The 100,708-nt window shown below is 69.6% G+C and carries 94 protein-coding genes, 8 pseudogenes and 2 CRISPR repeat arrays; of the genes and pseudogenes, 55 read left to right on the top strand and 47 right to left on the bottom strand.

What is annotated here, in order from left to right; genetic code table 11:
* Positions 1–419: 419 nt before the first annotated feature.
* From ACFWW8_RS26000 to ACFWW8_RS25965, 8 genes and pseudogenes are all read right to left on the bottom strand, one after another.
* Positions 420–1,034, bottom strand: a complete 615-nt coding sequence (locus ACFWW8_RS26000) for a hypothetical protein (protein ID WP_386531770.1) — start codon at positions 1,032–1,034, stop codon at positions 420–422.
* Between the two features lie 79 nt (positions 1,035–1,113).
* The gene (locus tag ACFWW8_RS25995) at positions 1,114–1,533 is read right to left on the bottom strand and encodes a hypothetical protein (RefSeq protein WP_386531768.1); all 420 of its coding nucleotides are present in this window, start codon (positions 1,531–1,533) and stop codon (positions 1,114–1,116) included.
* An 87-nt stretch (positions 1,534–1,620) separates the two neighbouring features.
* Positions 1,621–1,776: a hypothetical protein gene (locus ACFWW8_RS25990; protein WP_386531766.1), complete on the bottom strand. Its 156-nt coding sequence runs from the start codon at positions 1,774–1,776 to the stop codon at positions 1,621–1,623.
* A gap of 68 nt (positions 1,777–1,844) precedes the next feature.
* The gene (locus ACFWW8_RS25985; RefSeq protein ID WP_386531764.1) at positions 1,845–2,849 is read right to left on the bottom strand and encodes a DUF932 domain-containing protein; all 1,005 of its coding nucleotides are present in this window, start codon (positions 2,847–2,849) and stop codon (positions 1,845–1,847) included.
* Between the two features lie 115 nt (positions 2,850–2,964).
* Positions 2,965–3,399 (bottom strand): hypothetical protein, encoded by a 435-nt coding sequence (locus tag ACFWW8_RS25980; protein ID WP_386531762.1) that lies wholly within the window; start codon positions 3,397–3,399, stop codon positions 2,965–2,967.
* A gap of 105 nt (positions 3,400–3,504) precedes the next feature.
* On the bottom strand, positions 3,505–3,909 hold the full coding sequence (locus ACFWW8_RS25975) for a DUF3846 domain-containing protein (protein ID WP_386531761.1): 405 nt from the start codon (positions 3,907–3,909) through the stop codon (positions 3,505–3,507).
* 627 nt (positions 3,910–4,536) lie between these two features.
* Positions 4,537–5,241 carry a hypothetical protein gene (locus ACFWW8_RS25970; RefSeq protein ID WP_386531759.1) on the bottom strand — a complete coding sequence of 235 codons (705 nt, stop codon included), beginning with the start codon at positions 5,239–5,241 and terminating at the stop codon, positions 4,537–4,539.
* Between the two features lie 707 nt (positions 5,242–5,948).
* Positions 5,949–6,740: pseudogene (locus tag ACFWW8_RS25965) on the bottom strand (IS256 family transposase); the annotation flags it as partial.
* A 353-nt stretch (positions 6,741–7,093) separates the two neighbouring features.
* On the opposite strand from ACFWW8_RS25965, the gene ACFWW8_RS25960 reads away from it, so the two are divergent.
* The 5 genes and pseudogenes from ACFWW8_RS25960 to ACFWW8_RS25940 all read left to right on the top strand — a co-directional run bounded on the left by ACFWW8_RS25960 (position 7,094) and on the right by ACFWW8_RS25940 (position 16,745).
* The gene (locus ACFWW8_RS25960; RefSeq protein WP_386531757.1) at positions 7,094–7,342 is read left to right on the top strand and encodes a DUF5988 family protein; all 249 of its coding nucleotides are present in this window, start codon (positions 7,094–7,096) and stop codon (positions 7,340–7,342) included.
* 393 nt (positions 7,343–7,735) lie between these two features.
* The gene (locus ACFWW8_RS25955) at positions 7,736–14,182 is read left to right on the top strand and encodes an acyltransferase domain-containing protein (protein WP_386531755.1); all 6,447 of its coding nucleotides are present in this window, start codon (positions 7,736–7,738) and stop codon (positions 14,180–14,182) included.
* Between the two features lie 378 nt (positions 14,183–14,560).
* A pseudogene (locus ACFWW8_RS25950) lies at positions 14,561–14,692 on the top strand (IS6 family transposase); the annotation flags it as partial.
* A gap of 947 nt (positions 14,693–15,639) precedes the next feature.
* Entirely contained in the window at positions 15,640–16,278 is a 639-nt protein-coding gene (locus ACFWW8_RS25945) for a replication/maintenance protein RepL (protein WP_386531754.1), read from the top strand.
* The gene (locus ACFWW8_RS25940) at positions 16,275–16,745 is read left to right on the top strand and encodes a hypothetical protein (protein ID WP_386531752.1); all 471 of its coding nucleotides are present in this window, start codon (positions 16,275–16,277) and stop codon (positions 16,743–16,745) included. Before ACFWW8_RS25945 ends, ACFWW8_RS25940 begins: the two co-directional genes overlap by 4 nt.
* A 137-nt stretch (positions 16,746–16,882) precedes the next feature.
* Here ACFWW8_RS25940 and ACFWW8_RS25935 read toward each other — a convergent pair whose 3' ends face one another.
* A complete protein-coding gene (locus ACFWW8_RS25935; RefSeq protein ID WP_383918645.1) occupies positions 16,883–17,305 on the bottom strand; it encodes a hypothetical protein in 423 nt (140 codons plus the stop codon).
* Between the two features lie 798 nt (positions 17,306–18,103).
* Between ACFWW8_RS25935 and ACFWW8_RS25930 the strand changes: the two genes are divergently transcribed.
* The 22 genes from ACFWW8_RS25930 to ACFWW8_RS25825 all read left to right on the top strand — a co-directional run bounded on the left by ACFWW8_RS25930 (position 18,104) and on the right by ACFWW8_RS25825 (position 42,679).
* Positions 18,104–18,703 (top strand): hypothetical protein, encoded by a 600-nt coding sequence (locus ACFWW8_RS25930; RefSeq protein ID WP_386531750.1) that lies wholly within the window; start codon positions 18,104–18,106, stop codon positions 18,701–18,703.
* Complete coding sequence (locus tag ACFWW8_RS25925) at positions 18,700–19,011, top strand: hypothetical protein (protein WP_386531748.1); 312 nt, start codon at positions 18,700–18,702, stop codon at positions 19,009–19,011. Before ACFWW8_RS25930 ends, ACFWW8_RS25925 begins: the two co-directional genes overlap by 4 nt.
* Entirely contained in the window at positions 19,008–19,532 is a 525-nt protein-coding gene (locus ACFWW8_RS25920; RefSeq protein ID WP_386531746.1) for a hypothetical protein, read from the top strand. The genes ACFWW8_RS25925 and ACFWW8_RS25920 overlap by 4 nt, the downstream gene beginning before the upstream one ends.
* Positions 19,529–22,090 carry an ATP-binding protein gene (locus tag ACFWW8_RS25915; RefSeq protein WP_386531744.1) on the top strand — a complete coding sequence of 854 codons (2,562 nt, stop codon included), beginning with the start codon at positions 19,529–19,531 and terminating at the stop codon, positions 22,088–22,090. Before ACFWW8_RS25920 ends, ACFWW8_RS25915 begins: the two co-directional genes overlap by 4 nt.
* Positions 22,087–22,455, top strand: a complete 369-nt coding sequence (locus ACFWW8_RS25910; protein WP_386531743.1) for a hypothetical protein — start codon at positions 22,087–22,089, stop codon at positions 22,453–22,455. Before ACFWW8_RS25915 ends, ACFWW8_RS25910 begins: the two co-directional genes overlap by 4 nt.
* A complete protein-coding gene (locus ACFWW8_RS25905; protein WP_386531741.1) occupies positions 22,452–25,184 on the top strand; it encodes a hypothetical protein in 2,733 nt (910 codons plus the stop codon). Before ACFWW8_RS25910 ends, ACFWW8_RS25905 begins: the two co-directional genes overlap by 4 nt.
* Complete coding sequence (locus ACFWW8_RS25900; RefSeq protein WP_386531739.1) at positions 25,181–26,305, top strand: NlpC/P60 family protein; 1,125 nt, start codon at positions 25,181–25,183, stop codon at positions 26,303–26,305. Before ACFWW8_RS25905 ends, ACFWW8_RS25900 begins: the two co-directional genes overlap by 4 nt.
* A gap of 287 nt (positions 26,306–26,592) precedes the next feature.
* Complete coding sequence (locus ACFWW8_RS25895; protein WP_386531738.1) at positions 26,593–27,000, top strand: hypothetical protein; 408 nt, start codon at positions 26,593–26,595, stop codon at positions 26,998–27,000.
* Positions 26,982–29,576 carry an ATP/GTP-binding protein gene (locus ACFWW8_RS25890; RefSeq protein ID WP_386531737.1) on the top strand — a complete coding sequence of 865 codons (2,595 nt, stop codon included), beginning with the start codon at positions 26,982–26,984 and terminating at the stop codon, positions 29,574–29,576. The genes ACFWW8_RS25895 and ACFWW8_RS25890 overlap by 19 nt, the downstream gene beginning before the upstream one ends.
* On the top strand, positions 29,573–30,478 hold the full coding sequence (locus ACFWW8_RS25885) for a replication-relaxation family protein (RefSeq protein ID WP_386531735.1): 906 nt from the start codon (positions 29,573–29,575) through the stop codon (positions 30,476–30,478). The genes ACFWW8_RS25890 and ACFWW8_RS25885 overlap by 4 nt, the downstream gene beginning before the upstream one ends.
* A 627-nt stretch (positions 30,479–31,105) precedes the next feature.
* Entirely contained in the window at positions 31,106–31,693 is a 588-nt protein-coding gene (locus ACFWW8_RS25880) for a hypothetical protein (protein WP_386531733.1), read from the top strand.
* 224 nt (positions 31,694–31,917) lie between these two features.
* Positions 31,918–32,634, top strand: coding sequence for an ATP/GTP-binding protein (locus ACFWW8_RS25875; protein ID WP_386531731.1), 717 nt, complete (start codon positions 31,918–31,920; stop codon positions 32,632–32,634).
* 63 nt (positions 32,635–32,697) lie between these two features.
* Complete coding sequence (locus ACFWW8_RS25870; RefSeq protein ID WP_386531730.1) at positions 32,698–33,420, top strand: SAF domain-containing protein; 723 nt, start codon at positions 32,698–32,700, stop codon at positions 33,418–33,420.
* The gene (locus ACFWW8_RS25865; RefSeq protein WP_386531729.1) at positions 33,420–34,241 is read left to right on the top strand and encodes a hypothetical protein; all 822 of its coding nucleotides are present in this window, start codon (positions 33,420–33,422) and stop codon (positions 34,239–34,241) included. Before ACFWW8_RS25870 ends, ACFWW8_RS25865 begins: the two co-directional genes overlap by 1 nt.
* Positions 34,231–35,790 (top strand): CpaF family protein, encoded by a 1,560-nt coding sequence (locus tag ACFWW8_RS25860; protein WP_386531727.1) that lies wholly within the window; start codon positions 34,231–34,233, stop codon positions 35,788–35,790. Before ACFWW8_RS25865 ends, ACFWW8_RS25860 begins: the two co-directional genes overlap by 11 nt.
* Positions 35,791–35,801: 11 nt before the next feature.
* A complete protein-coding gene (locus ACFWW8_RS25855; RefSeq protein ID WP_386531782.1) occupies positions 35,802–36,722 on the top strand; it encodes a type II secretion system F family protein in 921 nt (306 codons plus the stop codon).
* Positions 36,719–37,600 carry a type II secretion system F family protein gene (locus ACFWW8_RS25850; RefSeq protein WP_386531726.1) on the top strand — a complete coding sequence of 294 codons (882 nt, stop codon included), beginning with the start codon at positions 36,719–36,721 and terminating at the stop codon, positions 37,598–37,600. Before ACFWW8_RS25855 ends, ACFWW8_RS25850 begins: the two co-directional genes overlap by 4 nt.
* A 17-nt stretch (positions 37,601–37,617) precedes the next feature.
* Positions 37,618–37,833, top strand: coding sequence for a hypothetical protein (locus ACFWW8_RS25845; protein WP_386531724.1), 216 nt, complete (start codon positions 37,618–37,620; stop codon positions 37,831–37,833).
* 128 nt (positions 37,834–37,961) lie between these two features.
* On the top strand, positions 37,962–38,312 hold the full coding sequence (locus ACFWW8_RS25840) for a TadE family protein (RefSeq protein WP_386531781.1): 351 nt from the start codon (positions 37,962–37,964) through the stop codon (positions 38,310–38,312).
* Entirely contained in the window at positions 38,309–38,797 is a 489-nt protein-coding gene (locus tag ACFWW8_RS25835; RefSeq protein WP_386531722.1) for a TadE/TadG family type IV pilus assembly protein, read from the top strand. The genes ACFWW8_RS25840 and ACFWW8_RS25835 overlap by 4 nt, the downstream gene beginning before the upstream one ends.
* A complete protein-coding gene (locus ACFWW8_RS25830; protein ID WP_386531779.1) occupies positions 38,794–39,249 on the top strand; it encodes a pilus assembly protein TadG-related protein in 456 nt (151 codons plus the stop codon). The genes ACFWW8_RS25835 and ACFWW8_RS25830 overlap by 4 nt, the downstream gene beginning before the upstream one ends.
* Positions 39,250–39,277: 28 nt before the next feature.
* Positions 39,278–42,679, top strand: a complete 3,402-nt coding sequence (locus ACFWW8_RS25825) for a LysM peptidoglycan-binding domain-containing protein (protein WP_386531720.1) — start codon at positions 39,278–39,280, stop codon at positions 42,677–42,679.
* 693 nt (positions 42,680–43,372) lie between these two features.
* On the opposite strand, the gene ACFWW8_RS25820 is transcribed toward ACFWW8_RS25825, so the two are convergent.
* The 5 genes and pseudogenes from ACFWW8_RS25820 to ACFWW8_RS25800 form a co-directional block, all read right to left on the bottom strand.
* Positions 43,373–43,795 (bottom strand): transposase, encoded by a 423-nt coding sequence (locus ACFWW8_RS25820; RefSeq protein WP_386531777.1) that lies wholly within the window; start codon positions 43,793–43,795, stop codon positions 43,373–43,375.
* Positions 43,796–43,987: 192 nt separating this feature from the next.
* Positions 43,988–44,083 (bottom strand): annotated as a pseudogene (locus ACFWW8_RS25815) (winged helix-turn-helix domain-containing protein); the annotation flags it as partial.
* Between the two features lie 21 nt (positions 44,084–44,104).
* Positions 44,105–44,434 (bottom strand): helix-turn-helix domain-containing protein, encoded by a 330-nt coding sequence (locus tag ACFWW8_RS25810; RefSeq protein ID WP_386531775.1) that lies wholly within the window; start codon positions 44,432–44,434, stop codon positions 44,105–44,107.
* Between the two features lie 121 nt (positions 44,435–44,555).
* Complete coding sequence (locus tag ACFWW8_RS25805; RefSeq protein ID WP_386531718.1) at positions 44,556–45,407, bottom strand: hypothetical protein; 852 nt, start codon at positions 45,405–45,407, stop codon at positions 44,556–44,558.
* Positions 45,404–46,033, bottom strand: a complete 630-nt coding sequence (locus ACFWW8_RS25800; RefSeq protein WP_386531716.1) for an HAD family hydrolase — start codon at positions 46,031–46,033, stop codon at positions 45,404–45,406. Before ACFWW8_RS25800 ends, ACFWW8_RS25805 begins: the two co-directional genes overlap by 4 nt.
* A gap of 140 nt (positions 46,034–46,173) precedes the next feature.
* On the opposite strand from ACFWW8_RS25800, the gene ACFWW8_RS25795 reads away from it, so the two are divergent.
* A complete protein-coding gene (locus ACFWW8_RS25795; RefSeq protein ID WP_386531714.1) occupies positions 46,174–46,665 on the top strand; it encodes an NUDIX domain-containing protein in 492 nt (163 codons plus the stop codon).
* 3 nt (positions 46,666–46,668) lie between these two features.
* Here ACFWW8_RS25795 and ACFWW8_RS25790 read toward each other — a convergent pair whose 3' ends face one another.
* The 14 genes from ACFWW8_RS25790 to ACFWW8_RS25725 form a co-directional block, all read right to left on the bottom strand.
* Complete coding sequence (locus ACFWW8_RS25790; protein WP_386531713.1) at positions 46,669–47,448, bottom strand: thymidylate kinase; 780 nt, start codon at positions 47,446–47,448, stop codon at positions 46,669–46,671.
* 33 nt (positions 47,449–47,481) lie between these two features.
* Positions 47,482–48,129, bottom strand: coding sequence for a PolC-type DNA polymerase III (locus tag ACFWW8_RS25785; protein ID WP_386531711.1), 648 nt, complete (start codon positions 48,127–48,129; stop codon positions 47,482–47,484).
* Positions 48,117–49,229, bottom strand: a complete 1,113-nt coding sequence (locus ACFWW8_RS25780; protein WP_386531709.1) for a DegT/DnrJ/EryC1/StrS family aminotransferase — start codon at positions 49,227–49,229, stop codon at positions 48,117–48,119. The genes ACFWW8_RS25785 and ACFWW8_RS25780 overlap by 13 nt, the downstream gene beginning before the upstream one ends.
* Positions 49,229–50,263 (bottom strand): radical SAM protein, encoded by a 1,035-nt coding sequence (locus ACFWW8_RS25775; RefSeq protein ID WP_386531707.1) that lies wholly within the window; start codon positions 50,261–50,263, stop codon positions 49,229–49,231. The genes ACFWW8_RS25780 and ACFWW8_RS25775 overlap by 1 nt, the downstream gene beginning before the upstream one ends.
* The gene (locus tag ACFWW8_RS25770) at positions 50,253–50,975 is read right to left on the bottom strand and encodes a thymidylate kinase (protein ID WP_386531705.1); all 723 of its coding nucleotides are present in this window, start codon (positions 50,973–50,975) and stop codon (positions 50,253–50,255) included. The genes ACFWW8_RS25775 and ACFWW8_RS25770 overlap by 11 nt, the downstream gene beginning before the upstream one ends.
* A complete protein-coding gene (locus ACFWW8_RS25765; RefSeq protein WP_386531703.1) occupies positions 50,972–51,790 on the bottom strand; it encodes a class I SAM-dependent methyltransferase in 819 nt (272 codons plus the stop codon). The genes ACFWW8_RS25770 and ACFWW8_RS25765 overlap by 4 nt, the downstream gene beginning before the upstream one ends.
* Complete coding sequence (locus ACFWW8_RS25760; RefSeq protein WP_386531702.1) at positions 51,780–52,280, bottom strand: phosphoribosyltransferase; 501 nt, start codon at positions 52,278–52,280, stop codon at positions 51,780–51,782. Before ACFWW8_RS25760 ends, ACFWW8_RS25765 begins: the two co-directional genes overlap by 11 nt.
* Entirely contained in the window at positions 52,270–52,995 is a 726-nt protein-coding gene (locus ACFWW8_RS25755) for a 7-carboxy-7-deazaguanine synthase QueE (RefSeq protein WP_386531701.1), read from the bottom strand. Before ACFWW8_RS25755 ends, ACFWW8_RS25760 begins: the two co-directional genes overlap by 11 nt.
* A complete protein-coding gene (locus tag ACFWW8_RS25750) occupies positions 52,992–53,381 on the bottom strand; it encodes a 6-pyruvoyl tetrahydropterin synthase family protein (protein WP_386531699.1) in 390 nt (129 codons plus the stop codon). The genes ACFWW8_RS25755 and ACFWW8_RS25750 overlap by 4 nt, the downstream gene beginning before the upstream one ends.
* 179 nt (positions 53,382–53,560) lie before the next feature.
* Positions 53,561–54,022: a LuxR C-terminal-related transcriptional regulator gene (locus ACFWW8_RS25745; protein WP_386531697.1), complete on the bottom strand. Its 462-nt coding sequence runs from the start codon at positions 54,020–54,022 to the stop codon at positions 53,561–53,563.
* On the bottom strand, positions 54,019–54,420 hold the full coding sequence (locus ACFWW8_RS25740) for a DUF6302 family protein (protein WP_386531696.1): 402 nt from the start codon (positions 54,418–54,420) through the stop codon (positions 54,019–54,021). The genes ACFWW8_RS25745 and ACFWW8_RS25740 overlap by 4 nt, the downstream gene beginning before the upstream one ends.
* 20 nt (positions 54,421–54,440) lie before the next feature.
* Entirely contained in the window at positions 54,441–54,635 is a 195-nt protein-coding gene (locus ACFWW8_RS25735) for a DUF5999 family protein (RefSeq protein WP_386531694.1), read from the bottom strand.
* 121 nt (positions 54,636–54,756) lie between these two features.
* Entirely contained in the window at positions 54,757–55,071 is a 315-nt protein-coding gene (locus ACFWW8_RS25730) for a DUF6415 family natural product biosynthesis protein (RefSeq protein ID WP_386531693.1), read from the bottom strand.
* 155 nt (positions 55,072–55,226) lie between these two features.
* Positions 55,227–55,694, bottom strand: coding sequence for an ATP-binding protein (locus ACFWW8_RS25725; RefSeq protein ID WP_386531692.1), 468 nt, complete (start codon positions 55,692–55,694; stop codon positions 55,227–55,229).
* Between the two features lie 299 nt (positions 55,695–55,993).
* Between ACFWW8_RS25725 and ACFWW8_RS25720 the strand changes: the two genes are divergently transcribed.
* On the top strand, positions 55,994–56,866 hold the full coding sequence (locus tag ACFWW8_RS25720) for a helix-turn-helix domain-containing protein (protein ID WP_386531690.1): 873 nt from the start codon (positions 55,994–55,996) through the stop codon (positions 56,864–56,866).
* Positions 56,863–57,108, top strand: a complete 246-nt coding sequence (locus ACFWW8_RS25715; RefSeq protein WP_386531689.1) for a DUF397 domain-containing protein — start codon at positions 56,863–56,865, stop codon at positions 57,106–57,108. Before ACFWW8_RS25720 ends, ACFWW8_RS25715 begins: the two co-directional genes overlap by 4 nt.
* A 313-nt stretch (positions 57,109–57,421) precedes the next feature.
* Here the strand turns inward: ACFWW8_RS25715 and ACFWW8_RS25710 are convergent, their stop codons facing one another.
* From ACFWW8_RS25710 to ACFWW8_RS25685, 6 genes are all read right to left on the bottom strand, one after another.
* Positions 57,422–58,678 carry a hypothetical protein gene (locus ACFWW8_RS25710; RefSeq protein WP_386531687.1) on the bottom strand — a complete coding sequence of 419 codons (1,257 nt, stop codon included), beginning with the start codon at positions 58,676–58,678 and terminating at the stop codon, positions 57,422–57,424.
* On the bottom strand, positions 58,675–59,058 hold the full coding sequence (locus ACFWW8_RS25705) for a DUF6221 family protein (RefSeq protein WP_386531686.1): 384 nt from the start codon (positions 59,056–59,058) through the stop codon (positions 58,675–58,677). The genes ACFWW8_RS25710 and ACFWW8_RS25705 overlap by 4 nt, the downstream gene beginning before the upstream one ends.
* Positions 59,059–59,092: 34 nt before the next feature.
* Positions 59,093–59,374: a hypothetical protein gene (locus ACFWW8_RS25700; protein ID WP_386531685.1), complete on the bottom strand. Its 282-nt coding sequence runs from the start codon at positions 59,372–59,374 to the stop codon at positions 59,093–59,095.
* A gap of 147 nt (positions 59,375–59,521) precedes the next feature.
* Positions 59,522–59,710 carry a hypothetical protein gene (locus tag ACFWW8_RS25695; RefSeq protein ID WP_386531683.1) on the bottom strand — a complete coding sequence of 63 codons (189 nt, stop codon included), beginning with the start codon at positions 59,708–59,710 and terminating at the stop codon, positions 59,522–59,524.
* The gene (locus tag ACFWW8_RS25690; protein WP_386531681.1) at positions 59,707–59,859 is read right to left on the bottom strand and encodes a hypothetical protein; all 153 of its coding nucleotides are present in this window, start codon (positions 59,857–59,859) and stop codon (positions 59,707–59,709) included. Before ACFWW8_RS25690 ends, ACFWW8_RS25695 begins: the two co-directional genes overlap by 4 nt.
* Positions 59,860–60,103: 244 nt before the next feature.
* Positions 60,104–61,276: a hypothetical protein gene (locus ACFWW8_RS25685; RefSeq protein ID WP_386531679.1), complete on the bottom strand. Its 1,173-nt coding sequence runs from the start codon at positions 61,274–61,276 to the stop codon at positions 60,104–60,106.
* A 193-nt stretch (positions 61,277–61,469) separates the two neighbouring features.
* On the opposite strand from ACFWW8_RS25685, the gene ACFWW8_RS25680 reads away from it, so the two are divergent.
* The 3 genes from ACFWW8_RS25680 to ACFWW8_RS25670 all read left to right on the top strand — a co-directional run bounded on the left by ACFWW8_RS25680 (position 61,470) and on the right by ACFWW8_RS25670 (position 62,695).
* Positions 61,470–61,919, top strand: coding sequence for a hypothetical protein (locus tag ACFWW8_RS25680; protein ID WP_386531677.1), 450 nt, complete (start codon positions 61,470–61,472; stop codon positions 61,917–61,919).
* A complete protein-coding gene (locus ACFWW8_RS25675) occupies positions 61,916–62,257 on the top strand; it encodes a hypothetical protein (protein ID WP_386531676.1) in 342 nt (113 codons plus the stop codon). The genes ACFWW8_RS25680 and ACFWW8_RS25675 overlap by 4 nt, the downstream gene beginning before the upstream one ends.
* A 198-nt stretch (positions 62,258–62,455) precedes the next feature.
* Positions 62,456–62,695, top strand: coding sequence for a hypothetical protein (locus tag ACFWW8_RS25670; protein ID WP_386531674.1), 240 nt, complete (start codon positions 62,456–62,458; stop codon positions 62,693–62,695).
* A gap of 1,326 nt (positions 62,696–64,021) precedes the next feature.
* On the opposite strand, the pseudogene ACFWW8_RS25665 reads toward ACFWW8_RS25670, so the two are convergent.
* Positions 64,022–65,235, bottom strand: a pseudogene (locus ACFWW8_RS25665) (IS110 family transposase).
* Between the two features lie 438 nt (positions 65,236–65,673).
* Positions 65,674–67,159: direct repeats of the CRISPR family, unit length 29 nt; unit sequence GGGGCCATCCCCGCTGGCGCGGGGGGCAG.
* 442 nt (positions 67,160–67,601) lie between these two features.
* Between ACFWW8_RS25665 and casA the strand changes: the two are divergent.
* The 7 genes from casA to cas2e are packed head-to-tail and all read left to right on the top strand — an operon-like array spanning position 67,602 to position 76,776.
* A complete protein-coding gene (casA, locus tag ACFWW8_RS25660) occupies positions 67,602–72,104 on the top strand; it encodes a type I-E CRISPR-associated protein Cse1/CasA (protein WP_386531773.1) in 4,503 nt (1,500 codons plus the stop codon).
* Positions 72,101–72,832 carry a type I-E CRISPR-associated protein Cse2/CasB gene (gene casB / locus ACFWW8_RS25655; protein WP_386531673.1) on the top strand — a complete coding sequence of 244 codons (732 nt, stop codon included), beginning with the start codon at positions 72,101–72,103 and terminating at the stop codon, positions 72,830–72,832. The genes casA and casB overlap by 4 nt, the downstream gene beginning before the upstream one ends.
* The gene (gene cas7e, locus ACFWW8_RS25650; RefSeq protein WP_386531671.1) at positions 72,829–74,034 is read left to right on the top strand and encodes a type I-E CRISPR-associated protein Cas7/Cse4/CasC; all 1,206 of its coding nucleotides are present in this window, start codon (positions 72,829–72,831) and stop codon (positions 74,032–74,034) included. The genes casB and cas7e overlap by 4 nt, the downstream gene beginning before the upstream one ends.
* Complete coding sequence (gene cas5e, locus ACFWW8_RS25645) at positions 74,031–74,777, top strand: type I-E CRISPR-associated protein Cas5/CasD (protein WP_386531669.1); 747 nt, start codon at positions 74,031–74,033, stop codon at positions 74,775–74,777. Before cas7e ends, cas5e begins: the two co-directional genes overlap by 4 nt.
* Positions 74,777–75,481: a type I-E CRISPR-associated protein Cas6/Cse3/CasE gene (gene cas6e / locus ACFWW8_RS25640; protein ID WP_386531667.1), complete on the top strand. Its 705-nt coding sequence runs from the start codon at positions 74,777–74,779 to the stop codon at positions 75,479–75,481. Before cas5e ends, cas6e begins: the two co-directional genes overlap by 1 nt.
* 3 nt (positions 75,482–75,484) lie before the next feature.
* Complete coding sequence (gene cas1e / locus ACFWW8_RS25635) at positions 75,485–76,438, top strand: type I-E CRISPR-associated endonuclease Cas1e (RefSeq protein ID WP_386531666.1); 954 nt, start codon at positions 75,485–75,487, stop codon at positions 76,436–76,438.
* Entirely contained in the window at positions 76,435–76,776 is a 342-nt protein-coding gene (gene cas2e, locus ACFWW8_RS25630; protein ID WP_386531664.1) for a type I-E CRISPR-associated endoribonuclease Cas2e, read from the top strand. Before cas1e ends, cas2e begins: the two co-directional genes overlap by 4 nt.
* A gap of 82 nt (positions 76,777–76,858) precedes the next feature.
* Positions 76,859–79,388: direct repeats of the CRISPR family, unit length 28 nt; unit sequence CTGCTCCCCGCGCACGCGGGGATGGTCC.
* A gap of 202 nt (positions 79,389–79,590) precedes the next feature.
* Here cas2e and ACFWW8_RS25625 read toward each other — a convergent pair.
* Positions 79,591–79,827 (bottom strand): annotated as a pseudogene (locus ACFWW8_RS25625) (glycosyltransferase family 2 protein); the annotation flags it as partial.
* 139 nt (positions 79,828–79,966) lie between these two features.
* On the opposite strand from ACFWW8_RS25625, the gene ACFWW8_RS25620 reads away from it, so the two are divergent.
* Entirely contained in the window at positions 79,967–80,887 is a 921-nt protein-coding gene (locus ACFWW8_RS25620; RefSeq protein WP_386531662.1) for a methyltransferase domain-containing protein, read from the top strand.
* Positions 80,808–81,053, top strand: a complete 246-nt coding sequence (locus ACFWW8_RS25615; RefSeq protein WP_386531661.1) for a hypothetical protein — start codon at positions 80,808–80,810, stop codon at positions 81,051–81,053. The genes ACFWW8_RS25620 and ACFWW8_RS25615 overlap by 80 nt, the downstream gene beginning before the upstream one ends.
* A gap of 80 nt (positions 81,054–81,133) precedes the next feature.
* Here the strand turns inward: ACFWW8_RS25615 and ACFWW8_RS25610 are convergent, their stop codons facing one another.
* On the bottom strand, positions 81,134–81,694 hold the full coding sequence (locus ACFWW8_RS25610; RefSeq protein ID WP_386531659.1) for an NUDIX hydrolase: 561 nt from the start codon (positions 81,692–81,694) through the stop codon (positions 81,134–81,136).
* A gap of 90 nt (positions 81,695–81,784) precedes the next feature.
* Here ACFWW8_RS25610 and ACFWW8_RS25605 point away from each other — a divergent pair, with 90 nt between their 5' ends.
* From ACFWW8_RS25605 to ACFWW8_RS25590, 4 genes are all read left to right on the top strand, one after another.
* Positions 81,785–82,096 (top strand): CPCC family cysteine-rich protein, encoded by a 312-nt coding sequence (locus tag ACFWW8_RS25605; protein ID WP_384523174.1) that lies wholly within the window; start codon positions 81,785–81,787, stop codon positions 82,094–82,096.
* A 140-nt stretch (positions 82,097–82,236) separates the two neighbouring features.
* Positions 82,237–83,046 carry an IS5 family transposase gene (locus ACFWW8_RS25600; RefSeq protein ID WP_386531658.1) on the top strand — a complete coding sequence of 270 codons (810 nt, stop codon included), beginning with the start codon at positions 82,237–82,239 and terminating at the stop codon, positions 83,044–83,046.
* Positions 83,047–83,401: 355 nt separating this feature from the next.
* Positions 83,402–85,291, top strand: a complete 1,890-nt coding sequence (locus ACFWW8_RS25595) for an ATP-binding cassette domain-containing protein (protein ID WP_386531656.1) — start codon at positions 83,402–83,404, stop codon at positions 85,289–85,291.
* Positions 85,292–85,429: 138 nt separating this feature from the next.
* Positions 85,430–85,825, top strand: a complete 396-nt coding sequence (locus ACFWW8_RS25590; protein WP_386531784.1) for a hypothetical protein — start codon at positions 85,430–85,432, stop codon at positions 85,823–85,825.
* Here the strand turns inward: ACFWW8_RS25590 and ACFWW8_RS25585 are convergent.
* Together ACFWW8_RS25585 and ACFWW8_RS25580 are read right to left on the bottom strand one after the other, a co-directional pair.
* Complete coding sequence (locus ACFWW8_RS25585; RefSeq protein ID WP_386531654.1) at positions 85,756–86,277, bottom strand: NUDIX domain-containing protein; 522 nt, start codon at positions 86,275–86,277, stop codon at positions 85,756–85,758. The two genes, ACFWW8_RS25590 and ACFWW8_RS25585, sit on opposite strands and share 70 nt — an antisense overlap.
* A 274-nt stretch (positions 86,278–86,551) precedes the next feature.
* On the bottom strand, positions 86,552–88,063 hold the full coding sequence (locus tag ACFWW8_RS25580) for a SulP family inorganic anion transporter (RefSeq protein ID WP_386531771.1): 1,512 nt from the start codon (positions 88,061–88,063) through the stop codon (positions 86,552–86,554).
* Positions 88,064–88,464: 401 nt separating this feature from the next.
* Here ACFWW8_RS25580 and ACFWW8_RS25575 point away from each other — a divergent pair, with 401 nt between their 5' ends.
* The 4 genes from ACFWW8_RS25575 to ACFWW8_RS25560 all read left to right on the top strand — a co-directional run bounded on the left by ACFWW8_RS25575 (position 88,465) and on the right by ACFWW8_RS25560 (position 91,352).
* Positions 88,465–88,875 carry a MerR family transcriptional regulator gene (locus ACFWW8_RS25575; RefSeq protein ID WP_386531652.1) on the top strand — a complete coding sequence of 137 codons (411 nt, stop codon included), beginning with the start codon at positions 88,465–88,467 and terminating at the stop codon, positions 88,873–88,875.
* Positions 88,876–88,881: 6 nt separating this feature from the next.
* Positions 88,882–89,058, top strand: a complete 177-nt coding sequence (locus ACFWW8_RS25570; RefSeq protein ID WP_386531650.1) for a hypothetical protein — start codon at positions 88,882–88,884, stop codon at positions 89,056–89,058.
* A 175-nt stretch (positions 89,059–89,233) separates the two neighbouring features.
* Positions 89,234–90,547 carry a Na+/H+ antiporter NhaA gene (gene nhaA, locus ACFWW8_RS25565; protein WP_386531648.1) on the top strand — a complete coding sequence of 438 codons (1,314 nt, stop codon included), beginning with the start codon at positions 89,234–89,236 and terminating at the stop codon, positions 90,545–90,547.
* Between the two features lie 505 nt (positions 90,548–91,052).
* Positions 91,053–91,352 (top strand): hypothetical protein, encoded by a 300-nt coding sequence (locus tag ACFWW8_RS25560; RefSeq protein WP_386531647.1) that lies wholly within the window; start codon positions 91,053–91,055, stop codon positions 91,350–91,352.
* Between the two features lie 213 nt (positions 91,353–91,565).
* On the opposite strand, the gene ACFWW8_RS25555 is transcribed toward ACFWW8_RS25560, so the two are convergent.
* Both ACFWW8_RS25555 and ACFWW8_RS25550 read right to left on the bottom strand, forming a co-directional pair.
* Entirely contained in the window at positions 91,566–91,730 is a 165-nt protein-coding gene (locus tag ACFWW8_RS25555; RefSeq protein WP_386531645.1) for a hypothetical protein, read from the bottom strand.
* A 21-nt stretch (positions 91,731–91,751) separates the two neighbouring features.
* A complete protein-coding gene (locus ACFWW8_RS25550) occupies positions 91,752–92,381 on the bottom strand; it encodes a sulfite exporter TauE/SafE family protein (protein WP_386531644.1) in 630 nt (209 codons plus the stop codon).
* Between the two features lie 355 nt (positions 92,382–92,736).
* Here ACFWW8_RS25550 and tpg point away from each other — a divergent pair, with 355 nt between their 5' ends.
* The gene (tpg, locus tag ACFWW8_RS25545; RefSeq protein ID WP_386531642.1) at positions 92,737–93,327 is read left to right on the top strand and encodes a telomere-protecting terminal protein Tpg; all 591 of its coding nucleotides are present in this window, start codon (positions 92,737–92,739) and stop codon (positions 93,325–93,327) included.
* Positions 93,328–93,658: 331 nt separating this feature from the next.
* Here the strand turns inward: tpg and ACFWW8_RS25540 are convergent, their stop codons facing one another.
* Both ACFWW8_RS25540 and ACFWW8_RS25535 read right to left on the bottom strand, forming a co-directional pair.
* Positions 93,659–93,916 carry an RNA recognition motif domain-containing protein gene (locus ACFWW8_RS25540; protein WP_386531640.1) on the bottom strand — a complete coding sequence of 86 codons (258 nt, stop codon included), beginning with the start codon at positions 93,914–93,916 and terminating at the stop codon, positions 93,659–93,661.
* Positions 93,917–94,357: 441 nt separating this feature from the next.
* A pseudogene (locus ACFWW8_RS25535) lies at positions 94,358–94,507 on the bottom strand (ATP-binding protein); the annotation flags it as partial.
* Between the two features lie 217 nt (positions 94,508–94,724).
* On the opposite strand from ACFWW8_RS25535, the gene ACFWW8_RS25530 reads away from it, so the two are divergent.
* The gene (locus ACFWW8_RS25530) at positions 94,725–96,701 is read left to right on the top strand and encodes a hypothetical protein (protein WP_386531639.1); all 1,977 of its coding nucleotides are present in this window, start codon (positions 94,725–94,727) and stop codon (positions 96,699–96,701) included.
* Between the two features lie 5 nt (positions 96,702–96,706).
* Positions 96,707–96,787 (top strand): annotated as a pseudogene (locus ACFWW8_RS25525) (cold-shock protein); the annotation flags it as partial.
* Between the two features lie 19 nt (positions 96,788–96,806).
* On the opposite strand, the pseudogene ACFWW8_RS25520 reads toward ACFWW8_RS25525, so the two are convergent.
* The 4 genes and pseudogenes from ACFWW8_RS25520 to ACFWW8_RS25505 all read right to left on the bottom strand — a co-directional run.
* Positions 96,807–97,127, bottom strand: a pseudogene (locus ACFWW8_RS25520) (transposase); the annotation flags it as partial.
* Between the two features lie 503 nt (positions 97,128–97,630).
* Complete coding sequence (locus ACFWW8_RS25515) at positions 97,631–97,828, bottom strand: hypothetical protein (RefSeq protein WP_383931697.1); 198 nt, start codon at positions 97,826–97,828, stop codon at positions 97,631–97,633.
* Between the two features lie 622 nt (positions 97,829–98,450).
* Positions 98,451–98,681: a DUF6480 family protein gene (locus ACFWW8_RS25510; RefSeq protein WP_386531637.1), complete on the bottom strand. Its 231-nt coding sequence runs from the start codon at positions 98,679–98,681 to the stop codon at positions 98,451–98,453.
* 333 nt (positions 98,682–99,014) lie between these two features.
* On the bottom strand, positions 99,015–99,407 hold the full coding sequence (locus tag ACFWW8_RS25505) for a hypothetical protein (protein ID WP_386531635.1): 393 nt from the start codon (positions 99,405–99,407) through the stop codon (positions 99,015–99,017).
* Positions 99,408–99,659: 252 nt separating this feature from the next.
* Between ACFWW8_RS25505 and ACFWW8_RS25500 the strand changes: the two genes are divergently transcribed.
* Both ACFWW8_RS25500 and ACFWW8_RS25495 read left to right on the top strand, forming a co-directional pair.
* Positions 99,660–100,064 carry a hypothetical protein gene (locus ACFWW8_RS25500; protein WP_386531633.1) on the top strand — a complete coding sequence of 135 codons (405 nt, stop codon included), beginning with the start codon at positions 99,660–99,662 and terminating at the stop codon, positions 100,062–100,064.
* 304 nt (positions 100,065–100,368) lie between these two features.
* Positions 100,369–100,665, top strand: a complete 297-nt coding sequence (locus ACFWW8_RS25495; protein WP_386531631.1) for a hypothetical protein — start codon at positions 100,369–100,371, stop codon at positions 100,663–100,665.
* The last annotated feature ends 43 nt before the right edge of the window (positions 100,666–100,708 follow it).

The following is a 100,708-nucleotide window of genomic DNA, read 5'->3' as shown; positions in this document are numbered from 1 at the left end:
GAGCGGGTACCACAGCGCTGCGCGCTGTGCAAGGGAAGCCCTGCGCTGCGCTCCGGGCGCCCCACCCTTCGGGTGGGGCCGGCCTGCGCTGCGCTTCGGCCTGGGTGTGGGTTCGCTGCGCTCTCCCACACCCCACGGTCATCCCCTGCGCTGCGCTTCGGGGTTGACCGTGGGTCACCGGCCGCGCTGCGCGCGGTCGGTGAGGCCTTCCGCTGCGCTCCAGGCGGGGCCCGGTCCGCTGCGCTCCCCGGCCCTGAGCCCGCTTCGCGGGCGGCTGGCTAGGTGAGCTGGTGGCGGGGGGTTGTTCTTCGACTGCGGCAACGGAATGGGCTGGCGTCCTCAATCCGTTCGAGGCGTCCCCCGCGCACCACTGCGGGGCCTCAGGCTGATGCAGCATGTAGCCTTGGCGAAACGAAGCCCTATCCGGTGGCGATCAGCAACGCTTCAAATTCTTGGGTGACGTGCTCGAGTTCATCGGCCTCCCGCTCGTAGGCGGGTTCGTTTGGATGGTTTCGGAGGTCCCAGAGATAGGTGATGTTGTCTTCCTGGCTGATACGCAGGAGTCTGAATTTTCGGTCTCGGGGTGAGGTGTAGCGTGCCCGAAGAATGTGCGCGCCATCCAGGAGGCACAAGGCCGTGACAATGTACCAGCGTCCCGCAGAGCGGGTGTAGTAGTCGACTTCGTCGTGGCGGTCGGTCTTGTATCGGCGGGCCCGTTGTTGCTGTCCGGCAAAGATGAAAAGTGAGCCGCTGTCGTCAAGCTGCACGAGGTCGCCGTCCCGCGCCGGGCTATTCAGCGGCTTTCCGTCCTGCGCGATTTCCGTGACCGAAGTGGTGCGGACGCAGTAAAGGGAATCCACGCCAGTTTCAGGGTTGCTCAGGATGAGCCGCGTGTCCGGATATCCTGGGTACCCTTCGTGATCGTGTCCGTGGGGGCATTCTGCCTCCATGCGGGCGTGATAGCGTCCGTGAGCATCGATCAGGCTTCCGTGGTAATCAACGGTAATGCTGCGCACGCTTGCAACTTGCTGCATTACGGCTCCTTCGTACGGGGTGACGCCGAGGGCGCGGGTACTGACGCGCCCTCGGCGTGGCCATGTCGGACGGCTCGCGCTAGTGCAGGTTCAGGCAGGGCGCCAGCTCGAAGCGCTGTCCCGGGATGGGCGGGAGGCGCTCGCCCGTCAGCGCGTTGGTCGAGTACGCGATGCGCAGTTCCTCGGCCGTGAGTGGGGTTGTTGTGTCGGCGGTGAGCCTCCATCCCCACACCCGGCTGCTTCCGTCCTCCTCGCTGGTGCGTAGTACGACTCCGGTCACGTCGCCGTCCAGGGCGTACGAGGTCGTGATGACGGTGTCGTCCATGTCATCGCCCCCGCCAAGGTAGGTTTTGTTCCCCGCGTTGTGAAAGGGCACTACGGCTGCGGTGGCGGCCCCGGCGGCTACGGTCACGTAGTGGCAGCCGTCTCCGGCCGCTTCGAACAGAGTGAAGAGCAGGGTTTCAGCGCGCTGAATGGACGTGATCTGATGGGTTCCCATGTGGTGCCCTTCCTGGGTGGTCTCGGGTGCGGCGGGGTGCCGCTCCCCCGCTCGTCGGGTGCAGTCGGGTGACTGTTTCCCGGGTGGTCAGTCAGATAGGTCGACGGTCACGTTTCCGGGGCTGACAATGAAGTGCGTTGCCCGACTGTGGGGGTCGCGTTGAATTTCGAGGGCGGTTCGTGCTGCTTCTTCGGGGGTTTCCGCTTCGAGGTCGATAAACCAGAGCACGGAGAATTCAGGCACGCGTGTGTTCCTATCCGGGGGGGCGGGAGGGTTTTCCTCCCACCCCGGTGTGCTGCCCGGCGTTGGGGTCAGACGGTCATCAGGCGGAAGGCGTGTTCCATGACGCCGTCGGCCGTTCCGCTGATCACCCGCTCGGCGCGGGCGGCGCTCTTGAGCTCCGGGGTTTTCCCACGGGCCGGGGCGGTGTGGTTGGCGTACTCGGTGATCGCGTTGTATCCCGCCCACGCCGTACCCCGAATACCGGACTGGGTCTCGGCCTCCTCGAAGAGATGGCGGATGCTGGACCACCGGGTTTCACGGTTTGTCTTCTTGCGGTCACTGTCGGGGCCGGTCATCGGCCAAAGCTCATCCACGACCGTGCGGAGCCTGGGGGTGGTCATCTCGGCGTCGAGCATGCGGTGAGCCGCCCTCTCGAACTCCTCGGCGTACTTGAAGGTGAGCCCCAGGGCCTGGCGGGCCTCGGCGATCCGGCCCCGGGCGCCGGAGGTGTGGCGGACGGTGTAGCTACTCCTGGCCTGCCTGAATCCGGCGCGCAGGGTGTTGGCGCACACGGTGCGGATGGGGGTCGTGCAGACGCGGAACGCGCCGCTCCCGTCGTGGCTGTTGGACGCAACGATGTACAGGTCCACGGTGTCGGTTCCGCCGATGGTCATGGTCTGCGGCAGCTTCATGGTCAGGAACACCTGTCGGCCGCCTCGCAGGGATCCGGCGGTCTCCAAGTGCGCTCCGGATTCGTCCACGAGCTGGTTGAGGAACTCGGCGTGCTCCTCGTTCTGTACCGGGGTGTAATCGGTGCCGACCACGCCCAGGGTCTGGGGGCAGCCGGTCTTGGGGTGCGTGCGGACACTCGCCCGGTGGTTCGGTACGTCCAGCATGGTGGCGCCGTCCTCGGTGATTTCCGTCGCAGTCAGGCTGACGAGCCGCACGTTCCACTCGCTGAGGGCCGCGAGGCGCATTGCGTCCTCGGCGGTCATGGCGCCAGTCGTGACGGTGCCGAGTCGGTGCCAGGCGCTCGTGTTGGCGCTGACGAATGCGGCCGTACCGTCGCTGAACTGCTCGATTTCGTGTGCCATGAGAGTTTTCCTCTTCTTGATGATCTTGGGTGGGGCGGGGGTGCCACTCCCCCGCCCGGGTGCTGCGGCGTCCGTGCGGCTGGCCGCTGGTGCGGGTCAGCTGCACGGGGGCGGGTCAGGTGAGCGCGGGCGCATCCACAAACGTGAGGTTGGGGTCCCAGTCGGTGATGTCGCGCTCTTCGTCGGCGTGGTACGCCTGGATGCTCTGGGTGGCGCTGGCCGGAAGCGCGGTCAGTTCGGCGACCGCCCAGGACATGACGGACACCGTGTCGTCGTCGGGGTTCGTCTTGTAAAGGATCACCATGGCCAGGGCGTCGTCCGGCATCAGCCCGGTGCGGGCAAGCAGCATCGCGACGGAAGGCAGGGCGCTGGCCTCGTCTTCCTCGTCCAGTACGGGACCGGTGATGAGGCACTGATCCCTGTGTACCTCTCTCGACGCGGTGAGCAGGGTGATCGACAGGCGGTGAGAACCTTCACCGGCGGCTCGGGCAACGGCGCGCAGCAGGTTCATCGTGCGGCGGGCAAGGGACGCGGCTTCGGTGTTGTGCATGGGTGTGCCCTTCTCGGTGCTGGTCGGTCGACCGGTGGGGTCGGGTGCCACTCCCAGCCCCACCGGAAGCGGGCCGGGGAATCCCGGCCGGCCGTTTTTTGGAGTTCAGCGGGTGCGCTGCTCCGGGATCGCGATCCCCCGGGTGAGGTAGCGGTCCAGGAGCCTGAGCGCCTGGTCTTCCGTCAGGCCCTGGGCGCCGCGCTGCGGGGCGTTGTCGTCGCAGCGGCCGGTGAGCAGGACCGGGCCGAAGTAGGAGGAGTCCGGGGTGCGGCGGCGCATCCGCAGCAGCCACCCGGCGTAGTAGTTGACCGGCAGGCCGCGCCTCCGAGCGTCGGAGTCGACCCACATGGTCGTGGTCGGGTCCACCGCGATGGGCCGCAGTACCGCTACAGGGGCGGCCAGTTCACGGGTCAGGGTGTCGGCTGCCGTGTCGTCGGGGGACCAGTCGGTGAGCACGAAGCCGCCGTTGGGCTGCATGATCAGTGCGAAGGGCTCGACCGTGGTGGGCATGGTTCTCCCTTGGGTTGGGGTGGGGTTCTTCGGATCGGAGGGTGATTGCCGTTCCCCTACCGACAATAAAATTCTAACGCATTCGAAGCTCATTCGGGGGTGGAACCGACCTCTCCGGCCGCCTCGAAAGAGTGATGTTTTAGCAGGTCAGAGCGGGTTAGGGCCCGGTGGGGGGCGGGCATTGCCGGGTCGGTGCCGCCAGCCCCGGAGCGCGCAGCGCGGAGGGCAAGGGGTGGGGCGGGGCAGGCGGTCAAGGGTGGCCGCAGGCCATCGCGCAGCGACGCGACGAAGGAGCGCCCTTGAGGGCCTGGTCCGGCTCGGAGAAGCGGAGCCGGCCGTGCACTCACACACCACGCGGCCCCGTGGGGGTGGTGGGGGCGGCCCCGCGGGTGGCGTGAGAGCGCGCAGCGCTCGGTGCGGGCTGTGCGGAGCGGAGTCCGGCCGGTCGGAGCGCAGCGCAGACCGGACGGCGCAGCGCAGCGCAGGTCGCACACGCCGCCCGTGGGGCCGTTCCCACCACCCCCACGGGCGGGGTGGGCGGCGGAGCGCAGCGCAGTCGCCCACCCCGCCGGCACCGGACCGGCAAACGCCCGCCCCCCGCAGGAGCGACTGAGTGTCTGGCCGGCGTCAGTGGTTGTCGTAGAGCTCCTGAGCGGCTTTCAGGGCGATGCGGCGGACCGCTGGCGGATAGCCGAGGCGGTCCGCCGCCCGCTCCGCTTCCAGGCCCGGCTCGGAGCGCATCAGCGCAGCGATGCGCTCCGCACGCTCCTGCAGAAGGCGCTTGCGTGCGGTGGGTGCGGCGATGCCTAGCACGTCGACAACGTGGGCGGCCGTCACTGCGGGGTCGGCATCAAGGAGTTCGGCGATCCGGCCGGGAAGCAGATCTCGCGGAACCATGTCGCCAGAACCGGTCGGCCGGCCGCTGGGGGCGCTCATGGTTCCGCGGGCCGCGCCATAGGCTCGTACCGCGGCGCGGGGCCAGTGATCGGCCCCGCAGACCACCACGAGGTGGTTGGCGAGGCCGGGATCGGACTTGTAGCCGTCGAAGCTGCGCGGCTTCACATCGAGCAGCGCCGCCGCTTCGCGGCGGTCGAGTAGGTCGGCGTCGCTGTCCGCTGCTGGCAGGGCCGGCTGCGGGCCGCCAGCGCGGTAGGCCGTGACCTGGTCGAGGTCCCAGAGCAGCACCAAGGAGCCCTCGGAGCTGATGGGCGCTGGGAAGTCGTCGACGTCGTAGGGTTTGAGGCGGCGGAAGGTGTCCCAGGTCATCTCCAGCTCGCCAGCAAGCTCCCGCCGGCCCAGGGCGGTTCGTCCAGCCCGGATCACGATGCTCAACCTTCCCGTAGGTGAGACGCGTGGCGCGCCCGTGGGTGCGGTTCTTTCTAAGCCGATCCGCAGCAGAAAATACTACCGCACCGAAGGTGCATCATGCCTGCCTGGGCGCTATCATCGACCTGATGACTCATGCGGGTTTTCTCGTGTGGTGTTCTTCGGTCGGCCGGCGCCCTTGCCACCCGCTCTCAGCGGAAGTGGGCGTCGGCCACATTCATTTCCTCCCACCCCCGCCATCCCTCTCTATCCGCTCCCCCGTCACCTCCTCCCCCTCCTTCTCCAGCCCTCCTTCTCCCTCCCTCCCCCCCTTCCTCCTTCCGCTCTCGCCTCCAGCCAACCGCCATCTCTCCATCCGGCTCCCCTCGATCCCCCTCCCTACCTTTAAGTAGGACCGGCGACCGGCTGTAACTCGGGGTCTGATCAGGCAAAATGCAAGCCTTTGGCGGCCTGCACCTCCCCCCCACCTGTAGCCGCACCTGTATCCCTACCTCTACCCGGGCCTGTACCCCCATCTGTACCCCGGTGATGTGTGCTGCCTCGGCTCCAGGAGGTGGCCCAGCCCGGGCGGGTGACGGCCCGGTCGGGTCCGGTGACGAGACGGGCCTCGGCGTTGGAAGCATCTTCGCGGCTACGTGGGCAAGGAGCCGACTGGGGCCGGTCACGTCCGGCGGAGTGGTGTAACGACGGCCACTGGGTGATCCGGGGTCATGCTATGCGGTCAGGGCTTGGGCGGGGTTGTTGGTGTCGGTGGGAGCGGTGGTGGTGTCCAGGGGGCGGAGGCGGCAGCGGGCGAGGATCTCGGGGCCCATGTAGCGGCGCTGTTCGGTCCATTCGTCGTTCTGTTCGGCCAGGACCGCGCCGATCAGGCGGATGACGGCGGTGCGGTCGGGGAAGATCCCGACGACGTCGGTGCGGCGGCGGATCTCCTTGTTCAGGCGTTCTTGCGGGTTGTTCGACCAGATTTGTTTCCAGACCTCGCGGGGGAAGGTGGTGAAGGCGAGCAGGTCCTCGCGGGCGGTGTCGAGGTGCTGGGCCGCGGCGGGGAACTTCTCGTCGAGTGCGGTGATGACCGAGGCCATCTGGGTGCGGACCGCGTCCGCGTCGGGCTGTTCGAAGACGGTCCGCAGCAAGGTGGCGACCCAGGGCTGGGCGGACTTCGGCGCCTGGTTGATCAAGTTGCGGGCGTAGTGGGTGCGGCAGCGCTGCCAGGCGGCGCCGGGCAGGGTGGCGCCGATGGCGGCGACCAGGCCGGCGTGGGCGTCGGAGACCACCAGCTGCACCCCGGACAGGCCGCGGGCGGTCAGCGAGCGCAGGAAGGCCAGCCAGCCGGCGCCGTCCTCGGCGGTGGCGATGTCGATGCCGAGGATCTCGCGGCGGCCCTCGGCGTTGACGCCGACCGCGATCAGGCAGTGCACGTTCACCACCCGCCCGCCCTCGCGGACCTTCTGGGTCAGCGCGTCGACCCACACGAAGGTGTACGGGCCGGTGTCCAGGGGCCGGTGAGTACCTATTACTCAAGGTGACACTCACCCAATGGAGGAGGGTGGGTGTAAGGAGTCCCACTGCTCCTAGGAGGATCAAGGCTCTGGCTGACGACATCATCGGATGCGAAGCATTGTGTGCGCCCCCTCTGCCATCGGCAGCCTTGGCCACATTAAGGCGTGGAGTATGGGGCTACTTCCGGTGTCGGGCGTGGTGGCAGTGGTCGGAGGCCGCCGTGGATCGTCCATCGTCATATCCCATTGCGAAGCGGCAGCCCAAACATACGCCTGGGACAACAAGTGGATGTCTTGTCCGAACCGTCATCACGACGCAACAGCGTCACAATTCCCTGACACACTAGCGAGGAATCGCCATGAAGGAGGCAAAGGTGGACCACGAAAGGACACTCCGGGAAGCCGATGAGGTTAAGCTTGCCGGTGGGCCGGAAACGCTTCCATCTGTTTTCCTTCTCAGTAATGCCAATCTCGTGGATGCTGAGCGGCTCATCGTGACGCACAATGGCCGCAATGAGCATTATGTGTTTACGGAGGATATCGATGCAGGGGGTGGTGCCGCTTTGCCCACCGCCCGGTGGACCTACAGTACCGCCGTGGCTGAATAGCCGCCCTACCCGCCGATCACTCAGTAGCGAGTCGGCTAAGTCGAGCCGTCTTCTTTCTGCGTCCACTGGTCAGGGCTCTCATAAAGCCGGTACGGTGCGAAGGCGCCGACCGTGACCGAATAAGTCGATATGTCCGTCTAGATCTCCGGGTAATCCTCGATGCGGAGTATTACCTGTGCGGCAACACCGCCTCGCCGAATGAAGGTCGGCCATGAGTTACTCATCCCGCCGAGCTGAACCGATGGCAGTGTATGTGGTCGACGCGCTGGGTGGCGGATCATGGAGCTGTAAACCCTTTCCAAGTACACGATCAGGCGCAGCGGTGCGGCCCGTCCAGAAGAGATTGCGATTGGTCTCTCTTCTTGTTTGGCCGGGACGGTCCGAGGGGTCTGAATGATTTTTAAGATTGCGGGAGAGAATGTGGCTGGTTCGGTGACAAGCATGGGGGCCGTCGCGATTGTCGGAATAGGCTGTCGATACCCTGGGGCGCATGGGGTGGAGCAGCTATGGCAGGTACTGAGGGACGGGATTAGCACGGTAGGCCTGGCACCCACAGACCGTCCGACCATCTCACATCTGCGGGAAATGTCCTCTCCCGGACGCTTCGGGGGTTACATCGAAGGCGTAGAAGACTTTGATCCGGCCTTTTTTGGGATCTCACCACGTGAGGCAGCCAAGCTCGATCCGCAGAAAAGAATCCTTCTCGAAACGGTGTGGGAGGCGTTTGAGGACGCTGGCATCCCGCCAAGCAGCCTCGCCGGCAGCGATACCGGCGTCATCGTAGGTGAGCAAGCCACAGACTTTTGGGACCTGGTGCGCAGTGAGGACTGCGATCTGCACACGTTCGTGGGAAGTCAGCAACGTGCTGCCATTCCTGGAAGGGTCTCCTATTTCTTCGACTTCCGCGGCCCGAGCGTCTCTGTCGAAGCGGCTTGCGCTGCGTCGCTTGTCGCCGTCTACCTGGCCGCCGAACACATCCGCACCGGAAAGAGCCAAGTGTGCGTCGCGGCTGGCAGCAACGTCATACTCGTACCCGACTCGGCCACCGCGTACGGGGGAGCGGGTGCTCTGTCTGATGACGGGCGTTGCAAGTTCGGCGACGCTAGCGCGGACGGCTTCACCCGCTCGGAAGGCGTTGCCTCACTCATCCTCAAAGACCTCGCCAGCGCACAGGCCGACGGAGACCGGATCTACGCCGTGATCCGTGGCGGGGCTACCGGCCACGACGGCAAGTCCAGCGGAAACCCCATGCGGCCTTCCGCTGAGGGGCAAGCCGCGGTGCTGCGCGCGGCTTACGAGGACGCTGGCATCGATCCCGCCGCAGTAGACTATGTCGAAGCGCACGGGACTGGCACACCTCTTGGAGATGCGGCCGAGCTCACTGCCCTAGGCGAGGTCATCGGTTGTGCACCGGGTCGGCACCGCCCTTTGCTGGTTGGTTCGCTCAAGACCAATGTGGGCCACTCCGAGGCAGCGGCCGGCATTGGCGGTGTCATCAAGGCCGCACTTTCCCTCCGTGAGCAGCGCGTTCCGGCCAGCCTGCATCTCAGAGAGCCGAACCCGCAGGTCGCCTGGGAGCAGTTGAGGCTACGCATCCCCACCGAACCCATGGATCTGTCCGCTGCGCCCGGCTTCCGCTACGCAGGCGTCAGCGCCTTCGGTATCTCCGGCACTAATGCCCACGTGGTGCTCGAGCGTTTCGACGGCGACACGGAAGAGGAAGTCGCCCCGGTGGGAGAGACGGCCAAGACACCGTTCTTGCTTCCGTTGTCGGCACACTCCCCCGAAGCCCTCCGCGCTCTCGCGGCCGATTACGCGGCCTTTTTGGGCCCGGACGGTGAAGGACGGGCAACGAGTCTTCAAGAGATCTGTTCCAACGCTGCCATCAGACGTGACCACCAGTTGCACCGTCTTGCTGTTGTTGGCGCAGATCACGACGAACTTGTGACTAAGCTCACAGACCTCGCGGTATCCGAGACCGCGTTCTCCAATCACGACAACCGGCTGACTTTTGTCTTTTCGGGACACGGTTCCCAGTGGGTCGGCATGGCACGCGAGCTACTCAAATCCAGTCCGGTATTCGCGGCGTCTCTGGCCGAGAGCGACCGGGCGATCGCCGACGAGTGCGGCTGGTCGGTACTGGAGCTTCTGCACAGCGATGATCCATCGTACTACCTCGATGTAGACCGTGCCCATCCGTCACTGTTCGCCGTCCAGACCGCGCTGCACGATCTCTTGGTGTCCTGGGGGCTGCTCCCCGATGCCGTGCTCGGACACAGTCTAGGAGAAGTGAGCGCGGCCCGCGCGGCAGGTGCGCTCTCCCTGGAGGGCGCCGCAAAGGTCATATGCCGCCGCTCGGAGCTGATGTCTCGTGTGGTAGGGCAAGGTGCCATGGCATGGGTCGGACTGCCTGCGGCGGAAGTTGAAGCGGAAATCGTGAACTACGGTGACAAGCTGGTCGTCGCTGTGATCAACGACCCTTCCTCCGTGGTGATCTCAGGTGACCCTCAAGCGGTGGCGGAAGCATGCGCGGTGTTTGAGAGGCGTGACGTCTTCTGTCGGCTGATAAAAATCGACGTGGCGGCGCATAGTCCCCAACTCGCCCCTTTTATCGGAGAGATAACAGAGGCCCTCGAAGACATTGAGATGAGCGTTGCGGGCATCCAGATGTATTCTTCTGTCTTCGGTTCGAAAGTTCCGGACGGGCGCCTGGGCACCGATTACTGGGGGCGCAACTTGAGGGAGACCGTTCGGTTCAGCGATGCGGTACGTGCACTCCTGGATGAGGGTCCCGCCACGCTCGTGGAGATCGCCCCACATCCGGTCGTGCTGCCTTCCTTGCAGAGCGCGTGTTCCGATGACGACATAGCCCTCGCGTGCCAACGAAGGGAAAAGCCCCAGTACGCCGCACTACTTGAAACCGTTGGACAGCTGTGGGCGAGGGGCCATGCCGTCGACTGGCCAGCCATCTTCGAAGGACGTCCCCGTCCTCTTCGCCTGCCTAGCTATCCGTGGCAGCGCGACAAGTTCCCCTTGCCCGAGACTGACCCGATCGCCCTGCGGAAAGAGGGAGACCTCTTCACATTCTTCGGTAACTTGGTGGAACGGGTGGAGGGGGACTCGCGACGCTGGGAAGGTGCCCTGGACGTCCGCACACATGGTTACCTTCTGCAGCACCGCGTCAACGGCAGGTCGGTGCTGGCCGGGGCGGTCTACGTTGAGTTGATCGCCCAGGCGGTTGCCCGCATGCACGGGAACCACCCCGTGACGCTCACCAACGTCGTCTTCGTCGAGCCCCTCGTCCTGGACCCGACGACACCTCCACACCTCCGGATCGTTCTGGAGCCCGAGGGGAGCCATGGCTCGTGGAACTTCACCGTGGCGGGCACGGACGAAAACGGCCGATGGAATGCCTACGCCACGGGGCGTGTACGACTCTCCGGCGATCTGCCCGATGATAGGCTGCCGGACATCACTGTCGGCTCAACTCGTACGGCCAAGGAGTTTTACGAGTATTGGGACCGTCGGGGCAACCAGTGGCAGGGCGCCTTCCGTGCCCTAAAAGAGATCCGAAGCGAGGCTGGCAAAGCCGTCGGCGCCGCCCGGCTCGGACAGCAGCTGCCCGGAGGGCGCTACCGGTACGCACCACCTCTGCTGGACGCCTGCCTGCAACTCGCCGTCGCTGCCATCACTCCGGCCCCAGGAGCGCCAGAGCCGGAGCGTCAGGGAGCCGTTGTGGCCGCCAGCATCGACCGGATCGACCTGCGCGGCGACCTGGGCACCGTGGCACGATGCCTGGCCCACACCGTCACCACGGGCAACGACACGGCGACCGCCGATCTCCGGATCACCGACGGGGAAGGCCGTGTCCACGTGGTCATCGAGGGGATGAACATGCGTGTCCTGTCACCGGGACGCCAAACCGAAGAAGCGGAGGCGGCCCCCGGACCTGTGCACGAGGTTGAAGCAGACGCGTTGGTCGACAGCCTGTATGAAGTCGCCTGGGAACCCGCGACCGCCCCCGTAAGCCGTCCCGACGGCCGCCTACTGGTCCTGGCGGACCAGGGAGGGCTGGGTGCCGGGCTGGCCGCACGGCACGCACACGTGCTCGTGACCCACGGCCCCGACTTCCGCAGACTCGCCGAGGACCAATGGCAGGTGTCCGACAACCCGGCGGACTTCACCAGGCTTATGGAGCAAGTAGGGCCTCTCACCGGTGTACTCCACCTGTGGGGTCTCGACGTCCACACCCTTGAGCAGGCGGAAGGGCCTTGTCTCACAGGAACTATTTCCCTGATCCGCGCCCTGGACGCGTACGAGGGGCCGAATCCCGTCCTCACTTTCGTCACACGGGGCGCGCAACCGGCCGGCGAGACCTGCACGCGCCCCGAGCAGGCCCTGGTGTGGGGGCTGGCCCGTACCCTCCGCAATGAGCACCCCCAGCTGCGGATCCTCACTGTCGATCTCGACCCCGCAGGACGCAATGCGGACAGCGACGCGACCGCACTTCTTGGTGTCCCCGGCACCGAGACCGAAGTCGCCTTCCGTGATGGCGTCCCGCTGGTGCCCCGGCTGCGCCGCCGTCGCTCAAAAGCCTCTCCGCGGGCGACAGCCGAAATGTCGCAACCGCCCGCCGCGATTCCGGCGACAACGCCTCCGCGACAGGGCCATGTCACCGTCCGTACCGCATACGTCGGTGTTAACTTCCACGACGTGCTGGCGTCGTACGCTGCCCTGGAGGACGACGGCCCCCAGGGTACCGTCCTCGGCTGGGAGTGCAGCGGCACTGTCACCGCGTTGGGCCCCGGAGTGTGCGACCTCCGGGTCGGCGACGAGGTGGTCGCCCTCGCCCAGAATGCCTTCGCTCCAGAGGTCACTGTCCAGGCTTCTCTGACCTGCCGGATCCCCGGCAGACTGAACATGGCCGAAGCCGCGACCTACCCCACCGCCTATGTGACCGCGTACCTGGCCCTCATGGACGCCGCCCGCCTCCAAGAAGGAGAGAGCGTACTGATCCACTCCGCGGCCGGCGGCGTCGGTCTGGCGGCCCTCCGCATCGCGGCGTGGCGCGGAGCGCGGGTGTACGCCACCGCTGGTACGCCGGAGAAGCGAGCACTGCTGCGCTACCTGGGCGCCGAGTACGTTGCGGACTCGCGGTCGGCCGAATTCGTGAAAGAGATCCGCTCCGTCACGGGAGGCGTCGATGTCATCCTCAACACGACCCTTTCCGGGGACGGCTGGGTAGCGAACGCCGAATTGCTCGCCCCTTACGGTCGGTTGGTCGACATCACTAAGCGCGATGCCCTGGCGGGTCATCACCTGCCGCTGAACCCTGGCACGCAGAACGTGTCCTACACGCTGCTGGACGTGGGACGGATGCAGGACGAGCAGCCGGAACGCCTTGGACGTGCGCTTGGCGAGGTGATGGACCTGTGCGCGAACGGCGTGCTGCCACCCCTGCCATACCGGACGTTCCCCCGCGGGCAAGAAAGCGAGGCGTTCGCGCTTATGGCTCGCAGCGGCCACATAGGCAAGCTGCTGATCGAGCAGAACAGGAGCTCCCTGGGCGCCGAGGACCCAGCAGGAGAAGACGCAGCCTCCGCGGCGCCATCTACGAAGAGGCGACCGCCACTGATTCGTCCGGACATGACGTACCTGATCACCGGCGGGCTCGGGGCCCTCGGCCTTGAAGTCGCCCGCTGGCTCGTTTCCTCGGGCGCCCGCCACATACTCCTAACCGGGCACTCCCCGCTACCGACACTCGACGATCACAGTGAGAGGAACCGAGCCCTGCACGCACTGCAGGACCGGGCGAACGTGCACTACGCACAAGCCGACGCCGCGGACCCGCAGGCCATGAGAGCGGCTCTGGACGCCTGGCAACGCGCTGGAGGGCCATCGGTTTGCGGCATCGTGCACACGGCCGGCGTGCTGCACGGGTGTGAAATCGCCGCGCTCACGCCGGAGACGTACACGTCCGTCCTTCGGCCCAAAGCCTATGGTGCTCGCGTCCTCACGGAAGTCCTTGACCTTTCCTGCATGGACTTCGTGTGGTTCTTCTCCGCAGGGTCGGCCATCCTCGGACTGCCGTTCATCGGGGCCTACGCGTCGGCAAACGCTTATCTTGACGCACTGGCACATCAGTTGAGGATGCGTGGCGTCCCGGCGTCCAGCATCAACTGGGGCTACTGGGCGAACGTCGGCATGGCCGCACGCAAAGAGCGTGAACTGGGCCGCAGTCTCGTACCGGAGGGAATGTGGTCCTTCACACCGCCCCAGGCACTTGGAGTGTTGGAAGACCTCCTGCGCAACCAGTCGCCACAGACCGCCGTTTTGCCCACGGACTGGGGACGCTGGCAGACGGGCGATCCTCACGCGGCCAACTCCTCACTCTTCTTTGGCCTGGTGCCCTGGCATGCTGCAAACGCATCCCGACCGCCCGATACCCCTTCTTTGGCTTTGCGTGCGAGTGAGCGGCGGTCTCCGGCCGGAGGTGGCTACGAGCGGCCGATGGCTCCGGCCCCGGCGGTGTCTCTCCCCACCCAGGCCGAAGGCGAGATGGTCACTACCGTGACCGGTGACACCGACGCATTCTTGCATTTCATACGCGAGCAAGTCGGCCAGATCCTAGGTGTGAGCGCGGACCGTGTGCAGGCCGCCCGGCCGCTCAACGCGCAGGGCCTTGACTCCCTCCTGACCATGGAGTTGCGCGTCAGGATCGAGAAGGCGCATGGAATCACCGTCCCGACGGCAGAGCTTTTCACGTTGACCCCAAAAAAGCTGGCATCACTGCTTGCCGACAATGCCGCTCCAGAAGCCACACTCGGGTCCCCGCTTTAGTACTAGATCTCATGTTCGTCCCGCGCGTAGAGGCGCCGTAGACCGAGGTCTCTCCGGCCTGCGGCCCAGGGCCCCGGCGCTTGCCCGGATTGTCCTGCCGTGGGCTGTTCGGTCGCGGTGGCTGGCCCGGGAAACGGGTGAACACGGCACCTGTGGATCATGGAGTTCTCTACGCTTCAAGATCCACGAAGGTGCCGTGTTCGTTCCTTCGTCATCCCCTGCCGCCTGTTCCGCGTCTCCCGCGCCCCGTCTGGAGGCTCTCGGCGAGGGCGCCGCACGCCATCAGCGGTTCGGCCGCCAGTATGCCGACGGGCGCTGTCACGTTACGGGTGAGCGTGGGATGATCTTCAGGTTGGTCGGGCTGGGGAGGGTTCGTTCGTGTCGGCTACACCACCGTCGTACAAGCGTCACCGCTACGCCGCGGAGATCATCGAGCACTGTGTGTGGCTGTACTTCCGTTTTCCCCTCTCCTTCCGTGAGGTCGAGGAGCTAATGCTTCAGCGCGGGGTCCCGGCCGTCGAGGGTGCTGAGTTCGAGCGTGGCACAGCGGTCGGCGAACGGGAGCCAGCCTGTGCGGGCAGACTTCGGCAACTACGGGTTTCCGCTGAACCTTTGAGTCTTCTGGCCTGGAACGGAAAGCAACCTGTGGCCCCGGATTTGCGCAGCTGCTGCTCTTGGACTGCCGTCCGCCCCATAGTGCTACCTGCCGAACAGCCAAGTGCCCAGTACACGCTGCGAGCCCGTATGCCTTCCCTGGTGGTTGCCCAGCCACCGAATGTGCACCCAGACGATGCCAGCGCGCGGTATCAGCGGGGCGGGGGCCACCCGCACCACAGACCAGATCAGCCACGCTACTGCTCGCGACCGGCAGCAACCCCCGATCAGCCGCAGCTTGCAGGACCGGCTGGCCCACGAGGCGAGTACCGGAGCGCAGCGCAGGGCGCAGCCGCCGAGCCCGGGGAGTCAGTAAGGCGCCATGAGGGCGGAGCCGATGGCTCTGGGCGGTTCTAAGAGGGGGGGTGCCAGGAACTTGCTGGTCAGCGCCGCGCAGCGCGTGTCAAGTGTCAGTGCAGGGCTGACATACCGTGCTTCGATGTGTCAGCAGGTACCGACATGAGTGGGTGCTTTGGTGGCAGTACTGACACCAAAGTCCAGCGTACCGCCTGGTTCTGATGTGCCGTTTGGTGGCACGACTGCTACCAAACGGCTGCGGCCGTGGTGCGCTGGTGAGTTGCGGCGCAATTCGAAGACGTGTCCGTTCCGTGATGCCGGAGTGATCACCGCGGTGAGGAAATCGGTGAGGTCCCGTCCGTTGAGTGGATACGAGGAGAGGCGTCAGCGCAGCGCTGACAAATCTCGAAGTTTCGTGGCAGTAGCAGCACGTTGTGCGTGGCAGTACTGCCACGGTGGACTAGCCTGCTCACTGCACGCCAGGACTACGAGGGGCCCACCGAACGATGAGCGCAGGCACTGACCCCGCAGTTCCGCTTCCTCCTCCCCGCAGGCGCCGTCGGCCACTGCCGACGCCCGCCAGCTCCTCCCGGCCGGCTCCGGGGCAGCAGCTGGACGTCCCGCCCGGACACGGTGCGCATATCTACCCCCTGGCGACCTCCAACGGCTTCATCGGCGGCTCGTACAGCATGGACTCCCAGCGGTTCATGCTCTGGGCATCCCAGCGCTATGCCGCCCCCGACGAGCGGTTCGTCGCGATCGTGCTCCTCGCGCTCATCGGTTCCCAGGAAGTCGGCGGGCACATCGCCAAGACCCAGGCGGAGATCGGCGAGCACGTCGGGTACAGCCGTGCGCACATCGCGTGGGCGCTCGCCCTGCTCACCGAGGACGGTGTGCTGCGCCGCGTGAAGAAGGGCGTCTACCAGCTGGTGCCCTCTGCTGCACTGCGCGGGGGCATGCGAGCCCAGGATGCGGAGAAGCGTAAAGTGCCGGCTACCAGGCCCGAGCGCGTGCACCAGCTCGACCTCCTCAAGGCGATCCTTGACGATCCGGACGCACCGGAGGCATTCAAGGCGATGGCACAGGTAGACGCCAAGCTGCCCGAAGGACCCCGGCAGACGAAGAAGGGAAAGGGGAAGGCATGAGTGCCATGGCACATCTGACCGCGACCCAGCCTGCTCATCCGGCTAACCCGTACGCCTACTTCGGCTACGTGCCCCGCCTGCCGCCGACCGCCTACGCGGTGCTCATCTACATGCTCAACCAGCAGCAGCAGGGCGGCCTCGTCCGCGCCACGCACGAAGAGCTCGCCACCGGCCTCGCGCTCGACCGCGGCGTTATCAGCCGGGCCATGCCCTACCTCGTCGCAGCCCGACTCGTCTATGTCGTCGGCCGTGGGAAGCTCCAGATTCACCCCATGCTCGCCTTCCACGCCACTCCTCAGGACCGACACGCGGCACTGACTGCGCTGGCCCCCGAGGACCGTCTCGACGTAGGCCACTTCGAAGACGAGTACGAAAAGCGCCTCGCCCGGCACCAGGCGGACAAAGCGCGCAAAGCGGAGCAGCGCAAGACCCCGCCGGCCCGAGGCCATCTGCACAGCGTCCGCTGAGCAACCCGCACTCTGGGCGGCTTCCCTTCACGGGAGCCGCCCAGCGGCATGTGCGTACAAGAAGGCACGTGCCCGCGCGTAGAACAGACCGTCCTGCAGCGGTGCCGAGCACGTGGCCCTACCGCGCGGCGCGGAGGTCAGTTGGCCCTGGTGCAGGTGAGCCACTTGCCCTTGGGCGCCGCCGTGCACGCCCGGATCTTCACCCCGGGGCCGTCGTACTCCCACTCCGCTCCGGTGGTCATCAGCGGGTCGCCGCTCGTGGGGTAGGTGGGAGCGGTCACCACCCGAGCCCGCTTCGGCGCACCGCCGTGCTTGCGGACCTCCAGCCAGAGCTGTCCGCCCTGGGGCACCCAGCCGATCGCCCGCGCGTGGTCGACCCCTCCGATCTTCTTGATCCGCAGTTCCACGATAGGACCGTTCCCTTCACCCGTGGCCCGGTAGCAGAGCCGAGCCCCGTCCCGCAGTTCGCACATCGAGTGCACGGTGGCCGCGCTCGCCGGAGAGCCGGCCACCATCACCATCGCGGCCGCCATCGCAGCCCCGGTCATCATCAGTCGCATGGCCGTACCAAGGGCCCCAGCTCTCATTGCGATACGGGCGGGCCCCCGCATTCCCTCGCACGGGCGACACCGGCCGCACCCGCAGCAGGCAGGCCCTTCCCCGCGACGTCATCCGGTCATCAAGCCTCTGACCTGCAGTGGGGAGGTTTTCGGGGAAGTTACCGGTGACGTCACCGGTAAGTCTTCCGGAAGTCACCGGTGACCTCACCAGCTGGACCGTTCTCCACCCGTGACTCGCCGGGGGTGGCCGTGGTGATCCAACCGGTGATGGGGCCGCCGTTCCTTGGGAGCAGAGCACAACTCCTCCCAGGAAGGCGTCACCATGACCCCCGTTCCTCCCCCGCCAGGCCGTCGCCGTACGGTCCGGCGCAGCTTCGCAAAGGCGGCTTCCCCGTCGCTCCGTACAGTCCGTCCGGACACGGTTCCGGTCCGGCAGTCGGTTTCCCGCGGGCCGCGGTTCGTCCGCGTCGGGATCTGGACCGCGCTGGCGGCCGGGCCGCTCGCCCTGGCCCTCGCGCTCACCGTTCCGCGGACCGTCACTGCGCAGGCTGCGCCCTCCCCGTACCCCGTCGAAGCGGTCCGGCCGCCGGCGGATCCGCGCGGTGCGGCAGAGCTGTTCGTGGACCTGTGGCTCCGGGCCGACGCCGCCGACCCGGACAGTTCCGTCGCTGCCGCGGTTCGCTCGCTGGCCTCGAAGGTGGAGCTCCCCAGGCGTTCGCGCACCGGCGGCGCACCGGCTCCCACGCGCGTCGTGGCGGTGCGGTGCGGTCAACGGCTACACCCGAGATGTGGACGGTGGTGGTCGCGGTACTTCACGACCAGGCCGTGCCCGCCCCGGACGGGGCCCCGAAGACCACGGTTCCGCCGGTGCGGTACTTCGCCGTGTCCGGCAGCGCGGCGAAGGACGGCGGACCCGTCACGATCGGCGGACCGCCGGCGGAGGTCGCCGCCCCCGGCGCAGCTGCGGAACCGGCCTCTCCCTTCACCCACCCGGTCCCCGGCGGTTCGGCGTTGGAGACGTCGCTGGGCGAGTTCCTCCGTACCTACCTCGGCGGCCAGGGCGCGGGGCTGGAGCGGTACCTGTCGCCGGGACTGCGGGTGTCGGCGCCGGCCGTGGCGCCGTACGTACGGGTCGACGTCGAGGACGTCGTCTCGGACGCTGCGGTGGCCACGGGCAAGGGCGTGGCCACGGACGGTGCGAAGGCACGGGTCGAGGTCCGTGTCACGGGCGAGGACAAGCTGGGGGTGAGGTGGCCTCTGATGTACCGGGCGGAGGTGAGCGCCCGGGCCGGGCGGTGGGAGGTCAGCGCGCTCGAGGCCGGCGTCACTGCCCCGGCCCCGAACAGCGCCGCCGCCGCCCCGTCTGCGCCGGCTCCGGTTTCGGGCGGTGCGCGATGAACACGGTGGACTCCATGATGCTGGCCGGTGGCCTCGACGTCCTCGGCGACTCCCTGCTCAACACCTTCGCCGACTGGGGCGACAAGGGCCTGAAGGTCGTCTTGACGCTGGTGGTCCTGGTGATCATCGCCCGGAGCCTGTCCCTGAAGGCGGCGATCGGTGCCGTGCTGGCGATGATCATCGCTCTGTCGCTCTACGCCTCCCGCGACTCGCTCTCGTCGCTCTTCTCCGACGAGATCAACAACCCGGCCAGCGGCGCCGGTCAGGTCACCATCGTGTCCACCCCGGCCCGGGGGCCGGTCCTGTGAGCGAGAAGGCGCGGCCGCGCATCGCGCGGGTCTACACGAAGGCGCGCCGGCACCCGTGGGTGCTCGGCAAGCTCGGCGACTGGACGGTCTGGTTCGGCCCCTACACCCCGGCGCAGCTCGTGGTACTCGGCGGCGGCGCGTTCACCCTCATCAAGACCTACGCCTGGTGGTCGTGGGCCGGCCCGGTTCCCGTCGCTCTGTGGCTCGCCTCGGTGTGGGCGGTGCGCGGTGCGCAGATCGCCGGGCAGAACCCGTTCACCGCGCTCGCCGGCATCCTCGTGCTGCTGGTCCGGCATCCGGCCGGGCAGGTCGGCGGCAGGGTCGCCAGGGACCGGCGTCCGTCGCACCTGCGGTGCCGGTTCGTCATCACCAGCCTGCCCGCCCCGCAGGCCGTCCTGGCGGCGGCCGGTGCACGCGCCGCGGCGCCTGCGGTGCGCGTCGCGGCCAATTCCGATGGCGCGGCGGCGGGTTCAGGTCTGTCGCGGCTGCTCGTCGGTGCCGGACAGGGGGGTGCGCAGTGAGGACTCCGTTCCGTCACATCAGTGGCCACCTGCTGTGGTCGACGTCGGCCCGCGTCTGGGCTGTGTGGAGGGTGGCTCCCCTGCCCGGCGGCTACCTGCCCGCCCGGGTCCACCAAGAGCTGCTGGGGCGGATTACCTCCCTGGTCCGGTCGATGCCCGGGATGGAGCCGCGGGTCCTTGTTCTCGCCTCGCGCACTGATCCGGGGGAGGTCGCGGAGCGGATGGTCGCGGACCTGGACTGGCGGCGCATGCCCGAGTGGGCGCAGACCTGCGAGGCAGCCGTCGATCTCCTGGCCGGCCAGGAGATGCACGAGCGGACTCTGTGGCTCGCCATCCCTCTCCCCGCCAAGGGGACGACGGCAGGGGCCACGGTCAGCGCCCTCTACTCCGAGCTGTCGGCCGCCCTGGACCTGCCGGCAGTACCGGTTGCGGACGCGGAGGTGTACGCCGCGGCGGCGGAGGCGGAGCGGATCCAGACGTCTCTCGGGGGCGGGCTCGGGCTGCGTCCGGCGTCTCCGGCGGAGATCGTGTGGCTGCTCCAGCACGCAGTCCACCGGGGCCTGCCCCACGAGCCGTTGCTGTGCGACGCCGAGCAGAGTCCGCTGTACGGCAGCCGCGTCCGGGACGGTGCACTGGCCTCCCCCTCCTACGCCGACCTCGGGCAGATCCGTCTGGCCGAGGGCGGGCAGCCCCGCGGCGGCGCTCCGAAAGGGAAGAAGACGCCGTGGTGGCACGGCGCTTCTTCGCCGGTCGGCCGCAAGTGGCTCCAGGTCGAGTCGGAGTCCGGGACCGGCTACCAGGCGCACCTGGTCCTCGCCGAGCTGCCCCGGGCAGTGTCGGTGGAGAGCGCGGACATCCTCGCCCAGCTGGAGGGGCTCCCCTTCCCCGTCGACGTCGTCGTGGACCTGCATGTGGTGCCGGCGAAGAAGGCCCGGGCGCAGGTGCAGCGCAAGAAGCGCGAGCTGATGGACCAGGCCGAGCAGTACGGTGCGCAGCCCACCGGCATGCCGCACTCACTCCCGGACGCGGCCGGAGACCTGGCCGAGCAGGACGCGCGGATGGCGCGGACGTCGGTCGAGGTCGAGGTGCAGTCCGTGACCGTCCTGACCGTGTGGGGGCCCGATCCCGTGACCTGCGATGCGCGGGCCAGGGAGCTGTCCTCGGCTCTGTCGGGCGGCGACTACCGGGCCGAGCGCCCGTACGGAATGCAGGAGGAGATGTTCGCTGTCGGACTGCCCGGTGCTCCGCGGGCGCAGAAGCTGGGGCAGTTCACCCAGCACCAGCTCTCCGAGGACTGGGCCGCCGCCGGCGCGCTCACCCTCTCCAGGGTTGGTGATCCGACCGGGATGATGATCGGTCACGACCTGGACAGCGGCACCATCCGCCCGGTATTGCTGAACCCGGCCGACGCTCCGCAGGTCAACGCGTCCGCGTCCAGCGCGGTAATCGGGGACCTGGGCGGCGGCAAGAGCGTGCTGGAGAAGCTGGTCACGGGCGCGGTCGTGGACCGGGGCGGCCGGGCAATCGTCATCGACCGGACCCCGGTCCGCGAGTGGGCCAGTTTCGCGCACGCCGCGATGGGTGACCGCTGCCAGATCATCGACGCCGCGCGCGCCGCGCTGTCCATCGACCCGCTCCGCGTGTTCGGCGGCCCGGTCGGCGCCCACTACGCCCTGTCCTACCTCACCCTCCAGCTGGGCGTCGGAGCGATGACCGCGGCCGGAGCCGTCCTCCACCACGCCGTCGAGGAAGTAGCCGGGAGCCCGGGGCCGTCCATGGGCAAGGTCCTGGACGTCCTCGCCGGGCTGGCCTCAGCCGGGAGCGGCAGCCGCGCGGACGCGGCCGCGAGCATGGGCGACCTGCTGCGGATCGTCCGCGGCAACCCCCTGGCGGCGATGGTGTTCGACGCGGACCTGCCGCCCGTCTCTCTGGACGGGGACCTGAGCGCCGACATGGTGGTGGTCACCACCGCTGGCCTGACCCTGCCGCCGAAGGAGGCGTTCGCCGATGTCGAGGTGCTGCGGCAGCAGCCGCTGGAGGCGCTGATCGGGCGCGCCGTCCTGTACCTGATCGCGGCGATCGCCCGGCAGGCCGCGTTCACCGAGCCGGAGCGGTTCTGCCTCGTGACCCTGGACGAGGTCTACTGGCTGACTTCCTCCGCCGAGGGCGCGGCTCTGGTCCACGAGATCCTTCACGACGGGCGCAAGCACGGCGCCGGCTGCTTCCTCGGCGCCCACGACGAGCAGGAACTCGGCAAGGACGCCGGGCTGATCGCCTACCGGTTCCTCGCACGCACCACTGACAGCGCCCGCGCTGCCCGCGGCCTGCGCTTCCTCGGCCTCGACCACGAGAACGAGGACCTCCTGCGCCTGGTGACCACCGGCCTCTCCCCGGTCGGCCAGAGCGGACGCGAAGGGGAGATGCTCCTGCGCGACCCCCGCATGCAGGTCGGCCGCATCAAGGTCGTCGTCCCGCCGGTACCCCGCATCAAAAAATCGATCTTCACGACACCCGGCCGCGCACACAACGCGTCGGCCCACGGGGGGACTCCGCGATGACCACCCACCTGCGTCTGCGCCTTGGCGGCGCCCTCGCCCTGCTGCTGCTCACCTGCACCACAGCCGTATGGGCCTCCCCGCAAGCCCCTGCACCCGCTCCGGCGGCCGGCCCTTGCACGCACCTCATCGGGCCATCCCCCCGGGACTACTGCGCCCGCCTGCCCGCCACCCCCGCGCCCGTTTCCCCGACTCCAGCGGCGGACGGCCATGTGAGGGCGGTGTTGGTCAGTCCTGGTGTGGTGACGCGGGCGGCGGAGCGGATCCGTGCCTCCGCGGGCTGGCGCAATGGGCTGCTGCTGTTCTCCACGGCTGCGATCGCCGGCGCCGTGGGGCTGGTCCTGAGCGCCGAGCGGCGGACGCGGTGAACCGGCTCTGGCTGCTGGGCCGGTACGACATAGACCGGGGCACGCTCCGCTCCACCGGCTTCGTCGCGCTGCTGACTGTCGTGTTCTTGGTTACGAACACCGCGGTCGCGGCGGCCGCCGACGGCACCGCGCAGGGCGGCGGCCTGCTCGGCCCGCTGGACATCCTCACCCGGGAAGGGGTGCCGCTCAGCGGCTACCAGCTGGAGAGCAGCATCGACTCCCCCACCGTTGGGGACCAGGTCGAGACCGCCGTCCTGCGCAATGGCCTCTCGTTCGACGCCATCGGGGAAACCCAGCGCCTCTGCCTCAGCGGCCTGTTCACCCTGGTGCGACTGCTGGTCGGCCTGTGCTGCTGGCTGCTCCGCTTCGTCTTCGACTTCCCCCTCCTGTCGCTCCTCACCGACCCCGCGCAGCGCATCGCCGACGCCTATGAGCGGCACGTCGTCGGCGCCCTCGGCCTCGCAGGCCTACTGCTGTCCTGGGCTTTCATCTTCGGGCTGATCCTTTTCGTCCGCGGCAGGGTCGGCAAGGGGCTGGGCGAAATCACCCTGACCCTCGTCATCTCCGCCTTGGCCGCCAGCGCGTTCGTGCGGCCGGACTACCTGCTCGGCGAGGACGGGCCGCTCCAGCAGACCCACCAGGCCGCGATCGAGGTTGCGTCCATCACCACCGCCTCCTACTTCGACACCCCCGGCCGCGGCGGCCGCCCCTGCGACAGCGCCGTCGGCCCCGCCCACGAGGCCTGCGTGAACGAGCAGGCCGAGGCCAAGACGGTCACCACCCCGATCCAGAACGCGCTCACCGACGCGCTGGTCGTCAAGCCCTACATGCTCCTTCAGTACGGGCGCGTCCTGGACCCCAAGAAGCCCGGAGAGGCAGCTGCTTACCAGGCCCACGTGAAATGGGTCAAGAGCAACGCGCCCGCGCCCGCGGCTGCGGTTCCCGGCGCGGACCAGGGCGAGGACCCCTGCAAGCTCTTGGATGGGCCCTCAAGGGAGACCTGCGACGCCCAGGCCAAGAAACGGGAAGCGGCCGAGAACTGCGAGCTGCTCGACGCCCACAGCAAGGAGCGCTGCCTGGACCAGCTCAAGGGCGGGGGCGCATTCCCGAAGCTGCTCAAGGACTTGCAGGGCGCGGGGCCCGTGGGCAAGTCGGCGGCCGCGTACGCGGAAAAACCGTCCTGGGACCGGGTCTGGTCGGTGCTGGCGCTGCTGGTCGCCGTCATCGTCGTGGCGCTCATGGTTGTGTCCATGGGGGTGGTGATGCTCGGCGCCCAGGGCGCAGATGTCGCCGCGGCGTCCGCCGGGCCGATCGCCTGGGTGTGGGCGATGCTGCCGGGCCCCTCCCGAATGCTGCTGTGGCGGTGGCTCGGCGTATTCGTCGTCTCCGCTCTGGTGGCGTTCATGGCCGCGATGGCGCTCCCGCTGTTCGGGATCGCCGTGGACGCGCTGCTCGCCGACGCCGGCCCCGACCACTTGGTGGAGCGCCTCCTTCTCGTGGACGCTCTCGCTCTGGCGTTCCTGGTCCTGCACCGGCGGATCCTGACCGCGACGGCCGGATTCGGGCAGCGCATGGCCATGCGCATGCAGTTCGCCAAGGTCGGCGGCAGCCACCTGCGCGGCGACAACTCCGAGTTCGGTGCCGCCCTGGCCCTGCACGGCCCAGCCGGACGAAGCAGCGGCCCCGGCGGCAGGCTGGGCGGCGGCCTCTCCTCGGCGCACGACGCACTCGGCGACCGGCTGCGCTCCCTGGGCAGCCTCGCCGCACTCACCGACGGCGCCGGGATGCCCATGTCCCCGGGTCGGCTGCTCGGTGACGCCGTAGCCGAGGGCCGCCGCGGCATCGTCCCGCTCGCCATCGCCCTGCGCGGCGCGCACACCGCGCTCATCGGGCCCAAACCCGGTCAGCACCCGGCGGCCGCTCGCTTCCCCGGCGCCGCCAACGGCCCTGTTCAGCAGAACGGCGCACCCGGAGGCGAGATGGTGGTGAACCAGTGGTCCGGCGAAGTCCTGCACGACCCGGCTACCGACCGGCCGCTCCTCGGTTCGCGAATCCACGCCCGCGTCTCCCGGCTGCGCGGATACCGGATCGCCTCCGGGACGGCCCGCCTCGCCTACGGCGCGACCCTGGGCCTGCCCCGCAATCTCAGCGCAGCTCGGGCCGCGGGCTCGGAGTTCACCGACGACGCCAGGACGCAGCTGAGGGTCGCGGGGCACCACCTGCGCGAGGACGCCGGCCGCTGGGCCGACGGGGGCCGCGCCGTGCGCGACCGCGTCGACCACACCGGCCAGGCCCTGGCGACCGCGTGGCAGGTCCACGACCCGGCCGGAATCGTCCGGGACGCCGCCATCGCGGGCGTCATCCGTACGGCTCCGCTGGACGTCACCCGCCCACCCGCCCCGAGGGCCACAGCGGCGATCAGCCGCCCCCATCTGGGGGCCTCCTCCATCTCCACTCCGCCTGCCACCCCCGACCCCGAAGCGCCGCGGCGCCGCGTCCGCTCCGCACCGGGCGGCAGCGGTGAGCCGCCAACTCGCCGAACCCATATCCGGCCCCCAACCCCAACCCCCACACCGGCACCGGCACCGGCACCGGCACCGGCACCGAGCCCGGCCGGGAGCGCGGCCCAGGAGGCCCGAGCCGCGGAGGTTGCGAACTCAGCGCGCCTGCGGCGGCTCTTCGAGGCCCGGGTTGCTGAGCGCCGACAGCGCGAGGAGGGTGACCAGTGAAGCGGTGGAAGAAGCTGGGATGCCTCGGCGTGCTGCTCGTCCTCGCAGCTGTGTCCTGCACCGGAACCGTCCTGCTGGCCGCGGCGACGACCCGCAGCCAGGCGGGCGCCGGCAGCGGCGGGACCGTTGACGCTGCGGCGACCGGGATCCAGGAGCGGATGCTGGCCGCCTACCTCACCGGCGCTTCCCAGATCAGCACGCACGTCCCCACGTGCCAGGGAATGCGCTGGCAGGTCCTCGCCGGAATCGCACGGGTGGAGTCCAACCACGCGTCGGGGCGCATCATCGGCGCGGGCGGCGACATCACCCCGATCATCACCGGCCCCCGCCTCGACGGCTCCGGCACCGGCGGCAACACCACCGCGATCCGCGACACCGACGGCGGCCGCTGGGACAACGACCCCGAGTACGAGCGGGCGGTCGGCCCCTTCCAGTTCCTGCCCGAGACGTTCCGCGCGTACGGGAAGGACGGCAACCACGACGGCACCATCAGCCCGCACAACGCCGACGACGCCGCCGCATCCGCCGCCGTGTATCTGTGCGGCAACGGCCGCAACCTGGGCGACCGCCAGCAGCTGCGCGCCGCGATCCACACCTACAACCGGTCCTGGGCGTACGTGGACGACGTGCTCTCCGGGATCGACCGTTACGACGCCCTCGGTCGGACCCCGCACATCCCCAGCGGGGATATAAGCGCCGTCCTCCAGAGCGCGCTCGCGCAGCAGGGCCTGCCCTACTCCTGGGGCGGTGGCAACGCCAAGGGCCCCTCTACTGGCATCTGCTGCTCACCGGGCGGTCAGGACGGGCGCGTCGTAACCGGCTTCGACTGCTCGGGGCTGACCCTCTACGCGTACGCGCAGGCCGGAATCACCCTGCCGCGGACCGCGGCCGCACAGGCCGGCGTAGGCCGGCGCATCCCTGCCTCCGCCGGGTTCGCCGCGCTCCAGCCCGGCGACCTCGTCTTCTACGGCTACAGCCCCACAGCCGACTCCACCATCCACCACGTCGGCCTCTACCTCGGAGACGGAAAGATGATCAACGCCCCCAGGCCCGGCAAACCCGTCCGGATCGACCCCGTCACCACCATGCCCGACTATGCGGGCGGGGCCCGAGTCCTGTGAACCACAACCCCCACACGCCGTGGTGGACCGGTGGACGCCTGGCCGCAGCGGCCGCCGCCCTCGCCTGTGCCGGAGCCTGGCTACTGTCCGCAGGGCTGACCGGCGGTCCGGCTCCGGCTCCGGCTCCGGCTCCGGCTCCGGCTCCGGCTCCGGCTCCGAAAACGCTCGCCTCACCGACCCCGGCGGCGCCCACGGTCCACCCTGCCTCCGTCGCCGCCGCGCCTCCCCCATCGCCGTTCAGTCCTGCCCCTCCCGCCTCTTCATCGGCATCCTCACCACCGGCTCCAGTGCCTCAGCCCGGGGCCGGGCGTGGTGCCGCTGCGGTTGGGCAGCTCGGCGCTTCCTCGGCCAGCGAGCTGCCGCCGCCCGGGTCCGGCCCGGCCGCGGACCCGATCATCCAGCAGTCCCTGGACGGGGCCAGCCCGCCGGACCTGCCGTCACCAGACGAGAAGCACCTGCTGGCCGCAGGCCGTACGGCGTGGTCGGCGGAGACGGCCGGGTACACGCAGGTCCGCATCCAGGCCACGACCGCCCGCCGCGAGAGCACCGCACCGGCAGCGCGCGGCGGCCGCGAGGCGGCGGTGGTGCGGTTGGTGTGGGCGGGCGCCGACCCGGCCGGAACTTTCCTCGACGGCCGCACCGCCACCGTCCGCTACACCCGGAATGGAGAAGGATCATGGGAACAAGCCCTGTGACACGCGCCGGCGAGACAGTCGGCACGATCGTCGGCGTGGCCGACGTTCTCGGAGGCCTCGCCCGCTGGGTGTTCGACCACGCCATCTGGCTGGCGCTGGCCGCCGGCGTACTGCTGGCAGGGTGGGAGGCGTTGCAGCGGCGCCTGGCTGAAAAAGCGCTGGCCGATCGGACGTACGTCGAGCTGGTGCCGAGCGCCGAGTTCGCGCCGAGTCCGGAGCAGATCTGGCGGCAGGGGATGCAGCTGATCCGCGCGGCCGGAGCCGGCCGCTGGTGGGTACCCGCGAGGGCCCGCACCGTGCGGCTGCGGCTGCGCGCCGACGGCAAGAAGTCGTTGAGCTACCGGATCGAGGCCCCTGTCGGCGCCCGGGCGCTGCTGGCGCAGACGCCGTACGGGGCGCGGGTACAGGTCATGGAGGCGGTCCCGGTCGCCGACAAGCGGCGTAAACATGTGGTGCGCGCGGTTCTGGCGCTGCGGGGTGAGGCTGGGTCCCGGCTGCGGGACGTACCCCTGGACCCCGACCCGCTCCAGCCCCTGATCGACGCCGTCGCCGACCTGAAGACCAGGTTCGGGGACCTGGCCGAGGTCTGCATTGACCTGTCCCCCGCCTCCCGATGGCATCTGGCAGTACACCGCGCGCAGATCATGCGCCAGGCCCGGGACAAGGGCCGGCGCGAGGCGCAGCGCGACGCGCGGTGGATCAGCCGGGAGGCCGACGACAGCTTCGGCCTGCGGCAGTTGCTGGATCCGGCCGAGTGGCAGCGCTCGGACCGCGGCCGGATGGTCATGTCCCCACAGCCCCGTCGGCTTGAGCGAGAGACCGTACTGGGGAAGCTGAGGCAGAACACGGGGCTGGTGCGGGTGCAGTTCCTGGTGCGGTGCGCCTCCAACAAGGAGGGCCGTGCCGAGCAGCGCCTGGCCCGGGTCAACGCGGCCCTGGACGTGTTCGCCGGCGCGACCAGCCTCGCCTCCCAGGGCTGGTCGCTGGGCCCGGTGCGGATCGGCCCGGACCGGTGGCCGTGGCGCAAGCGGTTCGATGAGCGCTGGGCGAGCGCGCTGATGCGGCCGGCCCGCAGCGGGTGGGCGCACCTGGAAGAACTGGCCGGGCTCCTCAAGCCGCCCACCGGCGCGGCGTGCGTGCCGCTGCTGGAGACGGACATGCCGACGTTCAAGAACGGAGCGGACCGGGTCCCGCAGGGCTGGCACCGGGGGCCGGACGGACGGGAGCGTCTGCTCGCCACGCACGAGGACGAGACCCTATTCGAGGTGCAGTCGGGCAAGAGCAGCTGGGGCAAGACGATGCGCGCCCAGGTCCAGGCCGTCGCCAGCGCCCACAACGGGCGCGGCCTGGCGTTCGTGGACCCGCACGGCGACTCCTTCAGCGACGTCGCCCGCTACCTCGCCCACGACAAGATCATAGAGCGGATCGCCCTCTTCGACCTCACGGTGCGGGGCGAGGACGACCTGTTGGGCTGCTGGAACCTGCTGGACATGTCCGGTGGCCAGCGACCCTATGAGGTAGTAGCTGCCGTGGTCGATGCGATGTCCACCGCTCTGGGGTGGGACGACGTGAGCGCCCCGCGAGCGCTCACCATCCTTACCAAGGCCGTCGAGGCGCTGGTCGCGGTCAACGCCCGCGCCGTCGCGGCCGGCATGCAGGAGCGGCAGGCCACGATCTTCCAGGTCCGCCCGCTCCTGACTGACGCGGTGTTCCGCGCTCTGGTCCTCGGCGCCCTCGATGGGGAGGCGGCCCGGTGGTGGACGAGCAGCTTCCGCGACCTGCCGCGGGAGGGGCTCCTCACCGTGCTGAACCCGCTGGAGCGGCTCGGTGCGAACCCCGTCATCCGGGCGTTCCTCGGTAGCCCGGTCAGCGGCTACGACATCCGTCGCGCCATGGACGAGGGCCATGTCGTGTGGATCTGCCCGCCCGGGACCGGGCCGACCGACCGGCTGCTGGTCTCCCTGATCGTGCGCGACTTCCTGCGTGCTGGCCTGTCCCGCCGCGACCTTCCCGAGACCAAGCGGCGCCCGTTCCGCTTCTACCTGGACGAGCTGATCTCCCTGGATGGCGAGGCCTCCACCGTCATCGCCCAGATCACCGAGGAGCTCCGCAAGTTCGGCTGCCGCCTGCACGGCATGACCCAGCTCCTGCAGCGCCTGACGCCCACTACCCGGGCCGCGCTCCTGCAGAACGCCTCCTGCCTGTCGACCACAGCCGGCTCGGTGGAGGCGATCGCGCAGATCACCAACCAGTGGCCCGGCTCCTCGGTCACCCCAGCGGATGCGGCCGGGCTCGAGCGGTGGTGGCACTACGCCTCCTTCACCGTCGCCGGCAAGCGCGTCGGACCGCTGCGGATCCGCGGCCCCGAGCTGAAAGAGGTTTTCGGCCGGCTCGCGAAGCCGGGCCGAGTCGCGGCCCTGCGCACGGCCGCGCACAAGAACACCGGGGCGCGCTCACTGTCCGACCTCGCCGCCGCAGCCCTCGCACAGGAGGAGCAGGTCCGGGCATACCTCACCGGCCTGAACCCGCCGGCACCCCCCGCATCCGATGACCAGTCCGAGGAGCAGTACGTATGACCACCGCTGTCGTCGCCCAGCCCGCCACGGCCGACACCCATGCTCACCGGGCGCTGGCCCTGATTGCCCAGCACCGCCTGCTCACCAGCCCACAACTTCACCAGCTGGTCATGCCGACCGCCCTGCCCAACAAGATCCACAAGGTCCTCCGGCCTCTGCGCGAGGACGGACTGATCGCCCACACCGCGCTGGGTGGCCGCGGCTACCACGCCCACTTCCTCACCGCCGCCGGCACGCAGGCCGTCGGGGACTGGCCCGAGCTCCGAGGCCGCCACGTCGCCGCGATTGCGAGCCCGGCCGCTGCTGCTCTCCGCGCCGCCCACACCCTCACCGGCGTCCGCGCCCACCTGGCCTTCCTGAAGGACGCGCGAGCCCGCGGGGACGAGTACCAGGCACTGGATTGGGTTCCCGAGGTCACCCACCGCCTGCCCGACACCGGGGGTGAGGACCGACTCGTCGCCGACGCTGTCTTCCACTACACCGCCGCCGGCGCCCGCCGGATGCACTACCGCGCGTTCGTGGAGATCGACCGCACCACGATGAGCAGCGAGCGCCTGGCCCGCAAGCTCATCACCTACGCCCGCTTCCACGGCTACACCCCCCAGGCTCCCGGTCGGCGCGGCACCGTCGCCGATCAGGACGCCCTGCTCGCCTGGCAGCGGTTCTACCCCCGCTTCCCCCGCATCCTGTTCGTCCTCACCGGCGCCTCCCGCACCACGCTCAGCAACCGCATCGCCGACCTGCGGCGCATGACTGCCGACCACGATCTCGTCGCCCACTTCGCCGCGCGCGTTCCTCTCGGCGCGGCCATCCTGGAAGACCTCGAAGCCCAGGGGCCGACCAGCCCTGTCTGGACGCCGCTGGCCGGCGCCACCGAACCCCGTGGTTGGACCCAGCTGTGAGCGGGACGAGCCGACCGCGGAACCGCGCTGTGCTCTGTCTGCCATGGGCCGCCGGGAGTGGAGGAGTGCCAGAACGACTACGCCGAGCTGATGCGACAGGTCGCCGACCGGAACTTCCAGCTCGCGCCCGGCCCCCTCGGCCCCTGTCGGACTACGCGTTCGCCCGGGGCCGCAGGGGCCGCGCCGAAGGCTCCACGGCAACGGAGGACGGAAGGCAGTCCAGCCGCCGCGGTCCGCCGCAAATGGGGCGGATGAGCCGCCGTCCCGAGAGAACCAGGTGACCGCGCCCACACGCGGAGGCCTTACCGAGCGCAAAAGGAACAGGTCGCATGGCTGACTTTCACCCATGCGGAGCGCCTCTCGCCGCACGCCCTCTCCATCCCCGCCTCGGGGACGCTGAGGCAACCCCTCACAACGGAACGGCATATGACCGACCGGCATTTATGGACAAACATTCGCAATAGATCATCTGTGCCCCAACAACCCCATGGGCCTACTGACGTTGACGTCGTAGGGTGCCGAGTACAACGCACCGCCACCACACGAACACGTTGCAGCAGCGACGGCGGGGCCAGGACGGACGACCCAGAACGTCCGCCTGGCGATGTGACACCGGGGGGACTCCACGTGACAACGGCACGCCAGCACCGCACCCGCACCACTCGACGCCAGCGACTCCTCGCGGCCGGCGCCGTAGTCACCATCGTTGCGGCTGTCACGGCCGGCTGCTCGGAGGGCAACAAGGCTGCGCCGCCGCCCCCCAGTCCGACCGCCACGCCCGGCCCCTCCGCCGACCCGCAGGCGGCCGAGAAGACCGCGCTGCTCGGCGTCTACCGGGCGTTCTGGGATGCCCAGCTGAAGGTGTACGCCAGCGGTTCCACCAAGGACACCGGCATCGAAAAGGTCGCCGGGGACATGGCCTACTCGAAGGTGCAGACCACCCGGGCGTACTACGTCGAGCGCGGATACGACATCAAGGGCGCCCCGATCCTGTCCCCCCAGGTCACTGCTATGAACCCCGCCGCGACTCCCCCGAGCGCCACCATCACCGACTGCGTGGACACCAGCGACTACTACAAGGTCGACAAGGCAACGGGAAAGAAGGTTGAGACGGCTGACAATAACCGCCGGCACGTCGCGAAGTACGAGGCTCTGCATATCGGCGGGGCCTGGCAGATCCGCGACTTCGACATCTCCCGGGACAACCTGTGCTGACCGCAGTCCGACGGGCGACCGGGACGGCGGCAGCGCTGCTTCTCACCCTGACGGCCGCTGTGTGTCCCGCTTGGGCTGACCCGGGCACCGGATGCCCCCCAGGAGAGACCGACTGCGAGGTCCACTCCGGCGGCACGAAGCCGCCGAGATCTGGGAACCCTGGTGGCGGTGGAACCGGAGGCGGCAACAGCGGGGGCGGTGGCGGGGGTGGTTCCGCGAAGTGCATGGCCCGGGACGGTTCCGGCGGGCAGTTCGAGGTTCCCTGCCACGACGAGGAATCGGGATGGTTCGACTCGGCTAGCTCCTGCTACTGGCGGCTGCTGGAACCGCAGCCTCCCGCAGATGACCCGGTCTGGGCGGGGCACACCCCGGGAGACGGCGCGGTCTACAACGGCCAGTGCCCGGGCCAGCCCCTGGCTGGCGGGTTCCGATGGCGGCAGAACCCGCCACCCGGCGCACAGGGCCCGGATCTCGAGGCTCTGGCCGAGGAGGCGGTCACGAAGATGCGGCTCCTCGGCGCCGACATCGGTATCGCTCCCAAGTCGGGCGGCCTCGGAACGGTCGGGGTTCCCGTGTGGGTGTGGAACGGTCCGAGTCCGCGGACGACGGGGCCGACGTCGGCGAGCGCGACCGCGCTCGGCGTGACGGTGACGGCCACGGCGACCGTGCGAAACGTCGTCTGGAACTTCGGCAACGGCACCACCGTGTCCTGCCCCCACCCCGGGACCCCCTACAGCCCCGCGTTCGGGCTGACCCCGCCGAGTACGGCGAACGGCCAGTGCGGCTTCGCCGGATACACCCGTGTCGGCGACTACACCGTGGCCGCGACGACAACCTGGGCCGTGCACTGGGTGGGCGGCGGCCAGCAGGGCGACCTCACCACGGTCCGCAACTCCCAGGTCCCGGTCCGCATCGGCGAACTGCAGGTCGTCGGCCAATAGGGCAAGGCCGTCCGGAGTCCTCTCCCTTCTCGTCCTATTTTCCTCTGCCAGGAGGCTCAGCACGTGAGTACCACCACCACGCCCGTGACGCCGGGTCGTGCAGCCGTCCCCGGGCCTGGCGGCCCGGACGGCAAGCCGGCGGCCGCGCCGCGCGTCGTACGCCAACGCCGCCGCAGGCCGGGGCTGATCGCCCTGTCCGTCGCTCTGATCGCCGCCGGAGGCCTCTCCGGCGCCCTGCTCTTCACCGCCTCCGGCCAGCGCACCGCCGTCCTGGTGGTGGCCCGCGACGTCCCGGTCGGCGCCGCGATCACCGACGCGGACCTCGCGCCCGCCTCGCTCGCCCTGGACCCGGTCGTCAAGGCCGTCCCCGTGACGAAGAAGGCGGGCATGGTCGGGCAGCGCGCCGCGGTCGCGCTGAGGGCCGGCTCGCTGCTCTCCCCCGGCCAGGTCACCTCCGTCTCCCTCATCAAGGCCGGTGAGCAGCTGGTGGGTGTCGCGCTGAAGCCGTCGCAGGTGCCCGCGAGCCGTCTCGCGCCCGGGCAGAAGGTGCTGATCGTCTCCACCCCCGATCCGGCGCAGGCTGCGGGGGCCGGTGGCAAGTCGGGCGAGCCCGCCGCGGCGCCGAAGACGCTGCCCGCGACCGTGGTTGCGGTCGGGGCGGCCGCCCCGGCGACGGGTGTGATCGTGGTGGACGTCGCGGTCCCGGCCGCGGACGGGCCGACGCTGGCGGCGCGGGTTGCCACCGGTGCGGTCGCGTTGATCCTCGCGCCGCAGGAGGGCAGCTGATGGCCGTCATCGCGCTCGCCGGGGGCCTTGGCGCGCCGGGGGTGACCACGGCCGCGATGGCGCTGCTGATGACGTGGCCGCTGCCGGAGGGGCACCGGGTGGTGCTGGTCGAGGCCGATCCGGACGGCGGGGCGATCCTGCCCGGCGCGCTCCAGGGCACGTTGGACAACTCGCACGGGCTGCGGAACCTCGCCATCGCGGCGCGGCAGGGTCAGCTGGGTGAGGCGTTCTGGCGGCAGCTGGTCGACGTCACCGACGCGGGAACCCGCGACCGCCTGGTCCTGCCCGGTCTCTACGATCCTGCGCACGTCTCCGCGATGGAACCCGTGTGGAAGCCGCTGGCCGGCCTGTTCGCCGGGATCGAGGACCACCGGCACGACGTCTTGGTCGACCTCGGGCGCCGCGGTGCGTTCGGGGCGTCCGCTGTTCTTGCGCAGCGCGCCGACGTGGTCCTGATGGTGGCTCGCACCACCCTGCGGAGCCTGCAGAGCGCCCAGGTCCGGCTGGAGGCGCTGCGCGAGCTTCTCGGCGGGAGCGCCGAGCTGGCCATGCTCCTCGTGGACGCAGGCCCCTTCTCCAAGGAGGAGGTGCGCAAGACGCTCGGGGTGCCGGTCGCCGCGGTGGTGCCGTGGCGGCCGAAGGAGGCCGCGGTCCTGTCGGACGGTGCGGAGCAGCCGCGCCGGTTCGAGTCGAGCGAGCTGATGCGCTCCGCGCGGTCGGCCGCGGTCCGGGTGCAGGAGCTGGTGGCGATCCGTCGCTCCCGCCTCGCCCCGCCGCCGCCTGGTCCCGCCCAGGGGCGGGTGGTCTCCCGTGCGCGCTAACCCGCTTCACAACAACCCGCAGGTGCCCGCCAGCTCGCTCCAGGCCCGCCTGGCCGGCCCCCGCCCGGGATCTGTGGCATCGCCGACGGCGCCGCACGGCGTCGGCGGCGGGCCGGTCGACCCGCGGGGCCAGCTTGCGGCCGCCCCCGGGCCGGCGCTGCCGTCCGTACCCGTCGTGGTGGACTACGCGGCGGTCCGGCTGATCAAGAAGGAGGTCGGGAACCGGCTCACCGAACTTCTCCGCACCCGGCCCGGACTGAGCCCGGCCGCCCAGGAGCAGCAGGGCCGCCACCTGATCAACGAGCAGGTCGCGGTCTGGTCGGACGCCGAGGCCGTCAAGCGGGGCGCGGCGACGGGCCCCGGCGAGGACACGGTGATCGCGCAGGCCGTGTTCGATCTTCAGTTCCGGGCCGGCCGGCTCCAGCAGCACCTGGACAACCCGCTGGTGGAGAACATCTTCATCAACGGGTACGCGCACACGTGGCTGGACTTCACCGATGGCCGCCGCGCCCGGGTGGCTCCGGTCGCCGACTCCGACGAGGAGCTCCGCGAGCTCCTGCGCGACCTCGCGCGGCGGACGACCGGTCAGGCCGAGCGGAGCCTGTCGACCGCCGACCCGTTCCTAGCGCTACGGCTGTCGGACGGGTCCCGCCTTCAGGCGATCATCGACGTCACCCCTGGCACCTATGTCACCATCCGCCGGCACAGCATGCGCCACGCGGACCTGCCGGAGCTGGTGAACCGGGGGATGCTCGACACCACCCTGGAGGCGTTCCTGCGGGCTTGCGTGCGCGCGGAGAAGAACGTGATGATCGTGGGCGGGCAGGCCGCTGGCAAGACCACCCTGCTGCGCGCGCTGCTCCGCGAGATCGACCCCGACGAGCGGTTCGCGACGCTGGAGACCGAGTACGAACTGTTCGCCCACGAGAACGGCCACCACCGCCAGGTCGTGCCCATGGAGGCGCGCGAGTCGAACGGTGAGTTCGTCGGCGGTCAGGCGGCCGGCGAGATCACGCTGATGGACCTGATGTACCGGGCCCTGCGCATGACGCTGACGCGGATCGTGGTCGGCGAGGTCCGCGGGCCGGAGATCGTGGCCATGCTCCAGGCGATGACGAACGGCGCGGGCGGCAACCTGTGCACCCTCCACGCCATCCACCCGTCGGTGGTGTTCGACCGGATCGCCGAGCTCTACCTTCTGGCGCAGACCAACATGTCGGAGGGCCTGGCGTACCGGCAGGCGGCGAACGGGCTGCACTTCATCGTGTTCGTGTCCTCGATCGATGAGACGAAGATCGGCGGGCACCGCCACCGGTTCGTCTCCCACGTCCTGGAGGTCACCGGCATCGGCGAAGGCGGCCGTCCGGAGACCAATGCCATCTTCGGCCCCCGGCCCGAGTGGGGCGAAAACCGTGCGGTCCCGCTCATGCACCCCCGCTGCATCGACCAACTGCGCCGCGCCGGATTCGACGCGGGCCTCCTGAACGTGCCGGGCGGAACGTGGAACACGGCCCTGCCCCTGCTGATCGACGAGGGGGCCGCGCTGTGACCATCCTGCTCATGTGGGTGCTTGCCGGTCTCGCCCTCACCGGCGGCCTGGTCGGGCTGGCCGCCGGGATCATCGGCACCACCGCTCCGGAAGGCCGGCCGGTCGCGGCCCGCCTCCGGGCGGGGCGGCGGCTGGCCGGGCGGGACGCGCGCATGGCGCGCCGCACCCGCCTGGTCGGCGGGGCGCTGGCCGGGTTGGTGCTGTGGCTGGTGACCGGGGTGTTCGTGGCCGGGGCGCTGGTGTTCCTGGCGGTGGCCGGCGTGCCGTGGCTGCTGGCCCCGACGAAGTCGGCGACGGCCCGGATCGGGAAGCTGGAGGCGCTCGGCGACTGGACCCAGCGCCTGGCCAACGTCCTGCGGCTCGGCCGCGGCCTGGACGAGGCCTTGCAGGTCTCCCGCAAAGGCTGCCCGGAGGACATCGCCGCCGAGGTCGGCGACCTGGTCGACCGGCTCCAGGTCGGCTGGCGGCCCGCGGACGCGCTCCGCGTGTTCGGTGACGCCCTGGACGACGTCACCGCGGACAAGGTCGTCGCCGCCCTGGTCCTGTCGGCCGCCGACCGCGGCCCGGGCCTGGCCCAGGCGCTCGACGACTTAGCCGAGTCGGTCCACGAGGAAGTGTCCCGCCGGCGGTCGATCGAGGCCGACCGGGAGAAGCCGCGTACGACGATGCGGTGGATGACCATCATCACCCTCGGTGTCGTCGGGCTCGGCTTCCTCATCCCCTCCTACACCGCCCCGTACGGCACGCTCCTCGGGCAGCTGGTCCTCGCCGTCCTCGCGGCCGGCTTCGTCGGAGTCCTCGCGATGATGCGGCAGATCGCCGACACCAAGCCGGTCCCCCGCTTCCTGGTCGCCGACCCCCGCAGCGCTGTCGCCCCGGCCCTGGCCGTCGAGGCCGAAGCGGAGCCCGAAAGCACGGAGGTGCCGGCATGATGCCCGTGGCCGCGATCCTGTCCGGCGCGACGATCGGCGCCGGAGCCGCCCTGCTCCTGCGCGAAGTCCTGCGCCCCGCGCCCGCACTCGCCCCGGCGCTGCGGCGCCTGAACCAGCCCGCGCCGCCCCCGGCGGAAGCCGCGCCCGGCGACCGGGACGAGCAGTGGGGGCGGTGGCTGGTCGAGCACCTGGCCGACTTGCCCGGCGTACGGATCCCCTACAAGGACCTCGCGCTGATCGGAACGACGCCGGGACGGTTCCTGCTCACCAAGGTCGCGCTGGCCGCCGGAGGCCTGCTCCTTCCGCCGCTGTCCACGATCCCGCTCCTGCTGCTGGGCCTGCCGCTGTACCTGCCCGCGGTCGTCGGCATCCTCGCGGCGGTCCTGCTGTGGTTCACCCCCGACCTCGCCCTGCGCGACAAGGCGAAGCGTGCCCGCGCCGAGTTCGCCCACGCCATGGCCGCCTACCTCGACCTCGTCGCCCTGCGCCGGGCGGGAAACGTGTCCGCGGAACAGGCCATGGAACAGGCCGCGCAGACCGGACAGGGCTGGGCGTTCCTGCGCATCCAGGGGGCGCTGGCCCGCTCGCACGTGGACAAGGTCCCGCACTGGGAGTCCCTGGCCCGTCTCACCGCCGAACTCGACCTGCCCGTCCTGGACGACCTCGCCGCGATCATGCGGCAGTCCGCTGACGACGGGGCGTCCGTGTACGCCACCCTGCGCTCGCGCGCGAAGAACCTGCGCACCGAGCTCCTCGCCGCGCAGGCCTCGGAGGCGAACGCCAACAGCGAAAAGATGACCGCCCCCGGCGCGCTCCTCGCGGTCCTGGTGATGCTCCTGATCGCCTTCCCCGCCCTCATCCGCATGCTCAACACCTGACGAAGGAGACCCACGTCATGATCACCAAGCTCGCCGCCAAGGCCACCGTCGCCGCCACCTCCACCGTGCAGTGGCTGAAGTCCCGCATCGAGCAGGGCGGAGCCGACGACCGCGGCGACATCTCGATCACCACCGTCATCATCTGGGTCGCCGCCGTCGGCGGAGCCATCACCATCGCCGGCTCCCTCGCCGTACTCATCACCAAGTACAACGGCAAGCTCGCCGGAATCTGAGAGGGGCGCAGCCGGGGAGGAAGGCGAACGTGCCGTACGAGAACAGGAACGAGGACGTGGCGGAGCGGGGGGAGAGCCCTGGTCCGCCCGGCCGGGGGCGGGGTCCGGGCGATTGGGGGGAGTCCTCGATCCAGATGGCGATCGTGTTCCCGTTCGTCATCCTGGTCACGGTCGCCGTGGTGCAGGCCGCGATGTGGATCCACGCCCGCAACATCGCGCTGACTGCGGCCCGCGAAGGCGTCGCCGCGGCCCGCACCTACCAGTCCCCCGACGGCGCGGGGGCCGCCCGGGCCCGCGAGACCCTCGGCCGGATCGCCGGCGACAGCCTGCGCGGAGCGGCCGTCAGCACGGGCGGCAGCACCGCGACCGACGTCACTGTGACCGTCACCGGCAGCGCCCCCTCCATGCTGCCCGGCCTGTCGGGGCTCTCGGTGTCCCAGTCCGCCTCCGCGCCCCGCGAACGGTGGACCCAGTCATGAGCCGCCCCACGGCCGGGCCGGGCCCCGAAACCGCTGCGGGCGGGGAGGGTTGGCGCGTACGGCTGCGCGAGGACCGGGGCAGCGAGGCGATCGCCACGGCGATCGTCACCCCGCTGCTGCTGATGCTGCTGTGCATGGCGATCGCCGGCGGGCGGATCGTCACCTCCGGCGCGAAGGTCGACACCGCCACCGAGGACGCCGCCCGCGCCGCGTCCATCTCCCGCACCCACTCCGGCGCCCAGGCCGAAGCATCCGCGGCCGCCGCCCGCTCCCTGAACGACCAGGGCATCCACTGCGCGTCGACCAGCACGAGCATCGACACCTCCGGGCTGGCCGTCCCGCTCGGCGAGGTCGGCACGGTGACCGTGACAATCTCCTGCACCGTCCCCCTGAGCGATCTTCTCCTGCCGGGCGTACCCGGCTCCAAGACCCTGACCAGCCGGTTCACCTCCGTCGTGGACGCCTACCGATCAAGGGAGGGATAGCCGTGCCCCAGCCGGGACCTGCCCGAAGCCGTCAGCGGCTGCGGGGCGACGAGGGCGGCATCGCCGTGTACACCGCGATCGTCACCGTGGCCCTCCTCGGCATCATCGGCCTGGCCATCGACGGCGGCGGCAAGCTCCGCGCCACCGAGCGCGCCGACGCCGTCGCGATGGAAGCCGCCCGCGCCGCCGGGCAGGCCATCGACCCCGCCTCCGCCGTCACCGGCGAGGGGATCCGCGTTGACCCCGGCGCCGCCCAGGCCGCCGCGTACGCCTACCTCGCCCGGGCCGGCACCCAGGGCAGCGTCGGTCTGTCCGCGGACGGCACCCGGCTGACTGTGACCGTCTCCGACGCGTACGACACCAAGTTCCTGTCCGTCGTCGGGATCGGCTCGATGAGCGTGACCGGCCACGGCAGCGCCCGGCTCCTGCACGGCGTGACCCAGCCCGAGTGACCGCCGGCTCCCCCGAGAAGGACCCCGAATGACGAAGCCCTCCCCCACCCACCCGTCGCTGCGTCCGGCACGCGGCGGCGTCCAGACGGCGGCCGCCGTGATCCGCGGCCTGCTCAGCCTCACCGTCCTGGCCGCGCTCCTCTTCGGGCTGCCGATCCTGCTGTGGTGGGCCACCTCGATCGTCGGCCCGCCGGGTCTTGCCGCCCTCGGCTCCCTGTTCTCCACCGACGACTCCGGCCAGGTGTTCCTCCTCGCCCTCGCCGCAGCTGGCTGGATCGGGTGGGCCGGCTTCGCGTTCGCGGTCCTGCTGGAGATCCCGGCCCAGCTCCGCGGCCGCAGCGCCCCCCAGATCCGCGGGCTCCTCGGACAGCGGGCCGCCGCCTCCCTCGTGGGAACGGTCCTGCTGGCCCTCCCGACGGGTACCGCCCTGGCCGCGCCTGCCTCCGCCGCCCCTTCGCTCGCGGTCCCGGCGGGCGTCAGCGCCGCTGCCGTCCCCGGGACCGCAGCCGCCGGTCATGCAACGACCGGCAGCTCGGCGGCCGCCGAGGGCGCCAGTGCGGCGCCGGCCTACACCGTGCGGGACGTGCGTCCCGCGGAGAGCCTGTGGTCGATCGCCGAGCAGAGCCTCGGCGACGGCCAGCGGTGGGAGGAGATCGCCACCCTCAACCAGGGCCGCACCATGGCCGACGGCACCATCTTCGACGCCGAGCAGCCCATCCAGCCCGGATGGATCCTCACCCTCCCCACCGACGCCGCGACCGCGGGCGCGCCGGGGCCGCAGGCACAGGGCGCCGTCTCCGGCCCGGTGGCGGGCCAGGGAGGCGAGTACAGCGTCCGGGAAGGTGACAACCTGTCCTCGATCGCGGCCGCCCAGCTGGGGCAGCCCGACCGGTACACGGACATCTTCGACCTGAACAGGGGTAAACCGGTTCCGGGTGGGGGGACCTTCACCGATCCGGATCTGATCTACCCTGGCCAGCAGCTCACCCTCCCCGCAGCCAGCGCCCCAGCGCAGGAGCCCGGCTCCGCGGCGCCCGGCACGACTCGTCCCACCCCTGCTCCGGAGAAGGCCGAGGGCGAGACGGTCGCCCCCGCACCGGTCGCTACCTCCCCCGTGCAGCCCCGTGAGCAGGCCTCCCCTTCCCCCGCCCCCGGTACCCCGACCTCGGCGCCCGCTCCGGCCGCGAGCTCCCCGGCGGCGCAGCAGCCGCGGCCGACCGCGTCAGCGGCGCCGACGCCTGCGACTACGGCCGCGCCGAGCACGGAGCAGTCCACAGCCCCGGCCGCGCCCACGCTCCAGAGCCGGAGCACGGGCATCAACTGGGGGCTGGTCGGCGGGATCGGCACCCTGCTGGCCGCCGCCCTCGCCGGCACTCTCGCCGTACGGCGCATCCTCCAGCAGCGCCAGCGCCGCGCCGGACAGACCATCGCCCAGGACGACACCCCCACCACCACCGAGCAGACCCTCGCCGCGACGTCGCAGCCCGCCGGCGTCGAGCTCCTCGACACCGTCCTGCGCACACTCGCCCACCAGGCCGCCGAGAACGGCGAGACGCTCCCAGCCCTGCGCGGAGCCCGCCTCACGGAACCCGACGACGTCACCCTCCTGCTGGACGAACCCGCCGAGCCGATCGCCCCGTTCACCACCGGACCGGACACCCGGACATGGGTCCTGGACCGCACGGCAACACCGACGGCAGCCGACGAAGCGGCCGACGTCCAGGCGCCGTACCCGGGTCTGGTCACGATCGGAGCCGACGAGCGCGGCCTGCTCCTCGCCGACCTCACCACCTGCCGTATGCTGCTGCTCGACGGCACCGACGAGGAGGTCCTCGAAGTCGCCCGCGCCCTCGCCCTGGAGCTGGGCACCTGCGGATGGACCGACTACAGCGAAATCCTCACCGAAGGCCTCGGCACCCGCCTGGCAGGGCTCCTGCCGCAGGGCCGGATCCGTACGATGCCCCACCTGCCCGCCGTCGCAGCCGACCTTGGCGAGCTCCTCCTCGAAGCCCACCAGACCGGCGAACAGGTCCTGCCCTGGCTGCTGATCGCCGCCGGAGACCACGCCGAGGGCGACGTCATCCAGCTCGCCGACGCCCTCTCCGCCGCCCGCGACCTCCAGACGGCCGTGGTCCTGCCCGCCACCGCGCACACGCGGCGCACCTTCCCCCACGCCGAGATCCTGGACACCACCCGGGACCAGCAGGCGCTCCTGGCGCCGCTGGAGACCCCGGTCACGCTGCAGCGCGTCTCCGACGCACAGTACCGGGACTACGTCCACGCCCTCCAGGTCTCCCTCCAGGAGCCGGAGCCCGCCACCGGCGCCTGGGGATTCGCCGAGGACCACGGCCAGGCGGCAGCCACCGGGAAGCCGCTGACCGTCCGGGTCACCAGCGCGGACGCCGACGCCGCCCAGGACCCCGGCAACCCCTTCCCTGCGCTCCTCGCAGGCATCACCCCCACGCAGGCCGCGCCCCCGGCCACTGTTCCCACCACGGCGGCGGCCCCCTCTGCCGACGCCCAGGCCGCAGACGGCGCGGGGCCGCTGGACACCGGCCAGAAGACGGCCAGCAGGCCTGCGGAGCCGGGCGCGCTCCCGCAGCAGACGGCCCACACCCCGGCGGAAACGGATTCCGCTCCGCAAGCCAAGCCGGCCTCGGACGGCGAACCGTTCCCAGGAGTTCGGATCGACATGCTCGGGCCGCTGCGCATCACCGGCAGTTCCGGATCCACCCACGCCCACACCCCCCGCACCACCGCCCTCGCAGCGCTCCTCCACCTCCGGCCCGGGCGCACCGGCGACTACCTGTGCCACGCCATGGACCCGGTGAAGCCGTGGTCCACCCGGACCCTGCACTCCCGGCTCTCGGAACTCCGCAACGAAATCGGGCACGCCGAGGACGGGAAACCGCTCCTGCCGCGACCGAAAGCGGATACGGGCAGCGGGTACGCCTTCCACCGGGCGGTCACCTCCGACTGGGACGCCTTCAAGCGCCTCGCGTCCCGCGGCCTGGCCGCCGGCCCGCAGGACGGGATCGCCGACCTGGAGAGCGCCATGGCGCTGGTCCGGGGCAAGCCGTTCGACGGGCGGATTCTGCCGTGGGCCGAACCGGTCATCCAGGAAATGCTGTCCCGGATCACGGATACCGCACACACCCTCGCCCGCTGGCACACCGACGGCGAGGCCCCCGATCTCGACGCAGCCCGCCGGGCCGTGCTGCACGCCCTGGAGGTCGAGGAGACCTCCGAGGTTCTATACCGGGACCTGCTGAACATCGAGTGGGCGGCCGACAATCTGGCCGCGATCCGCCGTACCGTCGCCCGGCTCCAGCAGATGGCCCGGACCTACGACATCACCCTCGACGGACTCACCGAGGACACCATCCAGCTGGTGCTGTCCGGCCGCCCAACCTCCACTAGAGCCCGGTGACCCCCGACATGGTTGTGGGGCCCGACGGTCAGCAGGCTCCACCATGCGTGGTGATAAGGGCTGTCCCACTACGGACCTGCTCCCCAGCGGCGCCCACCGCCCCTTCCGGGCAACGCCGCACCCTCGGACCCGGACATCTGCAGCCCTTCGCCTGCATCTCAGCACCGGATCCGGGAGCCGGAGACCGCGCGGAACTACCAGCCCGGTAAGAGGCTGCCGCGGTGCATCATTCGCCGGCGGAGCCGACTGGACGCCGTTCAGGACCGGCAAGAATGGTCGGGGCCACGGTGTCCTCGCAGGAGCAGCGCCGGGCGGGGCGCCGACGGTGATGGGGTCGGCGCCCGGCAGCAGCGGCAAGCTCATAGCCCCGGCGACGTCACCGTGGTTGGCGCCGACTCCTGGAACGTCGCGGTCTCGTACTTCGGCGCAGTCGCGAGAGCCACGTGTCCGCCCAGGTGCCGAGAGTTGCGGTGAGGCACGTCTGCACTGCCACGACGCATCCGTGCCGTTAATGCCGGAATGATCACTGTGGGTGAAGTACCGGGGAGCTCGCCGCCGTTGAAGCGACGCCAAGAGAAGCGTCAACACAGCGCTGACAAATCTCGAAGTTTCGTGGCACTGGCGCCACCATGTGCGTGGCAGTACCGCCACGGTGCACCCCTCCGCTCACTGCACGTTACTGACTTCGGCTTTTCAGGGTGAGGCTGGTGCGTCGAGGGTGAGGCCGGTGCCGGCTATGAAGCCGTCAAGGATGTGGGGCCGGTATTGAAGGCATTTGAGGCAGTTGCGGACGAGGGCTTCGAGACGGTCGAGGGCCATGACGGCGAGGCGGCGTTTGACGTGGGCCCATACCCACTCGACTGGGTTGAGTTCGGGTGAGTAGGCGGGCAACAGGAACACGGTCAGCCATTCACGCTCGGCGACGAAGTCGCGCATCCTGCGGGAAACGTGGGTATTCAACCGGTCCCAGACCAGCACGATCGGGGCCCTGACCAGCTGGTGGGCTCCGTCGACGAGCGTGATGAAGTCCCGCTCGCTCATGCTGCGGCGTGTCCCTTGCCCCCCGGGATGGGTCCGCAGGCGGTGGCACAGCCGGGTCCTCGAGCCTGGCGGCATCGCGATCAGCCCGGCCACCGACAGCCGTCCCGACCACCGGCCGCTGATGGTGACGACCGGAGTCACTCCCCGCCCGACCCCAGGTCCGCCCCCGAGGCGGCCTGCGGGTGAACCCGGCTTCGTCTTTGAAGCAGATGTAGCCCCCGCAGGCCGCCCTCGCCCTTTTACCTCCGTCCAGGTCGCCTCCCGCCACATGCTCACGGCCTGCTCATCGCGTTCGGCGAACCGTCGGGCGGGAATCTGCGGGCTGGAGCCGAGCCGGTGCATGGGCGCCCGAGAAACTGTAGGAGACGTGAAACTTCCTGCCGATCAGAGTGGCGCCCCTTGATGCGGTCCACACCTGGTCCTCCACCCAGCCATACGCCGCCGGGCCCTGCTCCAGGTACGCGGCAGCTTCTCCAGACACCGCGGGGACAGACGGCACCGCAACCCGCTCGGACCGCGGGAGGCCAGAGCCTGCACACCACCGTCCCGCCACAGCTGATGCCACCAATATGCCGACTTCACGCTCACCCGAAGCCGCCGTGCGACTTCCAACGGCTTGATCTGCTGCTCGAACAGCTCAGCCGCCTGCACCCGAACGGTCTCCCGGCGCCGACGTCCCGTTGGAGTCAGGCCGCCCCCATCCGCATATTTCACCACCACGGATACAACCACCCACCCACACTCATCAGCGACTTCGCAAAGATTCACCTCAAAGAGCTGAAGTCAGTACACCATCCATGCCAGCAGAGTCGTGTCCTTCCCACGGAGAGGACGCTCAAGTATCGAACGCTGTCCAGCGAGCCGAGCCGCTTTTCCACCATACGGATACGGCTGGGGAGGCGCTGGCCGGTGCTAGCCCGTAGCTGGCGAAGATTCGATTCACCTCGTCGGGGGTGCGGCGGATGTAGTAGCCGTGGGATCCGTGCGCTCGCGCAGGTTGTTGAGCTTCGGCGACGACGATGCGGGATGCAGCGAGTAGGGAGCCAAGCTGCTCTTCGGGGTTGGGGATGTGGTCGAGGGTGTCGATGATCCACAACGCTTCGGGGGCAGGACCGCCGAGAGGGGCGCCGGGTTGGTGGACGACGTCCGGGATTTCGGCGCGGCGCTGTCGCCAGCGGGCGAACTGGGTGGATGGACTGTCGTAGTCGATGGGGGTGACGGCGTGGCCGAGGGCGGTGAGGGCGAGGGTATCGCTGCCGATGCCGCTGCCGACCTCGGTGATGTTCTTAATCTTGTGCTGTGCGAGAAGGAGGGAGGCCTCGGCCACGTAGGGGGGTCGGTTTCCGCTGGCGTGCCAGACCACGAGGTTGTAGAGATAGGCCTCGCTCTTCCGGAAGAAGGCGGTTCGATCGTCGGTTGTCGGGCCGGTGGTGTTCCAGGTGGCGGCGAGTTCACGGCTGGAGTCGCGCGCGGGGGTGTACGGCTGGCCCGTCTCCTCCAAGTAGGTGCGTAGCTCGGCAAGGAGAACGGAGTCGGCGGCCCGATCCCAGCGGTAGGCGTTCCAGGCGCTCCAGCATTCGGTGCAGATGTCGAGGTGGTCGCGGACGGCGCGACGCTCCGCGGGCTCAAGCCGGCGTACGAGGTAGTCCTCGAAGCAGGTTCGTGTCGCGGTGCAGGCTCCCTTCACCGGGCCTCTCCCGCGTGTGCGGGGACGAGTTTGCCGCCGGTCAGGGTCAGGACGGTCATCCCGGCCCGGTGGCCGGCTGTGATTCCGTCGTCGGCGTCGTCTACCGCCAGGCACTGGACCGGTGGGATGCCGAGCCTGCGGGCCGCTTCAAGGTAGAGGTCGGGGGCGGGCTTTCCGCGGGGTGCGTCTTCGCGGACGACCACGGTGTCGAAGAAGCTCCGGAGGCGTAGGGCGTCGAGGGCGGGGTGGACGAGGGCGCTGCTGGCGCCGGAGGCGATGGCGCAGAGCAGCCCGGCGTTCCGGGCGGCGTGCAGGAGCGACAGGGTGGCCGGGATGGCGCGCAGGGTGTGGAGGGAGGCGAGGAGGCGGCGGCGCGAAGCGGCGATGATCTGGTGGTGGGGCAGGGCCCCGGCTCCGGGAAGCTGCGCCAGGAGGTCGTGAATGGACCGCCCTACGTGCTGCTGGTACCAGGCGGGATCGAGCGCGATGCCGTAGGGCGCGAGGGCTTCACGAAGGGCACGCTCGTTGTTTCCGGTCGTGTCCGCGAGGGTGCCGTCGTAGTCGAGGATGAGCGCTCTGGTGCCCGGCGGGATCAGCGGATGCGGGGGCGCGGGGGCTGGGTGCACGGTGGGATGGCCCTTTCTGGTCGGAGCGCGTGCGGCCGGTCTGAGACGGGTGAACGGGGGGCTCTGTGAGGCGAGTTCGGCGCGTGGGGTGGGATGGGTGTGGCAGGCTCGGGTCCGCGAACGACTTCGAGGGGTTTGAGATGATCAAGCACGGTACTGCGTCCACTTTCGTCTTCGCGGTGGTGGACGGGGGGTGGAAGCTCGGCCTGATCGAGCACCCGCGGCTGGGGATGGCGATGATCCCGGGTGGTCATGTCGAGGATGACGAGACCGCGGCGCATGCTGCGTGGCGTGAGGTCCGCGAGGAGGCCGGCCTTGTCGTACGGCCCGTTGCTCCGCCGGCCGCCCGGATGCCCCGCGGGTACCCGCATCCGGTGATGGACCAACCCTGGTGGATTTCCGAGCTGCGGGTCCCGCGGGACAACCACCTGGCCGAGGACCACGTCCACGTCGACCACGTGTTCGTGGCCGTGGCCGACAGCACCGAGCTGGTCGTCGCCCCAGAGCACCCGTTCACGTGGATGACCGAGGAGGAAGTCGTAGGGTGCGGCTCGGTCTTCGAGGACACGAAGATCCTCGCCAAGGAGCTGTTCGCCCAGATCGATGAGCTGGCCGGCCTGCCGGTCTCCTGACGGTCACGCCCCGGCCCGCGAGGCTGTGGTGCAGCTGGCGGCGCAGGCCTGCGGCGGGTCCTGCCAGGGCTCGGCCAGGCAGCTGAGGGGACGGTGGGCTTCACGGATCCAGGTGCCGATGAGACCGACGGCGTCCTCCTCGCCGACCTCGCGCCGGTCCATGACGCGGTAGCGGTCCGGGTCGGTGGCGGCCAGCCGCTCGTAGAGCAGGCAGGCCGAGTGCTGGAGTTGCAGTTGGTCGGAGGTGTAGGCCCGCTGGTCGCGTTTCTGGGCGCGGGCAATGGCTGCCGGGGCATCGTCGGTGACCAGGATGGTCAGGTCGGGCAGCGCGCGGAACGCGGCCGCCAGCCCGAGGAGCGCGACGGCTTCGTCCAGTGCCGCGTCGGGGTCGTCGGGATGCGTGAGCAGGGCCTGGTAGACGGCGGTGGTGTCCAGGCTGCGGCCTTCGACCACGGCTCGGCCCGAGGCGAGGTCGGGCCGGATGGTGTCCAGGTCGTGGCTCTTGATCGCGAACAGCAGCAGGGCCTCGGCCGCGGGCGTGCCGCTGCGCAGGAACGGGTCGCGGCCGCTGGCGTCCAGCAGGGCGGTCAGGAGCGCGCCGCCGAGGCCGGCGCGGCCGTGCGCGCGCTCGGAGAACTCGTCGAGGAGCAGCGGCCGCTGGTGGGCGGGCATGCTGTCCACGGCCCGGTTGGTGAGGTAGGTCTTGCCGACGCCGTTGATGCCCTCGCCGGAGATCAGCGGTCCGCGGGTGCAGGCGCCGGGGATGGTGTGGTCCGGTGACATGCGGTGGTCCCCTTCTCGTGCGGGTGAGCCGAGCTAGAACAGGGAGTTCTGGGTGGGCTCGTTGGCCTTCGCGCGGCGCCCGGCGGCGGCCTGGAGGCCTTGGAGGGTTGTGAGAGTTCCTGGGGCGTCGGTGAGCAGCCGGGTGAACAGGGAGGCGGTGACGCGGACGTCGGCCATCGCCCGGTGGCGGTCGGTGGGTCTGGCGATGGCGTAGTGGGCGAGGAGGGTGTCGAGCTGGTAGTTGGCCAGGCCGGGCAGGGTCCGTTTCGCCAGGGGGATGGTGTCGAGGAGGTCGGTCGCGGCGAGGGTCGGGCAGCTCTGGCGGGCGTGGTAGATCATGTTGCCCTCGGTGCTGGCGTGGTGGGCCACCAGCAGGTACGGGCCGTCGGTCAGGAGAGCGTCCAGGGCTGCGAGCGCCTCGGCGGCCGAGGGGGCGCCTTCGAGCATCGCGGGGGTGATGCCGGTCTGCTGGGTGTCGAAGGGCGTCAGCGGCGCGAAGTCCGGCGGCGCCATGAGCGACTCGAACTCTCCGACCCGCGTCCACTGCCCGGCGCGCCGGCGCAGCGCCAGGGCGGCGACCTCGATCGGCTGCGGCGGGTGGCCGGCGGGTGTGGTTCCTTCGAAGTCGATCACGACGAAGGTTGTGTCCCCCAGTGCGGGGTCCTCGGTCAGGGCTGCCATGTGGCCGACTCCTTGACGATGGTGGCGGCGTACCGGTCGATCACCGCTTCGTCGTCGCGTTCGGTAAGCACGACGGCGAGGGTGTGATCGAGGATGCGGGCGGCGCCGAGGCACAGCGGCCGCTGCGGACTGTAGAACTGCGGCCGGCTGTCGCAGGGCACGAGGCGGAAGCTGCCGGTGGAGTTCGGCACGCCGAGGCGGGCCAGGTGCTCGGCGAAGGCCCGCGGCCGGGGCAGGCCCACGTGCAGGAGCGGCGCGTAGTGGTTCCACTGCTCGTCCGGGGCCGGGCGCAGGGCGTGCAGGCCGGGGACGCCGTCCAGGAAGCGGGTCAGGCGGCGGGTCTGCTCGCGGCGGAGCTCCAGCAGTGCGGGGAGCCGCTGGAGGTTGGCTGTTCCGAGGGCGGCGAGGGGTTCGGCGAGGCGTGCGTTCGTTGCGATCCGGGTCAGGGGTGCGCTTCCGGCCGGGGGCTGCTGCCAGTGGCTGCGGTGGGCGCGGGCGTGGGCGGCGAGCGATCCGTCGGGGGTCAGCATGAAGCCGCCTTCGCCGGTCCACAGGATCTTGCCGTCCTTGGTGCTGAAGCATCCGGCCGTGCCAGCGGTGCCGGCCCGGACGCCGGCCCGGGAGGTGCCGATGGCCTGGGCTGCGTCCTCGATGACCGTCAGGCCGTGGTGCGCGGCGAAGTCCCACAGGCGGGCCGGATCTCCCATGCGGCCCCATAGGTGCACGGGGATGATCGCCTTGGTGCGCGGGGTGATCTTGGCGTGGGCGTCCTCGTAGTCCAGTTCCAGGGTGTCGGGGTCGGTGTCGATGAACACCGGGGTCGCGCCGCGGGCGACGATCGGGGCCGCGGTCATGATCACGGTCAGGGCGGGGAGAAGCACCTCGTCGCCTGGGCCGACGCCTACGGCGGCCAGTGCGGTGTCCAGGGCGGCCGTTCCGGAGGACACCGCGACGGCGTGCGGGCTGTCGAGGGCGGCGGTGAGCCTGTGCTCGAACACGGCCCCGCACAGGGCGGCGGCCGGGTCGGGCATTGCGGCCAGCGCGCTGGCCATCGCGGGCAGGAGCAGGCCTACCGGGTCGGAGGGAGCGGGGAAGGTCATCAGGCGGTCTCCGGGTCCAGGAGGCGGGGCATGCCCAGCGCGAGCGGCCACATGTTCACGCAGTCGCGGCTGAAGTGGGAGCAGTCGGTGCAGGCCGGGCGTCCGTCGAACAGGGTGCGGGCATCCGCCCCGGCGATCGTTCGGCGCTGACTGGGGGCGGTGGCTGCGATGCGGCGGTCGGAGGGGCAGTCCCACAGGGAGCCGTCCGGCTGGATGAAGAAGAGCTGCGCCCCGCCGAAGCAGTCCGTGACGTGCCCGGATGCGTGGGTGGAGATCGCGGCGACGAAGCGGCGCATGTAGTCCTGGTCGGGGATGGCCAGGCCGAGCGGGTCGTCCGCGAGACGGCCGAGTTGCTCGGCGACTGCGCCCGCATCGGCGACGGTGTGGGTCAGCTCCGTGAAGAGCTTGTGGGTGGGGGCGAGGGAGATCGGCTGGGGCACGTAGTAATCGACGCCGAGGTCTGCTCCCAGGCGGGCGACGTCGGTGATCTCGTGCGGGCCGTGGCGCATGACGACGGTGTAGATCCCGACGCGGGGCCGGGCCTGCTGGCCGCGGGCGCGGAGCAGGGTACGGATGCCGTCCAGGACGTCCGAGTGGCCGAAGCGGCCGGAGCGTGAGGGGCGCAGGCGGTCGTTGGTGGCCGGGTCGGCGCTGTCGAGGGACACCGAGACCCCGTCGACGCCGAGGACCACGATCCGTTCGGCGATGCCCGGCCGGGTGAGCGGTACGCCGTTGGTCGCGATGACGACCTCGCAGCCGGCGGACTTGATGGTCGCGATGAGGTCCAGGGCGCCGGGCCAGTCCAGCGGCTCGCCCCCGGCGATGACGACCCGCGCTACTGGGGAGTCGGCCAGGGTGCGCGCGAAGGCCGTCATGGCCTCGGCCGGAAGGTCGTTGCGGGAGATGTGCGACAGGACGCCTGGCAGGGAGGGCAGGTTCGCCCGGTGCTCCTCCACGGTGCCGAAGTAGCAGTGCCGGCAGGCGAAGGCGCACGGCGAGCGCAGGCCCCACAACAGGGTGATGTCACGGGGCATGGGCGGCCTCCCGCCGGGCGAGCAGCTGCTGTACGGCCTCGTGCAGTGCGCCGGCGCTCTGCGCCGGGTGGTGGCCGGTCACGTCCAGCACGGTGAACCGCCCCGGATCGGCCGCGGCCACGTCCCGGTACAGCCGGTCGGCCTGGTCGATCACCGCCAGGTCCCGTGGGGCGAGGGTGCGGCCGGTCCGGGCCGCGAACCGGGCCGTGGCGGCGGCCCGGTCCCCGACCATGAGCACGGTGGCGTCCGGCAGGGGCCGCCACCGGGCGGCCGCGGCAAGGATCCGCCCGGCCACCGCCTGCGGCTGGGTGCCCGCGTGCCCTGCGGCCAGGATCGCCGCCTGGTAGACGGCCACGCTGTCCACGCCCCGGTCCTCCAGGACGAAGTCGACTCCGACGAGCCGACGGCTCTCCAGCCGCTCGTACTCGCGGACCTTCAGCGCGAGGAGCGCGAGGGTCTCCGCGACCGGGTGGCCGGTGCGCAGGAAGGCGTCACCTCCGGTGGCCAGGGCGGCGATCACCTGGCCGGGCAGGCTGTCGGCTGCCTGGTCGGTGAGCTCGGCCAGGGATAAGCACCGCGCCCCGCAGGCCGCGGCGAGGGCCTGCACCGCCGAGGTCTTCCCGATGCCGTTGATCCCCTCGACGCTCACCCACAGCGGCCGGCCTGCGCCCTGGTCTCCCGGGCGGGGCCGGGGAACTGTCGCGTTGCTCATGCGGGCCTCCGGCAGACGTAGAGCAGCTCGGTCGCCACGCGCGGCACGGCCGCGGCCGACACCGTGTCCAGCAGGGCCTTCGGCACGCGGGCTGCCAGGTGCCGGTACAGGTCGGCGGCATCCGCCCCGTACTGCTCCTTCAGTTCCGCGGCCACCTCGGCCTGGCTCGGGGGCAGCAGCCCGATGACGTCCTCCACGACCAGGCCCGCGTTCCCGATCACCTGCTGGACTTCCTCCCTCGACCACTCGTAGACGTGGACGCGGTACTGCAACGGCCGGGGCGGCGGCCCGACGGCGGCCGGCGTGGACAGGTACAGCACGCCGCCGGGAGCGAGCGCCGCGGCCGTGCTGTGCAGGCTCCGCGCGCCGAGCTCGAACGGCAGGTGTTCCAGGGCGGAGGTGTAGATCGCCACGTCGAACGGCGGCAGCTGCGGCCAGGGCTCGGCGACGTCGCACTGGACCAGCTCGACGGGGAACGGGGTGCCGTACTCCTCCCGGAGCGAGCCGATGCGCGTCCGGGCCTCGGCGAGGTTGTCGGGGCTGATGTCCAGCCCCACGTAGCGGGCGATCCCGGGCGCGTACCGGTACAGGAGCGGCAGGGCCAGGCCCCGGCCGCAGCACACGTCCAGCACCCGGGCCCCCGCCTGGCAGGCTTCTGCCGCTATCAGGTGCTGGAGCAGGTTCATCAGCCCGGACGGCTTCGCCTCACCGCGGGCGAGCGCGCTGTAGAAGTCGTCCATCTGGTTGGTGCTGTAGGGCCCGATCATCGGTGTGCCGGGCCGGGTCCGGAACTGCTCGGACAGTTCAGCGCTCATGTTGTCCCTCCCAGGGGAAGATCACCCATCCGCGGGTGAGCAGGCCGATGCAGGTCACGACGGACTCCGGAGGCGAAGGGTCCGTCCAGTTGTCTTCGTTCACCACGCACACCGCGCTGCGGACCCGTGCCGCGCCGGCGTCCAGGGCGAGCAGGACGGCGGCGACGAGTGTGTGGCCGGTGCCGGCCACGTCGTCCACGACCAGCACGTCCCGTCCGGTCAGGTCGCCGAGGGACGCGGGGTTCACCGCGACCGGCCGCGGCGACTTGGCCGCGTTGACGGTGTCGTCGGCGGTGCGGGTCACCTCCACGGCGCGCACGTCGCGTACCCCGAGCCGGTGGGCGAGCCAGACCGCGGGGATGCCCCCGCCTCTCACCACGGCAACCAGGGTCTGCGGAGCCCCGTCGCGGAGGATGCCGTCGGCCAGCCGGCCCACCTGCGACTCGATGTCGAGCCAGGTCAGGCGTGTGATGTCCGGTTCATCGGCCACGCTCGTCCCCCCAGATCAGGCAATGCAGCCGAGGGCTGAGATTCCAGCCGTGGCGCAGCGCGGGCTCGGCGAGGGCTCTCATTCCGGCGATGACCTCGTCGGCTGCGGTGGCCTGCGGCATGACCCAGACCGGCGTCAGTCCGTGCGCTTCCTGCAACTCGACGAGTTCGGGCACGTCTTCGGGCCCGTCCAGAACGACCTTGAACACGGCCCGGCCTGTGGCCAGGAAGGCCTTCAGCACCTCGGGCCGGATCCGGCGTGCGGTGCTCATGCCCATGTGGGCCAGCTTGGGCGAGACCACGTACAGGTGGATGAACCGGTCGAGCTCCGGCACCGGCGCCACCGTGCCGTTCGTCTCGACCTCCACCCGGCGGCCGGCCGCGACCAGACGCTCGGCCAGCAGCGCGAGGCGGGCCTGCTGCAGCAGCGGTTCCCCGCCGGTGACGACCACGAGCGACGCGTCCAGGGCCAGCACGGCCTGCGCCACGTCGGCTAGGGCGACGAGTTGCGTCTCCTCCGACCGGACGTAGTTCTTCCAGTCCCAGGAGTGCTTCGTGTCGCAGGGGCCGCACGCCAGGTTGCAGTCGCCGAGCCGGACGAAGACCGCGCGCTCACCGGCCGACGGGCCTTCTCCCTGGATGGTGGGCCCGAACAGCTCGCACAGCACCAGGTCGGCGCCCGCATGGGACACAGGGGAGCCGGTGGCCGTCGTCATGCGCACGCCTGACGGTCCGGGACGTATTCGGCCCAGGTCGCGTCCGTCTCTGAGACCCGGACGGCCTCCAGCCGGCCGTCGATGACCGGCTCCAGGTGGGCGATGAACCAATCGGCGAGGTGGTGAGCGATCCGTTCGCTCGTCGGCGGAAAGTCGAAGACCTCGTTCAGGTCTTGGTGGTCCATCTGCTGCTTGGCGTACTGGCCGAAGGGCTTGAGGTCGCCGAAGTCCGTGACGAATCCCGGCTCGGTGAGCTGTCGGCTCACGACGACGACTTCGACCGTGTAGTTGTGCCCGTGCGGTCTGGCGCACTTGTGCCCCTGCGGGAGCCCTTGCAGGTGATGGCCGGCGCTGAACGGTCCGAACGTCTTGCGAATGCGGTACACGTCTTGCCTCCTGGAAGCGATTCGTCGGATGGTCCGGGTCCTGCCGCGCAGTCGAGGAGACCGCCCGGCGCCGCGGGCGGTGTGCGGTGACGTTAACCAGCCGCCGTTCACCGCGGCCGGGTAATGCGCCGCAGGGCGAGATAGCCCTGGAGATCGGCCGGAACCGTACGCGTCCCGGCTCATACGGTTTGCGCCGGTTCGGCAGGAGTCTGGCGCCGGGGCCCGGCGAGCCCGAGTTGGTAGGCGCGGGTCACCGCCTGGGCCGGCGTTTCACCGCCGAGGGCGACGATGAGGCCACGCAGGTCATGCCGGACGCCGTTGATGTGGCGGTAGGTCTTCCGGGCCATCTGCACCGTGGAGAGCCCGGCGATCAACAGCGGCAGCAGCTCCCGCTCCCCGTCCGTCAGCACCACCTCGGTACCCTCGGAGTCGGGGATCTCCAGCACCTGGGCGTCGTACGCCGCGGCGACCAGGACGGGATGCACTGCCGAGCAGCCGAGCTTGCGCGCGGCGTCGTTGCAGTAACTCTTCGCCGTGCTCAGAGTGATGCCGAGCTTCTCAGCCGCTGACCTGAGCGAGCCGCCCTCAGCCAGCTCCTGGACGACCTGCCCCTCACGGCGGGTCAGGCGGACCGCCTTCATCGCGCCACCCGCCCACAGCTGTCGGTGGAGCGCACGAACGCGGTGATGGCCGCTTCGTGGTACCCAAAGAACTCGCCACGCACCCGGTCGTCGTACGAGTCGGGCTGCGCGTCCCCCCACTGAACACCGTGGCAGGTGTCGGGGAAGGAGGACCAGCGCAGACGTACGTTGGGGAACCCGTAGCGGCCGGCCAGAAGGTCGCGGACGGCAAGGCCGATGGTCACGTCGGAAGCGGCGAAGTAGCCTCCGCGCCGCGGGCCGCCGACTGCAACGGCCAGCAGCGGAGCGCGGAAGACCATGATGGCTACGCTGTGGTCGAGCACGGTCGGATTCGCGAGCAGCCCTCGGTAGTGATCGAAGTCGTACGCTTCGTGGGCCGGCGCCAGCGTTACGGTCATCGGTGGTAGGAGGAGGCTCATCACGCTACGGCCCCCGTGAGGGGCCGGTGGGGGGCGATGATCCGCCCGTCGGGAAGCAGCTCACCGGTGTCCTCGAAGAGCAGGACGCCGTTGCAGAGCAGGCTCCACCCCTGTTCCGGCCAGGAGGCCAAGGGGTGTGCGGCCTCCCGGTCGGAGGCATCCGCGGCCGGGCAGTGCGGCTTGTGCTTGCACATGATGTTCCTCTGCTTGGGACGGCCCTCCGCCGGCAGCCGAGGGGGAAGGGCTACCGACGGAGGGCGATTGGAGCCCGCGCCCGGCCGCCTACGAACCTCGCCGGCGGGGAGGCGCGGGAGATCAGGGGGACGAGTCCGAGTCCGCCGGGAAGGGCGCCAGGAGCTCAAGCAGCGCCAGGGCGGTCAGCGCCATTCGCCGGAGGTGCACCCGGATGCCCATGTAGTCCCCGGGCACATCCACGTCGAGAAGTGCGCGAGCCCGTGCGACGGGTTCGGTGAAGTCGTCCTGCTCGGGGGCGACGGCGAGGAGCCTCATGAGGTAGCCGCGCATCCGGAGGCTGAGGTCGGAGATCTCGTCGTCGTCCGGGATATAGCCCTGGCCGAGGATGTCTTCGAGCGCGTCGAAGATCGAGTCCACGACGGTGGGGGTCCGCACCGGCCGCAGCGCTTCGAGAACGCGGAGGACGGTCGTCTCGCTGGCGCCGAAGACATCCGTCCGGCTCGCCGCGGCCCTGCGGGATAACTGAGCTGGGGACGGTTGCCGCACCAGGTTCGTACGCGTCCCTCGGCGACGGAAGAGACTGATCAGGCTCACTGTCCCTCCGGCGTACCGTGATCGCGGCGAAGGAGGCACCAAACCCGGGCACCGTCCTCTGTGACTCCCCAGGCGTCAGCCAGGCCGTCCACGAGGAACAGGCCCCGGCCGCCCTGCGCGAGCGGCTCGTCGGCGTACCGTCGAGGAATCCACGGGCTACCGTCGTCCACCTCGATGCAGAAGTCCGCCGCGGTGACGTACAGCCGTACGTCGACCACCTCGCCCGCGCCGTGCTGGAATGCGTTCGTGACGAGCTCGGACACCAGAACGCGTGCCGCGTCCGCGAGGTCGTCGAGCTTCCAGAGCCGCAGGTAGGCCGTCGCGATGCGGCGCATCTGCCCCGGACGCTGTATGTCCTGCTCGGACCGGAGGAGGCTGATGTCGGCCCCGGCGATGATCGGCCCGCGGACGGGACTATCGGCCGCGTGTGAGTGCTCGTACAGAAGTGGTGCGGCGATCGACATGGCGCAGTCCTCCGTACGGACGGGGAAGCGGGCGGCTGCGGCAGCAATCTCTTTCTCCGCGCAGCGTCAAAGAGTTGACCGAGAGTCATGAATGATCATGAAATGACACTCCGTCAAAAGTGTTGCTATGCGAGGATGCCTCTTTGGAACCTGGGTGCGCAACCACGTCACCTCGAATTGCATAAACCGAATCTTCGTTCCCGTCGACGGGTGCAACCCGGGGAGGGCACAATGCAACCCGCGGGACCCAACTGCGCACCCGCAGGTGGCAGATCGTCACCCGAAGGGAGAACGAGCGGATGCCGAACCAGAGGGCCAAGCCAACGCTCCGCAGACGCCGACTTGGCAGCCTTCTCGCCGACTGTCGTGACAAGGCCGGGCTGAGTGGGGAAGAGGCGGCGGCCAGGATGGGCTGGCACCACACCAAGCTCTCGAAGATGGAGAACGCCAGAGCGGGCGTGACCCCGAAGGACATCGACCTCCTGATGTCCACCTACGGGGTCACGGACGCAGACCTGATCTCCGCTCTCCAAGGGCTGGCCAGGGATGCGGGGAAGCAGGGGTGGTGGGCAACCTACGGCGATGTCGTTGCCAACCCGTACCGGGACTACCTCTCCCTGGAGAGCGACGCTGTCGGCATCCGCTTCTACGGCGGGCACCTGGTACCGGGCCTGCTACAGCGTCCGGGGTACGCCAAAGCCATCATCACGGGCACCGCCATGCCGCCCAGAACACCCCAGGAGGTGCAGGCGCTGGTCGACGTACGAATGGCCCGCCAGGCCGTACTTTCCCGCACGGACCGTCCGCCACTCAAGCTGCGCACCGTCATCCACGAGTCCGTTCTCCAGCAGGAGGAGGGCGACCTGTCGATCATGCTCGACCAGCTCAACCACCTGCTCTACATGTCCGAACGGCCCAACATCACGCTCCAAGTCATGCCGATGTCTGCTGGCGCCCACCCCGGCTTGCTCGGGCTGTTCAGCGTGGTGGACTTCGAGAGGCCGTGGCCCACCGTCGTGCAGCTGGAGAACATCCTCGGCGGCACGTTCGTGGAGGGCACCGAGGCTGTCCAGCAATTCGATGACGCCTTCGAGGCGATCGTCGCAGATGCCCTTTCCGTGGATGCCTCCCGGAAAGCGATCATGAACCGCATAGAGGAGATTCGGCGATGAGCCCCAGCCCGACCCGCACCACGACCTTCAACGGCGTGGCGCTGCCCCACGCCCAGTGGCGGAAGTCGTCCCGCAGCGGCGGCAACGACAACTGCGTGGAGATCGCCGACTTCCGCGCGACCAAGCACGCCGGCGTCGCCATCAGGGACTCGAAAGTTCTGGAGGGCCCGGCGTTGCTGTTGTCCCCGGCCACGTTCCTGACCTTCGTACAGCACGCTGCGCACACTCACGCCTCGGCCTGAGCCTCCAGCATGACGATGCCTGGCTCCCCCAGCCCGTAGCAGGGGGAGCCAGGCTTTCCGTACACCCGTACCCAGGCGGCTTGCCTGATACCCGCATTTCGTCATCGGGCTTGCTCGCCACCGTCCCGGGTCCACTCCTTGACCACGCTACCGGGGCTCGTCCTGTCGTCGCGCAGCTGGATACGTGCGGTCGGATGGCTGCCGTACAGGCCGACCCAGTTCACGTAGCACCGCTAGGCGGAAGAGCGAGTCTCCCACTCCCCGGTGACCGCAGGGCCGCCTTCCACGAACCGGAGCACCACTCGGAAGCCCGTCACGGGGCCCCGTCCGCGGTCTCGGCTGGTGCCGGAGGTACCGGCGCGGCGGATGCCCGTGCGCCCGCCACGGCCGCCCGTGCAGGGCCGCCGTACAGCGGCACGTCCGAGAGCGGGTCGCGGGTGCCGAGCCCGTGCTGTCGGCCGTACACGGTGTCGGCGGTGTGGGAGCCGGGCGCCCACCGGCCGGCGACATTCCGCTCGGCGAGGGAGACCCCGGCCGCGATCATGTCGGTGTTGGCGCCGGCCCGCCAGCCGTGGCTCGTCACCTTCTTCCCGTCGATGTACGGGACGCCGGCGCGCTCCGCGAGCTCCTGGAGCCGATCGTCCAGGGACCCGGGGCGCATGCGGACTCCCCGCTCGCGTTTCGCAGGGTACTTCCGCAGCGCGCCCTTGAGTGTGAGCGCACGGAAGACCGGCAGGTGCGGGGCGTCCGCGCCGAGTTCGCGCAGCACGGTGAACCAGGCGCGAGCCCGGCGCACGAGCTGGAGGTCTTCCCGGTCCTTGATCCAGTTGCCCGCGCCCTTGCCGGCCTGGTCCGTCTTCGAGGTGGCGGTGACGACGTACAGGCCGGTGTCGTGGATCCGGATGCGGCCGTTGAGTAGGTCGGTGAGTTCGGACTCCCGGCGGAGGTTGCAGTAGGCCAGGGCGGCCAGAAAGGCGTCGCGTTTGCCGATGTTGGTGGACTCGTCGATCTTTTCGATGATGCGCACGTTGTACTCGATCGTGACGGCTGGGGCCCGCCTGACCTCCCCGCCGGCCTGGGCCCACTCCTTCTTCCAGACGCGCAGGCGCCCCTTGAACCGGCTCGGGTCCGGCCGGAGATCGACCGGCTGCCAGTTCCAGATCCGGGACATGTACTGGCCGACGCTGTCCGGCTTGAACTCGCCCGCCTTGCCCCGGCGGATCAGGTGCAGGCCGTAGGAGGTGTAGGTCGCGGTCGTGCACGGCCACGCGACCCGCGGCGGCGTCTGGGCTGCGCACCACGCCTCGAAGGCCCCGGTGGTGGAGTTGCGGTTGGCGATGGTGTTCTCGGCGAGGTCGGGCTCGGCCAGGTCGGCGATGTCCTCGGCGGACAGCCGGAAGTCCTGATCGTTCCAGGCGGGGCGCTGGTCGGCCCGCGGCGGGAGCTCCCCAGGGCCGAGCATCGTGTGCTGCGTGACGAGGTACCGCGGGCCTTGCTCGGCGGCCGCCGGCCGTACGACGATGTCGCCTTCGACCAGCTCGGCGTCGCAGACTTCCACGTCCGTGCTCACGGCGCCTCCGGGGTCCGTACGGGGTGGTCGAGGTGCTCGTGGAACGGCTCGGCGAACTGCCGCACGATGGCCAGGAGCTGCGGCGGGATGTCGTCGCCCAGGCGCTCGCAGTGGTCGAGCAGCTGTTCCTTCGCGTCCAGGTCCTCCAGGGCGCGGCTGGGCTGATGGCTGAGGATGTGGCGGGCGACCTCCTCGTCGGCCTTGACGCCGCGGCCGGTGAGGACGGAGACGATGAGTCGCCCGTCCGCCTCGATGCCGAAGCGGCGGGCGGCGGGCTCGGTCGGGTCCCACCAGCCGTCGGCGGCCGCCGCGTAGGCCAGACGCTTCTCCTCTGCGATACGGGCGCGTAGAAAGGCCGTCCAGTCTGCGGGCGACGTCACGATTTCGTTCACCTTCTTCTGATTTTCAGTCACTTCAGTCGCTGTCAGCGGGCCGCCTGGCGCCCGCCGGTAAACTAGCGGCGGCCACAACCGCCCGTACGCGGCGCTCCGCGCTGCCGCGGGCGGTGGCATACGGCTCGACGCGCGCGGCGAGCAGCACCAGGGTCTCGTAGAGCACACTGGCCCGGTGGGCCCAGTCCGGGGCGGAGTCGGCGGCCGAGACCGGGGCGGGCGAGCCGTCCAGAGGCAGACCGACCTCGCGCAGGCCGCGGGCGGCATCGTCCAGGGCGAGGCGCAGTGCTGCCGGATCGCACACCGCGTCGAAGCCCGCCGGGGGCGCCGGGTCGGATATCCGACCCGGGCCAGCGGGGCCGCGGACAGGAGCGAGTTCACCCGGGCTCAGGCGGACGTATCCGGAACGGCGCGGCTGGCCAGCCGCCGTGGTGGGGGAGTCGTGCAGCTGCTAGGTTTCGAGTAGGCGTCGGCGACGCCCCTTGCCGTCCTCGCCGACGGTCACGACCCAGACCTTGCCGGTGTTCAGGGCCTCCGGCTCCCGGTTCTCCGCGATGCGGATGATGGCGCCGTCCGAGCCGAGGGGCGGGTTAGCCATGTAGAACTCGTCGCCCTCTTGGACGAGCAGGTGCAGGGTCATGAGGGGAACTCCGGGTGGTGCTTCCAGCGCTTCGCCTCGTTGCGCATCCACTCCAGTTTGCGCACGGCGCCGACGATGTCCCCGTTCTCCACGCACGCCTCGGCGTACCCCATCGCGAAGCCCAAGGACTCGTGGAAGAGGGGAGTCACGACGGGTGTCTCTGCCGCCCGCGCCCTCAAAAAGCTGTGCAGCACGCCGAGTTGAGCGGTCATCTCTGTGTAGGCGTCGGTCCCCGGGCCCTGAGTCAGTGAGACGGGCGGGGGTGCAGGGGGAGCCGTCGTCGGCTCCGGCCGTGCTCCCCGGGGGCTGCGTCCGTGGTTCACCTGTGGTCCCCCTCGGTTTGGTCGGCTCATCAAGTGCCTTCGTTGGCTACGGGTGTTCACGGGCTGGGTGTCAGAAGCGTGCCAGGCGTGCGTCGAGGCAGTCCGGGCAGAGGGACAGGCCGTCCTTGGCTTCGGTGGGAATTCCGCAAACGTCGCAGTAGGCGAGGTTTGCGGGCACGCTTTCTCCCCCGCAGGTGAAGCAGAAATATTCGGCGCGCCGTCCGCTGGCGAATTCCACGTCGGCGACCAGGCTGAACGCCTCACATTCGGGGCAGGGGTGAATCACCCTTCGGGGGTCGCTGAGGGAGATGAATTCCTGCACGAGGTCGACGTACTCGTCGGCTACCCGCTCTCCTGTCTCCTCCGACATCCCGCAGAACTGGCATTCGGCCTTGCCGTTGCACAGCAAGGCGAACTCCTGGCAGGTCGGGCACTGCACCGTCTGGTCCTTGAGCGGCTCCAGCTCGGCGCGCAGGCCGCTCCAGCGGATTTTCAGGTACATGTTGATGTCCGACAGACCCCTGCTGACCTCCCGCATCTCCTCGTGCAGGCGCAGGTGCTGGCTGCTGCCGCGCGGCTTGGACGGCAACAGCTCGTCCCGCACGAACGTGAGGAGGAAGTCGAGCAGATTGGCGGCGAGTTTCTCCACGGCGGGTGCATAGATTGTTTTCCGTGTCTTCGAATCCTTCTCGCCCTCCGTGTATGTGGTAAGGCCGTAATGCTGGAGGGCGTTTCTCCACTTGATCAGGCGCTGCAAGTCGTCTTTGGTCGAGCCCTTTTTCACGACATCGAGCTGTGCAAGCCTCTGCAACCGGTCGAGGGCTTCGATCGAGCCGCAGCTCCTGAAGTCCGCATTGTCGAAACTTTCCCGGGTGGCGGTCTCCGGCTTTTCGAAGACCAGCGACCAGTGTTCGCCTTGCAGGCGCGCCTTGAGCAGCACCTCGGCGGCCGCCGCGAGGTGCAGGATCGCGTACTTGAGGTCCCGGGGAGCGGGGTCGCCCTTCAGGTGCTTGGTGACGCTGATGAGGTAGTCGAGCCCGTTCTCGACCGGACCGAACGCGATCTTGACCGGCTCCCTCCTGCGCCGGGCCGGCTTCCGGGAAGCCGGCACCGGGGACGGGACCGCGGCGCGGCTGCCCTCCGGGACCGCGGGCGCTGGGTCCGGCTGCCCCTCGGCCGCCGACGCCCGGCCGCCCTCGGCGGGCTCGCTCCCGGGCAGCTCGTCCTGCGCGTGATCGGCCATCAGTTCCCCCACAGCTAGGTACCGGTTATTCAAAGGAGAATAGCCGGTAAGGATAACCTAACTATTAGAGCGGGTCCGGCAGTTCGCCCCTGTAAGTGACAACCCTGGGTCAACCCTGGACTCACAGCGCCGCGGCCCGGCATACTCCTTGCATCCCGGGTTGATCCCGGGTTGATTCAAGGGAAGGCCTCTTGTGGAAATCACCATCAAGATCCCGGACCCGGCGCCGCCGGAGATCATCCAGGCGCTTGCCGAGCTCGTCACCCGCATTGGGCCCGGCGCCAGCGTCACCACCGACACGGAATGGACGGTTGACCGGGCCGAGAAGCTGCTCCGTCAGGTCCAGCCCCACACCCGCAACCTCATCGTGGCCGCTGTCGCGGGGGAGGGGTTCGCTGACGGCGGCGCGTTCCGCGAGCAGTACGGGGAGAACTCCCTCAAGGGTCCGTCCCAGTCGATCACGAAGGCCGTCAAGGCCGGCGCCGAACTCGGATACTGGGGTCGGTCCATGACTTCGCCGATCAAGGCGACCACGCCGGACAAGAACGGCTGGTCCAAGACCGGCGGTTACTATCTCGACAAGGACCTGGTCCCGGTCTTCGCTCAGGCCCTCGCGACCGTCCATGAGGGGAACGGCCAGTGACCCGCCAAGCCGCGGACGACGACCTGACGGTCTACGAGTACAAGACCGCGCCGTTCACCTCCGCGGAGCTGGAGGCCATCGCCCGGTACCGCGAGGCCACCGCCGGCGCCCCGGATACCCTCGACGGCTTCGAGCTGGCGCATGTCCACTGGCACGTAAGCGAGTTCGGGTCCACCGAGACGTACCCGGTGATCCTCTCTCTCGCCACAACCCTGGGGAGCTGGTACCTCGCGCTGGACGCCGCGCTCGCCGATCTGCTGACCTGCACCACCGAGTCCACCACGTACAGCACGGCAGCTGCGCGCTTCCTGAAGGCCGAAAGCGAGACCTACCACTGAGCCCGGCAGGACTTCGAGCACACCGTCACGCCCTGGTCCCTCGGGCTGGACACGAGCGCGATGGGGGGCTACCCCCGGCTACCCGCACGCTGAACCTGCCCGGCCAGAGCCTCGAACCCTAGGCTCCTCCGCACCACAGCAAGGGCCGGTCATCAGCGAGACCCGGGGCCTCCAACGCTCCGAAGGGACTGCACCACCATGCAGCACTACACCGAGGACCCCCTGATGGACGGCCCCCGCCGCGACCACCGTCTCCTGCTTGAGCCGGTCGGCGCGACCACGTCCATGCTCGGCACGGGTGCCCTGTTCGCTGCGGACTGCGCGGCAGGGGACTGCATGGACCCCCGCCAGTACGACCGGGACTGCGACTTCGATGGCTTCGACCTGCACATGCAGGTCGCGCAGCAGGGGATACACGAAGCTTCCATCACCCCCTAACGTTAAGGGGTGCCCCTCCACCCGTACTTTCGCGCGGTGTACTGCAATTGTGGACCACGATTTTAGTGGTACCACCCTCCGCCCGGCGGATTCATGTAACGTGATTCGCGTAAGTTCCGGAACATCCGGAAATTGCGGAGACCGCCTCAGAGCGAAGGCCCGCCCGCCATACCGCGCGAACGGGCCCCTCGATCGCCGGCCGGACCTGGCTGTAACAGGTCCGGCCGGCTACCTCACCAGCGCCCGAACCACATCGACGCCGGCTGCGGCCAGTACGACGTACGGCGTGATGTCACGGGCGATCCGGCGAGACCGAACCAGCACCCGCTTCCACCATCGACGTCGCGGCGAACTGCCCGCTCTTTCAATTGGACACACCATCGTGCCCTCTCTGTAGCGGAGCACACCTGTCGCGCACCCCTCGGCGTGGTGCCCGCGCCCGAAAGCCCGGCCCCCACGCCGAGGGGCAGCACGGCAACACGCCGCCACAGAAGATCTGTAGGGTCCACGCTATCGGCCCTGAGGATGCCACGAGGTGAGTTTCAGAGTTCCGCCGAGGAATTCCCGAACTTGCCGTCGAACGGCTTTCGAATTCCGATAGTCCCGCGCAGGCAAAATGCTCAGGCGAGGCAAACCGGGCCCGGAAGAATGAGTGTGACTGCTGGTCATGAACGAAAGCGTAGGGCGGTCATCCCGGGGTCGCTGACCGCTCGCCGGCGCCGCGTTCCCTACGCTCACGCGAGCCTACCGACACCGGCCCGCGGCGTCACCCGAACGGGCGGAAGACTTGCGAGTGGGACCACGGCCAGACATCAGCCGCGTATGGACGGCTGCGAGCGGGCCGTGCCGCTCGCGGACCCGTACGCCGCGGTGTAACGGATCCGGGGCCCACCCCGTCTATCCGTGCCCAGCCCCCTGCGTCGGCGCCCGCCGACCTCGTGGTTCAGGCAGGGGGCTGTGCTCTGGGGAGAGACATGAGCACAGCCACCATCCCGAACCGCGCCGCCTTGCTCCTCAAGGCGTCCCTGAAGATCTGCGGACGCCTCAAGGACAAGACGAAGTCCTGCAACTCCTGCCTGCGGAAGGCCGACGCCGCGGGGCCGTGCTCGTCCAGCACGATGGGGAGCCGCTGCTGGGCCGGGTGCGCGGGACGCGGTCGGAGGCGTCGATCACGTCGATGTCGACGGTGATGAGTTCGACTGTCGAGCTGCTGGAGGAGCTGGATCTGCGCCCGGGTCTGCGGGTGCTGGACGTCGGGACGGGCGGGGGGTGTCTCTATGTCTTTCGTCAAGGACGTGGTGCCAGGTATGCGGGTGTTTGGGATGGTCATGCGGCGAGGGTGATGGTGGGGGTTCGGGATTCGTAGAAGGTGCCGTCTCGGAGCATGGCGAAGAGGACGCTGATGCGTTGGCGGGCGAGGCGGAGGAGGGCTTGGGTGTGTGTTTTGCCGCGGGCGCGTTGCCGGTCGTAGTAGGTGCGTGATGCCGGGTCGGCGTTCATGCAGGCGAAGGCGGAGAGGAACATGGCGCGTTTGAGCTGCCGGTTTCCGCCGCGGGGTGCGTGTTCGCTGTGGATCGAGGTCCCCGACGATTTCGTCGTGGGGGCGAGGCCGGCGTAGGAGGCGAGGTGGGCGGCACTGGGAAAGCCGGTGCCGTCGCCGACGGTGACCAGCAGGACTGCGGCGGTCCTGACTCCGACTCCCGGCATCGAGGTCAGGACCGGGTGAAGAGGGTGGGCCTCCAGCAGGGTGCTGATCTGGGCTTCCAGTGCCCGGCGCTGGTCGTGGACCGCTGCGAGTGAGGCGGCCAGGGACGGGATCACGATGTCGAGGGTGCCAGTTCCGGGAACGATGACGGTCTGCTCGTCGAGGGCGCCGAAGATGTCGTCGATCAGCCGCGCGGCCATCCGCGGCGCCTTGGGCCGGATCAGTTCGACGAGCCTGCGGCGGCCGGCTTTCCGCAGAGCGTTGGGAGATCCGTGGCGCTCGAGGAGCCAGGTGACGGCCGGGTGGTCCAGTCGCGGGCCGAGCACGCGCTCCAGCGACGGGTGGAACTGGGTGAGCAGACCGCGTATCCGGTTGCTGGTGCGGGTGGCCTCGGCGGCGAGGTCCTGGTCGAAGCCGTCAGCACGGTGAGCTCGGCGGTGATCTCGTCGGTCAGCTCCAGCGAACGCAGGATGTGCGGCATGGTCCGGGCCGCGTCCGCGATCACCGCGGCGTCCTTCGCATCGATCTTCGCCTCTCCCGGATAGAGGTCGGCGATCCGCCGCATCGCGAGTCCGGGCAGGTAGGCGACCTCGCAGCCCGCGTCGCAGGCGACGGTCAGCGGCAGGGCGCCGATCGAGGCGGGCTGGTCCACGATCACCAGAACGGTGCCGAACTTGGTCTTGAGCTTGTCGAGGACGGCCCTCAGCTTCGGTTCGCTGTTGGGCATCGGCTTGTCGAAGACCTTCTTCCCGGCCGGCGTGAGCCCGTGGCCGTGGTGGGCGGTCTTGCCGACGTCCATGCCGAGGAGGACGCCCATGCCTCCGGTGTCTACCATGGCACCCCTCCGTAGGTGTTGACCGTGCCGGCCTCGGCGGTGGCACCGTGCTCGCGCATCCACGTTATGCAGACCTGCCGCCCGCGAACTGTCCGGCATTGCGCCGGACCGGGCGGTGGCCGGGTCTCTCATCACCGTCTCCGACGGCACCCCACGGGCCCGGCGACACCACCCCCCAGGTCATCCGTTCGACAGAGGGGACACAGTCATACCGGGCCCGGAGGCCAGTGGCCCCATTGCAGGACCGCGAAGAACATAACGGGGGGGGGACCGCTGCGGTGGCCTGCCAGGTCTGCGGCGACCAGGGGGTGGTCACCCTAGATCGGGACCGTCACCTCACCGACGCGGCGGCCGCCCGCTTGGCCGACCTCGGCTTCCGCCCGCAGGTGGTGTGCAAGGAGAAGAAACTGGAGCCGAGCGGCCAGCCGGGTAGTCCCGGGTCCATCCCCGCAGGCATGGGGAGCAAAAGACCACGGCCCTGCACCCCCTGGGTGGTGCGGGTCCATCCCCGCAGGCGCGGGGAGCAGGGCCTGTCGAACCTGATGTGGGCGGACAACGCGGGTCCATCCCCGCAGGCGCGGGGAGCAGCCGATGAGGGCGGTGGCAATGGCTGTGCGGTCGGGTCCATCCCCGCAGGCGCCGGGAGCAGAGTTGCACCCCGCAACCGCATCTGACCTCCATCCCCGCAGGCGCGGGGAGCAGACCAATGCCCGCGCGGGCAAGGTGAACGTGCTGGGTCCATCCCCGCGGGCGCGCGGGGACCAGTGGCAGAGGCAGCTCGCTATCGTCACCGCCGTGGGTCCATCCCCGCGGGCGCGAGGAGCAGTCGGTGAGGGAGCCGGCCAGGTCGAGGGTCTCGGGTCCGCCCCCGCAGGCGCGGGGAGCAGGGCGGGCCCCCGGCGCGCCACCACCGGTACGCAGGTCCATCCCCGCGGGCGCGAGGAGCAGCCGCGCTCTCCGTCCGCGACGACGAACTCGCGGGGTCCATCCCCGCAGGCGCGGGGAGCAGGTGACGGCCGCAGTCGGCAGCGTCATCGTCAGGGGTCCATCCCCGCAGCCGCGGGGAGCAGACGTTCTACCGGGCGATGCGCGACATCGGCGCGGGTCCATCCCCGCAGGCGCGGGGAGCAGATCCTGGTCGTCGAGCACCTAGGCACCGTCACGGGTCCATCCCCGCAGGCGCGGGGAGCAGCAGTTCATCGGCTGCATGGACGACGCCTGGGCGGGTCCATCCCCGCAGGCGCGGGGAACAGGCCGGGCACCCGCCCGCCCGGGTCGCGGTCACGGGTCCATCCCCGCAGGCGCGGGGAGCAGCCGCCGGGGCGGACGTCGGTGGCGGACTCCAGGGGTCCATCCCCGCAGGCGCGGGGAGCAGAAGCAGGGCCTCACCCTCGACCAGCTCGCCGCGGGTCCATCCCCGCAGGCGCGGGGAGCAGGCCGACATCTGCGACCGCAGCTCGGTCGGCAGGGGTCCATCCCCGCAGGCGCTGGGAGCAGGCTAGGGGCTCTCGGGCCTCGTGGGTCCTGGTGGGGCCATCCCCGCAGGCGCGGGGAGCAGTTCCGCAGCCACGGACGCACCTGCCCCGCGGAGGGGCCATCCCCGCTGGCGCGGGGGGCAGTGCGCACGGTTTCAGGTGTCCCCTCCTGCCAAGGGGCCATCCCCGCTGGCGCGGGGGGCAGGCCTTGCCCTTCAGGGCGAAATCCGTCATCGCGGGGCCATCCCCGCTGGCGCGGGGGGCAGGTCCGTCCGATGTCGGTGGTCGGTGCGATCCGGGGGCCATCCCCGCTGGCGCGGGGGGCAGGCGGTGGCGAGGACGTCGCGGACCTGGTCGGCGGGGCCATCCCCGCTGGCGCGGGGGGCAGTCAGAGGCGCGCCGACTTTCTGCAGGATGGGTGGGGCCATCCCCGCTGGCGCGGGGGGCAGACTGGCTGACCAGGAACTCTACGGTGGCCAAGAGCCGATGCACATCACTTCTCCAGAATGCGACATTTCAGGCACACGACTCCCGCCCCACGCTAGACGCCAGCTTTCGACCTGAGGCTGACCCACGAGTAGCACGGCGGCAGGCAAGCCCCATCCACTACGCAGCGCAGGGATGACCCATGTGCTCGTGCAGATTGAAAGGCTCCTCACGTCTTTCAACGAATCCAGCTTTGAGCCTCTGTAATTCGAGTAGCGTCCCTGATGAGTCTGGTGATCTTTACCGGCGATCGTCCGCGGTTCACTCGCACGAGGGATCTTCTAGAAGCCGTGTCCGGAGCAGGCTACAGGCTCGCGCTTCGTAGGTCCTGGTGTTCGAAATCTGCGGCAGCGGCAGCGGCGGCGGACAGTGGTCTCTGGGGAGGGATCCGGGGTGCAGGACGGTATGCCGCATTGGAGTGCACGGCTCACGACCGAGGCGCGCACCGTGTGGGCGAAGCACGATCGGAAGACCGAGAAGTGGCTCCCTTTGTGGCGTCACATGGCGGACGCAGCGGCCGTGGGGGGACGGCTTTGGGACGGGTGGGTTCCGCGCCAGGTGCGCGACCTTGTGGCCCGCCATCTACCCAACGGAAGCGAAGACGCTAGGGCGCTGGTGGTGTGGCTCTGCGCTGTTCACGACATCGGGAAGGCGACGCCCGCGTTCGCTTGCCAGGTCGAGGTTTTGGCGGCCCGCATGAGCGATGGCGGGCTGAAGATGTTGACGCGGGAGCAGTTCGGCGCCGAGCGAAAGCGTGCCCCGCACGGTCTGGCTGGGCAGGTGTTGTTAGAGGAATGGCTGGAGCGGCTGGGGTGGCCGCCTCGCAACGTGATGGCGTTCGCGGTGCCGGTGGGAGGGCATCACGGGGTTCCGCCGGCACACGAGCAGTTTCATGACCTGCGCCGGCATGGTGAGCTTCTGCGAACCCCGGGTTCGAGCGAGGGGCTCTGGCGTGCTGTGCAGACTGAGCTCCTTGACGCCTGTGCGGCGGCATACGGGGTACGGGAGCGGCTTTTACGATGGCAGAGCGTGAAGTTGTCGCAGCCCGTGCAGGCTGTTCTGTCTGCGTTGGTGATCGTCGCCGATTGGATCGCGAGCAATCCTGATCTGTTCCTGCTCTTCCCTGAGGATCAGCACCGCGACGAAGCCGAACGGGTGGATGCTGCGTGGCGTGGTATCGGTCTTCCCCGGCCGTGGCAGGCACAGGCGCCTGAGGGTACGGTTCAGGAGCTTTTCGCCGCGCGGTTCGGGCTGCCGTCCGTTCGGCCGTTGCAGGAGGAGGCGGTCCGTCTTGCGCGGGAGGCGGATGCGCCTGGCTTGATGATCATCGAGGCGCCGATGGGCGAAGGCAAGACCGAAGCCGCACTCGCCGTAGTGGAAATCTTCGCCGCGAAGTCGGGGGCTGGAGGCTGCTTCATCGCCCTTCCGACCCGTGCAACATCGAACGCGATGTACAGCCGGACGAGGCGCTGGTTGGAGGCTCTGCCCGGGGACATGGATCTTGCGGTCTTCCTGGCCCATTCAAAGGGCTCACTCAACGACGACTTCGCGAAGGATATGCGGGCCGGCGGCCGTACGATCGCGGCGGTCGATCTGGACGCGGTCTCCGTTGTCTCCACCTCACGCCGTGATGACACGTGCGCTGCCGAGGCGCAGCTTGTCGCGCATCAATGGCTCAGGGGGCGGAAGAAGGGCATGCTCGCGCCTTTCGTCGTAGGGACCATCGACCAGTTGCTGTTTGCCGGGCTCAAGAGCCGGCATCTGGCGCTTCGGCATCTCGCGCTGGCCGGGAAGGTCGTTGTCATCGACGAGGTGCATGCCTATGACGCTTACATGAGCGAGTACTTGGAACGTGTGCTCTCGTGGCTCGGTGCGTACGGGGTGCCGGTGGTCATGCTGTCTGCGACGTTGCCTGCGGGGCGTCGGCGGCGGCTGGCCGAGGCCTACGCCGGTGAGTCCGAACTGCGGCCCGAGCTGGAGGCCGCAGACGCTTATCCGCTGATCAGCGTGGTCGCCCCCGGTCGCGCCTCCGTCGTCAGCGGGCCGGAAGCGGCCGCGGACCGGCGTACGGAGGTCGTGATGGAGCAGCTGGGTGACGACCTGGGCGTGCTCGCGGACCGGTTGGAGGATGAGCTGGCAGGCGGCGGCTGCGCGTTAGTGGTGCGCAATACGGTCGACCGTGTTCTCCAGGCGGCGGAGGTCCTACGTGAGTGTTTCGGCTCGGAAGCGGTGACGGTCGCTCACTCCCGTTTCCTTGATCTGGATCGGGCGCGTATTGACGAGCGGCTTGTGGCCTGGTTCGGTCCCGGGGGTTCTCGGCCGACGGGGCGGCATGTCGTCGTCGCCAGCCAGGTCGCCGAGCAGTCACTGGACATCGACTTCGACCTGCTGGTCACCGATCTTGCCCCCGTCGACCTCATCCTCCAGCGGATGGGCCGGCTCCACCGGCACCAGCGCGGCCAGGGCCAGAGCGACCGCCCGGCCCGCCTGCGGGTTCCACGATGCCTGATCACCGGTGTGGACTGGGAAGCCGTGCCTCCGGCGCCGGTCAGCGGTTCGATCTCCGTTTACGGCCGGCACGCCCTGCTGCGGTCCCTGGCTGTGCTGCTCCCCTTCTGGGGGCAGCGGCCGGTCACCCTTCCAGACGACATCAGTTTGCTGGTACAGGCTGCCTACGCGGACGGGTGCCCCGCTCCTCGAGATGATTGGGCGGAGGCGATGACGGCCGCACTACGGGAGTACGAAGTCGCTGTCGTCAGGCAGCAGCGTGCGGCGCAGGTGTTTCGAATCGCAGAGGTTCGCAAGCCGGGCAGGTCTCTGGTCGGCTGGATCGATGCCGGTGTGGGTGATGCGGACGATACCCGGGCGGGCCGTGCCCAGGTGCGGGACAGTGACGAAAGCCTGGAAGTTGTCGTCATCCAGCGGCGTTGCGACGGCACGTACGCGACGCTGCCCTGGCTGGATCGGGGGCTGGGTGGGCTGGAGGTGCCGGTTGATGCGGTGCCGCCCCCTCGTACGGCGCGTGCGATCGCGGCCAGTGCGCTGCGGCTGCCGTACCACTTCTCCAAGCCGTGGGTGATCGATCGTGCCATCGATGAGCTCGAGCGGTTCGGACCGCAGGCGTGGCAGACGCCGGAGTGCCACTGGCTGGCCGGCGAGCTGGTTCTTGTGCTCGATGAGGATTGTCAGACCCGGCTGGCAGGCTTTGAGGTCCGCTACAGCGACGCCGATGGGCTGGAGGTCAGTCCAGCCGGGGCCAAGGATGTGAGGGTGGTGAAGGGTGTGCCCGGTTTCGACTTGGTCTCCCGCCCGTGGTTGCCGGTCCAGTTACACGACGGCACTGCGACGGAACTCTCCCTGAAGGAGGTGTTCGCACGTGCCGGAGAAGTACGAAGACTGACGGGGGATCTTCCGTCCCAGGAATTTGCTCTGCTGAGGCTTCTCTTGGCGATCCTGCACGATGCGGTGGACGGGCCCGAGGACCTTGACTCCTGGCAGGAGCTGTACGAAAGTCCGGCGCCGTTCACCGGCGTCGCTGCCTATCTCGACCGCCACCGGGACAGGTTCGACCTCATCCACCCCACTCAGCCGTTCTTCCAGGTCGCTGGCCTGAGGACGCAGAAGGACGAGGTCGCGTCACTGAACCGCCTCGTTGCGGATGTACCCAACGGTGACCCGTTCTTCTCCATGCGCCAACCCGGTGTCTTGCAGCTTTCGTTCGCTGAGGCCGCACGGTGGGTCGTCCACGCTCACGCCTTCGACACGTCCGGCATCAAGTCAGGTGCCGTGGAAGACACCCGGGTCAAGGGTGGCAAGGGCTACCCGCAAGGGGTCGGGTGGGCTGGCAACCTGGGGGGCGTCTTCGTCGAGGGTGCCGGCCTCCAGCAGACCCTCCTTCTGAACCTCGTGGCGGCCGACGCGACCGCACTCGCGACCGACAAGGACGACAAGCCGGCATGGCGCCGTGAGCAGTGCGGGCCGGATGTGCAGCAGGGGCTGGAGTCCCGGCCCACCGGGCCGCGGGACCTGTACACCTGGCAATCGCGGCGGATCCGCCTGCACCACGACGGTCAGGCTGTCCACGGAGTCGTCCTCTCGTACGGCGACCCTCTGACCGCGCCCGACAGGCACATGTACGAGCCGATGAGCGGCTGGCGCCGCAGCAAACCGCAGGAGAAGAAGCTGGGCCGCACGCCGGTCTACATGCCTCGTGAACACGACCCGGCACGTGCCGCGTGGCGGGGCCTCGCCGCGCTCCTCACGTCCGAGGGCCACGACCGGGCCGGGCAGAGATCTGAACCTCCCGGCTATCTGCGGGCAGGGGTCCTGAAATGGGTCGCAGAGCTCACGTACGAGCGTCTGCTGCCTGCCGACACGTTCATCAGGCCCCGTCTGATCGGTGCGGCGTACGGCACGCAGCAGTCGGTCATCGACGAGGTCGTCGACGACGGCCTCACGATGTCGGTCCTCCTGCTCCACGAGCAGGACCAGCGATACGCCACGGAGGCCCTCGGAGCAGTCGGCGACAGCAACGCCGGGGTCAACGCCCTGGGAGACCTGGCAGCCGACCTCGCCCGGATGGCGGGGCGAGACCCCGAGCCGCTCCGTGAAACGGCCCGGGACCTGGGCTTCGGCCTGCTGGACGGCCCCTACCGGCAATGGCTGGCAAGCCTCGGCCCGGAGATCGATCCGCAGACGGCCCGGACAGCCTGGCAGGTGACGGCCCATCGGATCCTCTGGGATGCGGGTAATCGACAGCTGTCCGGCGCGAGTGAGACCGGCTGGCTGGACAACGCCGCGGCCGAAAGGGTCTTCCGGGCCCGTCTCAACAAGACCTTTCCCCTGCGCCACACCCCCGCGCCAGATCCAGAGGGAGCCGGCATCAGCAAGGAGGTAGCAGCTCCATGACCGACATCGTGCCGCACATCCCGGTCCCCGCCCGAACACCGGCACCACTTGCAGGGCCGGTGACGCCGGTCGGTCCGCTCCGACAGGCCGTCGGCCGGCATATCCGCACCCTGCAGAGCGGATACCTCGACGACCGCCCCGACGCCGTGCGGGCACTCGCACGCCTGCGCCGGGGCGTCGGCCGGCAGCCAACGGAGACACCAGACCTCTGGGGTCTGGTAGGAGTCGAGGGCTTCCACGCGGCTTTCCTCGCCCAGCGACAGGTCCCCGCGAGTGAGGCCGAGGCCCTGCGGGCCGAGCGTGCCGCTCACGTTGCCGTGACCCTCTGGGCCGTACACCAGCAGTCCCACCGGGCCCGGCAGATGCACGTCGCTGACGGGCCGTCCGTGGGAACAGCCGTACGCCGGCTGATGTCAGGAGGGGAGACGGACGAGCCCATCCGTAAACGGCTTGTCCGCGCGGGAACCGCCAGCACGCTCGACGTGCTGGCCCAGCGACTGCGGGAACTGGTCGCGTTGCTCCGTACCGCGGAGGTTCCCCTCGACTACGCCCTGCTCGCCGAGCAGCTCGACCAATGGCAGAGGCCCGGCGGCCCGGCCAGGGTCCGGCAGGCCTGGGGGCGCAGCTTCCATGCGTACCGCATCCCGGCGCCTGGAGGCGCGAAGGACCAGGGAGCCCCAGCCGTACATCCAATGGCCGCAGAAGACGAGATGAGGGAAAACGAGTGAGCCGCACCATCCTCGACGTACACATCCTGCAGACCGTTCCGCCGAGCAACCTGAACCGCGACGACACCGGCGCTCCCAAAAGCGCCGTCTACGGTGGCGTGCGCCGTTCGAGGGTCTCCAGCCAGGCATGGAAGCGGGCCACCCGCACGGCCTTCTACGATCTGCTGGATCCTGCCGAATTGGGGGTCCGGACGAAGAAGGTCGTCGAAACGTTGACGGAGCGCGTCGCCGAGCTCGAGCCGTCGCTGAAGGCTGAGCAGGTCTGGCCGATGGCTGCCGAGATCGTGCAGGCGGCCACCGGAGCCAAGATCGAGGCTCCTTCGCGCAAGGCGGTCGGAAAGGACGGGGACGCCGACGCTCCGCCCCTGGCGCCTCAGGCGTCCTACCTGCTTTTCCTCAGTGCGCGGCAGATCGATGGGCTGGCGGCCTTGACCATCGAAGGAATCGGCAAGGGCACCGAGCCCAAGGTGTTCGTGAAGGACAAGGACGTCAAGGCACGGGCCAAGCAGATCGCCGCGACACGCCACTCGGTCGACATCGCCCTTTTCGGCCGTATGGTGGCCGACACCTCCGACATCAACGTGGACGCCGCGGCCCAGGTCGCGCACGCCATCAGCGTGCACGCCGTGGACACCGAGGCGGACTACTTCACCGCTGTGGACGACCAGAACAGCAGCGCCGAGCCGGGCGCCGGAATGATCGGCACGATCGACTTCAACTCAGCCACCCTGTACCGCTACGCCGCCGTCGACATCGACCTGCTGTCGAAGAACCTTGACGCGGGCCTGTTGGACGGCGAGCGGACGGGAGAGCCGGTACGGCGGGCAGTGGAGGCCTTCATCGAAGGGTTCACGATGTCGATGCCGACCGGCAAGGCCAACACGTTCGGCAACCACACTCTGCCGGACGCCGTGATCGTCAAGCTGCGATCCGCCCGGCCGGTGAGTTTCGTGGGCGCCTTCGAGAAGCCCGTAGTCCAGGAGGACACCGGAGATGGCCATGTGCGCGCCGCCTGCAAGGCCCTCGCAGACCACATTCCCGCCGTCGAGAAAGCCTTCGGCGCCACCGCCGACCGCACCTGGATCCTCCGCGTCGGCGATCACACGGCCGACCTGGCGACGCTCGGCACCGAGGTCGACCTCCGGCCGCTCGTCGCCGAAGTGGGCGAGGCCGTGGTGGAACGCCTGGGGAAGCGTGGATGAGCGTTCTGACCCTGCGCCTGGCCGGCCCCCTGCAGTCGTGGGGGGCCTCGGCCCGGTTCGCCCGGCGCACCACCGAGACCGCTCCCACCAAGAGCGGCGTGATAGGCCTCCTGGCGGCAGCCCTTGGCCGCGATCGCAGCGCCGACCTGTCCGACCTCGCCGCATTGGGCTTCGCCGTACGCATTGACCAGCCGGGAACCCGCCTTCGGGACTTCCAGACAGCCCACCACGCCGACACCGGCAAGGCGATGCCCGTCTCGGACCGCTTCTACCTCGCCGACGCAGTCTTCGTCACTGCCGTCGCCGGCAACGACGATCTCATCAGGTCACTGCATACCGCCGTCCGCGCCCCGGTCTACCTTCCCTACCTCGGCCGACGATCCTGCCCCCCACAAGGACCCATCGACCTCGGCGTGCAGGACGGGGACAACCCTTCCGAAGTACTGGCAGCCGAAACCTGGCAGGCGTCCTCGTGGTACCAGGAGCAGCGCCGCAAAGATGCTCTGGTGACGCTGACCGTCCTCGCTGACACCACACCCGGCAGCCCACTCGGCGACGCAGTGAGAGACCAGCCCGTCAGCTTCGACCCGCGCCACCGCCGCTACGCCCTGCGCAGCGTGCACTCCACCACGGTCGACGTACCCAACCCCGGTTTCCGCCCCTCCGCCCGGGCCCGCCGTACCCCTGTACCGGTACCCCGGCATGCGCCCGAGGCCCTGCTGTCCCCCATGGACGGTCCCTGATGCACCTGACCCGATTCCGAATCAACACCGCGCGGCAGGGAGCCCGAAGCCTCCTCGCCTCACCCCAGCGCCTCCACGCCGCGGTGATGTCCTCCTTCGCCGACGCGCTCCCGAGCGCCGCACCCGGCCCCCGCACCCTGTGGCGACTCGACCAGAACGCCAAGGCCGAGGTCCTGCTGTATATCGTCAGCGAAAGCCGCCCCGACCTGACGCACCTGGTGGAGCAGGCCGGCTGGCCCACCACGGGCGGCTGGCAGACCTACGACTACCAAACCTTCCTCAACGGGCTCCAGACCGGGACCACGTGGGCGTTCCGCCTGACCGCGAACCCGGTGCACCACATCCGCCGCAAAGAGGGCGAACCCACCAAGCGGACAGCCCACATCACGCCCCATCACCAGATGGGATGGCTCCTTGCCCGCCAGGAGGCCTCCGGGTTCCGGATCCTCGAAACCCCAGCCGAGCGACGACGCCTGCCACAAGGTGACGAGTTCCAGCTGACGGTCCGCGACGAGCGCCGCCACCGCTTCGAAAAGACCGGCCAGCAGACCGGCCGACCGCACCGAGTACCTCTCGTCACCGTCACCTTCGACGGCCGCCTGGAGGTCACCGACCCCGCACTCCTCCGCCAGACCCTGACCCTGGGCCTCGGAAAGGCGAAGGCCTACGGCTGCGGACTCATGACCCTCGCCCAGGCGGTGTAGCCCATGGCCACCATTGCTCAGCGCCGGACCCCGTCACCCCGCGAGCTCACGCGCATCGCCGAACGCATCTCCTTCATTTACCTGGAACGGTGCACGGTCCACCGCGAGGACAACGCCATCACCGCCGAGGACGCAGAGGGAACCACCCACATCCCGTCCGCAACCATCGGGACCCACCTCCTCGGACCCGGCACACGCATCACCCATCAAGCGATCAGCGTGCTGGGTGACAGCGGCGCGGCCGTGGCCTGGGTCGGTGAACAGGGCATCCGCTACTACGCAGGCGGACGCTCCCTGAACCGCTCAGCAGACCTCCTGGAGGCACAGGCCACCCGCTGGGCCAACCGGCGCACCCGTCTCGAGGTAGCACGGGCCATGTACCGGCTTCGCTTCCCCGACGAGGACCCGTCCGGGTCAACCCGGCAAGAACTCCTGGGCCGCGAAGGGCGCCGCGTCAAGGACTGCTACCGCCGCGAAGCCCTGAGGACAGGAGTACCTTGGCGCGGCCGTCACTACGTCCCCGGCGACTTCAACGCGGGCGACGCACCGAACCAGGCCGTGACCGCTGCCGCCCAATGCATGTACGGCATCGCACACGCTGTTGTCGCAGCGCTGGGATGCTCCCCGGGCCTCGGCTTCGTCCACTCCGGACACGAGCTCTCGTTCGTCCTGGATATCGCCGACCTCTACAAGACCGAGATCGGGATCCCGATCGCCTTCGAGGTTGCCGCCGAACACACTGACGACATCGGCTCAAGGACACGGCGCGCTCTGAGGGACCGCATCAACAGCGGGCGTCTCCTCGACCGGTGCGTCAACGACATAACGGGTCTCCTCATGGCAGACCAGGAAGATTCCTCGGATACTCCCGCTTCTCACGACCAAGTGACTCTCCGGTCCGATCGCGACACGGTCGTCCCCGCCGGCCGCAACTACGCCGCGGAGGTTACCTGGTGATGGTCGTCGTACTCACGCAGTGCCCGGCAGGGCTGCGTGGCTTCCTCACCCGCTGGCTCCTCGAGATCTCACCCGGCGTCTTCGTCGGAGATCCATCAGCCCGCATCCGAGAAGTGCTCTGGGCGGAGGTTCGCCACTACGCAGGCAACGGCAGAGCCTTGCTTACCTACAGCTCAGACAACGGACAGGGCTTCGCTTTCGAGACCCACGACCACAAGTGGCACCCAGCCGATCATGAAGGCGTCACACTGATTCACCGGCCGAGCGCTGCCGCCCATCCGCCGGTAACGAAAGGCTGGAGCAAGGCTGCCAAGCGACGGCGCTTCGGCGGTGGATAGGTCCAATTTGGGCAGGATGCGCAATTCGGAACTAGTGCATCAAAGTCGCAGTCCCCGCCAGTAAAGCCCCAGGTCACCCAGTCTGCTCCCCGCGCACGCGGGGATGGTCCCGCGCCCTTCGCGGCGTCGGCGGCCTTCTTCGACTGCTCCCCGCGCACGCGGGGATGGTCCCGGTAAGGGCACGCTCCGGGATGCCGTCATGGCCTGCTCCCCGCGCACGCGGGGATGGTCCCGTGATCCACCACGTCGAGTTCGAGATGAAGCGCTGCTCCCCGCGCACGCGGGGATGGTCCCGCGGCGCGCATCTCGGCGAGGATCGCGACGAGCTGCTCCCCGCGCACGCGGGGATGGTCCTCGTGGCGCGGCTGGAGGGCAAGCGAATCACAGCTGCTCCCCGCGCACGCGGGGATGGTCCTCCCGCCCGTCCCCCCGCGCTCCCGGCTCGGCACTGCTCCCCGCGCACGCGGGGATGGTCCCTGCTCGATGCGCTTCGGTGCGAGCATCTTGTACTGCTCCCCGCGCACGCGGGGATGGTCCCTACCTGGGCAGCCACGAAGCGCCCTGGGACAGCTGCTCCCCGCGCACGCGGGGATGGTCCCGCCCATCTGATCGAAACCGGGCCCCGCTTCGCCTGCTCCCCGCGCACGCGGGGATGGTCCCAGCCCCGCCATCCCGAGTCTCATGGCCGCCGTCTGCTCCCCGCGCACGCGGGGGTGGTCCCGTGGCTGGGGTGACCGGCACACGGGACGCGTCCTGCTCCCCGCGCACGCGGGGATGGTCCCTCGGCGTCGGTGCCGCCCCGGTCGGGGTGCGCGCTGCTCCCCGCGCACGCGGGGATGGTCCCCTTGACCGGACGGCTCTCTCACATCACCGCAGCTGCTCCCCGCGCACGCGGGGATGGTCCCGGGCCTCACGGCTGCTGCCGTGGTGGCCGCTGCTGCTCCCCGCGCACGCGGGGATGGTCCCCCTCCTTGTTCAGTGGCCGTCGACCTGGGGTGCTGCTCCCCGCGCACGCGGGGATGGTCCCATCCGCATCCTCGACACTGGCCGCCTCGTCGACTGCTCCCCGCGCACGCGGGGATGGTCCCGGACTGCTCCGACGGATCCCACGCGTTCGTGGCTGCTCCCCACGCACGCGGGGATGGTCCCAGGGTGGTGGGCTCCGCCGGCGGGCAGCGGTGCTGCTCCCCGCGCACGCGGGGATGGTCCCGACTCCCGACAGCGTGTTGAGAAGGTCCGGCCCTGCTCCCCGCGCACGCGGGGATGGTCCCAAGAGGCCCCCTCAGGTCGAGTGCCGGGCCTTCTGCTCCCCGCGCACGCGGGGATGGTCCCGTCCCCTCCGCCGGAGCTCTGGCCCGCGGGTACTGCTCCCCGCGCACGCGGGGATGGTCCCGAGCCCTGTCCCCGATGCGGCGCCAACAAGCTGCTCCCCGCGCACGCGGGGATGGTCCCCAGGCGCTCGGCGGGACCGGGTACATCAGCGCCTGCTCCCCGCGCCCGCGGGGATGTTCCCCGTCGGTGGCGGTGACGAGAGGGGCGGTGATCCTGCTCCCCGCGCCCGCGGGGATGTTCCCTGAACAGAGAGCAGACCCTCCCGGTCGCCGCGGCTGCTCCCCGCGCCCGCGGGGATGTTCCCGCGGCGATGGGCGCCGCCGGCCTTCTCGGTGTCTGCTCCCCGCGCCCGCGGGGATGTTCCCAATCCACAGGAACAGACACGGGCACACGTGTTCTACTCCCCGCGCCCGCGGGGATGTTCCCTGCGCCCCGAAACCGTTGACTCCAGCCATGTGCTGCTCCCCGCGCCCGCGGGGATGTTCCCAACGTGGCGGGGGGAATCGCCGCCCATTCCCACTGCTCCCCGCGCCCGCGGGGATGTTCCCGGTCCAACGATCATCGACCCACGCAGGCACGACGGCTCCCCGCCCCCGCGGGGATGTTCCCCTCGCGGTTCTGTGCCTCCAGCCTCACGAGGGCTGCTCCCCGCGCCCGCGGGGATGTTCCCCAGGACCGCTGGATGGGCGTCCGCTTCTACGACTGCTCCCCGCGCCCGCGGGGATGTTCCCGACGCCGGGCACGTGTACCTAGCCCGGCGCATCTGCTCCCCGCGCCCGCGGGGATGTTCCCGTCGCCACGTAGTCCGTGAGGGTCCAGGCTCCCTGCTCCCCGCGCCCGCGGGGATGTTCCCGCGGCGGAGCGCACGCTGCTGCTCTCGTGGGTCTGCTCCCCGCGCTCGCGGGGATGTTCCCCCGGCGACGTCGCGGTTCTGGTACCGCGACGTCTGCTCCCCGCGCCCGAAGGGATGTTCCCGCGGCCCGGCTCTGCTCCGGCTCGTCGTGTTCCTGCTCCCCGCGCCCGCGGGGATGGTCCCGCGTTCGTGGCGACCTTTGAACCGAGGAACCCCTGCTCCCCGCGCTCGCGGGGATGTTCCCCCGCTCCGGTAGAGCTGCGCGGAACGCGAGTTCTGCTCCCCACGCTCGCGGGGATGTTCCCCAGGCGGAGCCGGACGGGATCAGGTTGGCGTACTGCTCCCCGCACCCGCAGGGATGGTCCCCGTACGGTGGCGACGTCGCCGGCCGCCTGGGACTGCTCCCCGGCCCCGCGGGGATGAGCCCAGGATGCTCTCCCCCTGCATGTGGCCGCGTACCCGCCGAGGGGATCACCGGCCGGGAGCGGCGTCTCCAAGAGCGGAGCGGGACCATCCCCGCGGGTGGAAGCCGAAGGTCACCGTCGCCGAGGGGGTGGCCCGCTACGTGACGTGGCTTCAGTACACCCCAGCCGCGGCCCCCGACTGGCTCGGGCGGGAAACCGCCGCCCCTACATCACCGGTGGTCGGCCCAGCCGGGTCAGTCGCCAGACCGTCCGCCAGCGCATGGGCCGCCGGGGGCCGCCGGATCCCTGGATGCCCTCGGCGAACCCGGCGAACCACGCGCGCAGCCCCGCCACCGACCGGGTGCGAGCCACGGTCAGCGCCACCCACACACCGAGGTAGACCGGTACCAACGGGGCGGGTAGGTGCCGCTTGGCGAGCCAGACCCTCCGAAGCGAGTCCATCCCCGCGTGGGCGGGATCAGAGGGACGTGCCGGCGTCCGAACCGGTCATCGCGCTCGGGACCATCCCCGCGCGCGCGGAGAGCAGCCGCGAACCCACCGGCTCCACCAAGGCCACTGTCTGCTCCCCGCCCCCGCGGGGATGGTCCGCCGTCGCTGCCGCGATCAGCCCATTGAGCGTCTTGTTGTACCGAACGACTGGCGACGCTGCTGCGCCTGTGTGAGGCGTTGTTCGGGCGCGGCTGGACGCCGAAGAAGGGGAGCCGACGCCGCCGGGGCTGCTGGCCAGCCGTACGGGCAAGGGCGCTGCGACGGGCCGGCTCGGGCTGCTGCTGATGGTGCTGAACACACGGGCGTCGGGCTGGCTGCAGCTGGTCGGCGGCTCGGTGAAGAAGCGCGATGGGCGCGGGACGGCAACGCTGGCCCGGCTGCTGGGCTGCTCGGCCTCGGAAGCCCGGAAGGTCTTGGCACGGCTGACGGAGGCCGGTGTCGTGGCGCGCCAGCACCGGGAGACGGCGACCCGGATGCGCGGCCGGGGACGGGTCATGCTGCTGCCGGTCGCCTACGGCCGAGGCCATCCTCGCTCTGGCTCCCGACGCCCATGTCCCTCGACAGCTCCGCCGCTATGCAGCGCATCGGCCGCCACCTCCTGACGGATGCTCGGCTGACGTGGGTCAACGCGCCCGCCGAGCACCTGGCCGACCACGTCCCGGCACGCAGCGTCGATGCCGTCGTGTGCAACTTGGCGATATGGAAAACCAATGTCGCCGCTGTGGTCACCGCAGTGCGCCGAATACTGCGGCCCGGTGGCCGGTTCGTCTTCAACATCGGCGGCGCCTTCGCCGGGGTCGCCCACCCCGATGCGCTGCCCCCGCCGGCCGGTCCCTCCCTCAGTAGCCTGATCGAGCAGATGGCCGCCCGGGACTACGGCATCGTCCCGCCGACGGCCGACGGCCGCCGTCCCTCCGAAGCTCCAGCTCCCCGTGATCACCGGGCTTCTGGCAGATGCCGGGCTGAACGTTGTCGCCGAGGAGGTCACCGGCCAGCTCACCACCACGGCTGAGAGGGCGGCCCGGCTGTCCGTCCCCGTCTTCGCCCACCCCGAGGGCGCCCTCTCTTACGAGCAGAAGATCGTGTTCCTCGCCGAGGCCGCCGCCCAGACCAAGCCAGACGACGTCACGGTGACGAGCTGGCTCGTGATCGTCGCCGAGCTCCTGGTGGAGGTATGACGACGAACGAGCTTGCCCCGGCGTCGTCTACGACGGCATCTTCCCTGCCCGCGCCACGAAAGCTCCCGGTGGCGGAGGGGTTACCTGATTCCGGTCGAGGTGGTGACCGCCCGCGCGATCCGGGGTCCGACGATGCGCTCCGCCAGGTCCAGCGGGTACCAGGCGGCGCCGGTCGCATCGGACTCCTGGATACACCCGACCTCGGCGTCGGCCGTCGTGAAGACGTAGCCGAAATCCAGGTGGTAGTGGTCCGGCTCACCCTTCGCAGGCCTGGCCGGCACCCGGCCGAACTCGACATAGGCAGGGTTCGTCGAGACGGGGACGACCTGGTCGGGGTCGATGCCGGTCTCCTCGGACAGCTCCCGCAATGCCGCGCCGACCAGCGTCTCATCAGTCGGCTCAAGATGCCCGCCTGGCTGCAGAGTGATCCCGTACGCGAGGTGTTCGATCAGAAGGACCTCGGCATGGTCCCGGACCAGCAGCGCACCAGCGGTGACGTGCATCGGAAAGGTTCGGCGCGAGACGAACCCTTGACCTTCGGTCAGGAGGCGCAGCGGCTCGGCCAGCTGTCCGGCCTCCTGAGGGTAGCGCTCCAGGTAGGCGGTGAGCACGCCCGCAATATCGGAATCAGTGATCGCCACTGCTGCTCACCCTCATGTCGCCGCTAACTGTTCGTTTCAGAATGAGCGACCGGCCCAGAGCTTCCTCGCGGATCATGCAACACTCGACGCGTGACGCCCGGAGAACCGCCCAGAGCCAGCCCGCCCGGCTGCGGTCCGTATGCCTGTCCCTGCTGCAAGCTCTTGACGCTGGAAGCCCGCGGTCAATTCCAGATCTGTGCCGAGTGCAGCTGGGAAGACGATGGCCAGGACGACCCGAACGCCGACGAGGTCTGGGGCGGCCCCAACGGAGCGGAGAGCCTGACCGACGCACGTCGTCGCTACGCGCAGTACGTCACCACAACGAGGGCAACAGATCCGAGATCGGCAGCCAATGGCGGCCCAGGCAGGTGGCGTTCACGCCCGTACCGCCGTCGCACCTGAGCACAGATCCTCCTCTCAGCCTTTTCCGGCACCGCGACTATGCAGAACGAACAGCCGTCGTGGGATCTGTAGCTTTGTACAAAGCCATGATGTTGGCCCAGGGCTTGGCAGTTGGGCTGGTTGGCGGCAGAGTTCGGCGGGTGTCGGATGATCTTGTACCTGATGATCTGTGGGAGCACGTCGCCCCGCTGCTCCCACCTCGCCCGCCGAGGCGTCAGCGGTACCCAGGCCGGCTGCCGGCGGATGACCGCGCTGCCTTGCGTGGGATCGTCTACGTCCTGCGCACTGGTGTGACCTGGGCCGACGTACCGGCTGAGAAGATCGGCTGCAGCGGAGTGACCTGCCGGCGGCGTCTGCGGGACTGGACCGAGGCCGGCGTGTGGCCGCGCCTGCACGAGGTCCTCTTGGTGCAACTCCGTAAGACCGGATTGCTCGACATGGACGATGCCGCGATCGACGGCTCCCACGTCAGGGCCGTGAAGGGGGGGGCTCACACCGGACCTTCGCCGGTCGACCGCGGCCGCCCTGGCAGCAAGCACCATTTAATCACCGATCGGCATGGGACGCCCCTCGCCGTGTCGCTGACCAGCGGAAACCGGCACGATGTCACCCAGTTGATGCCCCTGCTGGACTTGATCCCCCGCATCCGCGGGCGGCGCGGTCGCCCGCGTCATCGTCCGTGCCGGCTGTTCGCCGACCGCGGCTACGACTACGACAAGTACCGACGCCTCCTCCGGGCGCGCGGCATCACGCCGAAGATCGCCCGCAGGGGGACCGCACACGGCTCCGGTCTGGGCAAGACCCAATGGGTCGTCGAGCGGACCTTCGCCTGGCTTCACCAGTTCAAACGACTACGCACCCGCTACGAGATACGAGCCGATCTCCACCTCGGGCTCCTCCAACTCGCCTGCAGCATCATCTGCTTGAGGCGACTCCGAACCCCATTTTGAAATGATCAGTAAGGGGGATTCCGCCGCGACAGGTCGCTCGAAGGCGCCCAATGGGCACGTGCACAGTCTGCTCCACAGGGGTCCGTGGGGTACGGGAAGCCTCGAACTCTACAAAGCGCGCCCTGCCCGATCGGCCCCAACGCGCCCGCGCTCTTGCGGCGCTTGAGACCCTCGGCGATTCGGCCAACCCCCCTTAGTGGCACTGGCGTTGCGGGGAGCGGGTCGGTGTAGCTCCCACGATCCGACAGGCGCTCCATTCCGGGATTTCATGGCCGACCGAAACACATGTGTTCGAAAAGTCAGCGGCTGTCGTTGAGCTTCCGACAGCATCCGAACGGCGATCCAGGGGGACCCGATGACCACATCCGGACTGCACAGCAAACCGACCGACACACCGCCCCCACCGCCGCCGGCGGAGATCACCTACAGCGGGCAGTACTCCGTCAATCCGCTCGCCGAGGTCTCCTTCCGGCAGATGTGCGCGACGCTCCCCTCCGTCCTGGCCCGGATCGGCCGCCTGTCGTGGCAGACCGACCGGCAGGCCGTCCGGCTCCTGATCGGGTGCCAGGTCATCACGGGCGTATCGGCCGCGGTGCTGCTGGCCGCCACCGCCCGCGCGATGGGGCCCGTACTCGGCTCCGGAAGTCCCGGCGACCGTCTCCAGGGCGCCTTGCCCGCGCTGCTCGTGGTCGCGCTCGCCGCCACGATGAACCGTGTCTCGGGGGCCGTGGCCACCTACGCTGAGCGGCGGATCACTCCCCGGCTGACCTCGGAGACGGACAGCGCCCTGGTCGAGGCGGTCTGCCGGGTTGAGGCCGCGGCCTATGCCGGGGACGGCTTCTCCGACCGTCAGGAGGCGGCCGAGATGGGGGTGGTCCGTACCCACGTGATGGTCACCGACGCGCAGCGGTTCATGTCCTCGCTGATCCGCCTGGTCACCGCCGGCAGCGTCCTGTCCCTGCTGAACGTGATGATGCTGCCCCTGTTGCTCCTCGCCGTGCTACCGGCAGGTATCGGCGCCGTGCTGACCGCCCGCGTCGACTACGAGATCCACTACTCCAACATCTCCGACAGGAACGTGCGCGGGATGATGCGCTGGTGGGCCACCGCATCCCAGTACGGCGACGAGGTCCGCGCCAACAGCATGACCGACTACCTCGTCTACTGGAACCGGGCCCTGTCCGACCGGTGTGACCAGCGGAACCTGGCGGCCGCGCCCCGAACCCTGCGGATCTCTCTGCTTTCGGCGCTGGCCGGCGGCGTGTTTCTTCTGGCGACCTGGGGCGCGCTCGCCTGGCTCGCGGTGACCGGCCGGATCGAACCGGCCATCGCCGCCACGGCCGTCATCGCCGTCCAGACCGCACTCGCCTCCCTCTCCCAGGTCGTCATCAACGGCGCCGCGATCTTCCACACCAGTCTCTACCTCACCGACATGCAGGCTTTCCTCGACGAGGCCGCCGCACGCACTCCCCAGCGCGGACCGCATGAGATCACCGGCCCGGTCGAGGAGATCCGGCTCGACGAGGTCGTCTACCAGTACCCGGGCAAGGACCGAGCCGCGGTGGACGGGGTCTCCCTCACCCTGGAGCGCGGGCAAATCCTCGCGATCGTCGGAGCGAACGGCTCCGGGAAGTCGACCCTGTTGCGACTGCTCACAGGGATCTACCTGAGCGACAAGGGCAAGGTCACCTGGAACGGAAGCGACCTCGCCGCCACCGACCCGGACACCGTTTGGCGGCGCACCGGCCTGGTCCCGCAGGACTTCGCCAAGTGGCCACTGCGGGTGCGCGAGAACATCACCCTAGGACAGCCCCGCACCCATGACGACGGCGCCGTGTGGGAGGCCATCGACGCTGTCGGCCTGCGCGAAGCCATTGAAGAGCTCCCCGACGGCCTGGACAGCCTCCAGGCCCGTGACATCTGGGGTGGCGTCGAGTTCTCCGGCGGGCAGTTTCAGCGCGAGGCGTGCGCCAGGGCCCTGTACCGCAAGCCCGACCTGTTGATCATGGACGAGCCGACGTCTCAGATGGACCCTCGCGGTGAGCACCTGATCTTCGAACAGATCAAAGCCATCGCCGCCGACCGGATCACCATCATGGTCACCCACCGCCTGGAGAACACGAAGATCGCGGACCACATCGTCGTGATGGAAGACGGCCGGATCTCCGAGCAGGGCCACTTCGACGATCTTGTCCACGGCGGCGGGACCTTCGCGGAACTCCTGGCACTCTCCCAGGACCGCTGACCACGTCGCCTGCCCCTGCGGCCCGCGCGAAGCGGCGGGCCGCACATCACCGAGGGAGAAGCCCGTGCCTGATGTCCACACCGCGGCCGAGGTGCACGGCCGGCGTACGCCCGCCTCGTCCATGGAGGGAAGCGCAGCGTGAAGCAGACGGCGAAGACCCCGCCCGCGTGCTGCTTCGCTGGGCGGAGGAAGCGCATCGATGAACTCATGGGCCAGCTGCGCGACTTCGAGCAGATGGTCCCAGGCGAGTCCGTCCAGAAACTCGTCACCGAGAACACCTCGCTCAAACACCGCGTCCGCCAGCTGACCGAGGAACACCGAACGCTCCAGGAACCCCTTGAGGGAGCCCGTTCCAACAACCGCTTCGCCGAGAAACGCATCGCCGACCTGGAGGCCCAACTTGTCGAGCTTCAGCAGCCAGGCCCAACCCGTCCCCAGGACCACCGATTGACGGGGGCTTCGTATCAGCGGCCGGAGACCCCACGCAGCCATCGCGCATGCTGGCGGACACGCAATGCGTCCTCGGGAAAGTAGCTGGCCCAGTCCTCATTCAGGGGCGTCCAAGCCGCTGGCTGTCCACTCTCTGTAACCAAAGGCGTTCCCGCGCTCACGATCGCGACGAACGACAGCCCAAGAGTCGCCGGCCACTCCCGGCGATAGGAACGCACCGTGGCCGCGGCAGGTTCCGGCAGCAACTCCGCCTCGACGCCTGTCTCCTCGAAAAGCTCACGACGCGCACCCTCTCGGGGTGTTTCCCCCGGCTCAACACGTCCGCCCGGTGGGACCCACCCCCGCCACCGGTGATGGACCAGCAACACCCGAGCGAGATCCTCATCGAAGACCCACACCTCTGCGGCAAGCGGCTCCGAGGACCCCTGGCGGGCGGCGGCCGGCCACTGGCCAGCACCGTCAAACTCCCCCTTCGCCAGCCGGACGTCGGCGGCTGCGGCCTCTACTACCCGTGGATCAAGCGCATCGTGAATCATCGGAACAACGTAAGGCGAAGGTCTGACACCGGGGTAGCACCGGACAACGTCCTGGACAGCCACGCGACGCTCCGACGCAGGTCGCAGACGAACTGGACGTCTCGATGGTCGGTAAACAGCGAGAAGTTCTACATGCGGGAGAGCCAGGCTTGTGTACGGCTGGTCATTGACCGCCTTCGAACGCGGTGGATGCGACGGGGCGCTTGAACTGCGGGAGGGCTTCGGCCGACGTCGGCCGGAGCCCTCCCGTTTCGTTCGGTTCTGCCGCCTTGGGTCAGTGGCTGGTGAGTTCGCCGGTGAGCTTGCCGTGGAGGTCTGCGCTGGGGTCGTTGAGTCCGATGATCTCGACGCTCTTGCCGCGCTGGGCGTACTTGGTCTCGATGGCGTCCAGGGCAGCGACGGAGGAGGCGTCCCAGATGTGGGCGGCGGTCAGGTCGATGACGACCTTGTCGGGGTCGCCTGTGTAGTTGAACTGGCCGACGAGGTCGTTGGAGGAGGCGAAGAACAGCTCGCCGGTCACGGAGTACACCACCGTGCTGCCGTCGGGGTCGGTGACCGCAGTGACGTTGGCGAGGTGGGCGACGCGCTTGGCGAAGATGACCATCGCGGTGACGGAGCCGACGACGACGCCGATGGCGAGGTTGTCGGTGGCGACCACGCAGACCACGGTGATGACCATGACGGCGATCTCGCCGGCGGGCATCCGCTTAAGGGTCTTGGGGGCGATGGAGTGCCAGTCGAACGTCGCGAACGCCACCATCACCATCACGGCGACCAGCGCGGCCATCGGGATGTCGGAGACGACCGGGCCGAAGACGATGCACAGCACCATCAGGAACACGCCCGCCAGGAAGGTGGACACGCGGGTGCGGGCGCCGGACACCTTCACGTTGATCATCGTCTGGCCGATCATGGCGCAGCCGCCCATGCCGCCGAAGAAGCCGGTGACGATGTTCGCGATGCCCTGGCCAATCGATTCGCGGGTCTTGGATGAGTGGGTGTCGGTGATCTCGTCGACGAGTTTGGCCGTCATCAGCGACTCCATGAGGCCGACGAGCGCCATCGCGAAGGCGTAGGGGGCGATGGTGGTCAGGGTGTCCATGGTGAACGGCACGTCGGGCAGGCCCGGGACGGGCAGGGAGGACGGCAGGGCGCCCTTGTCGCCGACGGTCGGCACTGCGATCGCGGCGGCGACGGTGATCACGGTCAGGATGACGATGGAGACCAGCGGGGCCGGGATGACGGTGGGGACCTTCGGGAAGAACACCATGAGCGCGAGGCCGCCGATGATCAGCGGGTAGACGGCCCACGGCACGTCGTGCATCTCGGGGATCTGGGCCATGAAGATCAGGATGGCGAGGGCGTTGACGAAGCCGACCATCACCGAGCGCGGTACGAACCGCATCAGCTTGGCGACGCCGAGCGCGCCGAGGGCGACCTGGATGACACCGGCCAGGATGACCGCGGCGATCAGGTAGCCCAGGCCGTGTTCACGGTTCAGGGACGCGATGACGAGCGCGATGGCGCCGGTGGCGGCGGAGATCATCGCCCGTCGGCCGCCGACGACGGAGATGACCACGGCCATCGTGAACGAGGCGAACAAGCCGACGGCAGGGTCGACACCGGCGATGATCGAGAACGAGATCGCCTCGGGAATCAGCGCGAGCGCGACGACCAGGCCCGCAAGGACCTCGGTGCGCCACGCCTTCGGATCGGACAGCCGGTCCGGACGGAGACCGCGCAGCCGCGCGGCAGGGGACGTCAGGGAAGCAAAAGACGAGGGAATGGGAACCTGTCGTGCTCGGGCACACCCCGCTCCGGGCAGGCCGCGGGTGTGCGGGAGAACGCGGAGAAGCCGGGCCGGCGCCCCGCGGTCGGCCCGAAGATCAGACGGGCCGGAAGACTGGAAAGGTGGATGCGGCGGGCCTGCGCAGTGCGCGGCCGGGCAGCTCGTATCCGGGGCGAAGCATCACGGCGGGCAGGCGGCGGCCCTGGGCGTCATGGGCTCGCGCACGCTCTCTCCCCAAGGATCGGATCTTCGCCGGGGGCACCATCGGCCCCGGAACGGCAGTCGCTGGGCAGACGGGCCGCCCTTACGACAACAACTCTACCTTAACGTTAGAGTAGAGATCGGTGGGGCCGCAGAGGACGCGGCCCGCCACGACGAGAAGGGCCAGGACTGCGGGCGTGGACGAGAAGCACATGCAGATCGGCGAGGTCGCCGCGCGGACGGAGTTGTCGCTGCGCACGATCCGGCACTACGAGGAGACCGGCCTCGTAGTCCCCTCCGCCCGCTCCCAGGGCGGGTTCCGCCTCTACACCGAGACCGACGTCGCCCGTCTTATGGTCATCCGCCGCATGAAGCCGCTCGGCTTCACCCTCGACCAGATGCGCGACCTCCTGGACGCCACCGACCGCCTGGACAACGATCCCGGCCTCGACACCGGCGAGCGCGAGGCCCTGCTGAAGTGCGTACGCGGGTACGAGCAGGCCGCCACCGAACAGGTCGACAAACTCCGCATCCAGCTGGCCCGCGCCGAGGACTTCGCCGAAACGCTCCGTGCGCGCCTCCACCAGGCCGCACCTGCCGGGTCCTGACCCGCGGTGACCCGCCGCCCCGCCCGCTGTCCGGCCACGCCCCTGCTGGTGATGGGCGCGATCCTCACGATCACGGGCGCCGCCCTCTACACGATGCCCGCCGAGCGGCCCGAGCTGTACGCGGCCGCCGCACTGGTGCTCGCCGCCGTCGCCGCGTGGTGGTGCGCCTCCCGCCAGAGCTGATCACAACCTGACACCGATGTGATCTTGCGGAGGGGTGCGGGGCAGACAGCCTGCCCACCAGTGGATACGGTGTAAAGAACGCGTCAAGAGTGGCGCGCGGTGTGCCGGGAAGTCTGGTCGGCGTCCTGGGGGCAGTGTGCCCTCTCGTCGCTGACACACCCGGAGGCCCACTGCCATGGCCGGCACCCGCTCCCCCTTCCTCGGCCTGCTGCCCCTGCCCGAACGGCAGGCGATCACCCGCGCCCTGCGCACCGAGACCGTCGGCGGCCTGGTCCTCCTCGCCGCCGCGCTTGCCGCCTTGATCTGGGCGAACAGCCCGTGGAGTGCTGCGTACGCGTCCGTGCGCGACTTCCACTTCGGGATACCCGCCCTCGGCCTGGACCTGTCGGTGGGGCACTGGACGGCGGACGGGCTGCTGGCCGTGTTCTTCCTCGTCGCCGGGATCGAGCTGAAACGCGAGCTCGTCGTCGGTGAACTGCGCACCCCGGCCACCGCCGCGCTGCCCGTCATCGCCGCCCTGTGCGGCATGGCCGTACCCGCCGCCCTCTACCTGGCCACCGTCACCGCCGACGGCGGCAGCAGGGCGGGCTGGGCGGTCCCGATGGCCACCGACATCGCCTTCGCCCTCGCCGTCCTCGCGGTGCTCTCCACGCACCTGCCGTCCGCGCTGCGCGCCTTCCTCCTCACCCTCGCCGTCGTCGACGACCTGGGCGCGATCCTGATCATCGCCGTGTTCTTCACCTCCGACCTCAACCTGTGGGCGCTCGCCGGAGCCGTCGCGGGCCTGATCCTCTTCTACCTGCTCCAGCGGCTGCGCGTACGCGGCTGGTGGTGGTACGTGCCCCTCGGGCTGGCGATCTGGGCGCTGATGTACAACGGCGGCGTCCACGCCACCGTCGCCGGCGTCGCCATGGGCCTGATCCTGCGCACCACCCGCGACAAGGGCGAAGAGGTCTCACCCGCCTCCCGGGTCGCGCACCTGGTCCACCCGCTCTCCGCCGGTATCGCGGTGCCGCTGTTCGCGCTGTTCGCCGCAGGGGTGAGCATCTCCGGCCCGGCCCTGGGCGCGGTGTTCACCAGCCCCGAACCCCTCGGCGTGGTGATCGGCCTGGTCGTCGGCAAGACGGTGGGCATCTTCGCCGGAACCTATCTGGCCGCCCGCTTCACCCGCGCCCAGCTCAACCCCGACCTCGCCTGGGCCGATGTCCTGGGCCTGTCGGCGCTGGCCGGGATCGGCTTCACCGTCGCCCTCCTGATCGGCGAACTCGCCTTCCCCGGCGGCCAGAGCGCCGAGCACGTCAAGGCCGCCGTCCTCGTCGCCTCCCTGATCGCCGCCGTCCTCGTCCTGCTGCGCCGTCGCAACACCGTCTACCGGCGCCTGTACGAGGCGGAGAACCTCGACGCGGACAACGACGGCATCCCCGACATCTACCAGCACACCCCGGCTGCCGAGACCCCCAGCGCTCGCAGGGACGGGCAGCCCACCTGATGGCCGGCGGTGATGCCTCACTGCTGGCGCCCGTGATCGTCATCGCCGCCCTGGTCATCCGCACCGCCGTCACCGAGCTCCGGCATCCGGGCAGTGCCCGGCGGCAGTGGGCGTTCGCCGCCAGCCCCCGGGCCATGGCGGCCGGTGCGACGGTCGCCGCGGCCACGGTCCTGATCAGCGGTACCCACCTTGGGGGGCTGCGGCGGCCTGGGCCCTGCTCATCGGGACACTCACCGCCTTCCTCACCGGCCGCGACACCCCGGCCGCCTCAACTCACCCGAGCAAGGAGCAGCACGTGTCGGAACGACGGATCGGGAAAGTGCTGGCCGCCATCGGCGCGCCCCTCACCCTGGCCGGGGTGGCGATGTACTTCTGCCCGGACCCGGCTTCCCCGTACTCGTGATCGGGTTGTCCCTGCTCGCCACCGGCCTCGTCATGGCCGCCGCCGGCCGCCGGTAACGCTCACCGCCCCGCCCCGTCCCGACACCCCACAGGAACCACGACGATGATCTGGCAGTGGATCGGCCTGGCAGTCTTCTCCCTCACCCTGCTCCCCATCGGACTGACCATGGCCGCCGGCCGAGTACCGGCCCGGCTGCGCGCCAGGTTCGCGCCAGTGCGCGTCCACGGCTGGGCCATCCTCGCCATCTACGCCGTGGCACCCCTGAACGCGATCCCACGCCTGATCAGGGCCTCCCCGGAATTGAGCCTGGCCCTCACCGTCGCCGCCGGGATCGTCGCGGTGGCCGGATGCCTGATGCTCGGCCTGGCCCGCCTCGCAACGGCCGAGAAAGCCGCCCCATGACACGCACGACACTCCTGCGGACCCCGCTCTGGTCTGTCGTCGCCTGGTGGGCAGCCCTGACCGGCATCCTCTGGCTGGCGGGCACGGCTCTCGGACACCCTGCGCCGCTCACCGGATGCGCCATATCCGCCGCTCTCCTAGTCGCGGTCGGCGAATGCGGTGACTGGCTGCGGCGACGCTGGACAGAGCGACGAAGCGGCGGCTTTGCGTGCGTCAGTCATGGCGGGCGAGCTTGACCGCGGAGACGAGCAGGATCACGGCCAGTACGGGGATGAGCACCAGGTCCGGGAACACACCGAGCAGCAGGCCGCCCAGCACCGCGCCGGCGATCGAGCCCGCGACCATGACCAGGGCGAAGCGGCGGTTGGCGCAGAGCACCGCGAAGCTGCCGTCACGGCTTTAGCGGGCAAAGGCCACCAGCATGGTCGGGAGCGACACCAGCAGGGACAGGCTTCCCGCCGTCTTGATGTCCATGCCGAACAGCAGCACGATCGTCGGGATCAGCAGCTCGCCTCCGGCCACCCCCATGATCGCCGCGACCACTCCGATGCCGAACCCGGCCACCACCCCGAGCGGCACTTGCACCTCCAGCGGCAGGTCGAGGGTCCCCAGCGTGGAGAAGTGCGTGAACAGCAGGGCCGCGGCTATCAGTACCATCAGCGCGGCCAGCACCTTGTAGAGGGTGGAACTGCGCATCCGCACGGCCCAGGCTGCCCCGGCCCACGCGCCCACCAGACTCCCGGCGAGCAGGTTGACCGCCACGGGCCACTGAGCGGCCACCTCCGAGGCGGGAACTGCCGCCAGCCGAGCGGGCAGCGCGACCAGGACCACGACCAGACTCATCGCCTTGTTCAAGATGACGGCCGAGAGCGCAGCGAACCCGAAGAGGCCGATCAGCAGCGGGAGGTGAAACTCCGCGCCGCCCAACCCGATCATCCCGCCCAGAACGCCAATGGCCGCTCCCGCCCCGAACACCACGGATGCACAGTGCGTCGAGCGAAGCGAAGCAAGATTCTCGTTCGGGGTCACACCGGGCATCCTCGCTGGTAGCGGGCCCTATCCGCTACGCCACAGTCCCAGCCTCAGGGAAAGGAACCAGGCTGCAGCTCTAGATTCGTCCGGACCTCCGAGCACCATGCATCCGGACCGTCGCCCGCCATGCGGAGACTCACCGGTGCCCTCAGGGGCACGGGCACGCCTGGATAGTCCGCAGATCTCCCGAACCCGGCCGGAGCCCCCTGCGAGGACCCGGCGCGAGGGAACCGTGGCCAACTGCCTGTCAAAGTGGCCAAGTAAGCCTCAAAGTCACACACGGCAACGGCGGCCTCGACCGGCCTCCCCACGACGTCCCTTGTCCACAGGGGCACCGTGGCGTCCTTGAGACATGAGCGATCACGAGCAGCAGCAGCCGGCCCCGCACCGCGGCAAGGTCCTGGAGGCCCTCGCGCGGGCGGAGCGGAAGGTCTTTACCCGGCCCGCGCCGAAGTCCGCCAATGCACAGGTGAAATTCCTCCTCACGCGGATGACGGGGTCAGCGAGGAGCCTGGCGGAGCGTGTGGGCACCTCGACCCGCACGATCGAGCGCTACCGTGCCGGGAAGCTGAAGAAGCCGCAGAAGCGGCTCCATGCCGCCCTGGTGGAAGCGACCGAATCCGAGTGGCAACCGCAGGTCAGAGCACAAGCGCGCGAACAGGCGTCCACCTCCAGGGGGATGATGGTGGAGGTGACGGCGTACTTCGGATTCACCTGCACGGGCAGCTCGGACGACGGCCGCGAGCGCCAGATCACCACGGACATCTCGCCCACCTACGTGAAGCAGATCCTGGAGCTCCAGGCAGCCGGTGCGACGGAGGAGGAGCTGTATCCGATCGTCGCTGAGGCCATCACGGAGTCGTATTTCACGGAATGGGGCACACGGGCTGATGGCCTCCGCGCGGATTTCACGGCCGTGTCGTCGATCTCTTTCCGGTTCTGACCCGGCGAATTACGAACCTGCTATAAACCAGATCTTGAGCCGAAGCACGATAGTTGTCACTAAGGCAGGCTTGTTGTCACCGACCGGTGCGCCCGGGTTTGTCGGGCCCGCCGAACCGGGGGTCAGGTCGCAATCTCGTATGGGTCACGGTGACGTGGATGCGAACCGGAATCGCCCCGGTGCACGCGAGCGTAGCTACCGCCCAACCTGGTCGCCATGATGTGTCAGCTGCACTCTCGTGAGCTCGTTGGATTGGTGCGACGTCGGACCTCGCTCAACGAGTTCCTTACGGCGCCGACGCTTCCGTTGGTCAGTCGACTAGCGACCTGCGTCAGAGATTCTCTGGCTGGTTGAACGCGTAACTGACACGGATAATTTGACCGGCCACTTCGGTGTGGTTCCATTCAAAGATGGCCGCCTCTGCGGAATCTGCGTCGGCGAGAGTGATGTAGCCCACCCCCTTGTGCCTACCTAGGTGGTCTAGAGGGAGGGAAATCGATTCCACGCCCCCGGCCTGTGCGAACATTTGCGCCAAGTCTTCCTTGGTGACTTGCTGGCTCAAATTGCCTACATAGAGCGTTTTTGACACTGCCGACTCCCTCGGGCTGGTTTCGTTCACCGATCTTGACAGCCCGCCGGCCGAGTGTGATCCCGGCGCGCGCGATCATCAGTACCCGACGGCAGCCACTTTCACCCTTGTGGTAACAGGACGGCCCCGAGGCCACCCCCACCCGACCGTCGCGTCGCCCCGGCCAATGAAGTCCAGAGAAGAGAGCACCTACTGCTCGGGCCTGCTAGCTCTCGATCTTCGTCGCTGGTGACAGAAAGGCTGCTGAGTGGGCATTTGTGACAAGCCGCGTGCCTCGCCTGTGACAACCAGGCTGCTTCGGCCGATCCCGTTCACCAGCTCATCCGGCTCCACTGGTGACAACTCCTGAGCTTCGGCTCAGATCTTGAGCCGAAGCACAATAGTTCTCGCATAGGCAGGCTTGTTGTCACCTGCGGAGTTTGACGCTGGAAGGTCGCTCTCTCAACTCTTGACGGCTTCCGCGATCTGCTGGGCGGCCTGGGCGGGTGTGAGGTGGACGACCTCGGCCTCAGCGCGCAGCCATGTGCGGGCGGCCTCCGCGTAGGGCTCAAGGTATTGGAGACGGAACGGGGAGTCGGGGCCAAGATCGGTACGAATGGGTGCGTGGCCCCGAAGTCGAGCCGGGCATTGTCTCCGGTTTCTGCGTGTCGGCAGCGGCATATCTGATCTTTCACGCAATAGCGTGATGCAGGTGTTATGCCGGGTGTCGCGCTGCCATGCTCGGCGTTGCGGCCCCACCTGGTTGGCCGTGTCCCGCCTGGTTCGAGCACGGTCGGGACCGGTCCCCGGGGTGGAGAGGTTGAAGGTCATGCGCGTACGGATGACGGATCCGCAGGAGCGGTTGGAGCGGCTGCAGGGCCTGCTGTCCGGAACGGGTACGGATTCGCGGGTGGCGCGGAATCTGGCCCGCACACAGAAGACCAACCTGATGTTCGGGTTGGCTCTGCACGCCGCGGACCGGTTGCGGCAGGGCGAAACGCCGACCGAGCTGGAGGAAAAGCTGCTTGACGTGCTGCGAGTGTTCCTGCCGGAGGAGGAGGTGAAGGAGTGTGGCCGGGTCTACCGGGAGCAGGTCGCCACGCGTGGTGCGCTGGTGGGCGTGCCCGCGACCGTCACCGCCCGTCCGGTCTCCGCGGGCTACGACTTGACCGATCTGGCGAGGGACATGCCAGCGGTGAGCGAGGAGTGGAACGCGCAGTCGAACAGCTCGTTGATCGACACCAAGGCGCTGGCGGCGGGGGCGGACTTCGACAGCCCGGACTTCATTGAGGGCATGCGCGAGTGGGGCTTCGGTGTCAGCGTGCCTGCCGCGCCCTCCTCCTTCGGGGCCGGTGCTACGGCGCAGGAGGGCAAAACCCCGGATCCGGTGTTCGACGCCGAGCTGTGGTTCGACAAGTTCCATGTCCACGAGACCGTCGGCGACGGGTGGCCGGGGAAGAGGGACGAGATCCGCTGGGTGTCCTGCGGCAGCAGCGACCTGGCGCCGGCTGTGCCGTTCCTGTCAGAGGAGTACGGCGAGTGGCTGGCCGTTGAGGGAGCGACCACAGGCATCGGGGAGAGGGTCTTCCGCGGCAAGGTGAGCAGCGGTTTGGTCCTCACCGTCGAGTGCTGGGAATGGGACACCGGCGACGGCAACGACGGCAGCATCGGCGAGCAGCTGATCGAATGGAACAGCAATGTGTGGGTCGGCACGGCCTGGTCCGTCCTGGGCGCGATGTCGCCGGGGAACCTCATGGGGTTGCTAATGGACCTCACCTCGGCCGCGATCACCTTCGTCAGCCTGTTGGTGAAAAACGACCTGTCGAGCGCGCGGACCTTCTTCCTCGACCGGGCCGCGCTGGCCGAGCTCTCCGCCCCCGACCCCGACCCGCGCAGCACGCAATGGCACTTCAACGGTGACGGTCACCACGAGCTGACGGTGAGGTTCGCAGGGAAGCCGGTCCCCTTTCCCGACCTGGAGTACGTCGTCCACGATGGCAGCAGTTGGGACACGCCGGTCACCCTGCCCTGGCAGAGCGCCACCGCACCCGCGCTGGTCTCCTACCAGGGCCGTCTGCACGCCTTGTTCGTCCGCCCGGGCGACCGGGCCGTGATGTGGTCCCGGATGGAAGGGCAGACGTGGAGCTCTCCCGGGTCGATCCGTGGGTGGGCCTCGTACCACGCGCCCGCCCTGACCGTCTTCAAGGACACGCTGTACTGCGTCGTCGTGGCCCTCGACGGCACGGCGCGTTGGGCCACTTGCGACGGCACCTCGTGGAGCAAAACCACCGTCCTCCCCGGCACCCACACCGAGAAGGCACCCGGCCTCACCGCCGACGAGAACACCATGTTCCTGGCCCAGGTGGCCCCCGGCGACCAGACGGTCCGCATCAAGGTCACCGACAACGGATCCACCTGGACCAACGAGTCCACCTGGACGCGGCCGAGGATCCCATGCCCCATCTCTGCCGCGACCGCGGGCGGCCAGGTGTTCATCGCCATGTGCGACGAGGAAGAAAACGTGCTCAGCCAGCGCTGGGACTACCAGTGGTGGTCGACCACCATCCGCACACCCTCCGGTTGGCGCACCGGCTGCGGACCCACCGTTGTGGACCACGGGGGTGCGTGGCTCCTCCTACGCGCCAGTGACGGCAGCCTGCGGGCCTCGACCTTTCGCGAGAGTGCTCACAAATGGGCCGACACCCACTTCGTCGGGGCCGGCGGCGAAAGGGACCCCATCACGCCCATGGAAGAAGTGGCCGCGCACCGCCACGACGGCAAGCTGTACGTGATGTACCGCCGCTGACCCGCAAGGAAGGTCAGCACGTCACATTTGTCGCTGAGCGGGGACAGAAAGGCATGCAGGCTGCGAGGGTCCGCCCGGAGTACTAGGGTGTGTGTGATGTCGTGATCAGTCGGCGGTCTTCAAGAGGTCGTCGATCCAGATCATTGCGGCGCGGAGGTGAACGCCGGCGAGGTAGCTCTCGGGTGTTTTGTCGTAGCGAGTGGCGATGCCTCGCCAGGCCTTGAGCTTGTTGATCAGGCGCTCGACGGTGTTCCGCTCCTTGTAGACGTCGGCGTCATGGGTGACGGGTCGGCCGCCTCGAGTGCCCTTCTTCCTCCGGTTGGCGGCCTGGTCCTTCTTCTCTGGGATGACCGTCTTGATGTTGCGTTTGCGCAGGTAAGCGCGGTTGCCGTGGGATGAGTAGGCCTTGTCCGCAGCGACCGCGCCTCATCGCGCAGTCCCCGACGTGGACCCGCAGCGCTTTCGGGCCGGACCCGGTCCAGATGGATTCGAGCTTCCAGTCCGGCGGTGCAGGCGGGGGCCGGCGGGCCGCCTCGGCGGCCAGTTCCCCCTCCAGCTCGCTGATCGCCCGATCGGCCAGCTTCTGCCGCCAGCCCATCCAGGCCCGTACAGCCCGCCAGCTCTCCAGCCGGGCTTCGGGTCGCTCATGAGGACCGTGTCCCGGGCTCGACGACGAACGCTTCGCCGCTCCACTTGTCAGCCAAGCCGCCGATTCAGACGCCTGGCCCCTGTCCAGTAAGCCGACTCCCTCCGCCCGGCCACCCGGAGGCGGCCAGCGCGCGGTCGATGGCCTCCGGGCGCGCAGGCGTCGTACCACGCACCAGACAGGCCGTTCCGTCTTGTCGGGTCCGACGTGGCGACAGAGCCCGGCCGGGTGACTACGGGCCCGGCCGGGCTCTGCGTGCGTGGGGTACCAGTGCCGCTTGGGCTCAGAACGCGTCGTCGCGCAGGTAGCGCTCGTCGCGTACGTCTTCCTCGCGGCGCCGTTGCGTCTCCTCCGGGCGCTGACCGCCGTGCGACGGCGTGGAAGGCTGGGGGTGGACCGGGTCCTGGCCGGGCCTCTGAGGGCGCTGCTGCTCTTCGCGGCCCTTGCCCGGCTCCTGGCGCTTGTCCTGCTTACCGCCCATGACGGCGACTCCTTGATGCGTGGGGTACGGATCCTCCCGTTCAAGCTGACACGAGCCATCACTTTCCGCACTTCTTCCGCTACCCGATGTGGCGGAAGGATGGTGTCGTGCCGGGGACAGACGCGTCGGCATGCGGGCCGGGCACAGGACGGCCCCAACAGCCGTCTGTACACCTGAACAGCCCAACCCGCGTGACGCAGGGCAGGGCGCGAACGTCGGGAGCGTCGACACGTGACCGCCTGCCCGTCCATCCCGGGCCGGTATCCGTGTGACGGCCCCGCTGCCGCCAGCCGGCGGCGGGGCTGTTAATGCGCTGGCATCGAATTCGCGGACGTCACCGACACCCCGGAGCGCGTCGTGGGGTTCGTGGTGACCCCGACGACATGCTTGTTAGTGATCAAGCTTCTTGAGCTCTCCCCCGGCCCGGCCAGGAGCTCGCGGGAGAGGTCATCGAGCCAGACCGACACTTCCGCGGCGGACAGGGCGCCGGCGACGGGGCGATGGAGGTGGAGCGCGAGATCTGTGGGCGATCTTCGCCAACCGGCACGAGTGCTGAAAGCCAAAAGACCGCGGGACGCACCATCCCCTCCACTGGCCAGGCCGGGTGGGCGCGAGGCCAACCTCAGAGGTTCAGCGTGGTGGCGTAGGCCAGGAAGAACAGGGCGGTGACGAAGGCGAGGAGGCAGATCAGCACCAGGGGGCCCTTTCCCCAGCCGCGGGTGAGGGGCCGGTACGGGCCGGTTCCTGTGCCAGTGCTCGATTCACCGGGTGGAGTCTCGCCTGGCGGGACCCCGGTCCCTGCGCCGGGTGAAGGCGTACGGCGTGGATCTGGTCCCGAATCCTGTGCCGACATGACGTGTCCTCCTGCCCTTGGCAACAGCCGTCAGTGGCCCTGCGGCGCAAGCGGCTTGAGAACGGGGTGTTCAGCACCTACCCGGCGCTGGGCGCACCACGCCGCACGCGACAGCGAGACGGTTAAAGCGGGGCTGGGGTCGTTGACTTGCGGCGCGTCCCTACGAGCGCTCATGCCGGCGGCGCCACCATCGGCGGAGCATGCCGGTTGTATCCGAGAATCTCGCGGCGCCTCTGACTTGCCTGCCCTGTTCGCAGCGCAGCAGGTGTAAGCGTGGATGCCGTGCCCTTCGGACAGCGCGGGCGTCGGGGAGGTGTGGTAGCGGCTGGGGGTCTATCCGGCGCTTCGGGTCTCGGGTGGGTCCTGGGGGTCGACACCGGTGTAGGCAGAGGCGTCCTTGGTTCCGCTGGGACGCTGCGAGCGGCCTCGGGGGCCGGTGTCGTGCATTCCCTTGTCACCGGAACCCTTGCCCTGCTCCTCGCCGCGGCTGCTCAAGCTCTTGGTGGGGTTGCCGTGGGGGTTGCCCGATTCTTCCTTGGACACGGTCCTGCCGGGACCCTTGGCGGGTGCGTACTTCTCCGGGTGGAAGGAGCGGTGAGCGCTGGGGTTGTCCTGTTGCCTGGTCTCGTCCACGTCCGGCGACCAGCCGTGCTGCTCGGTGCCCTTGTGTGGGCTCGGGCCCTCACCGTGCGTGGGCTGAGAAGGCTTGCGTTGCTGATTGGCCATGGCCTGACCTGCTGTTCTGTATGCGGAAGGCTTAAGGCTGCTTGGACGCGCCCGCCCCACCGCTGGCAGTCCTATTGTCCCACCGTGAATCCCAGGCCGCCGAAGACTGTGCCGGGGCGAACCGGCTGCGCGAACTCCTCCGCGGCGCCGTGGACCGCAGTCATGGCCGGGTGACCGGAGGCGGGCGCAGAACTCGGTGGGGGGCAGGTCGTTGGGGTCCTCGAAGTCGCACTCTGCACCGGAGGGACCATCGTGGGCCGTGCTATCACCGTGGATGAAAGCTGCATCAGGGCATTCAGGGAGTTGAAGGGCAAACCGGATGTCAATACCGTGATCTTCCGGCTCGATGCTTCCGCGGATTCCCTCCTCGTCGAGGATCAGAGCAACCTGACACACGACGAGCTTTTGCTGGCACTGCCCGCTGATCAGCCCCGGCTGGTCCTTTACGACCTGCCTTTCGCCAGTGCGGACGGAACGCGGCAGAACAAGATCGTGTCCATTTGCTGGCTACCTGCAGCTACCGGCCCCCGGGATAGGTCCGCCTACGGTCAAGCTCAGGCAGCACTGGCGGATGCTCTGGACGGGGACCAGGTGGCCATCGTCGCGGCAACTCTGTCGGACCTTGACTACCCCCGCCTCGTCGCCCAGGCCGGCTGAGCCGGGGCCCGCCGGATCAGACAGCGCCAACCGGGACGGCCGCCGCCCGAGGCAGTGGCCCGATTGATCGACGCCGGGCGGCGGGCAGTCGGGGCGCTACCCATAGGCCAGGGGCGCGGTTCTGCACGGCCGGTGGCTTGGGCCATCCGGTGCATCCGCTGAGGGTGCAGACGCCCATGGGCAGCTGGATGTCCGCCGCTGTCCTGGACTGCGTGCCGACGGCCGGTGCACCCGTTGACGTAGCACGCCTCCGGACGCGGTAGATTGAACGCGTTCAAGTCATCATCGGGGCCGGGGGTTGGTCATGCAGGCCGCTGCGCGAGCGAGTATCCATCCATGGCAGTTCGGCCTCGTGCTGTGCGCCGTGGTCACCCCCCTACCGGTGCTGATCGTGTGGTTCGCGGATTCCGGCATTCCGACGCTCGCCTTCGCGACCGCCGCGGTGGTCTCCGTGCCGTTGTTCCTGTACGCCCGGCCGTCCGGCTTCGTCTACGTCGCGGGCACCATCGCGGCGCTGCTGGTGCTGTGGTCGTTCATCGGCGCCATGGCCGGGATGTTCCTGTTCTTCCCCTCGGCGCTGCAGCTCCTGCTAGTGCTCTGACCGCATAGGTTCGCCGGGTTGGCGGTCGTGGCGGTTGGATGTG

Source organism: Streptomyces sp. NPDC058701 (assembly GCF_042715295.1).
Lineage (GTDB): Bacteria > Actinomycetota > Actinomycetes > Streptomycetales > Streptomycetaceae > Streptomyces.
Note: the sequence above shows the minus strand (reverse complement) of the source record. Positions and strands in the feature narration are given on the sequence as shown.

Bases quoted from the DNA above. Each gene is read 5' to 3' on its own strand.
- ACFWW8_RS25780 (WP_386531709.1), bottom strand. From the start codon at position 49,229: ATGACCTTCCCCGCTCCCTCCGACCCGGTAGGCCTGCTCCTGCCCGCG.
- ACFWW8_RS25740 (WP_386531696.1), bottom strand. From the start codon at position 54,420: ATGACCGTAACGCTGGCGCCGGCCCACGAAGCGTACGACTTCGATCAC.
- ACFWW8_RS25695 (WP_386531683.1), bottom strand. From the start codon at position 59,710: ATGACCCTGCACCTGCTCGTCCAAGAGGGCGACGAGTTCTACATGGCT.
- cas1e (WP_386531666.1), top strand. From the start codon at position 75,485: ATGGCCACCATTGCTCAGCGCCGGACCCCGTCACCCCGCGAGCTCACG.
- ACFWW8_RS25825 (WP_386531720.1), top strand. From the start codon at position 39,278: ATGACGAAGCCCTCCCCCACCCACCCGTCGCTGCGTCCGGCACGCGGC.
- ACFWW8_RS25620 (WP_386531662.1), top strand. From the start codon at position 79,967: ATGGTCCGCCGTCGCTGCCGCGATCAGCCCATTGAGCGTCTTGTTGTA.
- ACFWW8_RS25685 (WP_386531679.1), bottom strand. From the start codon at position 61,276: ATGGCCGATCACGCGCAGGACGAGCTGCCCGGGAGCGAGCCCGCCGAG.
- ACFWW8_RS25890 (WP_386531737.1), top strand. From the start codon at position 26,982: ATGGGAACAAGCCCTGTGACACGCGCCGGCGAGACAGTCGGCACGATC.
- ACFWW8_RS25875 (WP_386531731.1), top strand. From the start codon at position 31,918: ATGGCCCGGGACGGTTCCGGCGGGCAGTTCGAGGTTCCCTGCCACGAC.
- nhaA (WP_386531648.1), top strand. From the start codon at position 89,234: ATGGCCGGCACCCGCTCCCCCTTCCTCGGCCTGCTGCCCCTGCCCGAA.
- ACFWW8_RS25715 (WP_386531689.1), top strand. From the start codon at position 56,863: ATGAGCCCCAGCCCGACCCGCACCACGACCTTCAACGGCGTGGCGCTG.
- ACFWW8_RS25775 (WP_386531707.1), bottom strand. From the start codon at position 50,263: ATGCCCCGTGACATCACCCTGTTGTGGGGCCTGCGCTCGCCGTGCGCC.
- ACFWW8_RS25945 (WP_386531754.1), top strand. From the start codon at position 15,640: ATGAGCGCAGGCACTGACCCCGCAGTTCCGCTTCCTCCTCCCCGCAGG.
- ACFWW8_RS25720 (WP_386531690.1), top strand. From the start codon at position 55,994: ATGCCGAACCAGAGGGCCAAGCCAACGCTCCGCAGACGCCGACTTGGC.
- ACFWW8_RS25795 (WP_386531714.1), top strand. From the start codon at position 46,174: ATGATCAAGCACGGTACTGCGTCCACTTTCGTCTTCGCGGTGGTGGAC.
- ACFWW8_RS25765 (WP_386531703.1), bottom strand. From the start codon at position 51,790: ATGAGCGCTGAACTGTCCGAGCAGTTCCGGACCCGGCCCGGCACACCG.
- tpg (WP_386531642.1), top strand. From the start codon at position 92,737: ATGAGCGATCACGAGCAGCAGCAGCCGGCCCCGCACCGCGGCAAGGTC.
- ACFWW8_RS25935 (WP_383918645.1), bottom strand. From the start codon at position 17,305: ATGCGACTGATGATGACCGGGGCTGCGATGGCGGCCGCGATGGTGATG.
- ACFWW8_RS25495 (WP_386531631.1), top strand. From the start codon at position 100,369: ATGCAGGCCGCTGCGCGAGCGAGTATCCATCCATGGCAGTTCGGCCTC.
- ACFWW8_RS25670 (WP_386531674.1), top strand. From the start codon at position 62,456: ATGCAGCACTACACCGAGGACCCCCTGATGGACGGCCCCCGCCGCGAC.
- ACFWW8_RS25515 (WP_383931697.1), bottom strand. From the start codon at position 97,828: ATGGGCGGTAAGCAGGACAAGCGCCAGGAGCCGGGCAAGGGCCGCGAA.
- ACFWW8_RS25595 (WP_386531656.1), top strand. From the start codon at position 83,402: ATGACCACATCCGGACTGCACAGCAAACCGACCGACACACCGCCCCCA.
- ACFWW8_RS25975 (WP_386531761.1), bottom strand. From the start codon at position 3,909: ATGCCCACCACGGTCGAGCCCTTCGCACTGATCATGCAGCCCAACGGC.
- ACFWW8_RS25835 (WP_386531722.1), top strand. From the start codon at position 38,309: ATGAGCCGCCCCACGGCCGGGCCGGGCCCCGAAACCGCTGCGGGCGGG.
- ACFWW8_RS25770 (WP_386531705.1), bottom strand. From the start codon at position 50,975: ATGAGCAACGCGACAGTTCCCCGGCCCCGCCCGGGAGACCAGGGCGCA.
- ACFWW8_RS25560 (WP_386531647.1), top strand. From the start codon at position 91,053: ATGATCTGGCAGTGGATCGGCCTGGCAGTCTTCTCCCTCACCCTGCTC.
- ACFWW8_RS25980 (WP_386531762.1), bottom strand. From the start codon at position 3,399: ATGCACAACACCGAAGCCGCGTCCCTTGCCCGCCGCACGATGAACCTG.
- ACFWW8_RS25785 (WP_386531711.1), bottom strand. From the start codon at position 48,129: ATGGCAGCCCTGACCGAGGACCCCGCACTGGGGGACACAACCTTCGTC.
- ACFWW8_RS25745 (WP_386531697.1), bottom strand. From the start codon at position 54,022: ATGAAGGCGGTCCGCCTGACCCGCCGTGAGGGGCAGGTCGTCCAGGAG.
- ACFWW8_RS25725 (WP_386531692.1), bottom strand. From the start codon at position 55,694: ATGTCGATCGCCGCACCACTTCTGTACGAGCACTCACACGCGGCCGAT.
- ACFWW8_RS25955 (WP_386531755.1), top strand. From the start codon at position 7,736: ATGATTTTTAAGATTGCGGGAGAGAATGTGGCTGGTTCGGTGACAAGC.
- ACFWW8_RS25735 (WP_386531694.1), bottom strand. From the start codon at position 54,635: ATGTGCAAGCACAAGCCGCACTGCCCGGCCGCGGATGCCTCCGACCGG.
- cas6e (WP_386531667.1), top strand. From the start codon at position 74,777: ATGCACCTGACCCGATTCCGAATCAACACCGCGCGGCAGGGAGCCCGA.
- ACFWW8_RS25510 (WP_386531637.1), bottom strand. From the start codon at position 98,681: ATGTCGGCACAGGATTCGGGACCAGATCCACGCCGTACGCCTTCACCC.
- ACFWW8_RS25925 (WP_386531748.1), top strand. From the start codon at position 18,700: ATGAACACGGTGGACTCCATGATGCTGGCCGGTGGCCTCGACGTCCTC.
- ACFWW8_RS25985 (WP_386531764.1), bottom strand. From the start codon at position 2,849: ATGGCACACGAAATCGAGCAGTTCAGCGACGGTACGGCCGCATTCGTC.
- ACFWW8_RS26000 (WP_386531770.1), bottom strand. From the start codon at position 1,034: ATGCAGCAAGTTGCAAGCGTGCGCAGCATTACCGTTGATTACCACGGA.
- ACFWW8_RS25995 (WP_386531768.1), bottom strand. From the start codon at position 1,533: ATGGGAACCCATCAGATCACGTCCATTCAGCGCGCTGAAACCCTGCTC.
- ACFWW8_RS25910 (WP_386531743.1), top strand. From the start codon at position 22,087: ATGACCACCCACCTGCGTCTGCGCCTTGGCGGCGCCCTCGCCCTGCTG.
- ACFWW8_RS25505 (WP_386531635.1), bottom strand. From the start codon at position 99,407: ATGGCCAATCAGCAACGCAAGCCTTCTCAGCCCACGCACGGTGAGGGC.
- ACFWW8_RS25820 (WP_386531777.1), bottom strand. From the start codon at position 43,795: ATGCCGCCAGGCTCGAGGACCCGGCTGTGCCACCGCCTGCGGACCCAT.
- ACFWW8_RS25865 (WP_386531729.1), top strand. From the start codon at position 33,420: ATGGCCGTCATCGCGCTCGCCGGGGGCCTTGGCGCGCCGGGGGTGACC.
- cas5e (WP_386531669.1), top strand. From the start codon at position 74,031: ATGAGCGTTCTGACCCTGCGCCTGGCCGGCCCCCTGCAGTCGTGGGGG.
- casB (WP_386531673.1), top strand. From the start codon at position 72,101: ATGACCGACATCGTGCCGCACATCCCGGTCCCCGCCCGAACACCGGCA.
- casA (WP_386531773.1), top strand. From the start codon at position 67,602: ATGCCGCATTGGAGTGCACGGCTCACGACCGAGGCGCGCACCGTGTGG.
- ACFWW8_RS25855 (WP_386531782.1), top strand. From the start codon at position 35,802: ATGTGGGTGCTTGCCGGTCTCGCCCTCACCGGCGGCCTGGTCGGGCTG.
- ACFWW8_RS25885 (WP_386531735.1), top strand. From the start codon at position 29,573: ATGACCACCGCTGTCGTCGCCCAGCCCGCCACGGCCGACACCCATGCT.
- ACFWW8_RS25960 (WP_386531757.1), top strand. From the start codon at position 7,094: ATGAAGGAGGCAAAGGTGGACCACGAAAGGACACTCCGGGAAGCCGAT.
- ACFWW8_RS25530 (WP_386531639.1), top strand. From the start codon at position 94,725: ATGCGCGTACGGATGACGGATCCGCAGGAGCGGTTGGAGCGGCTGCAG.
- ACFWW8_RS25850 (WP_386531726.1), top strand. From the start codon at position 36,719: ATGATGCCCGTGGCCGCGATCCTGTCCGGCGCGACGATCGGCGCCGGA.
- ACFWW8_RS25585 (WP_386531654.1), bottom strand. From the start codon at position 86,277: ATGATTCACGATGCGCTTGATCCACGGGTAGTAGAGGCCGCAGCCGCC.
- ACFWW8_RS25790 (WP_386531713.1), bottom strand. From the start codon at position 47,448: ATGTCACCGGACCACACCATCCCCGGCGCCTGCACCCGCGGACCGCTG.
- ACFWW8_RS25940 (WP_386531752.1), top strand. From the start codon at position 16,275: ATGAGTGCCATGGCACATCTGACCGCGACCCAGCCTGCTCATCCGGCT.
- ACFWW8_RS25845 (WP_386531724.1), top strand. From the start codon at position 37,618: ATGATCACCAAGCTCGCCGCCAAGGCCACCGTCGCCGCCACCTCCACC.
- ACFWW8_RS25755 (WP_386531701.1), bottom strand. From the start codon at position 52,995: ATGACGACGGCCACCGGCTCCCCTGTGTCCCATGCGGGCGCCGACCTG.